Source organism: Enterocloster aldenensis (assembly GCF_003434055.1).
Lineage (GTDB): Bacteria > Bacillota > Clostridia > Lachnospirales > Lachnospiraceae > Enterocloster > Enterocloster aldenensis.
Genome location: NZ_QVEX01000004.1, coordinates 230,686 through 346,028 on the forward strand (window position 1 = coordinate 230,686; position 115,343 = coordinate 346,028).

The following is a 115,343-nucleotide window of genomic DNA, read 5'->3' on the forward strand; positions in this document are numbered from 1 at the left end:
TGCTTCTGGAGCAGATCCTGGGGGATATTGATTATAATGGTTCTGAGGTTGCTGTTATGATTAATGGCGCGGGCGCAACGCCTCTCATGGAGCTGTTCATCATCAATAACCATGTGTCGGATGTGCTGGCTGAAAAGGGAATCAAGGTTTACAAGACAATGGTGGGAGAGTACATGACATCCATTGAGATGCAGGGCTTCTCCATTTCCCTGCTGCGTCTGGATGAGGAGCTCAAGAGGCTTTTGGATGCTCCGGCAGATACGCCGGCTCTTCGATAGGGACCGGTTGAACGGATTATTTCCCCGCCTGTACCGGGCGGGGATTTTATAATGATTATGATGTGAGAAATTCTCAGAAAGGTGGTCACCATGGCAGACAGTAAAAAAGTATTGGAAATCATCAAGGCAATTGGCGCTAAAATGGAGGAAAAGAAAGAGTATCTTACGGAACTTGACCAGCCAATCGGGGACAGCGACCATGGCATTAACATGGCAAGAGGGTTCGGGGCAGTGGAAGGAAAGCTTCCTGGTCTGGAAGGCAAGGATATCGGGACCATTTTAAAGACAGTCGGCATGACTCTTGTATCCACGGTGGGCGGCGCTTCCGGGCCGTTGTACGGCTCCGCATATATGAAGGCGGGGATGGCCATGGCTGGGAAGGAAGAGATGGATATGGATGATTTCCTGTCCATGATGAAGACTGCGGTGGAGGCAGTGGAGCAGAGGGGCAAGGCAACAGTGGAGGAAGCCACTATGCTGGATGCCATGGTTCCGTCGCTGAAGGCCATGGAGGAAGCTGCGGCAGAGGGAAAGACCACAAAAGAAGTGCTGGATGCAGGGGTTCAGGCCGCATGGGCCGGGGCCGGGCATACCAAGGACCTGGTGGCTACCAAAGGGCGTGCCAGCTATGTGGGCGAGCGTGGCCTGGGCCATCAGGATCCGGGAGCAACTTCCTATTCCTATATGCTGGAGGTTGTGGCCGGACTTATGTGACAGAAACCATAAGACCCATAAGACGGCCGGGGCGTGTTTGGAATATCATAGGAAGATGGAGAGGAGCAAGGATAAGGTATGGTAGGATTTGTGATTGTTTCCCATAGCGGGAATCTGGCTAAAAGTGTGGTTGAACTGACAGCCATCATGGCGCCCAGCGCAAGGATAGCGGCTGCGGGCGGCATGGATGACGGAGGGTTTGGGACCAGTTTTGAGAAAATACAGGCAGCCATCGAATCGGTGTATTCCGATGACGGCGTACTGGTGCTGATGGATATGGGAAGTGCGGTGATGACCACGGAGATGGTCATAGAAACCTTTGAAGGAAAAAAGGTGGAGATGGTGGATTGCCCCCTGGTGGAAGGTGCAGTGGTTGCAACCATTGACTCTGTGGGCGGAATGGACTTTGAGGCAATCAAGACGGCGCTGGCAGGAGTGGGGACATCCAGGAAGTTCTGAAGCCGGAGGATTTATACCAGGCAGCCAGGAGGGCTGTATTGTCTGCTATAAGACCGCTTCCTTTGCAGATGACCCAGGGGTGACCAGGACGGCAGGGCAGAGTTCTTTTTCATTACCGTAAGCATGCTGCCGGATTCCATTAAGAATGAATTTGCACTGGATGCGTAAACAGCAAATTAACAGATACCCAGCGCAAGGAACTGAAGGAACGTGCCAAAAAAGATGGGAATATGGATTTCTGATATGTGCGTTGATGATCCCGCAGCGTTTTATTCTTTTCCTGTAATGGTCACGACCATCTTGTTGGGAAGGCATACAATGGTATCGCTGCTCAGGTGCTTTTTGCCCTGGTGCACGCAGACCTTGTCAGGGCAGCTGGCTTCACTGCACCAGATTTCCCCGTCTTTTACAATGAGATGGTTGGTGCCTCCGCCTGGGCTGGTGACAGTGAGTTCCGTATCCTTACTTAAATCCAGGATTTCAACCACCTTGCCGTCCACGCTGATCTGGGCAGTGGCGGCAGGCGTCCTGTGTGAGACATAGTTAAATCCAAATACGGCCGCCGCAATCAAAAGGATGGCAGCGGCCAGTATCATATCGCGTTTTCCTAAAATTTTCATTGTTCAGCTGCCTGTTTCAGGCATTCCTCCACTCCGTTGATAAAGGGATAGACATTGATGCTTACCGAAGAAACGGCATCTGTGGCATAACCGTCCTGGTTGGCAAGTCCGCTGACCTTCTGGTGCTCGATGACGTATCTGCCTACTGCATCTGCCTGGGCTTTCCAGGTGGGACCGTTTTCCGTCATCACATAATGCCCGTCCATGCTCAGCTTCTGTTTGCCGTTGCCTTCGGCGTCATAGGAATCCCATACGCAGGATACGATGATCCCGTTTGATACGGTGATGCGGGTGGAATCCCTGAATCCGTTGGAATCAGGCTCAGGCGCTTCATGGATGTAGGTGCCGTCAGCCAGGGGAATCTCGGGCTGGTTGGTGGTGATGGGCCCTTTTAATGCGTGGTACAAAGGGTTTGAGAATGCTATGATGCCGATGGACATCACTGCCATGACAGCAATGCCGATGGCGCTTCTTGTGGAAGAAGTCATTGTTTTTCTGCTCATTGTATCACTCCTCAGGAATTAGTAGTAATGTGCCCTCAGGAACGTATCCCGGCACATTGTTTATTTTATCACAATAAGAGTGGTTATACAATAAATTTTCACTGTAAGATTAAACCAGCATGGTTTGTCTGAAAGGCTTTGAAAACATACATGGTGAGGATTTCCATGACATGATGGGGATTTCTATGACATGGTGAGGATTTCCATGGTTTGAGCCTCATATTCGGGATTTGAGGGAGGGGACAGGGAGAACTGTCTGGAACTGCCTGATAAATCCTTTGGAATCATCCGGGAATATGTGATATACTGAGTTAAAACATACGTTTCAAAATCAGCCGGCAGTGCATTGCAATGCCGGACAGGCAGAGGTGTCATATGGTTGTGATTAATAATAAAAAGACAGCAGGCTGGCAGCGTATATCCACCAGGAAGACAGCGCTGTTCGGGCTTCTGACGGCCCTGGCTGTTGTGTTAGGATATGTGGAGTCCCTGATACCGGTTTATCTGGGGGCGCCTGGGGTAAAACTGGGGCTGGCTAACCTGGTTACCATGATTGCACTTTACTGTATGGGGGTAAGGGAGGCAATTGTCATTAACCTGGTCCGTATCTTTTTTTCTGGTTTCACATTCGGCCCTGCATCGGCCATCCTGTTCAGCCTGGCAGGAGCAGGCTTAAGCCTGACTGTCATGGGGGTATGTAAGAAGTTCCGTCTGTTCGGCATGGTGGGGGTCAGTATACTGGGTGGGGTGGCCCACAACATCGGGCAGTTTTTGATGGCAGCGTTTGTGGTCAACACCTTTGGTGTGTTCGCGTATCTTCCCGTGCTTCTGGCGGCCGGAACCGTGGCCGGAGCCTTGATTGGCCTGCTGGGCGGGATGGTGGTTCAGCGCATCAGCCGGGTTTTTCGAGAAATTTGATATAATTCCTAAAAAAATGCCATTGTCATGTCAGCAGGGGCAGGATATAATTATTAATAATGAAAAAATGGAGGGCGCTGATATGGTTTATGAAGCAATCAAAGGACTTGTTCGGTATGGCCTTAATACGGGCCTTATTACTGAGGTGGATGCTATTTATGCCAGGAACCAGATTCTGGACGTAATGGGGATGGATGAATACCAGGAGCCGGAAGGGGAAGGTTTCGAGGGGGACCTGGAGGCAATCTTAAAGGTACTTTTGGACCATGCCCATGAAACAGGGGCCCTGAAGGAAGACAGTGTCGTATACAGGGATTTATTTGATACAAAGCTGATGAACTGCCTGATGCCAAGACCAAGTGAAGTGGAGCGGGATTTTTGGGAGCTTTATAAGGTTTCCCCGGAAAAAGCCACGGACTGGTATTATAAGCTGAGCCAGGATTCGGATTATATACGCCGCTACCGGATTGTCAAGGATATGAAGTGGACCACCGATACACGGTACGGCACCCTGGACATCACCGTAAACCTGTCCAAGCCCGAGAAAGACCCCAAGGCCATTGCGGCTGCCAAGCTTGCCAAGCAGAGCGGTTATCCCAAGTGCCAGCTCTGTATGGAGAATGTGGGGTATGCGGGCCGCGCCGATCATCCGGCCAGGAATAACCACAGGATCATACCGGTTACGATTAATGACAGCCAGTGGGGGTTCCAGTATTCTCCGTATGTATATTACAATGAACACTGCATCGTGTTTAATGGCCGGCATATTCCCATGAAGATAGATAAGGCGGCCTTCAGGAAGCTGTTTGACTTCATTAAGCAGTTCCCACACTATTTCCTGGGATCCAATGCAGACCTTCCCATTGTGGGCGGTTCCATCCTGAGCCATGATCATTTCCAGGGAGGGCATTATACCTTTGCCATGGCCAGGGCTGCCATGGAGAAGCATTTTACATATAAAGGGTTTGAGGACGTGGAGGCGGGAATCGTGTTCTGGCCCATGTCCGTGCTGAGACTGAGGGCAAAGGATGCCGGCCGTCTGATTGAGCTGGGGGACGTGGTGCTGGGGGCATGGCGCGCCTATACGGATGAAGCTGCGTTTGTATTTGCAGAAACGGACGGCGAACCTCATAATACCATAACGCCCATTGCGCGTAAGGTGGGGGATATGTATGAACTGGACCTGGTGCTGCGCAATAATATCACCACGGAGGAATTCCCCCTGGGCGTGTACCATCCCCATCAGGAACTGCACCATATCAAGAAGGAAAATATCGGCCTGATTGAGGTCATGGGTCTGGCGGTACTTCCATCCAGGCTGAAGACGGAACTGGCTGAACTGGGAACCTATATAATAGAAGGAAAGGACATCCGTAGCAATGAAACCCTGGAAAAGCATGCGGACTGGGTCGATGGGTTCCTTCCAAAATATAAGGAAAAAGGCATTGCTGTAACCGCGGGTAATGTGGAGTCCATCCTTCAGGAGGAAGTGGGCCATGTGTTTGCCAGGGTGCTGGAGGACGCAGGCGTCTACAAGTGCGATGCAGAGGGACGCGAGGCCTTTGGGAGGTTCTTAAACAGCGTTGGATTTTCAGAATGCTAAGTTGTGTTAGATGGTTTATTTTGGCCAGGGCATCGGGGCCGGGCAGATAGGATACAGGAACAGAGGGCGGATTCGGTATATCGCGGATCCGCCTTCTGTTTTTACGGGTGCCGGGGGAAGGAGAGAGTCTGTCTGTACAGGCAAAAAATCCTGTGTTATAATGAACTGGATCATGGAAACGGAATCATGGAAGTGAAATCATGGAAGTGAAATCATGGAAGTGAAATCACGGAAGTGAAATCACGGAAACGGAATCACGGAAGTGAAATCACGGAAACGGAATCATGAAAGTGAAATCACGGAAACGGAGCACAAGGATATGTTAGATGAGAGATGGGTATTTCATGAAAATGCAGAAGCTGTCCAGGCAGGACAGGGAGTTGTGAGAAGGGTACTGGCGTACAGTAAGGATCTGATGTGCGTGGAGAATACATTTGAGAAAGGTGCGGTGGGCAGCCTCCACCATCATCCCCACACCCAGATTACATACGTTGTAAGCGGTGAATTTGAGTTTGATATTGAAGGTGAGAAAAAGATTGTAAAGGCCGGCGACACCATGCTTAAGCTGAATGGGGTGGAACACGGCTGCGTATGTCTTGAGGCGGGTATCCTCCTGGATATCTTTAACCCCATGCGTCAGGATTTTGTGTAAATCCGTGAATGGAATGGCTGGGAGTTCCTCTGTATGGTTCAGGGAGATGGGGATTCTGATGAGGTAAGAATGTATGTCCACAATGGATGAGGTTAAGGAGGAAAACCATGAAGGAGTTACCGATTGGCTCAATCATACCATTCGGCGGATATGATTGGCGCATTCTTGATATACAGAACCATACCGCCCTGGTCATAACAGAAGATATCATAGAACTGCGGGCATATAATGATGTTTATAAAGATACCACATGGTCTGACTGTGAATTAAGGAGATATCTTAACAGTGAGTTTTATGGATCGTTTAACCAAGCGGACCGTTCCAGGATTATCCCGGTGATGAATGAAAACCCCGATAACCAATGGTATGGCTCCAAAGGCGGGGAGGATACCAAGGACGCCATATTTTTGCTAAGCGTGGAAGAGGCTGTCTGCCGGTATTTTGGTGACAGCAGCGGAAAATTGTATCATCCTGGCAGGAATCAAAGGTATTGGTTCCAGCGGAAGGATGAAAATAACTGCAGACGGACAGCAACATTTGAAGGTTATGAATGGTGGTGGTGGCTCCGTTCACCTGGCCGCAACAATGTGAAGGCTGTTTACGTACATGGCGATGGGAACATAGGCATCCAGGGAAACAATATCTTTCTGTGCAATATTTCTTCCTGTTTCCACCCTTCGTCCGGCGATAACAGGGGAGGCGTCAGGCCTGCTTTATGGCTTATGTTATAGATAAGAGAAAATACCGGCCAGCCCCAGGTCCTCTACTTTTTTATGGATGGACTCCGTATCAATGGAATAAAGCCCCAGGTCTTTCATGCGCCGGAACAGGCAGGAGCCGGAAAATGTATATTTTTCCCTCAGGCCTTCCGGCGTTTCCATTTGTTCCTTAACCCATGCAATGGCCTCGCCCACGGCCAGTTCCCGGGGGAACTCAAGGAGGGGGCGGCCGGAGAGGAATTGTACCATGTTATGCCCGGCCAGGACGCCGGTGACAATGGCTTCGGTGTGGCCTACCAGGAGGCCTGCCTTTTCACCGGCACAGAACAGGTTGGTCCGCTGGTCCGCCTTCAGGCTGTTGCTCCGCCTGCACATGGCAAAATAGCGCATGGAGTTGCCCTTGCCCCCTGCATATGGGTCTTCATAACGGGCGCATTCAAATCCGGGAATCATATGAAGCTTTTCCAGCGGGTAATAGGGAGTCATCATTTTGGCGTGTCCGGTGTCCAAAAGGATGATGTTTTCGGCAAATTCATTTATGGCATATTGCTGGCAGGCCTTGATGGAAAGATGGTTTTCCATCAGTTCCCGGGGAAGGGGGATGATGACCACGCCATTATCATCCAGGGCTTTTACAATCCCGGGGGAGAGGGATTCCTTAAACAGCTTGCAGGAACCGCTCATGGCCCCATATGAGCCCTCATGTCCCACTGCCTTAAGTTCAGTAAGCCCGGTAAGGCCGCAAAGGCTGACGCGGCCGCCGAAGCTGGGGCAGCGCAGCACGCACATGGCGCATCCGTTGCCATATTGCCTGCAGTTGTTCATGGGCCCGGCGGTTCCCGTGGCGTCAATGAACCCATCGGCTTCATACCGGTTGCCCCTGTCGTCACAGACAGACAGGACTGTGGTGTTATCCCCGGACATGTCTGCGCCGGTCACCCTGGCTTGCCTGCATATGGAAACACCCAGCTGAAGCAGGCGCTGTTCCACTGCCATGGGTGTTTTGGATATGTCGTACAGGTCGGCGTGCTGATGACCGGGAAAGGAAATGCATTTGTGGCGCAGGCATATGTCCATGGCCCGGAACATATCGTCCCCGCCCATGGCAGCCATCTCCTCCGTGGCAGTGAAACGGCCGTTATTGCGTATGATACCGCCCACAAGGCCGGTTCCCAGCAGGGAGTCCGTGCGCTCTAACAGGGTTACACTGGCGCCGCTTTTGGCTGCCTGGGCACTGGCCGCACAGCCGGCCCATCCGCCTCCTACAATTACAATCTTCATGGTCACGCCTCCTCCTGCATAATAAGATTATATTATGTATCCGCAAGTATATATACCTGCAAAATGCACAAGGGGCTGTGAAAAAATGGAGGGTAAGGTCCGCTCCGTTTTTTCACAGCCCCTGATTCCTTCCTGCTGCCCAATCCCTATTTCTCAGTGTGGGGAAGGCGGCCTCTGAGGAACCGCTTCCTTAACTCATTCAGGCTGAAGGGGATAAGGGGATATACATAGCTTTTTCCTGCAATGGTCTTGTTAAATACAATGGCGCAGATGGCAATCGCCGTACCGATAATATACCCCCACACATTAAAGATGGCGGTCAGTATCAGTATGATGACGCGCATGAACTTCATGGCATAACCCAGTTCAAAACTGGCCTGGGAGTAATTGGCAATAGTTACGAAGGCCATGTACAGCATGGTCTCGCTGTTAAACCATCCGGATTTTACGGCATATTCCCCAAGTACAATACCTGCAATTACACTCAGCGGGGTGGTCAGCATGCTGGGAGTGTTCACTGCTGCCAGACGCAGGCCGTCAATGGCAAATTCCAGAATGAGCAGCTGCCATATGAGGGGGACGTTCAGGGGGTCGGACACGCGGATGAATGCCAGCCATTCCGGGATGTAGGAAGGGTTCTGCATGAACAGGAGCCATGTGGGTGTCAGCATCAGGGCCAGGACGGAGATGGTCATCCTGGATAGACGCAGGTAGGTTCCTGTGACAGGCGGGAAGTAGTAGTCATCCGCCTCCTCGATGATGTCAAACACGGAAGAGGGAAGGATCATGGCCGAAGGGGAGTTGTCAACCAGGATGATGATGTTTCCTTCCAGGACCGATGCGGCCGCCGTGTCCGGGCGCTCTGAAAACTTAAACTTGGGAAACGGATTGAACCATTTATACGGGAAAATGCATTCCGCCAGACTTTCCTGGTTCATGGTCAGGGCATCCACCTTCAAATCCTTGATCCGGTCCTTTATTTTCTTTAAAAGCTGTTTATCCACCCGGTTTTCCATGTAACAGATAGCAATATCGGTGTGGGAGCTTTCGCCTGCTGACATGATTTCCATGGTAAGCCTGGGGTCGCGGATACGGCGGCGGATCAGGGCCGTATTGAAAATCAGGGTTTCCACAAAGCCGTCCCTGGACCCCCGCATGACCTTGTCCTTCTCAGGTTCACTTACCCCCCTGGAAGGGTAGGTGCGGCAGTCAATGGTAATACATTTGTCAAAGCCGTCAATAAACAGACAGGATACGCCGGACAGAAGCTGGGTAATCATGTCTGTATCATTGGACAGCAGGCCGATTTCCCCATATGGGACATACTGTTTGGAGAAGGCGTGGGCGTCCTTTGGCATGTCCTCCGGTTTGATGGTGGAGAAAACCTGGAGGATTTTTAAGAGGGATTCATCCTTTGTAAAACCATCTATAAAATACAGGCAGGCCTCCCGGCCTCCGATGTGGACAATACGGTATACCACATCAAAATTCGTCTGGACATTCAGCTTTTCATGAAGGTGGGTAATATTGTCTTTTAAATTTTGGGAAAATTCCATTGTTTATTCCTTTCTGCGCGACTTCTGATGAAAAAATTGCATAAAGTTAGTATGCACTGAGTAAATGTTATTATACATAAGTACATTTGTCTTTAGAGTAAAGACAAATGGGAGAAATTTATATAAAAAGCAGCTGGCAGGGGAACGCTTTTTGCTAATGTGCACAAAAATCGTTGACAAATCATGGAAAGGGTGATATAGTGTCCATGTAAGAAGCACAAAGGAGTGCCTTACGGGTTTTTGTTTGGTATGGGGATGCCAGATAAACTAATAGTGTGACGGTTTTGATCGTGACTGAGAGCTGCCTTCTGTGGGGGAAGGGCAGCTCCCTTTTTATTTAGCAACACGCTCCAGGCTTACCGGAAGCTTTTGGTGCGGATCCGTCTTAGGCCTGGATTTCCGTTTTCCATAATCCATGAAGGTTGCAATAGGCGTACGCGGCCCTGGGTGAATCGCCTTTTTCCAATGTAAAGTGTGCCACCGGTTCACAGGACGGGCTTAAGCATACGCGCATGGTGCAGCCGGCCTTTGTGACCAGGCAGACCCAGCCGATGTTATGTTCCCCGTCCATGGGATGGAATATTTCGCCCACCTTTACCGTTACATGGAGTCCCTCTGTCTCCACCACCGGAAGATGTTTTTCGCTGGCGCCTTCCGCCATGATTGGCTCCAGTATCTCAAATGGCCTGCAGGTATCGGGAAGGGCTGCATTTGGGGCGCTGCACAGGGCTTCCAGCACCACGATACGGTTTTTATCAGTGAGAAATACAGGTTCCTGGTTCAAGTCTGTTTTCATGTCAAACCTCCATTCTGATTTTTAATCATGCAATATGTCCTGCATCAACATGCTTATGTTTCCCATAAATGCTGCCAGTCTATTCATACATGGGACAAGTTTCTATTGACATATTTCCTACAGGAATAGTATGATAATCGTATACGGATATTTTTCAGCACATCTACAAACAATAAACCAAAAGGACGTGAATATATATGTTAGTATCAACAAAAGGACGTTATGCCCTGCGCACCATGGTGGACCTGGCCGTACACGGAGACGGCGAGCCCGTCAAGATAAAGGACATAGCAAACCGACAGGGGATTTCCGGCAAATATCTGGAGCAGATCATCTCCATCCTGTCAAGGGCCGGTTATGTGCGCAGCATCCGCGGGAACCAGGGCGGTTATTATCTGTCTAAGCCTGCATCAGAATACACGGTGGGAATGATACTCAGGGTAACCGAAGGAAGCCTGGCGCCCGTGGACTGCTTAAGCGGGGGAGAGAATCCCTGCACAAGGCAGATGGACTGTGTAACCCTCAGGCTGTGGAGGGAACTGGATGAAGCCATCAGCAGCGTTGTGGACCGGTATACGCTGGAGGACCTGGTGCAGTGGCGCAGGAACATGAAGGATAATTATATGATTTGAAGGATAATCATGTGATTGGATGATTGGGATATGGCCTGATAGGTCAGGAAGAGGGGATAAAATTAAGGCAGATAATGGGAGCGGAGGACTTTATGAAATGGATTGGACGTATTTCAGCCTTCATTAATAAGTGGAAAAAGGACAGGCGCGTTAGGATTGGCATGACTCTGGCAGCCGTGATCATATCAGCGCTGATACAGACATATGCCCTGCAGGTGTTTGTGCGCCCGGCCGGCATCATATCCGGCGGATTTACCGGTATGGCCATGCTGGTGGAGCGCCTGGGAGGACTGTGGGGTCTCAATATTCCCATGCAGGTAACCATGGTAGCCCTGAACATTCCGGTGGCCCTTATGTGCTGCAGGGGAATCAGCATAAGATTCACTGTATTTTCCCTGGTACAGGTGTTTTTAAGCAGTATTTTCCTCCAGGTATTTAATTTTACGCCGATATTTACCGATGAGGTGCTGAACGTGATATTCGGCGGGGTTATTTTTGGATGTGCCATCGTGATTGCCCTCAGGGGCAATGCTTCCAGCGGAGGCACTGATTTTATTGCACTTTTTGTTTCCAACAGGACAGGGCAGTCCATCTGGAGTTATGTATTTTTTGGCAATGCAGTGATGTACTGCTTTTACGGCGCCATATTTGGCTGGAAGCATGCCGGGTATTCCATCATATTCCAATTCATTTCCACCAGGATGATATCCGCGTTCCACCACAGATATGAACTGGTCACCCTTCAGGTCACGACCATGAAAGGTCCCGAAGTGGTGGAGGCATATATCGGACATTTCCGTCACGGCATGTCCTGCGTGGAGGCAATGGGCGGCTACAGCAAGAAGAAAATGTATCTGTTAAACACGGTCCTTTCCGCCTATGAGGTAAATGACGCCATCCATGTGATGCAGGGCGCGGATGAACACGTAATCATCAATGTGCTGAGGACCCAGCAGTTTGTGGGAAGGTTTTACAGGGCGCCCATAGAGTGACAGGCAGAAGGATATGGACGCCCCTGTTGGAATGACGAAAAGCCATGAGGCCCCAATGTGATATGCCCCGTGGCTTTTCTATTCCATCGAAAATCTTTTCTTGTCCTCATCCAACCCCGCAATCATCCAACCCCACAGATTTCCCTCACGATTTCCCCGGCTATGAGAAGTCCCGCCACCGGCGGCACGAAGGAGATGCTTCCGGGGGTGGCGCGCCGGTTTCCGGTGTCCTCCTGGGTGGGGGACGGTGTCAGCGGTGGCTCGGGTGACCAGCACACCTTCAGCCTTTTTATGTCCCTGGCCTTCAGCTCCCTGCGCATGACCTTGCAGAGAGGACAGACAGAGGTTTTTGAAATGTCGGAAATCCGGAACTGTTCGGGATGCAGTTTATTGCCTGTCCCCATGGAGGAAATGAGGGGAATCCCATGCCTGGCAGCGTATTCTGCCAGGGCCAGCTTGGCTGTCACGGTATCGATTGCGTCCAGGATATAGGAAATGGGGCCGGGGGGATCCATCCGGTCCTTTATGTTTTCAAAGAGCAGGTCAATATTGTCCGGAAGTACAAACTCCTCAAAGGTGATTACCTGGGTGTCCGGACAGATATCCCGGATTTTTTCTTTCATGACCTGTGTCTTATGACATCCTATGGTGCTGTGGAAGGCGATGCTCTGACGGTTGATGTTGGTGAGGGAAACCGTGTCGTTATCAATGAGCACCAGCCTTCCCACCCCGCATCTGGCCAGCGCCTCAATGGCGTGGGAGCCGACGCCGCCTACCCCGAATACTGCCACGGCGGCATTTTTAAGGGACATAAGGCCTTCCTGTCCTATAAGCATTTCTGTTCTGGAAAATTCGTTTATCATTTTACCGCTCCTGCTTTTATCAGATTTGTTGTGAAAAATTGTACACCAGATTGGGGAAAATGTAAATGTAATCCTTTTCCAGCCTTTGAAAGTATCCGAAATATGTGTTATCATTCCATCTGTTTCCGGTAATCCATAAACTTCTTTCCATATAACTGGAAACACACTATAATATTACTAAGCCCATGCCGGAGTATTTGAAAGGTTAGGATTGTGGAACCAGGGAAAATATAGTAAAATGGGCATGATAGTTATAGGCATGATGATTGAGAGAGATACGGAGGCTTGAGAATATGAAAGACGGATTTATCAGGGTTGCGGCTGCCACCCCTAAAATAAAAGTAGCTGACCCGGAATATAATGCGCAGCAGATCATTGAACTGATTAACCAGGGGTACGGCAGAGGCGTGAAGCTTATGGTGTTCCCGGAACTCTGCCTGACTGCCTATACATGCGGCGACCTGTTCTACCAGTCATCCCTGCTGTTAAAGGCAAGGGAGGAACTGGCCCGCATCATAAGCGCAACGAAAGACAGGGATATCCTGGTGTTTGTGGGACTTCCATGGGAACGGGAGGACAAGCTTTTCAATGTGGCTGCTGTTATCCAGGGAGGAAAGCTTCTGGGAATCGTGCCCAAGAAGCATCTCCCCAACTATGCGGAATTTTACGAGGCGCGCCACTTCTGTCCCGGCAATGAACGGCCGGTGTTTGTGGCATGGGAGGACGGGCAGGTCCCCATGGGTACGAACCTGCTGTTCCGCTGCAGCAACATGAAAGGGCTCGCCGTGGGTGTGGAAATCTGCGAGGATGTATGGACCCCGGCGCCCCCCAGTATCCGGCACGCCCTGGCCGGTGCCACGGTCATTGTCAACTGTTCCGCCAGCGATGAGACCACGGGTAAGGATGTATACCGCCATGAACTTATCTGCAGCCAGTCCGCAAGGCTGGTGTGCGGTTATGTGTATGCCAATGCAGGGGACGGCGAATCCACCCAGGACCTGGTGTTCGGCGGCCAGAATATCATTGCGGAGAACGGAACCTGTCTGGTGGAATCCAGGCGTTTTACCAATGAAAGCATCTGCGCCGACCTGGACATGGAACGTCTGGACAGCGAGCGCAGGCGCATGACCACATTCCCGGCAGCCGATGACGCCAGGAAAGAAGGCGGGTATATGATTGTGGATTTTGAACTGTATCCTGCCGGCGGCAGCAATGCAAACGCCCAGACCCCGCAGGCAGCCGGCCAAAAAGAATCCGGCAGGGATATCCTCCGCTTCATAGATCCGGCTCCCTTTGTGCCGGGAGATGAGAGACAGCGCAGCCGCCGCTGTGAGGAAATCCTTTCCATCCAGGCCATGGGACTTAAAAAGCGTCTGGAACACACGGGCAGCCAGCACGCGGTGGTGGGGCTTTCAGGAGGCCTGGATTCCACCCTGGCCCTGCTTGTGACTGTCAGGGCTTTTGACGCGCTTAAGTTACCGCGGACCAATATACACTGCATCACCATGCCATGCTTTGGGACCACGGACAGGACCTACAACAATGCCTGCGCCATGGCGGCCAAGGTTGGGGCTGAGCTTAGGGAGGTCAATATCCGCCAGGCCGTAAGCCAGCATTTTACGGACATTGGACAGGACATGGACAATCACGACGTGACCTATGAGAACAGCCAGGCCAGGGAAAGGACCCAGGTCCTTATGGATATTGCCAACCAGGTGGGAGGGCTTGTAATCGGCACCGGGGACATGTCGGAACTGGCCCTGGGCTGGGCCACCTACAACGGCGACCATATGTCCATGTACGGGGTGAATGCGTCCGTGCCAAAGACCCTGGTGCGCCACCTGGTCCGCTACTATGCGGATACCTGCAGGGAAAAGGAACTGGCAGACGTGCTTCTGGATGTGCTGGACACCCCGGTAAGCCCGGAACTGCTGCCCCCTGAGGACGGACAGATTTCCCAGAAAACAGAGGACCTGGTTGGGCCTTATGAACTCCATGACTTCTATTTATATTATGCCCTGCGTTACGGTTATGCGCCGTCCAAGATTTACCGCATGGCATTGCAGGCATTCAGGGGCCAGTATGACAATGCAGTCATATTGAAATGGATGAAGGTGTTCTACCGGAGATTCTTCAGCCAGCAGTTTAAGCGTTCCTGCCTGCCGGACGGTCCCAAGGTGGGTTCCGTGGCAGTGTCCCCCAGAGGCGACCTGCGTATGCCCAGCGACGCGTGCAGCAGGCTCTGGCTGGACGAGCTGGATAAACTGGGCTAGAGCCTGTTTGAAAATTCATTCCGGCCGTCTGCCCTAAGGAATCCACCATAGGTACCCCTTAGGGCAAAGCACGCCCCACGGAACGCAATTTTCAAACACGCTCTAAGGCGCGGATGGATGATCAGGAAATAACAGATACAGGAGAAAAATTATGATAAACAGCACGGCCAATAAACAGGTAAAACGCGTGGTGAATTTGAGGAACAGGGCAAAGGCGCGCAGGGAGGAAGGCGTATATGTGGCGGAAGGCCTGCGCATGTGCCGGGAACTATCACCGATGGACACGGAAATCCTCTTTGTAACAGAAGGCTTTGCAGGCGACAGGGAGAACCGCAGGTGGATGGACGGTTTCCGGTTTGAAATGGTTACGGATGTGGTCATGAAAGTGATGGCCGACACCCAGACACCCCAGGGCGTGCTGGCCGTGGCCAGGCAGAAGACCTATACGCTTGGGGATATACTGAAAACGCCCCGGAATGGAAAACTGGCAGTCATGGTACTGGAAACCATCCAGGATCCCGGGAATCTTGGAACCATCGTAAGGGCCGCGGAAGGCGCCGGCATTACAGGAATCGTGATGAACCGTGAGACCACGGACATCTATAATCCCAAAGTCATCCGCTCCACCATGGGGTCCATATGCAGGATGCCCTTTGTCTATGTGGATGATATCCGCCAGGCGTGCCAGACCATGAAGGACAGCGGCGTGCGTCTGTTTGCGGCTCATTTAAAGGGAATGAATAATTATGACCAGGAAGATTATACTGACAATGTGGGCTTTTTAATCGGCAATGAGGCGGGCGGGCTGACGGATGGGACAGCGGCCATGGCTGACTGTTATGTGAAGATTCCGATGGCGGGCAGGGTGGAATCCCTGAATGCGGCGGTTGCTGCATCCGTCCTCATGTTCGAGGCTGCAAGGCAGCGCAGGAACCGGCAGGAGTAGACATGCCGCATCTGCCCACAGGAAGGAGGACAATGCATGGCATCATTGGGATGGCTTGTATCATTTCTGGTATTCTTGGGCGTGGAGATGGCATTTTGCTGCCTTACCTCACTGTGGTTTGCAGTGGGGGCGCTGGGGGCGTTTGCAGTGGCCCTTACAGGCGGCTCCATGGAACAGCAGCTGGCCGGTTTTGTGGCAGTATCATTCCTTACGCTGATTCTTATACGGCCAGTGGCATTTTTAATGGGCAGACACGTAAAGGACGGGCAGAAATCATGAAACTTCAGCTGGATTTAAGCAAGGAATACGGCATTGTACTGGAGGGCGGCGGAGCCAAGGGCGCCTATCAGGTAGGCGCCTGGCGCGCCCTTAGGGAGGCCGGGGTCAGGATAAGGGGGGCTGCGGGCACCTCGGTGGGCGCTTTGAACGGCGCCCTTATCTGTATGGATGATTTTAAGAAGGCAGAGCGCATATGGGAAAATATCAGCTATTCCAGGGTGATGGACGTGGATGACGAAATGATGGACCGGCTCAGGAAGTTCAGCCTGCGAAGGATTTCCAGCATCACATCCCTGAATGTGGGGGAACTTATATCTGGAATCAAAAAGATCCTGAAGGACGGCGGTTTTGACATTGCCCCCTTAAAGGGACTGATTGAGGATGTGGTGGATGAGGAGAAAATCAGGAACTCGGACAGGGAGCTTTATGTGGTCACCTACTCCCTTTCGGACCGCCAGCCCCTGATTGCCAATGTAAAGGAGGCGCCGGAGGGGACCATCGGCGACATGCTCATGGCCAGTGCATATCTGATTGGCTTCCGGCAGGAAAAGCTGGGCGGCAAATACTATATGGACGGCGGCGGGATTAACAACGTGCCCGTGGATGTGCTGATAGACAAAGGATATAAGGATATCATCGTACTGCGGATTTACGGATACGGCATTGATACGGAAAAGAAGCTGGAGGTACCCGGGGATGTGAACCTGTACCATGTGGCGCCCAGGCAGGACCTTGGGGGCATACTGGAGTTTGACAGGAAACGGGCCAGGAGGAACATGCTGCTGGGGTATTTTGACGGCAGGCGCATGCTTTACGGCCTGGCGGGCAGGATTTATTATATTGATGCGCCGGAGGGCGAACCTTATTATTTTGATAAGATGATGTCGGAAATCCCATGTCTGATGACCTATCTGGATCCTGATAAAGCAGGGGCTGTTTGCGGAGGCCTTGGGGACACGGCCCAGTCCCATGGACTGCCGGGCTACCGGGTGTATACGGAACGGATTTTTCCCATGCTGGCAAAGGAACTGAAGCTTAAGGATGGATGGGATTACAGGGAACTGTACCTTTCCCTGCTGGAGGACCTGGCAAAACAGTACCGCATCAGCCGGTTTAAAATTTATACAGTGGATGAACTTCTGAACCTGATTCACAAAAAAGCGGGAAGCGCTGCGCGGAAACTATTGATCCCCACTCTTGACAGCAGCCTCCAGGTGTAGTATATTATGCATAAAGATGCATAAATATTAATAAAATACAGCCATATGCAGTGGTGGGAGACGGAGGATATCATGAATTTAAAGGGAAGACATTTTTTAACGCTGAAAGATTATACATCGGAGGAGATTACATACCTGCTGGACCTTTCAGCGGAATTGAAGGAGAAGAAGAAAAAGGGTATCCTGACAGATACGCTTAAGGGAAAGAATGTGGCCCTGATATTTGAAAAGACCAGCACCAGGACCCGCTGCGCCTTTGAGGTTGCGGCCCATGACCTGGGCATGGGTACCACCTATCTGGACCCGTCCGGTTCCCAGATCGGCAAGAAGGAGAGCATTGCGGATACCGCAAGGGTACTGGGCCGGATGTATGAGGGGATTGAGTACCGCGGATTCGGGCAGGAGATTGTGGAAGAACTGGCTAAATATGCAGGGGTGCCTGTGTGGAACGGCCTTACCAATGAGGACCATCCCACCCAGATGCTGGCAGACCTTCTCACCATCCGCGAACACCTGGGACATTTAAAAGGCGTAAAGCTTGTGTATATGGGCGATGCGCGTTATAATATGGGTAACTCCCTGATGATTGCCTGCGCAAAGATGGGTATGCATTTTGTTGCATGCGCACCGGCCAGGTATTTCCCTGACAAGGCCCTTGTGGCGGAATGCCAGGTTTTTGCACAGGAGAGCGGCGGTTCCATTACCCTGACAGAGGATGTGATGGCTGCAACCAAGGGAGCGGATGTGATTGATACGGACGTGTGGGTTTCCATGGGAGAGCCGGACGAGGTATGGGAGGAGCGCATTAAGGAGCTGACCCCATACAAGGTGACAAAGGCTGTTATGGACAATGCCGGACCCAAGGCCATTTTCCTTCACTGCCTGCCTTCCTTCCATGACCTGAAAACCAAAATCGGCCATGAGATGGGAACCCGTTTTAACGTATCGGAACTGGAAGTAACAGACGAGGTATTTGAATCCAGCCAGTCCGTGGTGTTTGATGAGGCTGAGAACAGGATGCATACCATCAAGGCTGTAATGTTAGCGACGTTAGGAGAATAGCACATATGCATGGGCAAAGAGGAAGGGGTGAGCGCCATGCCGGGATATTCCTGGACATGGCCCACCTGATACTGGGGATTGCGATTGTAATCCTGGCCGTGCTGTCATTCATTAACCCGGAGGGAAACCATATGCTGTTCCCCCTGGTGTTTTTGCTGGCAGCATTATTAAACGCCGTAAGCGGTATATTTGAATGTAAGACATGGGGACGGGATAAGAAGAAACGCCGCCAGGGCATATTGCAGCTGGTGCTGGCCGCTTTACTGGCTGTCCTTGGCATCTTAAGCGCTGTCAGTATCTGGGCATAATACCGGGAACAGACCTTCCCGCATAAAAGAGGTGACAGATGAAGTCGGAGATTTTAAACATGCTGAGGGCCACGGGCGGTTACCTTTCCGGCCAGCAGCTATGCGATAAGATGGGGGTCTCCCGCACAGCCGTGTGGAAGGCCGTCAATGATTTAAAGGAAGAAGGTTATATAATTGAAGCTGTCCGCAACCGGGGATACCGCCTTGTGGAGGATGCGGATGTGATTACCCAGGCTGAGCTTAAATCCATACTGAAAACCAGATGGATTGGGAACAGGCTGGAATATTTTGATGAAACGGATTCCACGAATACAAGGGCCAGGAAGCTGGCAGAGGAAGGGGCACCCCACGGCACCCTGGTGATTGCTGACAGCCAGTCCTCGGGAAAAGGACGCCGGGGCAGGCTCTGGACATCGCCCAGGGGCGTGGGCATATGGATGAGCATGCTGCTCCGTCCCGACATTGCCCCTGTCCATGCATCCATGCTTACCCTGATTGCCGGAATGGCCGTGGTGCGGGGGGTAAAGGAAAGCACGGGCCTGGATGCCATGATCAAGTGGCCCAATGACGCTGTGCTGGCAGGCAGGAAGATATGCGGGATCCTTACAGAGATGAGCACGGAGGATGAGACCATCCGTTATGTGATAACAGGAATTGGAATCAATGTAAATATTGACGAATTTCCTGAGGAAATCCGTGACACGGCAACCTCCCTGAAGCTGGAACTGGGAAAAAGCATAAAGCGCAGCCCTGTCATCCGGGCAGTGGCTGAGGCCTTTGAGACATATTATGATATATTCCTTGAGACATGTGACATGTCGCGGCTGAAGGAGGATTATAACAGGGAACTGGCCAACACGGGCCGGGAGGTACTGGTGCTGGACCCCAGGGGACAATATGAAGGAACGGCCCTGGGAATTGACGATGAAGGAAGCCTTCTTGTGAGGAAAAGGGACGGTACGGTGGCGCCGGTCATATCCGGGGAGGTATCGGTAAGAGGTATTTATGGATATATTTGACACAGCACGTTTATACGACAGCCTCCAGGTCATGGAGCGGGAGCAGGACCCCCTTGGCCGGGAGGAACGGCTTAAGGCCATGGAAAAGCCGTTACTGGCCTGGTATGGCAGCAGGGCGCGTTCCCTTCCGTGGAGGGACGATCCCAAACCTTACCGTGTATGGATATCCGAGATCATGCTGCAGCAGACCAGGGTGGAGGCAGTGAAACCGTATTTTGAACGATTTATGAAAGCATTCCCCGGGGTCCGGGACCTGGCCGGGGCGGAGGATGATCATCTTATGAAAATGTGGGAAGGCCTGGGGTACTACAACCGGGCCAGAAACCTTAAGGCAGCGGCCCGGATGGTGATGGAAGAATACGGCGGCTGCCTTCCTGCATCCTTTGAGGAGCTGATAAAGCTTCCTGGAATCGGGAGTTACACGGCCGGGGCCATTGCGTCCATTGCCTTTGGCATCCCCATGCCGGCCGTGGACGGCAATGTGCTCAGGGTCATCTCGCGGGTGCTGGGGGACCGGGGGGACATCCGGAAGGCCTCGGTGAAGGCGGGGATGGAACAGGAACTGAAAGCCGTCATGCCTGCCGGAAACGCCAGCTCCTATAACCAGGGGCTGATTGAGATAGGTGCCCTGGTATGCATCCCGGGAGGGGAGCCCAGGTGCGGTGAATGCCCGTTGGCTTCCCTGTGCCTGACGCGCAGGAACGGATGGTGGAAGGAAATCCCTTATAAATCTCCAAACAAAGCGAGGAAAATCGAGGAAAAGACCGTTTTCATCATAGAATATCAAGATAAGGTGGCAATCCGCAAGCGTCCCATGAACGGGCTTCTGGCAGGGCTTTATGAGTTTCCCAATGCCTGCGGCCATCCGGATGCGGATGCGATACCTTCGGTATTGGGCATGGCGCCTTTATGGATAAAATCCATTACCCCGCTTCCCGCTGCAAAGCATGTGTTTTCCCACGTGGAGTGGCATATGACGGGATACCGGGTGGTGCTGGACGAGGCTGCTGCGGATCCGCTGTTTCCCGGAGGAAGGGAAGAGGGGGAAGGCGCGGCAGATGAAACCCCGGACGCGGGCTGGTTCTTTGTTTCCAGGGAATTGCTGGCTTCCTCCTATGCCATTCCCAACGCATTTCAGGCCTATACGGCATTGGTTGGATAAGTTTGTCAAAATTGGTTACAATGAAAAGGAGGAATGATGGATGAAAAAAATGCTTTTTGTTTTTAATCCCCGTTCCGGCAAGGAGCAGATTAAGGGTCATCTGATGGAAATCCTGGATATTTTTACCAGGGCGGGTTATGAAATCCGTGTCCATGTGACCCAGAAACAGTCTGACGCGGCAGAGGTAGTTGCCAGGTACGGCAACCGTGTGGACGTGGTGGTGTGCAGCGGTGGGGACGGTACATTAAATGAGACCGTGACCGGAATGATGAAACTTAAGAAGCTCCCCATGCTGGGATACATTCCTGCCGGTTCCACCAATGATTTTGCATCCAGTCTGGAAATCCCCAAAAGAATGCCCCAGGCAGCCGCGGATATCGTGGAAGGCATGCCTTATGCCATTGATATCGGGACCTTCTGCCATAACAGGTATTTTATGTATATTGCCGCCTTTGGGGCATTTACGGAAGTGTCCTACCTTACCTCCCAGGACAGGAAGAACCTGCTGGGACACCAGGCCTATATGCTGGAAGGGGTCAAAAGCCTGGCCGGCATCAAGCCCTACCACATGAAGGTGGAGTGGGATGACCAGGTGCTGGAGGAGGATTTTGCTTTTGGGATGGTGACCAACACAAGGAGCGTGGGGGGATTCAAGGGGCTGGTGAACCAGTCCGTGGCCCTGAATGACGGCCTGTTTGAAGTCCTGCTCATCCGCATGCCAAGGACTCCGGTGGACCTTAGCAATATTGTTTCCTACATGTTCCTGAAGGAAGAACCCAATGAATACGTGTACAAGTTTAAGACCGCGTCCATCCGCATGACCTCGGAATGGGGCGTTGACTGGGTACTGGACGGAGAGTACGGCGGTACCAGGACAGAGGTAGATATTGGAAATTTAAAGGAACGGATACGGATACTCCTTAAAAAATAAATAAAATGTCGAAATGTGTTGAAATACGTTGCCGAGTGGTATATAATGATAAGTTGTGGGAGTCTCCACATTTACCTTTAAGCGAAAGGACGTTTATCAGTGGAAAAGGACGATTTTTTAAAGAAGCTGGAAAAGCTGGTCGAACATGCGAAATCCAAGCACAACACGCTGGATGCAGGGGAGATTAATGATTTTTTTACCGGGGATAACCTGTCACCGGAACAGATGGACCAAATTTACAGTTACCTGGAGAACCGTAATATTGACGTTGTTCCCGTACTGGACGAAGCGATGCTTACCGAGGACACTGTTCTGCTTGATGACATTGATTTAGACCTGGATTTAGACGATGACAGCTTCATTAAAGATGCAGAAGAGGAAGAAATCGACCTGGATGCAGTGGATCTGTTGGAGGGTATCGGCACTGAAGACCCGGTCCGCATGTATCTCAAAGAAATTGGCACAGTGCCCCTTCTTACGGCAGACGAGGAGTTGAACCTGGCCCAGCGCAAGGCTGACGGCGATGATTATGCCAAGGAGAGGCTTATCGAGGCCAATTTACGTCTTGTGGTCAGCATTGCAAAACGTTATACCGGCAGAGGGATGAGTTTCCTGGATCTGGTCCAGGAAGGCAATCTGGGCCTGATTAAGGGCGTGGAAAAATTTGACTATACAAAAGGTTATAAGCTAAGTACATATGCAACATGGTGGATCCGCCAGTCGGTTACAAGGGCATTGGCAGATCAGGCGAGGACCATCCGCGTACCGGTGCATATGGTTGAGACGATTAATAAGATGTCCAAGATGCAGAGGAAGCTTACCCTGGAGCTTGGTTATGAGCCATCGGTGACAGAACTGGCAGAGGCTCTGGACATGACCGAGGACAAGGTTATGGAAATCATGCAGATTGCCAGGGAACCCGCGTCCCTGGAGACACCGATCGGTGAAGAGGACGATTCCAACCTGGGGGATTTTGTGGCTGACAATAATGTGGTCACTCCGGAAGGCAATGTGGAATCCGTCATGCTCCGCGAACACATCGACGCGCTTCTGGGCGACCTTAAGGAGAGGGAGCGCCAGGTCATCGTGCTCAGGTTCGGGCTGGAGGACGGGCATCCCCGTACCCTGGAAGAAGTGGGCAAGGAGTTCAATGTCACCAGGGAGCGTATCCGCCAGATTGAGGCTAAGGCATTGAGGAAGCTGCGCAATCCGGTCAGAAGCAAGAGAATCAGGGATTTCCTGTAATTGATAGTAACCGTTCAGACGGTCAGCAGGATGGGCTGCCTGAACGGTTACAATTAATATGTATGTCAGGGGGAGAGGTCGTTTTGCAGGCGGCCTCTTTTTCTGGTGTATGGCACACACATTAAGTCGTAAGGAGGCCTGGAATGGCACAGGGTGGTCAGAAACGGAATTATCAGAAAGAGATGGAAGGGCTGATAGAAGGATTTAGGCGGGAAGGGAAACGGCCCCGCCTGCTGCTGCACAGCTGCTGCGCGCCATGCAGCAGTTATGTCCTTGAATACCTGTCCCAATACTTTGACATCACGGTGTATTATTATAATCCCAACATTGCCCCGGCGCAGGAGTATGATGCAAGGGTAAGGGAACAGGAGCGCCTAATCAGGGAAATGAAGTTGCCGGGGCCGGTGCGGTTCGTGGCAGGGGAGTATGTGCCGGAAGATTTTTACGCGGCCGTCAAAGGATATGAGAAGGTTCCGGAGGGCGGGGAGCGCTGCTTTAAATGCTTTGGGCTGCGCCTGGAACATGCTGCCAGACTGGCAAAGGAAGGCGGTTATGATTATTTTACCACCACCCTTACCATCAGTCCCATGAAAAATGCGGCCAGGCTCAATGACATTGGCCTGAGGATGGCAGAACTATATGGGGTGCCATACCTGGTATCTGATTTTAAGAAGAAAAACGGTTATAAACGCTCCGTGGAGTTGTCTGGGGAATACGGCCTTTACCGCCAGGATTACTGCGGCTGCGTGTATTCCCGGGCAGAGACCGGTACACCGCTGCATGAATCCCTGTGAGATGGCACTTGCTATCTACGTAGCATCCTGGCATGCGCAGGGGAAGCGGCTGATTGGTCTGGCCGTCCCTGATTTGCCATGGATGGAAATCCGGTTACAGGTACAACCTGGATTGTGGGAAAGTTTGTGAAAAAGTTGCTTAGGAATTGCCCGATTAACTTGACATAGACAGGCAGATGTAATAGAATCTTTCATAGGAGACATTGCACAAGACGGTGTCCTGAGGGTATGTCCGTATCATGGGATATTCTTTCAAATGAGTATAAAATAGTGAATAAGGAGCGTGTATTATGATCAGTAAAACATTAACAGTTATTAATCCATCCGGTTTACACTTAAGACCAGCAGGAGTCCTGTCCCAGACAGCCATGAAGTTCAAGAGCGATATTACGATTGAATGTGGGGAGAAGAAAATCATCGCTAAGAGCGTGCTGAATGTCATGGCGGCCGGCATTAAGAGCGGGACTGAGATTAATCTGATCTGCGACGGCGAGGACGAAGAAGAGGCTATGAAGACCCTGACCGAGGCCATTGAGAGCGGACTGGGTGAGATGTAAGTTCAGGTGTAAAATCATATATTACTGCGGTATGGCATTGGATATGCCATGCCGCTTTTTCTATTTGCGGAATGACCGCCCAACGGTCAGACGCACATCAATATGCTGTTTTGCGGCAGCTTCTGCCTGACCTTGTTCCTGAATCGTAGGCGGATGCCCATTCAATGAATTCAGCGGACGCCTGGTGCCTGCTGTTTCCGGGCAGGATTGCATCGCCGTACCGCTCTGCCTCCCGCCGTCTGAGCCGTTCCATGCGTATGTCCGTGGGGACGTATACAAAGACAATTAAATCAAACACAGATACCAGTTCATCATACCAGCCGGTCACGGAACCGCTGAGTACCCAATGGGGGCTGCTGTTTAAGTCCCGGTCCATCAGGGCTGCGTAGTCCCCGCGCCCGCGCGTGACTGTAAAGGGGTCCGGGGGGCAGCCAGAAATAGCTGTCCGAGTCAAAATGGCTGTAGCCTGTGTGTCCGCATACTTTCTGGGATATGGTGGTGGTGCCGGAGCCGGAAGCGCCGAATATGTGGATGTGTTTTTTCATAGGTCCCTCCTTGATGTGCGGATGCTGAAAATGTCAGGTTCCTGTATATATGTGATGCATTAAGTATATCACGGATAACCGGAAAATACATGGAAAATATAGCGGTGGATATGTATGTATGAGATGTGCGCACAAAAGTGGTAACTTTGTTATAATAGTCGAATATAACAGAAAACAACATAACGATATTATAAAAAGTCAAATAATCTGACAATTAAGGACAAAAACCAGTTTACAAAAGGAAAAAAATGTAGTATCATCACCACTATAAAAAAACAGGCGGAAGTTCCCCCGGGATATGTCCTCCGGCGTTATCCCCAATACACGTTTCATACACGCCCCGGGCTAGTCCCTGCCGTCAAAAGAAAGGAAGTATGCTTATGGATTCCAAACAGAAACAACCAGGACTGTACGACCCGCGTTTTGAGCATGACAACTGCGGAATCGGGGCAGTTGCCAATATCAAAGGCATCAAGACCCATGAGACAGTCAATCAGGCACTCCACATCGTGGAGAATCTGGAACACAGGGCCGGCAAGGACGCCGAGGGCAAGACGGGCGACGGCGTTGGCATCATGCTCCAGATTTCCCACGGCTTTTTTGAAAAGGTGACACGGCCTCTCGGCATCCAAATCGGAGGCGAGAGGGAGTATGGCGTGGGCATGTTCTTCTTCCCCCAGGATGAGCTTGCCCGCAACCAGGCAATGAAGATGTTCGAAATCATTGTGAAGAAGGAAGGCCTTACTTTCCTGGGATGGAGGGTGGTCCCCACTGCCCCGGATATCCTGGGTGAGAGGGCTGTGGAAGTGATGCCCTATATCGCCCAGGGCTTTGTGGCAAAACCTGTCCAGGTAAAGCCTGGCCTGGATTTTGACAGGAAGCTGTATGTGGCGCGCCGGGTGTTTGAACAGAGCAACGAGGATACGTATGTGGTCTCCCTGAGCAGCCGTACCATTGTGTATAAGGGCATGTTCCTGGTGGGGGAGTTAAGGCGTTTTTTTGCGGACTTACAGGATGAGGATTATAGGTCCGCCATTGCCATTGTCCACTCCAGGTTCAGCACCAATACAAATCCCAGCTGGATGCGCGCCCACCCATACCGTTTTATCGTGCATAACGGCGAGATCAACACCATCCGGGGCAATGCGGATAAGATGGCTGCCCGTGAGGAAAACATGGAGTCGGAGTATTTTAAATATGACATGCACAAGGTTCTGCCCATCATCAGCCAGGAAGGCTCTGACTCCGCCATGCTGGACAATGCGCTGGAATTCATGGTGATGAGCGGCATGGACCTGGCCCTGGCCGTGATGGTCACCATTCCTGCCCCCTGGGAGTATGACAAGTACATGGATGGCGGGATTAAGGATTTTTACCGGTATTACGCCACCATGATGGAACCATGGGACGGCCCTGCCTCCATCCTGTTTACGGACGGGGATGTGCTGGGCGCGGTTCTTGACAGGAACGGCCTGCGGCCTTCCAGGTATTATATCACGGAGGACGGATATATGATCCTTGCCTCTGAGGTGGGGGCCATTGACATTGACCAGACAAAGGTGGTGAAGAAAGACCGCCTCCGTCCCGGGAAAATGCTTCTGGTGGATACAAAAAAGGGTGAACTGGTGGATGATGAACACCTGAAGCATTACTATGCGTCCCGCAAGCCTTACGGCGAGTGGCTGGATTCCAACCTGACTGACATCAAGGAGCTGCCAGTGCCCAATAAGGGCGTGGCTGCCATGGAGGAGGAACAGCGCCTGAGGCTGCAGAAAACCTATGGGTATACATATGAACAGTATAAGACCATGATCCTGCCCATGGCGTTAAACGGGGCAGAGGCAGTGTCGGCCATGGGCGTGGACAGTCCCCTGGCCGTCCTGTCAGCCAAGCACCAGCCCCTTTTTAATTATTTTAAACAGCTTTTTGCGCAGGTTACCAATCCGCCCATTGATGCAATCCGGGAGGAAATCGTGACCTCCACCACCGTGTATGTGGGAGAGGAGGGGAACATCCTGGAAGAACGGCCGGAAAACTGCAAAATCCTTAAGGTGGAGAACCCCATCCTTACGGAAACCGACCTGCTTAAGATCAAGTATATGAGAAAGCCCGGGTTCAAGGTGGAGGAAGTCCCTATTACCTACTACAAGAACACGTCTTTGGAAAGGGCCATTGACCGCCTGTTCCTGGAGGTGGACCGGGCCCACAAGGACGGGGCCAATATCATCATCCTGTCTGACCGGGATATTGATGAGAACCATGTGCCCATCCCGTCCCTTCTTGCGGTATCGGCCCTCCAGCAGTACCTGGTAAGGACCAAGAAGCGCACCAGCGTTGCCCTTATCCTGGAAAGCGGGGAGCCAAGGGAAGTCCATCATTTTGCCGCCCTGCTGGGCTATGGCGCCTGCGCCATCAACCCGTATCTTGCCCATGAGTCCATCCGTTCCCTGATTCAATCGGGAATGCTGGATAAGGATTATTACGCGGCTGTCAAGGATTATGACATGGCTGTGCTCCACGGCATTGTGAAGATTGCTTCCAAGATGGGGATATCCACCATCCAGTCCTATCAGGGCGCCCAGATTTTTGAGGCCATCGGTATTTCCAGGGAGGTGGTGGACAAATACTTCACCAATACGGTCAGCCGGGTGGGAGGCATTACGCTGGAGGATATTGCCAACGATGTGGATACCCTTCATTCATCTGCCTTTGACCCCCTGGGACTGGATGTGGACCTGACCCTGGACAGCGTGGGAAGCCATAAGTCGCGTTCTGGCCAGGAGGAACACCTGTATAATCCCCTTACCATCCATCTGCTGCAGGAAGCTGCCAGGACAGGAAGTTATGATACATTTAAGGAGTATACGGCTGAGGTTGACAGGGATGACAAGACCTATCATCTGCGCTCCCTGATGGACTTTAAGTTCCCTGAGGACGGAGGAATCCCCTTGGACCAGGTGGAGGGCGTGGATTCCATCGTGACCCGCTTTAAGACGGGCGCCATGTCCTATGGCTCCATTTCCCAGGAGGCCCATGAGTGCCTGGCGGTTGCCATGAACCGGATTCACGGCAAATCCAACACGGGCGAGGGCGGCGAGAGCCTGGAACGTCTGGCGTCGGGCCAGGGGAAGAACAATAAGTGTTCCGCCATCAAACAGGTTGCTTCTGGGCGGTTCGGGGTCACCAGCCGGTATCTGGTCAGCGCCAGGGAAATCCAGATCAAGATGGCACAGGGCGCCAAGCCCGGCGAGGGCGGACAGCTGCCTGGCAAGAAGGTGTATCCGTGGGTGGCAAAGACAAGGCATTCCACCACGGGGGTCAGCCTTATATCGCCGCCGCCCCATCATGACATATATTCCATCGAGGACCTGGCCCAGCTCATATATGATTTGAAAAATTCCAACAAGGAGGCCAGGATTTCCGTCAAGCTGGTGTCTGAGGCAGGTGTGGGCACGGTGGCCGCAGGCGTGGCCAAGGCAGGGGCCCAGGTCATCCTGATTTCCTCCTATGACGGCGGCACCGGCGCGGCCCCCAGGAATTCCATCTATAATGCAGGGCTTCCCTGGGAGCTGGGCGTTGCGGAGGCGCACCAGTCCCTGATCATGAACGGCCTGCGCGATAAGGTAATCCTTGAGACGGACGGTAAGCTGATGACGGGCAGGGATGTTGCCATTGCCTGCATGCTGGGCGCGGAGGAGTTCGGCTTTGCCACTGCGCCCCTTGTGACCATGGGCTGCGTGATGATGCGCGTGTGCAACCTGGACACCTGCCCCATGGGGATTGCGACCCAGAACCCGGAGCTGCGCAGGCGTTTCAAGGGAAAACCGGAGTATGTCATCCATTTCATGAAGTTTATTGCAGAGGAGCTGCGGGAATACATGGCGGCCCTGGGCGTGCGCACCGTGGATGAGCTGGTGGGACGCACGGACCTTCTGCGCCCAAAGGAGGGAGCGCAGGGCCGCGGCGGTAAAGTGGACCTGAGCCGTATCCTTGATAATCCTTACGCAGGACAGAAGGTGGCGGGGTACCATGAGAAACAGGCCTTTGATTTTAAGCTGGAGGACACCATTGATGAGCAGGTTTTTGTAAAGAAACTGAAAAGCGCCCTCGGAAGCGGGCAGAAAAAGAGCGTCCAGGTGGATGTTTCCAATGTGAACCGTGCCCTTGGGACCATCTTTGGCTCGGAAATCACCAGGAAGTACCCGGAAGGGCTGGCTGAGGATACATTTACCATCAGCTGCAGCGGAAGCGGCGGACAGAGTTTTGGCGCCTTCATACCAAAGGGGCTTACCCTGGAACTGGTGGGGGATTCCAACGATTACTTTGGCAAGGGGCTTTCCGGCGGCAAGCTGGTGGTGTACCCGCCAACAGGCGTCCGGTTCAGGGCCGAGGACAACATCATCATTGGGAATGTAGCCCTGTACGGGGCAACAAGCGGCAAGGCGTTCATTAACGGGATTGCAGGCGAACGGTTCTGCGTGCGCAATTCCGGTGCAACCGCGGTGGTGGAAGGCGTGGGCGACCATGGCTGCGAGTATATGACAGGCGGCTGCGTGGTGGTGCTTGGGACCACTGGCAAGAACTTTGCAGCCGGCATGAGCGGAGGCATCGCCTATGTACTGGATGAGGAGCGCAGCCTGTATAAGCGGTTGAACAAGGAGCTTGTATCCTTTGAGGAAGTGACGAATAAATACGATGTGCTGGAGCTTAAGGGACTGATCCAGGAGCATGTGGCCTATACCAATTCAGAAAAGGGCAAGCGTATACTGGACCATTTCAGCGAATACCTCCCCAGGTTCAAACGGATTGTCCCCCATGATTACCGCCGCATGATGAATGCAATCGTGCAGATGGAAGAAAAGGGGCTGAACAGTGAACAGGCGCAGATTGAGGCATTTTATGCCAATGTCAGAGGATAAGGAGGCGGGACGTCATGGGAAAGATGACAGGATTTTTAGATTATGGACGGGAAGTAAGTGCTGAGACAGCTGCCAGGGACAGGATAAAAAACTGGAATGAGTTCCATACCCCCTTAAGCGGGGAGGAACAGAGGAAACAGGGCGCAAGGTGCATGGAATGCGGCGTTCCCTTCTGCCAGTCAGGCGTCATGATGAAGGGGATGGTCAGCGGATGCCCGCTTAACAACCTGATTCCTGAGTGGAATGACCTGATATATACGGGCAACTGGCAGGAGGCCTTTAACCGGCTTAAAAAGACCAATAGTTTCCCGGAATTCACATCCAGGGTATGCCCGGCTCCCTGTGAGGCCGCCTGCACCTGCGGCCTGAACGGGGACCCGGTGACGGTAAAGGAAAATGAGCGGGCCATTATTGAAAAGGCGTATGACTGCGGGTATGCCCTGCCAAAGCCGCCCTCCATCCGCACCGGTAAGAAGGTTGCCGTCGTCGGCTCCGGACCGGCCGGGCTGGCTGCCGCGGACCAGCTGAATAAAAGGGGCCACTCAGTGACTGTGTTTGAACGCAGCGACCGGGTGGGAGGCCTGCTTATGTACGGGATTCCCAATATGAAGCTGGAGAAATGGGTGATTGAGCGCAAGGTGGAGGTGATGAAGGCGGAAGGCATTACCTTTATCACCGGAGCCAATGTAGGTAAGAATTATAAGGTGAACCGGATTATGAAGGAATACGACCGCGTCATCCTGGCCTGCGGGGCATCTAATCCCAGGGATATTAATGTGCCCGGAAGGGACGCCCAGGGGATTTATTACGCAGTGGACTTCCTGAAGGCCACTACCAGAAGCCTTATGGATTCACACCTGGAGGACGGGAATTATATTACTGCCAGGGATAAGCATGTGGTTGTAATCGGCGGCGGGGACACGGGCAATGACTGTGTGGGAACCGCCATCCGCCATGGCTGCGCATCCGTGACCCAGCTGGAAATGATGCCCAGACCGCCTGTGAAGCGGGCGGATGGCAACACATGGCCGGAATGGCCCAGGGTCCTTAAGACGGACTATGGCCAGGAGGAGGCAATCTGTGTATTCGGTCATGACCCCAGGGTTTACCAGACAACGGTAAAGGAGTTTGTGAAGGATGCAGAGGGCAGGGTGTGCAAGGCTGTGATCTGTGACCTGGTGCCTGGGAAGGATGAAGGGAGCGGCCGTGCCATTATGGCGCCGGTGGAAGGCAGCGGCCGGGAAATCCCGGCGGACCTGGTGCTGATTGCCGCGGGATTCCTGGGAAGCGAGGCCTATGTGGCGGACGCTTTTGGCGTGAAGCTGGACGCGCGCTCCAATGTGGCCGCGCCATGCGGTCCATACCAGACCAATGTGGAGCGGGTGTTTGCGGCAGGGGATATGCGCAGAGGCCAATCCCTGGTGGTATGGGCCATCAGGGAAGGGCGTGAGGTGGCGAAAGCCGTGGATAAGAGCCTGATGGGATATTCCAACCTGGCTTAAGTAAACAGAATGGTTCAGGAACGCAGATGGAACCTGTGGATGGCATCCTTCAGCATACTGGCCTGACTGGACAGTTCCTCCGAAGAAGCGCTGGATTCCTCGGCGGTTTCCATATTGGACTGTATTACCTGTGAAATCTGATGTATGCTTTCTGTAAGCTGGAAGATGCTTTCCTTCTGCTTTAAGGAAGCTGTTGCGATTTCCCCTACCAGATCAGTGGATTCACTGGCGCCTATCCCCACTTCCTCAAGGGTTGACGTGGTATCTGCCGCCAGGGTTACGGCCTTCTCTACCAGATTAAGGGTATTTTCAATGAGGGTAGTGGTATCCTTGGCTGCCTCGGAGCTTTTTGCTGCCAGGTTACGGACTTCGTCGGCAACCACGGCAAACCCTTTTCCTGCCTCGCCAGCCCTGGCCGCCTCAACTGCCGCGTTCAGGGCCAGTATATTGGTCTGGAAGGAGATGTCCTCAATGGTTTTTATGATGCCGCTGATCTGGTTGGAGGAACCTGATATGATGTTCATTGCTTCTGAAAGCTCCCTCATCTTATCCGTGCCTTCCATAAGCTTGCCCGCGGCTTCCGTGGAGCAGGCCCTGGCTGTGTCCGCCCTGCTGGATATGGCCTCGATATGGGCCGATATGTTCTCCAGGGAGGCGGAGAACTCCTCGGCGGCAGCGGCCTGCTGGGAAGAGCCCTGGGATACCGCCTGGGAGGTGGAGGCGACATCGGCAGAGGTGGCAGCAACCTGTTCGGCGGAAACACTGATGCGGGTAAGTGCGTGATTCAGGGAATCCAGTATCTGGGTCAGGGAATCCTTGATGGGAAGGAATTCACCCAGGTAATTGATTTCAATGGCCTGGTCCATGTTCCCCTCTGCCATATGGGAGAGCTTTGACGCAATATCTGCAATATACTTTTTCAGCTCTGCCTTTGTGGAATGGATGGAGCCCACCAGCATGCCGATTTCGCTGGTGTCCGGTTCCAGGGCGAAGTCGGATGACAGGCTGCCGGAAGCAATCTGCCCCATTTCATCGCGTATTTCTATGATTGGCCGTAACAAACGGAATTTGCAGAACCGGTAAGTAATGACCTGAAGCGCAACGACCAGGATAAGGGTGATGAAAAAACAGAATGAGATAAAATAGCTTACGCCAATCAGCCTGTTCACCTCTCCCAGGGCCCTGCCGTCCAATTGTGTGAGGAAGTTGGATTTAATCTGGTTGATTTTTGCGATGGAGGTGTTGTATTCATTCCCATAAACATAATTGACTGCATCATCCTTTTTTCCGGCCGCCACATCATCCATTGCCTTTTCCTCAAGGGGGACAAGGGTGTTGGACAGGTTTGACATCTCATCAATCATGGACTGTTCTTCCTGGGTCAGCCCCAGGGCTTTCATGTTCCCGACCCCGATGTCGCGGTTTTTCAGGTTATTCACCTCGTTCCAGTAATTATCATAATGCTCCTGTTTTCCGGTTGCCGCATATGCCCTGACCTCGTTGGTCAGATAGGAAGAGCCGTTCATGAAGCGGTTGGCATTATAGGTTAATTCGAAACGCCCGCTGTTGGCTTTGTTAATCTTTCTGTTTACCCCGCTGTAGCTGAAAAGGCAGAATGCCATGAATAACAGGGCCAGGATTGAGATGCTGTTCAGAACCAGCAAATGGGTGGATTGCTTCATTTTCTTCTTCATTTGTAATGACTCCTCCTGATTATTTTTAAGAAATAATATATAATCAATATGGCCGTGTTCCCTGTTCGCCGGGAAATGCCCCGGCGTGCAGACGGCAGATTTGGGTGTTTGGACATACCCTAAGTTATATGTCGGCAATAATCATAAATTTATTAGGGCTTTAGATAAATTAAACAGGGCACATCCCTCTGCCTGTCTCCCTTTCTCGGGGATACGGCTGCCCGTGCAGGTATTCCGGCGCGGCGCCTGGGAACTTGACTTGACATGTATTGAAACCGCATTATAATAATAGGAGAAAGTAATGTACACGCTCTGGGGCGTGTTTGAAGACTGCCTTGCGTCATTTGGAGGGAATGTTTTTTCAAACACATCCTGGCAGTGTAGGAATGAGAGGGAAGTATGGAAGGCAATAAACGGGTATCCATTATAGATGTGGCGAAAAAGGCAGGGGTTTCCATAGCAACTGTCTCAAGGGTCATTAACAGGAACGGTGGATATTCCAAGGAAACGGAAGAGCGTGTAAGGAAGACCATTGAGGAATGCGGCTTTACTCCCAACGTCAATGCCATTGGTCTCAGGACCAACCGCAGCAACAGCATAGGCGTGATTGTTCCTGACATTACCAATGAATTTTTTGCCAGGATCATACGGGAACTGGACGCATCCCTGCTGAGCAGGCGATATTCCCTTCTGGTGTGCAATTCCAATGAGGATTATATGCTGGAGAACATGCATATAAAAGGACTGGCGGAAAAGCATGTGGACGGGATCATATATATATCCGGACAGAATGAAATCAAGAAGATGAATGAGATTAAAAACCTGCCTATCGTGTACATAGACAGGGCGCCTAAGAACGCGGAGGTGCTGATCCTTTCGGATAATGAGACAGGGGGATACCTGGCGGGCCGCGAACTGATACAGAAGGGATGCAGGCGGATCCTGTTTCTCAGGGATATCCGTTTTGCTTCCACTGTGCGCAGCCGTAAGGAAGGTTTTGTAAGGGCGCTTCAGGAAAAGGGCATGGCCTTTAACGAAGAGCTGGAGATGAGCTGTTTCCCTGAATATGCAGAGGCCAGGGTTGTGATGGAACGGCTTCTCAAGGAAAAGGGATGTTTTTTTGACGGCATATTTGCCACCAATGACATGATGGCCCTGGCCTGCGTCAATGTGCTTACTGAGAATCAGATTAAGGTGCCTGGCCAGGTAAAGGTGGTGGGATTCGACAACATTTCCCTGACCCAGTTCACAAGCCCCCAGATAACCACAATTGCCCAGGATACAAAGGAACTGGCCCTTCATGCAGCGGATACTATCCTGAAGATGATAGAGGATGAGGAGATAAAGGAGAAAAAAACCATCATACCGGTCAGGCTGGTTGTGAGGGAAACAACCTGACGGCGGTGCGGTTAGGAAATAGTGGTGAGGATTGGAAACCCTTTTCATTGCGGTGAAAGGGTTTTTTATTTTACGTAAAGAGTAAACGTTTACCAAATATAATGTAAATTATGCACAAAAATAGTAGATAAAAATCGTTAAAATAGCAGAAATAAACATTTGTACTTGACTTTTTCTACGTAAAGGTTTACTATACAGTCACAAGATACGAAAACCTTTACGTAAAGCAAGGAGGCCTGCCATGGATGATAATGCGAAGCTTTCTATTGTGGACGTGGCAAAACGTGCAGGGGTTTCAACCGCAACGGTTTCACGGGTCATCAACCATAACGGAGGATACTCCAGGGAAACGGAAGAAAAGGTACGCCGGACCATTGAGGAGTGTGGTTTCACTCCCAACGCCAATGCCATCGGCCTCAGGACCAACAAGAGCAGATGCATCGGGGTGATTGTGCCGGATGTGACCAATGAGTTTTTTGCCAAGATCATCCAGGAACTGGATTTTTATCTGCTGAAGCATGGATACTCTCTTTTAATCTGCAATTCCAATGAGGATTATGAATTGGAAAACATGCATATCAAAGGGCTGATAGAAAAACACATTGACGGGATTGTATACATATCAGGGCAGAATGAAATCAAGAACATCAATGAAATCAGGCATATACCCGTGGTTTACATTGACCGCGCCCCGCTCAATGCCAAGATGCTGATCCTTTCCGATAACCAGGAGGGAGGTTACCTGGCCACCAAGGAAATGATTGACAAGGGCTGCAGACAGATACTCCTGCTCCGGGACGTCCGGTGCGCCTCAACCATCCGGTACCGCAAAGAAGGATACATAAGGGCTTTGAAAGAGAACGGCATTCCCTACAGGGAGGAACTGGAGGTCAGCTGCTTCCCGGATTACGGGGAGGCAAGGAAGGTGATGGAACGGCTGGTCCGCTCCGGTGGCTGTTACTTTGACGGCATATTCGCCACCAATGACATGATGGCCCTGGCCTGTATCAACGTACTGATGGAAGCAGGGATAAAGATACCGGATCAGGTAAAGGTGGTGGGGTATGACAATGTTTCCGTGACCAGGTTCACAAGCCCTCAGATAACCACCATTACCCAGGATACGAGACAGATGGCAATTGCAGCAGGCAGGACCATACTGAGGATGATACAGAAAAAGGAAATCAGTGAGAAGCGGACCATCATACCGGTCAGGCTGGAGGTGAGGGGGACTACCTAGTACTGCATTCACTGGTATTTACGCCATGGAGTACTAGACCCGTATCCCGCTATGACGGAAAGGGAAAAGAGGAGGATTTATGGAGACATTAGTAAAAATGGAAGGTGTCACGAAGGTGTTTCCCGGTGTCAGGGCCCTTGACAACATTTCATTTGAAATCAAGGCAGGGGAAGTGCACGTGCTCATGGGGGAAAACGGGGCGGGGAAATCCACCCTTATGAAGATACTCAGCGGCGTGTACCAGCCCACCTCAGGAAAAATCACGGTAAAGGGAAAGGAATTCACCCACCTGACCCCCAAGGATTCCTATGAATGCGGCATCAGCATCATCTACCAGGAACTGAGCGTCATCAATGAATTGTCCATCCTGGAGAACCTGTTTGTGGGAAAGCTGCCTACCAGGCGGGTGGGAGGCATCCGGGTGGTGGACTATAAGGGGATGACGGACAGGGCCCGGGAGGTCCTTGACAAGGTGGGGTTAAAACGAAGGCCAGGCCAGCTGGTGGAGGAAATCAGTATTTCCGAAAAACAGCAGTGTGAGATTGCCAAGGCCCTTATATCCAATGCAGACGTCATCATCATGGATGAACCCACCTCTTCCCTGACAACTTCAGAGACAGCCCACCTGTTCGATATCATCCGCCAGCTAAAGGCAGAGGGCAAGGGAATTGTATATATATCCCATAAGATGGATGAGATTAAGGAAATCGGCGATGTGATTACCGTGCTGAAGGACGGCACCTATGTGGGGACCAGGAACGTTAAGGAGATAACCCTGGATGATGTCATAAGGATGATGGTGGGACGGGAAATCAAGGGCACCTACCGGAACGAGGAAACAGAAGATTTTGACAAAGAGCCGGTCATTTTTGAAGCCAGGAACATAAGCCGCAGGGACGGCAGGGTACGGGATGTGTCCTTTCAGGTAAGGAAGGGCGAGATTGTGGGCTTTGCGGGACTTGTGGGCGCAGGGCGCAGCGAGCTTATGAATGCTTTGTTCGGGGCTGAGCCAAAGCTTTCGGGGCAGGTATTCATAGGGGGCAGGGAGGTAACCATACGCTCGCCCTATGAGGCCATTAAGAACGGGCTGGCCATGGTGACGGAAAACCGCAGGGAAACCGGTTTCCTGAATAATTTCAGCATCAAACAGAATATTTCCATTGTGCCCTTCCTCAAGACATCCAAGGGGAACGGGCTGATCGGCCTGCTGGACAACAAGGCGGAAGAGGAGTATGCGGCAAAACAGAAAAAGGACATGAACATCAAGTGCAGGGATGTGGAGCAGAACATCACGGAACTGTCAGGAGGCAACCAGCAAAAGGTAATACTTGGAAAATGGATGGCGGCTGAGTCCAGCGTCATTATCTTTGATGAACCCACCAAGGGAATTGACGTTGGCAGTAAAAGCGAGATATATGTGCTGATGCGCAGGCTGGCCAGCCAGGGAAAGGGAGTCATCATGGTGTCCTCGGAGATGCCGGAACTGCTGTCCGTATGCGATACCATCTGTGTGTTCAGGGACGGCGGCATACGAATGACCTATGCGGTCAGGGAAGCAACAGAAGAAAAAATATTGAAATCATCAACCGGTGAAGAGTAATCAGGAGGGGAAGAACCATGAATAATCAGACGGAAGTAAAGACAAGACCAAGTTTCGGGGTGCTGTGGCAGAAATATGGCACCATGGGTATATTCCTGCTTTTGCTGGCAGTGCTTACCATTGCAAAGCCGTCCAGCATCTTTAATCCTGACAGTATCCCCCAGATACTGAAGCAGAGCGCGGTGAATATCCTGCTGGCCCTGGGTGAATTCTTTGCCATCCTGATTGCAGGTATCGACCTGTCCGTGGGCGCGGTGGCAGGGCTGGTGGGAATGCTCACGGCCATGCTGATGGTGAATGGGATCCCGGTGATACCCGCACTCCTGCTGGGAATACTGATTGGAACCATGATTGGTTTCTGCAATGGGATGCTGGTCAATAAGACAGGGCTTCATCCGTTCATCATCACACTGGGCACCCAGTCCATATTCCAGGGCCTGATGCTGGTCATCTCGGATTCCAGGAACATTTACGGGTTCCCGGCATCCTTTACAAAGACCATGAGCGCCAGCGTCCTGTACATACCGGTGCCTGTCATCATTGCATTGATCGTGGCAGCCGCCTGCGCCTTCTTTACCACAAAGTGCAAGGCAGGACGCAATATATACGCCCTTGGCGGCAACATGGAGGCGGCCTGGTATTCAGGCGTCAATGTGAATCTTCACAGGCTTCTGGTGTTCATGATTTCCGGGACCTGTTCCGGTATTGCAGGAATCGTGCTTCTGGGCCGCGTGGGCGCTGCGGCACCCACCGCAGGAACCGGATACGAGACATATGCCATTGCGGCAACCATCATCGGCGGCACCAGCTTCATGGGCGGCAAGGGTAAGATACTGGGGGTTGTAATCGGCGGCATGATTATCGGTATCATCAACTACGGCATGACGGCCCTGATGATCCCAAGCAGCTATCAGAAAATCGTGATGGGCGCCCTGATCATCATCTCGGTTGCCATTGACCATTTTGTTGCCAAGGCAAAGAACTAGATAAGGAGGACAGGATTATGAAACCAATGTTTAACCCTTCCCTGATGTGCATGGACCTCTTGAACATCAAGGAACAGCTTCAGATACTGAATACAAGGGCTGATTTCTTCCATGTGGATATCATGGACGGCCATTATGTAAAGAACATCACATTGTCGCCGGATTTCTGCAGGGCCATCCGCCCTGTGTGCCAGATCCCGCTGGACTGCCATCTGATGGTGACAACACCGGATGATTTTATTGACCCCCTGGCAAAAGCAGGGGCGGGGTACATATGTCCTCATGCAGAGACCATCAACGCGGACGCGTTCCGGATCGTGAATAAAATCCATTCCCTTGGATGCAAGGTGGGAGTGGTCTTAAACCCAGCCACCCCGGTGTCCTATATCCGGCATTATATCCACCTGCTGGACAAGGTGACGGTCATGACCGTGGACCCGGGGTTTGCCGGACAGCCGTTCATCCGTGAGATGCTGGAGAAAATCAGCGAGCTTAAGGAACTGAAAGAGGAAAAGGGGTACGGTTACCTCATTGAAGTGGACGGTTCCTGCAATGAAAGGACCTTTGGGGACCTGGCAAAGGCAGGGACGGAAGTGTTTATCGTGGGCACATCCGGGCTTTTTAACCTGGATAAGGACCTGGAAACTGCCTGGGATAAGATGATGGATAATTTTAATAAGGCTGTGAATCAGTAAGGTGGGGACATGATGGGACAGGTAATAGGAATTGACATCGGAGGGACGAATCTCCGTCTTGGCTGTGTGTCGGCAGACGGGCAGCTGGAGCATTTTGAAAGAAAATCTAGCGCCCCAATGCTAAAGGAAGGAGCGGTGGATGTCCTGTGCGGGGAAATCATGGACTATATGGAACGGCATTCCCTAAAGGGTGCAATAGATGCTGTCTCAGTGGGGGTCCCGTCCGCGGTCAGCAAGGACAAAAGCTTTGTGTATTCCACACCTAACCTGAAGGGGCTTGAGAATATTGATCTTGGGCATCTTCTGGAGAAAAAGCTGGGAATCAGGGTGTTTGTGGACAGGGATGTGAATTATCTCCTGTGTCACGACATCAAGAAATACAATCTGGACCCGGAGCAGGATAAGACCATACTGGGCATGTATCTTGGAACCGGATTCGGCAATGCCATCTATGTGAATGGACGTTTCCATGCAGGAAAGAACGGGGTGGCGGGGGAATTGGGACATATCCCCTTCTTCCATCTAAAGGAAATCTGTCCCTGCGGGAATATGGGCTGCGTGGAGTTGCGCTGCTCCGGCGCCCATCTGCAGAGGATACGCAACCAATATTATCCGCAGACGGAAATCGGGGACATTTTCACAAAACACGGGGATGAGCCGGCCATACTTGAGTTTGTGGAGGGACTGGCATATCCAATCAGTACGGAAGTAACCATCCTGGACCCGGATTATGTGGTCATGGGAGGCGGCGTCATGATTATGAAGGATTTCCCCATGGAATATCTGATTAATCAGGTAAAAAAAAGGACGCGGCATCCATATCCGTCGGAGAACCTGGAATTCATATTCCCGGAGCATACCCAGACAAGCGGGGTGGCCGGAGGCGGATTGGCTGCATTTGACGCCATGAAGGGCCGGCATTAAAGGGTTTAAAACAGTTTATCCACGTCTATGCAGGAAGCAGGGTCCGACCTGCTGTCTTGCAAAGGCGGGAAAATAAAAAATACAAGTATAAAGGAGAGGTAAAAATGAAGAAAAGAATGTTAGCAGCAGCACTTTCAGCGGCAATGGCAGTGAGCCTGTCAGCGTGCACATCCGGCGGCAATGCCGCCACGGCTGCCCCGGAGGCAAAGACAGAAGCAGCAAAAACAGAAGAGGCAAAAACAGAGGAAGCCAAGACAGAGGAGGCAAAGACTGAAGCCGAGGCAAAGGAGGCTTCGGCAGATGTTAGCGATAAGAAATACGCGGTTATCTTAAAGACCCAGGCCACGGACTTCTGGGTAAAGATGTGGAAGGGCGTGGAGGCGGAAACCGCTGCCAAGGGCGTAAAGGTGGACCTGTATTCCGCACAGAGCGAGGATGACCTGGAAGGGCAGCTTACCATCCTGGAGAGCTGTATCCAGCAGGGATATGACGGAATCGCCATTGCCCCCCTTTCAGGCGTGAACGTACTGCCTGGTATCGGGGAAGCAACGGCCAAGGGCATTACCATCGTGGACGTGGATGAGAAGTTTGACGAGACAGAGCTGGCAAACCAGGGCGGGGCCTGCGTGGCATTCGTTGCAACGGATAATGTGGCTGTAGGCGCAAAGGGCGCGCAGTACATTGTTGATACGGCAGGCGAGGGCGCAAAGGTAGCCATCATCGAGGGTAAATCCGGCAACCAGTCTTCCGAGGACAGGACCGAGGGGGCAAAGCAGGCATTTACAGACGGCAAGATGGACATCATCAGCAGCCAGGCAGCTGACTGGGACCGCCAGAAGGCCATGGATATCGCCTCCACCCTGATCCAGCAGAATCCTGATTTAAAAGGCATCTACTGCTGTAACGACGGCATGGCCCTTGGCGCTGTACAGGCTGTCATCAATGCCAACAAGCTGGGGGAAATCATGATTGTGGGTACGGACGGTGATGCGGAGGCAGTTTCCTCCATTGCCAACAATGAGCTTAGTGCAACGGTTGCACAGGACCCGGCTCAGATTGGCGCAACCAGCCTGGACCTTCTGATTGAGGCGGTTGAAAGCGGTAAGAAGGGTGAGGTTGGGAAATTCCCGGAAAAGACACCGGTAGAGTCGGTTCTGGTTACTGCTGAAAATGCAGCTGATTTCCAATCATGATGTGAGACTGGCAGGGCTGCAGTGGTAACTGCGGCCCTGCGCGTGCGTACGGATAGGATGGACAGAGGATAGGAGACAGGATATGAGAGTTGGATTTGGCAATGACCATGTAGCGGTTGAGCTTAAAAACATTTTGATGGGACATCTGAAGGAAAAAGGATATGAATGCATTGATTTTGGAACCAAGTCCCCGGCAGAAAAGGTGAATTATCCGGAGCCAGGGCGTCTGGTGGCGGAAGCGCTCATGCGGGGGGAAATAGACAGGGGCGTATTGATCTGCGGCACGGGAATCGGGATTTCCCTGGCAGCCAACAAGGTGCCTGGAATCCGCGCGGCCGTGTGTTCGGAGCCTTATTCCGCAAAGCTTACAGTGGAACACAACAACGCCAATATCATAGCCATGGGCGCAAGGGTGGTTGGGCCGGAACTGGCGAAGATGATTGTGGATGAATTCTTCGGTGCTGAATTTGAAGGCGGAAGACATGCCATGCGCGTAGACATGATATCTGAAATTGAGGCTGAATATGGGGCGAAGTGGCATGATTAGGCTGGTTGGCGTTGAAATCGGCGGCACAAAACAGCAGGTTGCGGTAGGCACGGCCCAGGGGGAAATCCTGGACAGGAGGACCGTCAGGCTGGGGGATAAGACCAGCGCCCGGGATATCCTTATGTGGCTGGAGGATAATATCCGGGAAATCATGGACCGGTGGGAAATCGGCGGGATCGGCGTGGGGTTCGGCGGCCCGTTGGAGCTTGGAAGGGGCCGTGTGCTGTGTTCCCTCCAGGTGCCGGGATGGATGGATTTCAGGCTGAAGGAGTGGTTTGAGGAACGGTTTGGGGTGCCTTCTGTCATTGTCAACGACACGGTCCTGGGCGGGATTGGGGAACTGGTTCTTGGCAGCGGCGCGGGGAGCAGCCGTTTTTTCTATACCAACATCGGCACCGGGATTGGCGGAGGCCTGTACCTGGACGGCAGATACTACGACGGGTCCGGGTTCGGGGCAGGCTACCTGGGCAATACATGGGTTCCTGACTGGAGGGACAGCAGGCCCGGGGCAATGACAAGGCTGGAACTTATCTGTTCTGGGAAAAGCATTGAGAAGCGGCTGAATACGCCTGGATATGCGGCTGGAGGATCCTGCCTGGAACCAGGGAAGGGGTGGGTTTCCTGCGCGGACCTGGCGCAAGGGGCAAGGGCAGGGGATTTGTTCTGCTGCCAGGAACTGGACCGGGTTGCCCGGACGTTTTCCTTGGGGCTGGCCAATGTGCTGGCAATTGCCGCCCCTGACCGGATTGCTGTGGGCGGAGGCGTGGCCAAGATGGGGGATGAGCTGTTTTCGCGCATCCGCAGGTATACGGAGGAATACGCCTTTGTGGCGGATGCCGGACATTATGGGATTGTGGAAAGCAGGCTTATGGATGACGCCGTTCTGGCCGGTGGACTCCTGACAGCCGCAAATCCCGGTCTGGCGGAGTGGGGCTGATATCTGGCGCGCCGTATGGGCCGCGCATTGCGCCGCGGCCCATACGGCTGTCTATAGTCTATATCAAGACTCTGTTCATTGCCTGTCATCTATGTTACTATATGTTCACTAAAGGATTTTCTTGTTTCAATTTAATCTGAGTTTCTGTTTCCATCGCGTTTAGGATTTCTTTGCATCATTCCATTTTCCTGTTTCCCGGACTCTTAAGCTGCCTTCTGGATATTCCGGCTGAACAGATTACGGGCATTGGGTTTCCCGACACTTTCCTTCACGGGGACCATGAGGATGACCAAGGCTTTGATTTGGTTTGGGAGGACAGGCTTTTCAGCGTAATCCGGCTGACGGACGAAAGGAACTGCCGTGTTTACAGTAGTAAACTGAGCTTTCGTGTGTTATACTTAAGACAGATAGAAAATGCCGCTGAGGAAGAAAAACAGACGGATGTCCACCGGTGGGCCAGGCTGATATCGGGCCGCGGCGCTGGGAGGAGTGAAAGCGGGTGGCAGGGAGTGATGGATATATGAACGAGGCAGGGAAAAGTATTTAAAAAATCCGGCATATGACAATAACAGATCCAAGGACAGCTTTTCATGAAAAGGCTCATGAGGAGCTGTTTTTTTGATAACCGCCATAGCAGTTTCCATTTGACGGAAATAGGCAAAAACTGTATAATTGAGTAAGAATTTGGAAAACTGCGGTTGGCTGCGGTGCGGGAGAGGGCTATGGTTGCATTAAAAGTAGAAGATGTCAGGTCATTTACATCCAAACTGTTTGTAAAAGAGGACTTTGACCGGTTTCTTGTAAAGGAAATCAATATTATTACCTATAACAGTTTTACGATTGACGGTCATGTCAGACAGGGATATTATACCCAGGAGGAGCTGGAGGAGAACCGGATTGAGGATTTTTCTTCCTGGAAAATGTTAAGGCCTCTTTGCTTTTCCCTGATAAAAGGAAAAAAACTTCCCGGAAGCTTCCATATTGTGCTGTCCCTTGCCCCAGGGGATGTGGAAAAGTTTGCAGCTTCCCTGGGCACGGGAATAGATGGCAGCCAGATTCAGGGATTGTATCTGAATATCCGTTACGAAGACGGAGCATTATATTGTATAACGGGAACTTCGCTGAACTTTTTTACCCTGGACAAGACACTGGAAAACGAGTGGGATAACGCGGTAAAGGTCTTTATGCGTTCCCATGAGATTGTGTGCACTTGAGGTAAAGCAGGTCCCATATGAAGGGGAGGGCAACGTATGGATAAAATGGAATTGTCTCGTAAGCTGGAACAGCTGGCTGCACTGGCAGCGTCCAGGGAAAACCGCCTGGAGATGACGGAAGTACTGGATGCATTTAAGGAACTTCAGGTGACGCCGGAGGAGATGGAGGATGTTTACCGGAAGCTGGAACGGAAAGGCGTCCAGATCCAGGTGCCGGAGGAGGGGGAGGAAGCCCTGCCTGACAGTGACCTGATCTTGGAGGATGACCTGGCCCTGGATGACGGGGGGATGGTCAAGGAGGAGTTCCGGTGGAAGTTCAGGGACAGTGATTCGGATGATTTGGATGAGGGCGGCTTAGGGGGCCTTGGGAGCAGTGAGGAAGGCGAAGAGGAGGAATTGGATGAATACCGGTCAGAGCGGATCCTGGACGGGGTTTCCACCGCAGACCCAATCAGGGAATATCTAAAGGAGATCGGCTCCATTTCCCTTCTGACCCCGGAAGAAGAGACGGATTTGGCAAGGCGCAAGTCCGAGGGGGATGCAGAGGCCGGCCGGAAGCTGGTAGAGGCCAACCTGCGTCTTGTGGTAAGCATTGCAAAGCGGTATACGGGACGCGGGATGGGATTCCTGGACCTGGTCCAGGAGGGCAACCTGGGACTTATGAAGGCAGTGGAAAAGTTTGATTATTCCAAGGGATACCGTCTCAGCACCTACGCAACCTGGTGGGTGAAACAGTCCATTACCAGGTCCCTGGCAGACCAGTCCAGGACCATACGGCTTCCGGTCCATATGGTGGAGGCGGTGAATAAAATCAGGAGGGCCCAGCGCAGCCTGTCCGTCAGGCTGGGGCGGGAACCTTCCACGGAAGAGATTGCAGAAGAAGTAGGGATGCCGGAAAAGCGGGTTACGGAGCTGATTCAGGCATCCGGGGACACGGTATCCCTGGAAACCCCGGTGGGAGACGAAGAGGGCTCCAACCTGGGGGATTTTGTGGCGGATGACGCCAATGCCTCAACAGAAGACAAGGCAGAGAGTTTTCTGCTCAGGGAAGAGATTGACGCCATGCTGCAGGGATTAAGCCCAAGGGAGCGGGAGGTCATCATACTCCGGTTTGGGCTGGAGACAGGCCATCCCCTTACGCTGGAGGAAGTGGGAAGGCGTTTTAACGTGACCAGGGAGAGAATCCGCCAGATAGAAACAGCGGCCCTGAGAAAGCTGCGCAACCCGTCCAAAAGCAGGAAAATCAGGGATTTCCTGCCGGGATGACTGAATCTGTTAAATCATTGCTCAGAATCTTCAAACACTCCCTTGCACCAGGACCAGGGAATCCCGCTTACAAACCGTTCTTCATCGTGGGGATAAAAGACAACCACGCCTTTGTCAATGGTCTTAAGGCGGGTCCCGTCATAAAAGGACAGGGTCCCCGTGTAAGGGTAGGACTTCCCGCAGTCCGTAAGCATGATAAGCCCGCCTGCATAGGATTCACACAAGGCCACATTCCGTTTGAATGTTTCTGAGGAACCGTCAGTGGTTATTTTTATGAGCCGGGGTAAGGATTCATTGCCTGAATCGATTAACTTAGGCAGCCACCTCCACTTGAAAGGCAGCATCCATGGAGACAGCTGCATTTTCTCCTGGAATGCAAAGTAGCCGCCATGATCCGTGCTCAGGACAGAATCCGTATACGCATTCTTCAGCAGGAGCTTTCCATTGCAGTACAGGTCCGCGGACTGCGTGTAATCCGTATAGAATATGCCGCCATCCATGGGCTGTATGCTGTCCAGGTATGTTCCGCGGGCCACGCATTCCGGGGAAGGGTCCAGCTTTCCGTCATTTAGCCCATATTTATAAATCCTGCTTTCAACTGCCTGGTATGTGTGGTCCATCTTAACGGCCGCCAGATAGATGTGGGAGCTGTCTTCTGTTATGGTAGATTGATAGATACCTGCCCGGTCCATCTGGATTCCGGGAGTGGCAAACCGGGAAACAACCCCGTCAATTGCGGCAAACAGGCCATATGTCCCATCCTCTTTGGCTGCATAGGTTATCATGGACGTTCCATCCAGACATTCCAGGTCCTGTCTGTATTCACAGACCCTATCCACGGTATCGGAAAGAAGATGCTTTTCACCATCTGACCAGTAATACAGCGAGCCGTAGCCATCCTCCCCATATCTAAGGTAATAGACACCGCCGGAATGGGGGTCCAGATAATAATCCGTGGAGCCGTCCTCTTTTGTAAGGATGTCTTCGGCCTGGCCGTCCCGTCCTATCCTGGTCAGTGTGCAGTACGCCTCGCCATATGTATAACGTACCCCGTAAATGTTGTCAAAGCCCTCGTCCGCCCCTGCCAGCCCCATTTCATCCGCCAGCCTGGTCTCTTCACCGTTCCTTAATATGTACAATGATTCACCGCCTTCCGGGTCCAGCCTCGTAAAAGCTATGACGGAACCGTCCTTGGAAGCATTGAAATCAAAAATATCGGCCAGAAGCAGCTGCCTGCCTTCTCCTGGCGCATAGGAATACAGGTTAAATACCGTATCCCCTGTGTCCTCGGAATATTCCTGGGCGTGAATCAGAGCCTTGCCGCCGCACATGAGGGTATATACCTGACCCCCTGCCTCATGGACCAGTTCGGCTTTGCCATTCTCCGGGTCCACGGCCACGATTCTCCAATCAGTGGAAGAATCCCGGGCCGCCTCAAAATCAAAAATAAGAAAACTCCCATCCTTGGCCGGATGCATGGCATCATAATAGGATCTTGGGCCGGCGCCTTCCCCAATCCCTTCCATTATTACAGAAGGATTGACCCCGGGTACCATGTCCGAGTTCACATCCGCGCGCATAAGGTCTGCCTCCTTGACGTAGTAGACGTAAGCCGGAGGTTTTTGGACCTGGATATCAGTCTTTGTATCATCCGCTCTTTGTGTTGGTTCCAAAAGGCTGCCTTGGTTTCCTGACGGAGCAGCACAGCCGCTTACAGCCAGGGCCGCGCATATTGCCAGGGCTGTCATCTTTTTCATCTTATAAGTAGTTTCCCCCATGATTTTCCTCCTGTGCCGGTTACCGGTTCCATGGTTTTATATAACCCGTTACATCCAGACAGAAAAATGGTGTAAAATTGAGCCTTGATATGATGGTTAAAAACTAAATATTTGGACATCGAAATAAGTCCATGAGTATGTAGCAGCGTTGCATATTCGCAGGCTTATTTTAGAGCACCAAAAACCGATTTTAGCCAAGAACGGAATACACAGCCCTTGCGGAATATTATCTGACAGAATCATAATAACGGTTTTTCACCAGGCTATTCATGAAACCATCAATGTCCATCTCAACTCCGGTATCCCAAATTCTGACAGTGGTTAAAACAAAATCATTTGACTGGAAAAAGTAATGTACATTTGCCCAATGCTTCTGATAGTCCCCAACATAATCAGTTAATTGGACATGGCTCCATATGCCGGAACGGTATTCTTTCGTATCTCTTAAAACAACAGTTGCATTTAACGTGGTTCCCACTGCATCAGCTTTACTGTCCTGTAAACTGGTATCCGTTGTTCCCTCCGCTTTCCTGAAATACTCAGCCTGATTCCTATAATCGTCAATGCTGAATCCGATCAGACGTGTTCCTCCTGCATCCTCAAAACGGGCGGATGTCCTTTTATAGTAATCCAGGATATGGTTATGTACCCGTTCCATTCCTGCGGGGATTTTTGCATTATAACCAACCTCCAGAGAAATGTACTCCCCTTCGCTGGCGGTTTCAGGCTTTGTCTGGACCACGCCATCAACAACCCATGCGCCATCCTGATTTACGGAATAACCATCTTCCAATGTTCTCCTTCCTGCTGCCATTGACCAGCATAAGCACTAAAGGAGATTGATAAGAATGCTGCTGTGGTTGAGAGTAAGAGATAAAGTTTTTTCACGATTGCCCCTCCTGCTTTGATACATCATCTGTTTTGAGGATATTATAACATATTGGTAAAGTAAAGCAATTCAAATCTATATGGAGAACATATTGAATATGGGTACTATGTGCACTTTAAAGTGTTTGTGAGTGATAGGAGCGAATACAATGCGAAATCAGTAAAAGTTATCGAGGCTCCGGAAAGGAAGGTAAGGAATGGCAAGAAGCATAAGTAACATGAATCAACTGGCCTTTGCCCTGGCTCCAATATTACAGGGCATGGTCAATCAGATGACAGACAGGGTATATAAGACACTGAACTTTTATTTACAGGACTACTATACAGGCTGGACACCATCGAGCTATCGGAGAACCTACGACTTTCTGTATTCGGCAGTGAAAACAGAAGCGAGGATGGTAGGAAACAATCCAATGTCTGAAGGCCAAAGGATTTAGTGTAAAAGGATAATATCGGGAGGAAATTACATATGGAATTAAAAGACAGGGTAGTGGTTATTGATGAAAAGAATATGGCAGGATTATCATGGTTGTACGGAGAAATGAATATTGATGAGCTGGGGCAGGTTGTTAACAGGCATTTAGATGTATGCCTATAAGTCCGGACTGACGAAGAAAGCAACCTATAAGCTTATGGAAGCATTTAAGGATGTATTGACGGAGACATTATTGGATGGAGAGCGGTTTCACATCCATGGGTTATTAACATTGAAGACAGAGTATAAGGAAGAGTGTATAAGGTATAATCCAAAGACACGGGAGAAAGTAGTGGTCCCGCTGTTAATTATAGCATTGCTTACCTTTATTTTCAATAATCGTAAGTAGCGTTTTTCTTTAAGTCCTGGAAACAGGCATAGAAAAACCACCCTTGTATACTTGGCTGGTATCGGGTGGATTTTTTATCTCATACTGGGTCAACCCCTTGTGGGCGGTTGTTCCTTTTATGTCTATAATATAACATGTATTGGGTGGGATTTCAAGAGGGGATGGACAGCCTATGCGTGATTCCTATTCAAAAACAAGTTTTTCAGGATCATAGAAAGCCACTCTGTCATATGCAATTCATCTTCCGATGATTCTTTATATGCTAAATACTGCGTGTGGAATTGGGGAAGTAGCTGGATTGTCCTGGAGCAAGAACATTAATTTGGATGAGCGGACAATTACCATTGACCATCAGCTTATTTATAAAAATCTGGACGGAAGTACACGGTTTCAGCAACGAGGCATGGTACGCCGCTATCCCCTGCTCATGTGAACTCTATATTGGTTAATATTGTCAATGCATATAATAAGGCAGAAAGCAAAAAAGCAGAAGAAGGAAAAAGAGAAGCGTGCTTGCTTCCTCACATTTCTTCGCATATACTGAGACATACCGCTTGTACACGCATGGCTGAAGCCGAGGTTGATGTTAAGATACTGCAAAATGTAATGGGATATTCCGATATTAATACTACCATGAACATTTACAATCATATAGATTTTGTAAGGGTCAGGGGGGGATGGATAAATTAAATGACACAAATATAGAAATGGTGTAAAAATGGTGTAAAATACCATTTTAGTGAAATTTACTAACATGAGAAATGTAGTAAATACAAGGAATTTCCCACTGAAAACCAATGTTATTAGCACTCAATAAAAATGAGTGCTAATTTTTTATTGACATTTTGTCCTGCAGGTACTAAAATGTAGGTTGTGAGTTAACATGTAAATTAAAAAGAAATACAATGATAGAAAGAAAGAGGCGGATACGAGATGGCAAAGAAAGGCAGTTTATCAATTACAAGCGAGAACATTTTCCCGGTAATCAAGAAATGGCTGTATTCTGACCATGATATTTTTTACAGGGAGCTTATCAGCAATGGTTCGGATGCCATTACCAAGCTTAAGAAGCTGGAGCTGATGGGGGAATATGAGAGACCTGAGGATGTGGAGTATAAGATCCAGGTAAGCGTTAATCCAACGGACAAGACCATTAAGATTACGGATAACGGTCTGGGCATGACCGAGGATGAGATTGACAAGTACATTAACCAGATTGCATTTTCCGGTGTCCAGGATTTCATGGAAAAGTATAAGGACAAGGCCAATGAGGACCAGATTATCGGCCACTTCGGACTGGGCTTCTATTCCGCGTTCATGGTATCTGACAAGGTGTCCATTGACTCCCTTTCCTATGCAAAGGATGCAAAGCCCGTACACTGGGAGTCAGAGGGCGGCATTGAGTTTGAGATGGGTGAAGGGGACAAGGCAGAGGTGGGCACCACCATTACCCTTTACCTCAATGAGGACAGCACCGAGTTCTGTAATGAATACAGGGCAAGGGAGGTTATTGAAAAGTACTGCGCGTTCATGCCGGTGAACATTTTCCTGGATAATGAGACAGCAGAGCCTCAGTATGAGACCATTGAGAAGGACCAGCTTAAGGACAAGGATACGGTTGTGGAAACCGTGATTGAGCCTGCAAAGACCGAGGAGAAGGAAAATGAGGACGGCACCAAGGAAACCGTGGAGATTGAGCCTTCCAGGGAAAAGTATAAGATCTTAAAGCGTCCGGTGGCGTTAAATGATACAAACCCTCTGTGGAACAAGCATCCCAATGAGTGCAGCGAAGATGATTATAAGGATTTCTACCGCAAGGTATTCAGGGATTACAAGGAGCCGCTGTTCTGGATCCACCTGAACATGGATTATCCGTTCAACCTGAAGGGAATCCTGTACTTCCCCAAGATCAACATGGAATACGACAGCCTGGAAGGAACCATCAAGCTTTACAACAGCCAGGTATTTATTGCGGATAATATCAAGGAAGTGATTCCTGAGTTCCTGATGCTGTTAAAGGGTGTCATCGACTGCCCGGACCTGCCTCTTAATGTTTCCAGAAGCGCGCTGCAGAACGATGGTTTTGTAAAGAAGATTTCTGACTATATCACCAAGAAGGTGGCTGACAAGCTTTCCGGCATGTGCAAGACGGACCGTGAAAACTATGAGAAGTACTGGGACGATATTGCGCCATTCATCAAATTCGGTTATATCAAGGATGAAAAGTTCTCTGAGAAAATGGGGGATTATATCCTTTATAAGAATCTGGAAGGCAAATACCTCACCCTGCAGGATTGCCTGGATGAGAACAAGGAAAAGCATGAGAATACGGTGTTCTATGTGACCAATGAAAAGGAGCAGAGCCAGTATATCAACATGTTCAGGGAGGAGGGCATTGACGCTGTCATCATGCCCGCTGCCATTGACAATCCATTCATCAGCCATGTGGAGCAGAAAAAGGAAGGGCTTAAGTTCCTGCGCATTGACACGGACCTGAACGCTGCGTTCAAGGAAGAGGTCAAAGAGGATGACGAGGAGTTCAAGAAGACTTCCGAGGAACTGACTGAGCTGTTTAAAAAGGCCCTTGACAATGACAAGCTGGATATCAAGGTGGAGAAGATGAAGAACGCCGGCGTGGCTTCCATGATTACCGTATCCGAGGAAACCCGCCGTATGCAGGATATGATGAAGATGTACAGCATGGGCGGCATGGACATGGGTATGTTCGGCGGCACGGGAGAGACGCTGGTGCTTAACGCCAACCATCCCCTGGTACAGTATGTGCTGAATAACAAGGAGGGCGAAAACACAGGGAAAATCTGTGAGCAGCTCTACGACCTGGCAAGCCTGGGCCACGGCCCGCTGGCTCCTGAGCGCATGACCAGGTTTGTAAACCGCAGCAATGAAATCATGCTTATCATGGCCGGGGAGAAAAAGGAATCATGATTATGGGATTTCGGGTGAACCGGTAATCGAAACAAACATAATATAGTCAACATAACAGGAATGCCTGCAGGTACGGACCGCTGTCCGGACCTCAGGCATTCCTGTTTTATGGTGAGGAGAATCTGGTCCGGCGTCATATATCCTTTAGCCTGTGGTTCAGGGCTGCCCGGTCCATGCCCAGGATCTGCGCGGCCTCATCCACATCCCGCGTATGCCGCAGGACTTCCGTGATATATGTTTTTTGGAACTCGGCAACCGCCTGTTTTAAGGGCTTGAATTCCGGAGCCTGGGATGTCTGGGGGGCAGGGCTGCGGGAAAAACGGTAATTCTCTTTCAGAAGCGTGTCTGTTATGACGGACGCATCCTCCAGGACATAAAGCTTCTCCATGAAATTCTGTATCTCCCGGATATTGCCCAGCCACTCCTGGTCCAGCAGGAAGCCCATGGCTTCCGGGGTAAATGTCTTCTGGCAGCCGTAGACCTGTCCGAACCGCAGGGAAAGGTATTCTATCAGGGCGCGTATGTCCTGCCTGCGCCTGGACAGGGGAGGGATATCAAAGGACACTACGTTGAGCCTGTAATATAAATCCAGACGGAACTGCCCTGCCTTTATCATCCCGGGAAGACTGCGGTTGGTTGCGGCAATGATGCGGATGTTGACGGACGTGTACTCGGTGGAACCGATGCTCCTCATGCTGTGCTCCTGGACCACCTGGAGAAGTTTGGTCTGCAGATCCAGATCCAGCTCGCCGATTTCATCCAGGAACAAGGTTCCTCCGGCAGCCTGTGCAATCAGTCCCTGGCGGCCGGAAGCGCTGCTTCCGGTAAATGCGCCGGACTCGTAGCCAAAGAACTCGGATTCAAACAGTTCAGCCGGAATGGCGCTGCAGTTAATGTGGATGAACGGCGCCCCTGCCCTGGGACTGTGGCGGTGGATGAACTTTGCAAGACAGTCCTTTCCGGTGCCGGAAGCGCCCACAATCAGTATATTGGCGTCAGTGGGCGCAATGCTCAGCGCATCGGAATACAGCTTAACCATGCTGCTGTCCCGGGCAACGATCCCCTCATTTAAAAGAATGTCACTAAAGTGTTCCATATCCGTACCTTACCTCTGTTATTGCCCCTTGGCGTCATTGTGCCGCCTCAGGGCGTTTTTGTGGTTTGTGTTTTATATGCCGTATTTCTTGCGTTTTTTGGAGAGCGTGGAAATATCCACCCCCATGGCTTCGGCTGCTGCCGTGGTGGTCTTGTGGCGTTTCAGGGCCTCACAGATCAGCCGCTTTTCCAACAGTACGGTGGCATCCTTCAGGTTCAGGTCCGGGGAATCCATGTCTGAAATCATTCCAAGGACACTTTCACCTCCCGGCACCGTAAGTGAGGATGGAAGTTCTGCGGGGGTAATCACATCATTGGTGCCGATTACCACCAGGCTTTCTATTGTATGCATCAGTTCCCGGATATTGCCGGGCCAGTCGTGCTGCATAAGGACGTCCATGGCAGAAGCGCCCATGGTCTTGCGGGTGGAGTATTTTTGGTTAAAGCGGTTCAGGAACGCATTCACCAAAAGGGGGATTTCCACGGTCCGTTCACGGAGCGGGGGAATCTCCACCGTCACAACATTCAGCCTGTAATATAAATCCAGCCGGAACTGCCCGTCCTTAACCATCTGTTCCAGATTGCGGTTGGTGGCTGCGATGATGCGGATGTCTAAAGGCACGGTTTTGGCAGATCCGATGCGCCGTACGCTCCGTTCCTGGACCACCTGCAAAAGCTTTGCCTGTATGTCAAGGCCCAGCTCGCCGATTTCATCCAAGAACAGGGTGCCGCCGTCAGCCAGTTCGATAAGGCCTGTCTTGCCGGTCTTGGAGGCGCCTGTAAATGCGCCGGCCTCGTATCCGAAGAGTTCGCTCTCAAAAAGGCTTTTTGGGATGGCCCCAAGGTTTACATGGATGAAATTCCTGTTTTTACGGTTGCTGATGGAATGGATGAATTTTGCATATACATCCTTGCCCACCCCGGATTCCCCCAGGATCATCACCGAGGTGGTGACAGAAGCAAGCCTGGTTGCTATTTTATAAATCTGCTTCATACGGTTATCTGAGATAATGATATCCTTGGATAAAAGGGAAGTGGTCAGTAATTCGTTCAATTGGGACTCCAGGGCCAGGTTCCTGGCATTTAACTGGTTTAATTCCGACTGCATGCGGATGGATTCGCTGCAGTTGGTGACAGAGTAAATCAGGTACCTGATCTCGCCGCGGCTGTCCCGCACAGGGGTCAGGGTCGTGGCGATAAAGTCCTCATTGGGATAGGTTACGATGTCGGTGAGCTCCTCGCCTGTTTCCAGCACCTGGTCGGCCATCACGGGACCGGACAGTGTGACCAGGTTCCTGCGGGATATGATCCGTATATCCTGACCGATGAAATCTTTTATATTAAAGCCCGCCATGGCGCTGTAGTAATCATTGCCCCATAAAATCATACCCTTTGCGTCTGCAATGATGATTCCCAGCCTGCAATGGTCTAAAAGGCAGTATAATGTCTGAATATCAAGTTCTTTTGTTTCACTGTTCTCCACGGTCAATCTCCATTCTCTTATCATCACTCATGATGACCCAATCATGCAATGTCCTGTCCGGGTCCTGTAAATAAGAATAGAACATCATTAATTTTTTGTCAAACACTGTTTGGATGATTATTCCTGACATCGGTAAAAATAAGAAGCGTATTTGTGCAATATGCCGGTGCCTGTGTTTGAAAAAAATCATAATCCATGTTAAAAACATAGCAGGAATTTGGAAAAAAATCAACATCTTAGTTGAGATATTTTTTCCGACAATAGTTTTAATTCCGGCAAAAAAATAAATAATATTTTTTTTTGTTTTTTATTATCACTGTATTTACAAGGCTTTTTCTACATTTCCTATGTCCCTTCCCTCTTTTTATCAGGACAAAAAAGCCAATATTTGAAAAAGCAGGAAAGAAAATTGCTATATATAAGGGCAGAGGGTAAAAAATTACATCAGTATGGTTTCGGCCATGGATTGTTAAATTTTTTACAAATCAAATCAATGATTCAATTTAAGGAGGGCTTATGAACAAATACTTTTTAACCGAGGATCAGCTGATGATCCAGGAACTGGCAAAAAAGTTTGCTGACGAGGTAGTGGCGGCAACGGTAACGGAACTGGACGAAAAACATGAGTTTCCCATGGCAGAGGTAAAACAGTGCGCGGAAATGGGATTTTTAGGGGTCTGCGTGCCGGAAGAGTACGGCGGCGCAGGACTGGACCATTTAAGCGACGTCCTGGTCATGGAACAGCTTGCGCGCCATTCCTCCTCCCTGGCCTCCATCATTGACGCCCATGCATCCCTTGGAAGCATGCCTATCCTTATGGCGGGGTCCGAAGAGCAGAAACAGAAATATCTGGCTCCGGCAGCCACCGGGGAGACACTGTGCGCCTTTGCGCTGACTGAACCCCAGTCAGGCTCTGATGCGGCCCAGATCCGCACAACCGCTGTCCTGGACGGGGATGAGTGGGTAATCAACGGATCCAAGGCATTTATCACCAACAGTACATATGCGTCCACGTTCCTGGTGGCGGCAAAAACAGATCTGGAGGCAAAGGGCAGCCGCGGCATCTCCATTTTCATTGTTCCGGCAGGCCTTCCGGGATTTGAGGTGGGCAAGCCTGAGGAGAAGATGAGTAACCGCAGCTCCTACTCCTGTCCGCTGTCCTTTACCGATGTGCGCATCCCGAAGGAGAACCTGGTGGGGGAATTAAACCGCGGGTTCCCGATTTTCATGAAGTGTGTGGATGACGGCCGTGTGGCAATCTCCGCGGTGGCGGTAGGCATGGCGCAGGGGGTCCTGGAGCGCGCGGCCAGATATTCCAAGGAGCGTGTGACCTTTGGCCATCCGATCTGTGAGAACCAGGCCATTGCATTTAAGCTGGCCGAGATGGCCACTGAGATTGAGGTGGCAAGGGCCATGCTGTATAACACGGCGCGCATGAGCGACAACGGGGTTCCGTTCAGCAAGGAAGCAACCATGTGTAAGATGTTCTGTTCCGAGATGTGCGTAAGGGTATGTGACATGGGTCTTCAGATCATGGGCGGCTATGGCCTGTGCAATGAGTATGAGGTGGAGCGCTTCTACCGGGATGCAAAGCTTCTGACCATTGGAGAGGGGACTTCTGAAATCTGCCGCATGGTGGTTGGAAGACATGTGCTGAAGGAATATTAAAAATCAATAACCGGACATGATCCGGGATACAGGAGGGGTTTTAGATGAAACGTTCGTTTTTGTACCTAAGTGAGTTCCATGTGGGTGATAAGTTCATCACACTGTCAAGAACCGTCACGGAGACGGATGTGGTGCTGTTTGCCGGGATAACAGGGGACAACAACCCAATCCACACGGACAGGACTTATGCGGAAAGCCTGCCGTTTAAGAGCAGGATTGCCCATGGACTTCTTGGCGCGGGCATTGCCACCGGCCTGTGGGGCCGCATGGGCCTGGTGGACGGTTCCGCCATTGCGGCGCTGAGCACGGAGTGGAAGTTTGTCGGCGCCATTAAGATCGGGGATACCATCCACTGTGAGGTAGAGGTGCTGGAAGCCAAGCAATCAAAATCCAAACCGGACAGGGGCGTGCTGAATATCCAGTATACCATCCTGAACCAGGACAATCAGGTCTGCCAGGTGGGAAGCATGGCAACCATGCTGTACTGGGCGCCGCCGGAAGAAAAGGAATGAGGAGGTCTGAATATGGAAATCAGAAGATATGATGAAAAAATCGCGGTTGTAACAGGCGCTGCCAATGGAATCGGTCTTAGCATGGTAAAGCGGCTGGTGGAAGAGGGGGCCAAGGTAGCTGCCCTGGATATTGATACTGAGACAATGGAAAAGGAATATGCGGGACAGGAAGAAGACATTTACCAGGTTTACTGTGATGTCGCAGAAAAAGAGAGCGTGGACCAGGCAATCGCAAAGGTGCTGGAGCACTTTGGCAGGATTGACGTCCTGTTCAGCAATGCGGGGATCATCGGACGCCAGAGCCTTCTGGATACAACCGAGGAAACATGGCGCAGGGTAATCGATATCAACTTAAACGGCATGTTCTTTGTGAACCAGGCAGTGCTGCGCTCCATGGTGGAAAGAGGGATAAAGGGTGCGGTGGTCAATACCAGCTCCATTGCCTCCGCCACAGTGTCAAGCAACACGGGCGCCTACAGCGCCAGCAAGGGAGGGGTTACCCAGTTTACCAAATGGGCTGCCCTTGAGATGGCGCCTCACGGAATCCGTGTCAATGCAATCGGACCAGGAACCAGCGTTACAAGGATTACCGAGGGAACGCGTTTTAATCCGGAGCGGAATGAGAAATTCCTGCGCAACATACCCATGGGCCGGTATGGGGAGCCAGAGGAGGCAGCGGCGGCAGCCCTGTACCTGGGCAGCGAGGATGCCAGCTACATTACCGGCGTCACATTGCTGGAAGACGGCGGATTCTCACTGTTCTAAATCCAGAGGGCCGGGGCGTGCCTGGATACCCATTCCCGCCCCGGCCATAACACAGGAAAGGTTGAGATATGAATATGGATTGGAAAGAAAAATATGCAGATAAGATTTATACGGCGGCACAAGCGGTTGCCAAAGTTGAATCAGGGGAAAAGATCATCTTTGGGGACTGGGTCAGCGAGCCGCCCGCATTGGTGGAAGCGCTGGTAAACCGGGCGGATGAACTTAAGGGAGTGGAAATCATACACGGTATGAGCCCGGGGCCCAATGCCTATGTGGCGCCGGAATACCAGGGCATTTTCCATCACACATCCCTGTTCATCGGACCAAAGACCCGGAAAGCCTATGCGGAAAAGAGGATTGATTACATCGGCGGCACCACCTTCAGCCGCTGGCCGGACCTGTTCGCAAAGAACCCGGATTTAAATCCGCACTGGGCATTCATCCAGGTTTCGGAACCGGATGAGGAGGGGATGTGCAGCTTTGGCAATGCATGCTGCTTCTCGGAGCCTGCTGCCAGGACAGCGGACCGTATCATTGCACAGATCAATCCCAAGATGCCCACCCTTGGAGGCAAGAAGATTTCCCTGGATAAGATTGATTATATCGTACCGGCCGAGTCCGGCCTTTACACCATAGGAAGGGCGGAAATTGACGCCAGGACACAGACCATTGCAGATTATGTGGCGGAACTGGTGGAGGACGGGGCCACCATCCAGCTGGGCATCGGGGCATTGCCTGACGCCATTGCAAGGAACCTGATGGACAAGAAGGACCTGGGCGTACACTCCGAGACACTGACCGAAGCCATGATGGAACTGGTGCAGGCAGGTGTCATCAACAACAGTAAAAAGACCCTGAACCCGGGCATATGCATTGGCGCCCAGGCTGCCGGCTCTGAGAAGTTCTATGAGTTCATTGACCATCATCCGCTGTTTGCCGTGTATCCTGTGGATTACGTCAACAACCCGTATGTGGTGGGGCAGAACTACAAGCAGACCTCCATCAACTCCTGCATGGAAGTGGACCTGAAGGGACAGGTGAATTCCGAGACCGTGGGCGGACGCCAGTACAGCGGCATCGGAGGACAGCTGGACCATGTGCGGGGAGCCCAGCTTTCAGAGGGCGGCAAGTCCATCCTGGCCTTGAACTCCACGGCCAAACAGGACACCATATCGAAAATCGTGCCCTATTTTGCGCCGGGGAACGTAACCACCATATCCAGGTATGATGTACATTATATCGTGACCGAGTATGGCGTTGCGGACCTTAAGTACAAAACAGAGCGCCAGAGGGCCCTTGCCCTTATATCCATCGCCCACCCCAAGTTCCGTGATGAGCTTAAGTTTAAGGCAGCGGAAATGGGAATTCTGTGATTAGGAGATGTGCAATGACCATGACAAAACAAAAGAACAGGCGTATGATCCTGGGCGCGCTGTTTGTCAATGCGTTCTGCTGCGGAGGCGTGTACGCATGGAGCGTGTTCTCAGGTTCCCTGGCAGAGTACCGCAACTGGGACTACGGCCAGGTGACGCTGGCATATTCCCTGATGTCCCTCATGCTTTCATTTTTCGGGATTGCAGGCGGCAAGATATTGGACCGGTTCGGGCCTAAGAAGCTGATGCTTGCGGCCAGCGTCATGTGGGGCGGAGGATGGTTCCTGACAGGATGTGTGGGACAGCTTTGGCAGCTCTATCTGGTGTTTGGGATCATGGCGGCAGTAGGATCCGGCCTGGCGTACAATCCCAGCATCACCACGGCGGTCCGGTGGTATCCGGACAAAAAAGGATTTGCATCAGGGCTTATAACAGGAGCCACGGGCCTGTCCTCGCTGGTGGTTGCCCCGGTGGCTAATATGCTGTTGGAGCGGTATAATGTATCCGTGGCGTTCAGGATTGTGGGGGCCGCGTTCCTGCTCCTCATGTTCTGTGCAAGCCTTTTGACGGATACGCCTGAGCCTGGATGGGTGCCGGGCGGCTGTGAAGCCGGGGGGAAGGCATCAAATGCAGGCGCTGCAAATGATCTTACATGGAAGGAAATGTTTGGCGACAGGCGGTTTTACCTGATATGGCTGGCATTTTTAGGGGGCTGTGTGTCCGGCCTCATGCTGATTGGACACGCATCCACCATCGGAAAAGAGGTTGCGGGCATCAGCAGCGGCGAAGCAGCGCTCCTGGTGGGAATCATGGCAGTGGCCAATTTCCTTGGGCGTATGCTGATGGGGGGCCTGTCGGATAAGATTGGCCGCTACCAGACAATCCTCATATCCCTGGCAGCCAGCACCGTGGGCATGGTTGTACTGTCCCGGGCAAAGGGATTTTTCATATTCGTCACAGCGCTTATCCTGCTGTGCGTCTGCTTTGGCGGCGTACTGTCCGTATTCCCCAATATTGTGTCTGAGAACTTCGGGCTTAAGAATATGGGGATTAACTACGGTATCGTGTTCACTGCTTACGGGATTGCCGCACTGATCGGCCCCATGACAGCATCTGCGGTTAAGGATGCCAGCGGTTCCTACAACATGGCATTCATCATTGCAGGGGTATTTGCGGCAGCTGCATTTATACTGGTATATGTAATCTATTGTATGTCAAAGAAAAATAAGGAAATCCCTGGAATGGATTAATTGCGGGAAAGTACTGTAAAATAGCAGAGGGAGAAATAATATGGGTGTATTGTTAGCGTTTGCTCTTCTTGTAATATTGATGTATAAAAAGGTTCCGATCCTTGTTGCTGCGCCGGTGTGCGCGGCGTTGATGGCGCTTCTGTCCGGGCTTAACGTGTTAGGCACGCTGACCGGGGATTATATGGATGCCATGGTCGGATTTATCAAATCTTACTTTATACTGTTCTTAATATGTGCGATATTCGGACGTATCATGGACGTGTCCGGCGCCGCATATTCCATTGGAAACTGGCTGGGTTCCCGGCTGGGGGCAAGATATGCAATCTGGGGCGTAAGCGTTGCGGCGTTCGTCCTGACCTATGGCGGCGTATCCTGTTTCGTGCTTGTATTCGCAATCTACCCAATTGCACTGGTGCTGTTTAAGGAAGCCAATATCAGCCGTAAGCTGATTCCGGGCGCCATTGCGGCAGGCGCATTTACCGCCCCCAATATTTTATGGGGGTCCCCCGGACTTTGTAATGTCATCCCTACTACATACCTGGGCACCACGGTTAAGGCGGCTCCCCTTGTAAGCGTAATCTGCTCCATTTTCTTCTATCTCAGCGCCAATATTTACCTGATTTATGAGAACAGGCGCATGCAGAGAAAGGGAGAGTGCTTCATACCCACAGAGAAGATTTCCAAGCTTTTAAAGGAAAGTGCTGAGAAGAAGGCCATCAGCCCGGTTGTGGGCCTGGTTCCCATTGCGGTCATCATCATTGTCCTCAACGGATTCAACATGGATGTGAATATCGCCATGCTGTGCGGTGTGATTGCTGGCTATATCCTGTTTTGGAAAAATATCAATGATAAGATGGACACCCTGGTTGTGGGTGCCCAGAATGCGATTGGCTCCATCATGAACACGTCAACGGCTGTCGGTATCGGCGGCGTGGCAAAGATAACATCCACATTTACCAGCCTGGTGAACTGGGTATCCAACTTCAGCGGATCCCCGTTAATCTCGTGGGCAGTGGCAGTAACCGTCATATCCGGGGCCTGCGGTTCCGGCTCGGGCGGCGTGGCGCTGGCATGCTCTACCCTGGCAGATAAGTACCTGGCCATGGGCGTTAACCCTGAAATCCTGCACCGTATTGCCAGCTGCGCATGTATCGTCCTGGACTCCCTGCCGTGGAACGGCGTCATGATAACAACCATGGCGGCCTGTGACCTGACCCACAAGGAAGCGTATAAGCACCTGTTCATGATTACCGTGGTGCTGGCCTTTGTTAACCTCTGTCTGTGCGTTGGCCTTGGCCTTATGTTATATTAATCATAAAAATACCTTTTAAAAAGGAAGATAAGATGAAAGCTTTAGAGGAACGCCGGAAAGATCTGATGGCCAGTTATCCTGTATGGAAGAAAATGACGCTTTACCAGGGTCTGGCATCAAAGGCGGCCGAGTGTCCAAACCATGTGTTTTTGCTGGTAGAGGGAAGAAGATATACCTACGGGGAAGTCCTTAGGGAGGCGGACCGCATCAGCGCGGCCTTTTGCGCCATGGGACTTGCCCGGGGCGGCTGTGTGGCCGTTGCCCTGAGTAACCGGATTGAATTTGTCACAATCACATTTGCCCTGGCACAAGCCGGGGCAGTGAAGGTGCCTGTGAACCGCAATGCAAGCCTTAGGGAGCTGGAGTATATCCTTGAGCAGACCGGGGCCAGGTTCCTGATTACAGAAAGGCCTGTGGAAGCTGAAGATAAGCCTGCCTGCCCCGGACCGTGCCATATCATCTGCCTGGATGGCGCTTTCAGGGCGGACGGACGGTATCTTTCATGGGAAGATTTTCTGGAAAAGGGGAAGGCCCCGGACATGGAGATGCCCTGGCCGGATGGGGACAGCATTTCCGACATCATATATACATCGGGCAGCACAGGGCGGCCGAAAGGAGTGATGCTTTCACATGACATGCTGTGGCGCAGCGCATTTGCCAGCTGCGTGAACAGGGGGTATGAGACGGGGCGCAGGATATATGTACCCCTTCCCCTGTTCCATGTATACGGTTATGTGGAAGGGCTGCTGGCAGCGGTCCTGGTAGGGGGAAGCATCCTGATTACCAGAGGCAAATTTGATGTAAAGAAGGCGCTGGATACCATGGAACAGTATGAGGCCAATGATATCTTAAGCGTGCCGTCCATCATGATGAAGATCCTCCAGTATCCCGGATTGGAACAGTACGGGCTGAAGGAACTTCACGCAGTCTACTGTTCTGCCTCCATCTGTCCAAAATGGGTGTGGAAGGCAATACGGGAAAAGCTAAGGGTACAGGAAGTAATCACAGGATATGGAATGACCGAGGTCTGTGGGGCATCCATGCAGACAGACCCTGAGGATGATGATACGGTCCTGGCCGGGCGTGTTGGAAAGATCCTTTATGGAGGCCCGGCAGGGGAGGAGCGCCTGAATGGGAATATAATCCAGTACAAGGTAGTGGGTGAAAACGGTGAGGAACTGCCCGCAGGGGGCTGCGGTCAGCTGCTGTGCAGGGGGCCTATCGTGACCAGGGGATACTACCGGGACGAGGAGGCAACGGCCCTGGCCGTGGATTCAGAGGGATGGCTGAAAACAGGGGATGTGGGGTATTTTGATGAAAACGGGTACCTCAAATTCCTGGGCCGCTGTAATGATATGTATAAGATCAACGGGGAAAATGTCTCGCCCCAGTACCTGGACAAAATCATATCCAGGTGCGGGCATGTGGTAACGGTGGAGACCGTTGGCGTGCCGGATGAGAAGCTGGGGTATATCGGCGCCGCGTTTGTGGATGCGGGCAATCCGGACCAGGAGACAAAACAATCCATTGTGGATTACTGTAAGGCAAACCTGGCGCCCTACCAGGTGCCAAGATATTTTTTCTTTACGGACAGCAGTACCTGGCCCCACACAACCACTGGCAAGGTACAGAAATTTAAGCTTCGGGAGATCGCAAGGAAACGGATGGAGGAAGAGGATGGCCAGGTTTGAACATGTGTCGGGCAATACGGGCTGCCTGTATCTGCGGGGAAACTGTATCCCTGTGTACTGTATGTCTGAAAAGGAGTGGATCATCATGGATTCCGGCTCACGGTATGACCGGGAGGAACTAATCCGTTTCCTGGGGGAAAATGCAATCCGTGTAAAAGCAGTGCTCACCAGCCATGCCCATTATGACCATGTGGGGAACCATGCCCTGCTTCAGGAAATGTATGGATGTGAATGTGTCATGTCAGCCTTTGACGCAGGGGCGCTTCGGGATACGGTGGCCTTAAAGTCCTGTTTTTACTCCTGTACGGAGACTGAAATCAGGAATCATTTTTCTGATATGGTGTGCAGGGCTGACCGGCTGATTGAGGATGGGGCAGGGGAAATCCTGGTGTCAGGCATACCGTTTCAGGTGATTGGCCTGCCGGGACACGCGGCCAGCCAGGTGGGGTTCATGACGCCGGATAAGGTGGTTTATCTGGGGGACTGCCTGCTGGGGCCTTCTGAGGCGCGGCAGGAAAAGGTAATCTATATGCTCAACTGGAGGACCGCCCTGGATACCATGAAAACAGCGGCCGGGCGTTTTGACGGCTATCCCTGCATCCTGTCCCATTATGGGGTACACAGGGACATGAAGGCCGTACTAAAAGCCAATCTCCAGGCCTTTGAGGAGATGGAAGGGCGCATCCGGGAAATCATGCCGGGGGAGTTTTACCTGGAAGACATGGTGAAAGGGCTTGTGGGGCATATGGGCATCCTGGTAAAGAGCCTGCCAAAGGCCCGTCTCATGGAGCGGGTGGTGCGCTCCCTCCTGGAATATATGGCGGAGACAGGCGGACTGGAAATAGGGATAAAGGACGGCATGATTGTATATACGTATGGAGGCAGTTCCCATATGTCCGGCGGTTCCTGCACGTCCGGCAGCTCCAGGACACACTGACAACAATGAAAATAAGAGGTGGATGATATATGAATATATTAGTTTGTATCAAACAGGTACCGGATACAACCGAAATCAAGATTGATCCGGTAACCAATACATTAATCCGCGCAGGCGTTCCAAGCATCGTCAATCCCTTTGACGCATATGCGCTGGAAATTGCTGCCCGGATCAAGGATGTGACGCCGGGAACAAAGATAACACTGCTGTCCATGGGACCGGACCAGGCCAAGGCAGCCTTAAAGGAGTGCCTGGCCGTGGGAGGCGACAAGGCGTATCTGGTCAGCGACAGGGCCTTTGGCGGCGCGGATACCCTGGCCACCAGCTATACCCTTAAGACGGCCATAGAAAAGCTGGAGGAGACAGAAGGCAGATTCGACATCATTTTCTGCGGCAAGCAGGCCATTGACGGCGATACGGCCCAGGTCGGACCTGAGATAGCGGAGCATCTGGACTACCCGCAGGTCACGTACGCGGTGGAAGCCAGGGTGGAAGGCGGGGAAGTCCTGGTAAAACGCGAGACAGGGGATGGCTTTGAGGTACTGGCTGCCAGCATGCCATGTGTTGTCACGGTTACAAAGCCCTACTTTGACCCAAGGTTCCCCACCATCAAGTCCAAACTGGCGGCGGGGCGCGCGCAGATACCTACACTGACAGCGGACGACCTGCCTGTGGACCGGGAAAGCATCGGTTTAAAAGGTTCCCCTACCAAGGTCAAGAAAAGCTTTACTCCTCCCCAGAAACAGGGTGGGATCAAGATTTCTGAGGACAGCAGCGAGGCATCGGCCAGGAAGTTATTCGCCATGTTAAGCGATGCAAATATCATTGGATAGAGGGAGGAATTGACATGGAGGCTAAGAACAAGGACTTATGGGTATTTATAGAAACGGACCAGGAGGGAAGGGCCAGGAACGTGGGCCTGGAACTTCTCAACCCGGGAAGGCGCCTGGCTGATAAGCAGGGCGGGGAACTGATAGGCGTCGTAATCGGATGCGGCATAGAAGAGGCTGTCAAGGCAGCCGTTGCATATGGGGCTGACAAGGTAATTGCCGTGGATGGGGAAGAATATAAACACTATACCACCGATGCATACACGGACGCGGTCTGCGCCCTGGTTGAAAAATACGGGCCCACCACCATGCTCATCGGCGCCACCAATGAGGGCCGCGACATGGGGCCGCGCATCTCCTGCCGTTTAAGGACAGGACTGACGGCAGACTGTACGGGCCTTGATATTGATGAGGAAAGCGGCAACATGGCATGGACGCGTCCTGCCTTTGGAGGAAACCTGATGGCCACCATCCTCTGTCCCAACCACCGTCCCCAGATCGGCACGGTCCGCCCGGGCGTGTTCAAAAAGGGGGAAAGGGATGATGCAAGGCAGGCAGAAATAATCCATGAGGATATCCATATCACGGCTGACAGGATACGCACCCGCCTGGTGGAAGTCATCCATGAGATGGGGGCGGAAAACGTGGACCTGGAGGGCGCCGAGATTATTGTGTCCGGCGGCCGCGGGGTTGGCGGGCCTGAGGGATTTGCGCCCTTAAAGGAACTGGCCGACCTGGTTGGAGGCGTCCTGGGAGCGTCCCGCGCAGCAGTGGACTCCGGCTGGATTGCCCACGCCCATCAGGTGGGACAGACCGGCAAGACCGTGGGTCCCAAGGTGTATATTGCCTGCGGCATATCCGGGGCCATCCAGCATGTGGCAGGAATGAGCGGTTCCGGCACCATCATAGCAATCAACAAGGACCCGGAAGCGCCAATCTTTAATATTGCTGATTACAGCGTGGTAGGGGACTTAAAGCTGGTAATTCCCGTGCTGATCCAGGAAATCAAGAAGAGCCGGGCTTAGACGAAAGGAAGTTATTTCCCTATGTATGAATGTTTATTTGAAGAAAACCAGATTGGCACCATGAAGTTAAAGAACCGTCTGATCGTGCCGGCCATGTCCACCCGTTTTGTGGGGGAGGACGGCAGGGCCACGGAGCAGTTCACCGCCTACCATGAAACCAGGGCAAAGGGCGGCTGGGCCCTGATCATTACAGAGGATTTCCTGATTGATGAGGGAGTGGGCATTAAAAAGGAACTGCCGGGCCTGTGGGATGACGGGCAGATTGAAGGTTATAAGAAATGTACGGACCGGATCCACGCCGCAGGCGGGAAAATCTGCGCCCAGATCTATCATGCGGGGAGGAATACGCACAGCGGCATCACCGGCATCCATAATGTGGGGCCGTCCCCTATCTGCGACCCTTCCAACCGTGAGGTGCCCCATGAACTGACGGCCGGGGAAATAAAGGCCATTGAGGAAAAGTTTGCGGATGCTGCGCTGAGGGCCAGAAAGGCTGGATTTGACGCGGTGGAGCTTCATGGCGCCCACGGATACCTGATTGCCCAGTTCCTGTCCCCATTCTCCAACCGGAGGACGGACGGGTACGGCGGCACGCTGGAGAACAGGGCCAGGTTTGCGGTGGAGACAGTGAAGGCGGTGAAGGAAAAGGCGGGATGGGATTATCCTGTGCTGTTCCGGATTTCAGCCACGGAGTTCATAGACCAGGGCATGAATGTGGAACAGGCAAAAGCCATCTGCAGGCTGGTGGAACAGGCGGGGGCGGATGCCATCAACTGTTCCCAGTCAGGCCCGGCCACATTTTACAATACGGTCCCCAGCTTCTACGTGCCAAACGGCGCATTTGTGGAACTGGCCAATGAGATAAGGAAGGTTGTGGGCATCCCGGTTGCAACGGTGGGAAGGATTAACAGCCCGCAGCTGGCCGAGGAGGTCATCCTGTCCGGCAAGGCCGACCTGGTGGCCATGGGGCGGGCATCCGTGGCAGACCCGGACCTGCCCCTTAAGCTGCAGTCAGGGGATACGCAGTCCATACTCACCTGCATCGGATGCTGCCAGGGATGTCTTGGAAGCACGTTAAAGAAAAAGACGCTTACCTGCCTTGTGAATCCCTTCGCAGGCAAGGAGACCACACATTCGCCAAAGGACAAGGCAGGACATGTCAGGAAGATAGTGGTTGCCGGCGGAGGCATCAGCGGCTGCGAGGCCGCCATTGTGGCTGCCATGCGGGGCCATCAAGTAATCCTGGCGGAGCGGGAAGGGAAGCTTGGGGGACAGTGGATTGCGGCCGGCATGCCATGCAGCAAGGCGGATTTTTCTTCCTTTGTAAGCTGGCAGAAGCATATGCTTGAACGTCTGGGGGTGACCGTGCTTCTAAACCAGGAGGCGGACCGGGAATTCCTTCTTTTGACGGCCCCGGACCTGGTGTTTGACGCAACGGGAAGCACCCCTGTGAAGGTGCCTGTTCCCGGGATTGAAACAGCAGGAACCGCATTTGCCCAGGAAATCCTCACAGGGAAAAAGCCATGGGGCGCCCATCCCCTGATTATAGGAGGAGGGCTTGCGGGCGCGGAGACTGCTGAGTTCATTGCCGGTTACCAGGTTCCGGTGGAACTGGTGGAGATGCGGGATGCCATTGCCATTGACTGTGAGCCGGGCCCCAAGTATTTCCTTTTGAAAGCATTGAAGGAACTGGGCGTGTCCATGTACACCAGCACAATGGTGAAGCGTGTGGAAGGGACAGCGGTGGTGCTGGAAAGGGATGGCAGGGAAATGCGGGTGGAAGGCATTGACCAGATCATCCTGGCCGTGGGGATGCGTCCGTCACAAGGCCTGAAGGAAGCGCTGGCTGGTACGGGACTGGAGGTAAGGTCCATCGGGGATGCCGCTTCGGTGAAAAACGGGTTTTCCAATGTGCAGGAGGCATTTGCAGCTGCCTGGGACATCTGAGCCTGCCTGGGATATCTGAGCCTGCCTGGGACATCTGAGCCTGTCTGTGATATCTGAGCCTGCCTGTGGCATCGGAACCTGCCGGCCAGGCAGCGCCCCATAAAGCCCGGCGCGCGGCATAAGCTCCAATCTGGATGTGGTTCCGTTGATAAGAGGAGGGGGTTGCGTGGAAAATGGTCTGGTCATGAGCCAGGAACTGAAACAAAAGCAGACACTGTCCGCATACCAGTACCAGTCCCTTCATATCCTGCACCTGGGCAATGCCCAGGTAGGCGAACTGCTGAAAAAAGAATACCTGGAGAATCCCTTCATCGAACAGAGGGAGGGATTCTCAGGGGAGGAATACCAGTGGCTGGAATATTATAAGTCCAATATGAAGGAGGACAGGGCAGTTGCGGGGCCTGGAGGCGGGCCGGAAGCCAGGGACACGGATGAGGATGCTGTAAAGGAGTTACCCACATCCTGGTGCGACTGGAGGATGGATATCAAGGAACAGCTTTATGACGGCAGGACACCGGCTGCACAGCGGCGCCTGCTGGAGCAGATGATCCTTCTTCTGGATGACCATGGCTTCCTGGCCTTTTCTGAAGCAGAAGGGAGCGGGCTGCTGAAGATACCGGTCAAACAGTACCGCGCGCTCAGGAAACAGCTGATGGAACTGGAGCCTGAGGGAATCGGATGTGTTTCCATGGGGGAGTATTTCCTGTTCCAGCTTATGAAAAAAGGAATCCATGTGCCGGATGCTTTCCGGGACCTCTGCATGAACCATCTGGAAGATATCACGGAGATGACTTTTATCCAGATTGCACATAAGATCCACGCCTCCTTTCAGGAGGTCAAACGCTGGGTACGGGTCCTGGGCACGCTGGAGCCGTATCCAATCCGGGATTCAGGGATGGGGTCTGCTGCGGAAACAGTGATTCCCGACATACTGATCGTGCCCAGGGGCGGCGAGCTGGAGGTCAGGGTAAATGACTATTATACGCGCCAGTACTGTGTCAGTGATTTTTACCGCAGGACAATAAAGGATGAGGACAATGCAGAACTGCAGGAGTATATGGACAGGAAGCTTCTGAGGGCCAGGCAGATATATCTGGCAGTGAGCAGGCGCAACCGGACCATCTGCCGTGTGGGGGAATACCTGTTGAAGGTCCAGGCCGGCTTTTTCAGGGGCGGATTCCTTGCCGGGATGACGTATAAGATGTTTGCAGAGGAACTGGATATCCATGAATCCACGGTATGCCGCATTGTCTCCAACAAATATGTGTCCTGTCCCCAGGGGATACTGCCCCTTAAGTATTTCTTCAGCAAGGGCGTGGACGTGGTGGATGGTCAGGGCCGCGTCACAGGCACCATGGGGAAATCCAGTGTCAAGGAGCTGATTGCATTCCTTATTGAAAAGGAACCTGGAGACAGGCCCTACAGTGACGGGAGGCTGGCAGATATGCTGAAAAAGGAATATGGCCTGCGGATTTCGCGGAGGACTGTCTCCAATTACCGGGAGGAGGCCGGGATCCGCAGCGTGTATGAGCGGAAGGCGCAGGAGGCGTATGGGCGGGAAACCTGATGTTTGGTTTTCACGCTTTTTAAATGGGCTGTCCGCAGCTATATGGCGGTATAAGCCGTATACGGTATCCTTGACAAGATACCGGCAGCATGAGAAAATGGAGGAATGTGAAAAAACAGATCCTAGGACAGACTTCCATGTATGACAGGCATCCATGGGAAGAGGGCAGGGGAAAGGATATCAGTATGAAGGTAAATGTTTATGTTGCAAGCGCGTTCAGTAAGGATGATATGGGCGGAAACCGTGCAGGCGTGGTGCTTGGGGAAACAAAATTAAATAAGGCGGAAAAAACCGCAATCGCATATCAGTTGGGGTATTCGGAAACAGCCTTTGTATTGAAGTCAGGGAAGGCTGATTTTAAGCTGGAATATTTTACGCCCACAGGGGAAGTCCCTTTATGCGGCCATGCAACCGTGGGCACGTTTGCTGTGCTGAGGCATTTACATAGGTTGGATAAGCCGTGCCATACAATCGAGACAAAATCCGGCATCCTGCGGGTCACTGACAGCGGGGACGGCCTGATTCTCATGGAGCAGAATGCCCCGCGTTTTTATGAAACCCTTAATAAGGATGATTTGCAAAGATGCTTTCCTACAGACATCCTTGCCCATGACATGCCCATTCAGATTGTCTCTACCGGATTAAAGGATATACTGGTCCCTGTAAGCAGCCCGGAGGCCCTGGAACGGATGATTCCTGATTTTGCAGCGGTTTCCAGGCTGAGCCGGGAAAAGGACTGCGTGGGTGTCCATGCGTTTTCGCTTGTGAGGGAGGCGGGGGAAGGGGGATTAACCGCGGTATGCAGGAATTTTGCCCCCCTTTATGGAATAAAGGAGGAATCGGCAACCGGTACATCCAACTGCGCCCTGGCCTGTTACCTGTACCGGTACGGTTTGAAGCAGCCGGGCTATGTGTTTGAGCAAGGGCGCAATTTAAACAGCATATCCAGGATATATGTCCGTGTGGAAGGTGGGGATGATGCTGTTTCAGGAGTCAGTGTGGGCGGATACGGATATGTGGAAGGCAGCAAGACGGCTGCTGTTTAGGGACAGACAGGGAATCCCCGGGAAAGCATGGTTAATGCTTGCATGGATTCATTGGATAGGATATAATGAAACCACAAAAAGCAGGGAAAAAGGAATTATCATAGAGTGAAAGGGGAAGGCCCATGATTACGGTTTTTAATAGGAAAGAACTTCTTGTCACATATTCCATGGAACTTCAGTCCAAGGCCAGGAATGTCCTTAATACGTACGGGATTGACTATATTGTGGATACAGGCGGCACTGCGGCGCGCAGCATTGGATCGGGGCCGATCGGGGTGGACCGGTTTGGAACCAATCCCGCCTGTTCCTGTGAATATAAGATATATGTGAACAGGAAGGATTATGAGAAGGCCCAGGCTGCATTGGCCGGTAAATTGAAATAGGGCCTTTCAGATTCCTTCCAGGAAGCGGCGCTTATATTTCATCTCCGCATAATCCGTTATTTTCTTCATGTACACCGCATCATACATCCCTCCAATCACGCCCGCAATGGGGATTCCCTGGAGAAACTTCATATATAAGAGTTCATGGGAGAGTGCTTCTGCTGTCAGACGTATCTCTTCCTTTTTATTGAGTCCGGCAAAGGCCTGGTCAGGGGAAAGGGATACGGATTCTGTAATCATCCGGTTCAGCCCTTCATCAGCCATGACCCGTTCTTGCCCTGATAAAAAGGGGATACGGATCAATCTTAGGATAAAACACTGCTCACCGGCTGTATCATAGGTGAAACCATAGCTCAGGGCAAGCTCGTAGATTGCTTTCAGGATCATTCCCGTAAACAGGGGGATATCGGGCAGCCCGATGCCAAGGACACCCAGTCCCATACCGCTGGCGCCGGATACCAGGAGGTTGAAGGCTTTGCTGTTTCCTGCATGTTTGGAAAATGCCTTCAGGTTCTTCCTGTTTTCCTTCAGACCCACGGCGTAGGCATTGACCTTGTAAGCCAGCTCACGGTTCTCTTTATGGCATGTTTTTTCGATGGTACCGGTTCCCTTTTCAAACACCAGTTCAAATGCCTTAAAGAATGCCAGGTCAAGGGCAGAGGACAGTTTGTCGGGGACGAACCGTTCCAGCTGCCGGTTTATGAAAGGCTGCCTATTTTTTCCGGTGTTTTGGAGGAAGCAGTCCTCCTGCTTCTTTAGCGCAGCCCACTCTGCTTCCCTGGCTGATTTCCTTCGGAATACCATGATTTCACCTCCGTCTTTCTGATTAAGCCAAAACATTCCTGCTGATAGATATGATACCACAAAACCTTAATAATGGGAAACCGTTGGAATGATCCGTACACAGAAAATCCCTCATGCGGTTAATCTCCTATCGTCCTGATGGTACATAATGCTTGACAGACATATAAAAAGCTACTATAATTGTTGATTGTTGCAACTGTTGTATAATGCAATGAATGTGACCACGGACAGGGAGGACGTATGAACCAGTATATAGGAATATACCGCCGCTGCGAGCTGCTGTATATACGGAGTGAGTTTGAAAAATATGCACTTCAGCCTCTGGAAGGGAAAATCCTTTATTTTCTGCGCAAGGGATGTTGTACCCAGGAGGATGTATGTATTTATTTTAACATGGACAAGGGCAGGATTGCCAGGAACCTGTCGGAACTGGAGGAGAAGGGGCTGGTTTGCCGGGTTGTGAATGAAAGCAACAAACGGCAGAAGCTGGTAAGCCTGACCTCCCAAGGCAGGCAGGTCCTGTCCGGCATTGACAGGATTTTTGAAGAATGGGATGCTGTCTGCTTTTCCGGCTTTACGGAGCAGGAGCGTTGCCTGTACCAGGATTTTGTAAAGCGCATTGCTGAGAACGCCATGGAATACAGGCATAGCCAAATCAATCAGAAGGAAGGATGTACATATGATAAATAACCTGACAGAGGGGAAACCTTTAAAGCTTCTGTTTTTCTTTGCAGTTCCCATGGTGGTGGGAAATCTGTTCCAACAGCTTTACAACATGGTGGATTCCATGGTGGTGGGCCGGTTTGTGGGCGAGGATGCCCTGGCCGCGGTGGGCTCGTCCTTTCCCGTGGTTTTTCTTTCCGTGGCAGTGGCGGCCGGACTCTCCATGGGATGTACCGTTGTCATCTCCCAGTTCTTCGGGGCCGGGAAAATCAGGGAAATGAAGGTAACGGTGTCAACCGCCCTGATATCCCTGGGCGTGATTGGACTTATCATCATGGGGATTGGGGAACTGACTTCCTTTCCCCTGCTTAAGCTTTTGGGGACGGACCCGGATATCATGACAGATTCACTGGCATATCTGAGGATTTATTTTGGCGGGGCAGTGTTCCTTTTCCTGTATAATTCCCTGAACGGTATCTATAACGCCCTGGGAGACAGCCAGACCCCGTTAAAATTCCTGATGGTGTCGGCCCTGACCAACATTGTCCTGGACCTGCTGTTTGTCATTAAGTTCCATATGGGAGTGGCCGGAGTGGCCTGGGCAACCCTGATTGCCCAGGGACTGTGTGCATTTATCTCATTTTTCGTGCTGGTCCGCCGGCTTAGGAGGATGGAAGATGGACCAGGCGTCCGGGAAAAGGAATTTTCCTATTTTGACTTGGACGCGGCAAGAAGGATTGCAAAGGTAGGGGTGCCGTCCATGCTTCAGCAGTCCATTGTGTCTGTCAGCATGATGATGATGCAGGGCCTGGTGAATTCATACGGAAAAGTATTTGTGGCAGGATACACGGCAGCCACCAAGATTGATACACTGGCCATGCTTCCCAATATGAACTTCTCCAATGCAATGTCCAGCTATACGGCCCAGAACATTGGGGCAGGTAAGGTGGACCGGGTAAAACAGGGATACCGGTCCTGCATGTTCATGGTGTTCATTTTTTCTGTCATCATTACCCTGCTCATCTACTTGTTCGGTCCCCAGCTTCTGGGATTGTTCCTGGAACAGGGGTCTGAAGGCAGCGCCATGAGTTACGGCCTTAAATATATGAAGACCGTGTCAGTGTTCTATCTGCTGATGGGCGCCCTGTTTGTGGGCAACGGCCTGCTGCGCGGCGCCGGGGACATGGGTGCGTTCATGCTCAGTTCCATCGTCAACCTGTTTTCACGCGTGGCAATCGCCTATCTGCTTGCACACTACATAGGCGCCAGCGCCATCTGGTGGTCCATTCCTACGGGATGGGCAATTGGATTCATATTCTCCCATATGAGGGTGAAAAGCGGGAAATGGATGTCCAAACGCCTGGTGGATTAACCGGCGGATTGGCGGGCTGCCTGAAACGGGCAGCGGATACAGGCTGATATTTCCGTATTAGGACTGGCTTCTGCCGCATATAATTCAATAAATACAGGCTCAGGAGCATGCTTTGGATATATATGTGGTAAAACAGGGAGACAGTGTGGATTCCATTGCAAAATCATACAATATTTCAGCAGAAACAATATTATGGGACAATCAGATAGAATACCCATACCGCCTGGCCGTTGGCCAGGCTCTTTATATTTCTGACGGCAATACGGTGGAGGGAAGGAAACTGCTCTATACCAGCGGATATGCATACCCGTTCATCAATGAGGAGGTGCTGGAGGAAACCCTGCCCTACCTGGATGGACTGAAGGTGTTTTCCTATGGTTTTACCCTGGAAGGGGAATTGATTCCGCCCATGAGCGATGATGCGTGGATGATAGAGCGGGCGCAGCAATGGGGGACGCGTCCCATCCTGACACTGACCCCCCTGGGGGAAGACGGGCATTTTAATAATAATCTGGTATCGGCCCTGGTGCGCAGCCATGAACTGCAGCAGCGGATCATATGGGAGCTGGGCAGCACCATGCAGGAAAAGGGGTTTGGCGGTCTGGACATTGATTTTGAATACGTGCTGGCAGATGACAGGGAGGGCTTTGCCGCATTTGTGGGCCTGGCCACCAGGGTCATGAACCTGTTCGGGTATCCGGTTACCGTGGCCCTGGCTCCCAAGACCTCGGCTGAACAGAGGGGACTTTTGTATGAGGGAATTGATTACGCCCTTTTGGGTGCGGCGGCCAACCGTGCCATGCTGATGACCTATGAGTGGGGATACAGCCAGGGCCCGCCCATGGCCGTGGCTCCCATCAACATGGTGAGGCGGGTGGTGGATTATGCGGTCACCGCCATTCCAAGGGAGAAACTGAGTCTGGGCATACCTAATTACGGATATGACTGGGCCCTTCCCTATGAGCGGGGCGTGACCAGGGCCAAAACCATTAACAACCACCAGGCGGTGCAGCTTGCCATTGATTTTGGCGTGGATATACGATTTGATGAGACTGCCATGTCCCCCTACTTCCGGTATTGGCAGTACGGAATCCAGCATGAGGTGTGGTTTGAGGATGTGAGGAGCATTAAGGCCAAGTTTGACCTTATCAAGGAATATGAATTGTCAGGGGTCGGGTACTGGCAGTTGATGAGCCTTTTCAGGGCCAACTGGCTGATGCTGAACGAGATGTTTTACATTGAGAGGGAGTGGCCGGTGATGGAACGGCTGGATGGGACAAATGGGACATAAGGATATGCTGGCTGGACTATGAGCAGGCATCCAGGATTGAGGTCAAAGGTCTGGCTGATTTTGTGACCCAGGTGGTGGCGTGCAATAGCCTGGTTGGGGAGGAACTGCCTGCAATCCTGGGGAATGAATTTTCTAACACACCCCAGGCCTATTTCCAGGGCATGTCTTTCTGATATTCAAAATAAACCTTCAGGAGCTGGCTGCGCTTGGTCACATTTACCTTCTGGAAAATGTTATGCACATGGGTCTTGACCGTTCCGATGGAGATGAACAGTGCATCGCTGATTTCCTGGTTGTTTTTATCCGTGAGAAGAATCCTCAGGATATCCTGTTCCCGTGAGGTGAGCTGGTAGTGGCTGGCAAAATGAAGGAATACGGTGTTGCTGTCCGGCCCATACGGCTGTTTTTTCTCCGTACTGTCTGTCGGGGCCTGCGTTTTGCCGGCCGAAAGCGCGGACGCCCCTGCATCCGCCATTGCCGTCATCCCTGCATCCGTCATCGCCGTCATCCCGTCATCCGGTGCGGGAAAAGCGTTTCCCGTCATGTCAGGGGCCTGGATTTCTATCAGCGGGCCCTGCAGCTGCCGGGTCAGGTATACCAGGGCATACGCTGAATACAGGATGCTCATCATGTCCTCGGAGAAGCTGCGGTTATTGATTTTGACCATGATATCCGAGTAGACGTCAAAGGAAAAGATGACGATGGTGTCTTCTGCCAATATCAAAAGGGAAAAAACAGCGGTAATCCACAGCAGGCTTTTATAGGAATGCATTTCCCTGTCCAGTTCCCCAGGATGTTTTTTCAGGTACAGCAGTCCGGAAACGCTCAGATACAAGGTAAAGAGCTGGGCTGGAAGATAATAGAGCCAGACCTTGAACGCGCCGTATCCCGCGGTGGGGATGAACAGGAGGCTGAGGCCTAAGAGCACCAGGGCGGCCGTATCCCGGTTTTTCCGGCGCCGGGGAAGCACCTGATGCTGGATGGAAACCAGGCAGAAGGAGGTTACCAGGAATATAAGCGTCTTAAAGGCAGGCGCGCTCATGAACTGCAGGTCGTAGCGGACAGAGAACCCGTCTAAGAATTCGGTCATGTAGATAATGATATTGTCTAATATATAAAAAAGGAAGAGAACGGCGGTTGCGGCAGTCAACTGCCTTTTTTTGTGCCTGTAATTAATGATGCAGAAGGTAAGAACCATTGTATAAAGAACGATAAGGAAAATGTTGTAAATGAAAATCAGTATATCCATGAAATCCTCCTCTGACATGCTGCTGTATGCGGCACCTAAAATATATCAAAAAACAGAAGATTTAGCAAATTGTTTCTTTGGATAAATCTGAAAAAAATTATGCAATATGCACAAGGAGTTTAGGAAAGTTTAGTTGGTTTATGATGAAAGTATGAATAAAATCATCCTTTTTCATGAGACGGCGGGAGGGGGTCATATATCTGCGAATCCATCCCGGGGATGATTTTAAACCCTGCCCCGGGGCGCTATGATGATGTCACAAGGCGCCGGACACACAAGAAGCCTCAGGAGATACCGTATCCATGATGCATGGCAGGCTCCGCATCCGGACGTACGAAAAAACAAAAACATATTACAGGAGGAAATGAACATGTCAGTAAAGGATTTCATCGACACAAACGAATTTACCAAGGAGGAACTGATGGACATCATTCATCTTTCATTAAAGATTAAGCGATGCATCAAGGCCGGTTACTACCCGCAATTATTAAAGAATAAATCCCTGGGTATGATTTTCCAGCAGTCCTCCACCAGGACAAGGGTTTCCTTTGAGACTGCCATGGAGCAGTTAGGGGGACATGCACAGTACCTGGCTCCGGGACAGATCCAGTTAGGAGGACATGAGACAATCGAAGATACAAGCGCGGTCCTGTCCCGTCTGGTAGACATCCTTATGGCACGTGTGGACCGCCACAAGAGTGTGGCCGACCTGGCTAAGAACGCAACAATCCCAGTTATCAACGGCATGTCTGACTATAACCATCCAACCCAGGAAATGGGCGACCTGTGCACCATGATTGAGCATTTGCCGGCAGGTAAGAAATTAGAAGACTGCAAGGTTGTATTCGTAGGGGACGCCACCCAGGTATGTGCTTCCTTAATGTTCATCACCACCAAGATGGGAATGAATTTTGTACACTTTGGGCCGCAAGGCTACCAGTTAAATGAAAACCACAGGGCAATCGCAGAGGCAAACTGCAGGATAAGCGGAGGCACCTTCCTGGTTACGGATGATGAAGATGAAGCCCTTAAGGACGCGGATTTCGTTTACACAGACGTATGGTACGGACTGTATGACGCAGAGCTTTCCGAGGAGGAGAGGATGGCTATCTTCTATCCGAAATACCAGGTAACCCCTGCCATGATGGCCAAGGCCGCGCCCCATGTGAAATTCATGCACTGTCTGCCTGCCTCCAGAGGGGAAGAGGTTGTGGATGAAGTGATTGACGCAGGTTATTCCATTGTGTTTGACGAGGCAGAGAACCGCCTGACCGCCATGCGGGGACTGCTTGTATATTTCCTGGGACAGGCTGAGAAAAAAGCGGACGAAGAGGAAAAAGCAAATGCAAAGGCGGACCTGGAAGTATTCTTAAAAAGAACGCTGTAATTCAGCATAAAAGGGGGCAAAACACATGGCTGAAACACATGGAAAGAAAAAATTCAAATTAACAGATGCAATCCTGTCCGTTATCTGCGTTGTATTTGTGGCAGAAGCAGCGGCGCCGGTGGCTGCAATCGGAAACTCCCAATATTTCTGGTGGATTTTCCTCATGCTTACCTTTCTGCTGCCCTATGGGCTGATTGCCTCGGAACTGGGCACCACCTACGACGGGGAAGGCGGGCTGTATGACTGGGTGAGAAAGGCCTTTGGCTCCAAATGGGGAACCCGGGTTTCCTGGTATTACTGGATTAATTTCCCACTGTGGATGGCATCCCTGGCAGTGATGTGCCCTGAAATGCTCAGCATTGTCATCGGGCGTCCCATTGGGGTCATTCCCTCATTAATCATTGAACTGGCATTTATCTGGGTGATTGTGGCTATCAGTTTTTTCCCTGTGTGCGACAGTGTGTGGATTCTCAACGGCGCTGCCCTGATTAAGGTGCTGCTGGCTGTAATTGTAGGCGGACTTGGCATATACGGCGCAGTGACCCATGGGGTGGCTAACGAGTACACGGCTGCTTCACTGATGCCCAGCTTTGATACAAAGAGCCTGTCCTTCATATCTGTCATCCTGTTTAATTTCCTGGGGTTTGAGGTGGTGTGCACCTTTGCGGACGATATGGAGGATCCCAAAAAACAGATTCCCCAGGCCATTGTTTCAGGCGGTCTTGTGATTGCGGCAATCTACATATTCTCTGCCTTTGGAATCGGCGTGGCAATCCCCACCGCTGAGGTCAGCACCAGCAGCGGGCTCATTGACAGCCTTCAGCTGCTGACCGGTCAGACAGGCGGCCTGTTCATTTCCATCATGGCAATCATGTTTGTGCTCACGCTGTTCGGCAATATGATTTCCTGGTCCCTGGGCGTGAACAATGTGGCCGGTTATGCGGCCGAACAGGGGGATATGCCAAAGGTATTTGCCAGAAAGAGCGTGAAGAACGGCATGCCGGTGGGCGCTGCCATGATGAACGGTATCGTGGCCAGCGTGGTTGTGGTCATTGCTCCCATCCTTCCGAACCAGGACCTGTTCTGGAGCTTCTTTGCACTGAACCTTGTGATGTTCCTGCTGGCATACCTGCCCGTATTCCCGGCGTTCCTGAAGCTGCGCTCCATTGACCCGGAAACAGAACGTCCCTTTAAGGTGGGAGGAGGCAGGGCGTTCTTAAAGGTCCTGGCAGCCCTCCCCATGATCATGATAGTCATTTCCCTGGTATTCATTGCAGTGCCCATGAGCTTTGATGCCCAGACATTAAATGAAGTGCTGCCCATTACCATTGGCTCTGTTGTATTCATCGGCGTGGGGGAATTGCTGGCAGCTAAAAAAGGAAAGGCGCCTTTAGTCAGGACAGAGGCGGCCATGGAGAAAGAAAAAATAATAGTATGACGAGAGGAAGGTATTTTATATGAAAACACATACAACTACACCAAAACAGGACGGTTTCAGGATGCCGGGAGAATTTGAGCCCCATGACGGGTGCTGGATTATCTGGCCCGAACGTCCGGATAACTGGAGACTGGGCGCCAAACCGGCCCAGAAGGTTTTTGTGGAAGTGGCAAAGGCCATCAGCCAGTTTGAACCAGTGACCGTGTGCGTAAGCAATGCCCAGTATGACAACGCCAGGTCCCAGCTTCCTGAGGAGGTGCGTGTGGTGGAAATGTCCACCGATGACTCCTGGATCCGTGACTGCGGCCCTACTTTTGTGACCAATGGATCTGAAGTCAGGGGCGTGGACTGGTCCTTTAACGCATGGGGCGGACTGGTGGACGGACTGTATTTCCCATGGGATAAGGATGACCATGTGGCCAGGAAGGTCTGCGACATTGAGCGCAAGGACAGATACCGTCTGGATGACTTTGTCCTGGAAGGCGGCTCCATCCATGTGGACGGGGAGGGCACGCTGATTGTCACGCAGGAGTGTCTTTTAAGCGAAGGAAGGAACTCCCATCTCACAAAGGAAGAGATTGAGGGGGTGCTGAAGGAGTACCTGAACCTGGAGAAAATCATCTGGATCCCGCTTGGCATTTACAATGATGAGACCAACGGGCATGTGGATAATATCATCCATTATATTGCCCCGGGAGAGGTAATCCTTGCATGGACCGACGACAAGGATGACCCACAGTATGATATCTGCCAGAAGGCATACGCCGTGCTGAGCACCGAGACAGACGCCAAGGGGCGCAGGCTTAAAATCCACAAGCTGATGCTTCCCAGGAACATCCTTATCACAAAAGAGGAAAGCGAGGGCGTGGACGCTGTGGACGGGACGCTTCCGCGCATGGAGGGCGACAGGCTGGCTGCTTCCTATGCAAACTTCTATATTGCAAACGGCGGAGTGGTATTCCCCATGTTCCATGATGAGAATGATGAGCAGGCCAGGAAGACATTGGAAGCATGTTTCCCGGACCGCAGGGTGGTAGGGCTTTACGCCAGGGAAATCCTGTTGGGCGGCGGCAACATCCACTGTATTACACAGCAGCAGCCAAAGGCATGAGCGGTTACGCACAGAGGATAGGGATACCGGGCCGGACGTAAGGACAGGCAAGGATAACTGACAGAAAAGAATAGCTGACAGAAAAGGGAGAGGGTATATTATGTCAAGAATCGTAATAGCCCTGGGCGGCAATGCCCTGGGCAATACGCCGAAGGAGCAGCAGGAGCGCATTGACAATGCGGCTCCGGCCCTTATCGGACTTATAAAACAAGGGCATGAGATCATCATCAGCCATGGAAACGGCCCCCAGGTGGGGATTATACGCCAGGCGTTTGACACTGCAAGCGCGGTGGATGGAAAGGTTCCGGCCTTTGAACTGCCGGAGTGCACGGCCATGAGCCAGGGATACATCGGGTTCCATCTGCAGAAGGGGATTAAGAAGGAGCTGCGCCGGGAGGGCATGCCCTGGCATGTGGCAACCGTGGTGACGCAGATTGTGGTTGATAAGGAGGACCCTGCCTTCTTAAATCCAACCAAACCCATTGGCAGTTTTTACCCGGAGGACGAGGCACTTAAGATGATGGCGGAAAATCCGGGCCTGTGTATGAAGGAAGACGCGGGCAGGGGCTACCGGCAGATGGTGGCTTCACCAAAACCCATGGATATCGCGGAAAAGGATTCCATTTTGAATCTTCTGGACCATGAGTTCATTGTCATTGCCTGCGGCGGAGGCGGGATTCCGGTGGTGCTGGATGAGAACGGGGATTATGAAAGCGTGCCGGCTGTCATAGACAAGGATTTTGCCTCGGCCAGGCTGGCGGAGCTGGTGGATGCGGACTATCTCTTTATCCTTACGGCCGTGGACCGCGTGGCTGTCAATTACGGAAAACCTGACCAGAGGGAGCTTAGGGAGATTACGGTGCAGGAAGCGGAACGCTTATGCAGCCAGGGCCACTTTGCGCCGGGCAGCATGCTTCCCAAGGTAGAGGCGGCCATGGAATTTGCCCGCGGCAAAAAGGGCAGGAAATCGGTAATCGCATCCCTGGAAAAGGCTCCGTTAGCCATGATTGGGGAGAGCGGGACCAGGATTGTCCTTGGATGATCAGGCGGATATTGATACGCACAGGTCGATGAACAGCTGCATCAGGGGGCTGAGCCATTTGTTTTTATGATGGACGCAAACCGCTGTGATGGTCTTATCCCCAATATCAGTATGTATTGCTTCTAATTCCCCGGTTCCCAGTTCCTCCTCTACCGTGAATGTTGGCAGATACGAAATACCCACATTGTTTTTTACAAGATTTTTAATGGTTGGAATACTCCACAGCTCAATGGTATGGTCAAGGATAATGTTTTTTTCCCGGAGATACTGCTCGAAAATCTGCCGGAAGATGGGATGGCGGATTCTGCTTTCCGGCTGATTGAAGGAATCTGCAGGCAGAATATGGTTTCCATCATCCGCGCGGACACGGATTTCCCCAACACACGCATGCAGCACATATTGATAAAAAACGGATATGTTAACTGCGGGACAGTTACTTTTAAAGGCGGCCCGAAGCTTGCATATGATAAGATCCTGAAGGTCGGGGAGGGGCCATGTAAGGAAATCTGCTTGCCATGAACCACTAACTTATAGTATAATTTACAAAAATTAAATCCAATACAAAGGAGTGTTCTTACATGACAATCAGAGTTGGAATTTTAGGATACGGTAATCTGGGCAGGGGTGTGGAGTGTGCGGTTAAACACAATCCGGACATGGAACTGGCAGCTGTTTTTACAAGAAGGGATCCTGGCAGCCTGACCATCCTGACAGAGGGGGCAAAGGTTTTATCTGCCGGGGACGCGCCTTCCATGAAGGATGATATCGATGTGATGATCCTCTGCGGAGGCAGCGCCACGGATCTTCCAAAACAGACGCCGGACATGGCAAGGTATTTTAACGTCATTGACAGCTTTGACACCCATGCCAACATCCCGCAGCACTTTGACGCGGTTGACAAGGCCGCAAAGGAGGGCGGACATGTAGGAATCATTTCCGTGGGCTGGGATCCGGGCATGTTCTCCCTGAACCGCCTGTATGGGGCAGCCATCCTGCCTGGGGGGAAGGATTATACCTTCTGGGGCAAGGGCGTGAGCCAGGGGCATTCGGATGCCATCCGCCGGATTCAAGGGGTAAAGGACGCCAGGCAGTACACCATACCGGTGGAGGACGCCCTGAAAGCCGTGAGAAGCGGCACAGGGCCGGACCTTACCACCAGGCAGAAACATACCAGGGAATGCTTTGTGGTGGCGGAAGACGGCGCCGATAAAAAGGCCATTGAAGAGGCAATCGTGACCATGCCTAATTATTTTGCGGACTATGACACGACCGTCCATTTCATATCAGAGGATGAACTGATGCGCGACCATGCCGGAATCCCTCATGGAGGATTTGTCATCCGCACAGGAAGGACGGGCTGGGAGGATGAAAACAGCCATGTGGTTGAGTACAGCTTAAAGCTGGACTCCAATCCGGAGTTCACAGCATCCGTCATAACCGCATATGCCAGGGCGGCGTACAGGCTGAGCCGTGAAGGGCAGACGGGCTGCAGGACCGTATTAGACATTGCGCCGGCATATCTTAGCGCCCAGGATGGGGCTGAGCTTAGGAAACACCTTCTGTAAGTGCGGGCAGGCCTGCATCATGCACCAATCCTTCCCGATCCTCATACCATAATACAAACGGATATGGGGATTGGTCAAAATCCATTCCTGACATCCGTATCTATTGCACTGCATATATTGCTACAGTACAATCTGATCAGGCCTTAAAGTGGATGGAACATCCATGGAGGAGCCGGGCCGCACCCAGGGTGTGTTTGAAAACCGTTTTCCGTCAGCTGGCGGGAATGAATCTTCCAACAGACCCTGGCGGCAGCAGGTAGGAAACACCTGCGGGACAGTCGTTTACTCGTATTGTCCTGCAGGTGTTTTTTTATTATCCGGGCCGTGTACTGGTTTATGGGAGGGAAAGATATGACAGGAACTGACTTCACAGGGGAGCACCTTATAGGGGAAAGCCGTACAGGGGAAAGCCATATGGGGGAAAGCCGTACAGGGGAAAGCCATATGGGGGAAAGCCATATGGGGGAAAGCCGTACAAGGAAATTCCATACAGGAAAGCGCCGCAGAATAAAGCATCATACAGTAAAATATGATTCAAAAAAGTATCATGAATCAGAACGCCATCCAGCAAACAACCATCCGGCAGACAGCCGTACGGCCGGACATAAAGATACCGCCATGCACGTCTCAAAGGTCAGCATTGCGGTGAACGTGGTCCTGACGTGCGGGAAACTGGCTGCCGGTATCCTGGGCCGCTCCCATGCCATGATATCTGATGCGGTCCATTCCGCATCGGATGTATTCAGCACCCTGATCGTGATGGCGGGCGTATCCATGTCTGCAAAACAGTCAGACAAGGAACATCCGTACGGGCATGAACGGTTGGAGTGTGTGGCGGCGCTGTTCCTTGCCGTCATCCTGTGTGCCACAGGGCTGGGAATCGGCTTTGGCGCGGTAAGGGAAGTGGTATCAGGGGAAGTAAAGGACGCGGCCATACCAGGGCTTATGGCCCTGGCGGCAGCCATTGTCTCCATTGTGGTGAAGGAGTGGATGTACCGTTATACCATAAAAGCCGCTGATTCCATACATTCCAGTGCCTTAAAGGCTGATGCCTGGCATCACCGCTCCGATGCCCTTTCCTCGGTGGGGGCGTTTGTGGGCATATGCGGGGCGCGGATGGGATTTGCCTTCATGGACCCTGCGGCCAGCATTGTAATCTGTATATTCATCTGCAAGGCTTCCCTGGATGTGCTGCGGGACGCCCTGGACAAAATGGTGGATAAGGCCTGTGATGAGGAGACTGCGCAGGCTATAAGAAGGACCGCGCTCGCACCCCCGGGGGTGGTGCGGATTGACGGCTTAAAGACACGGCTGTTCGGTCCAAGGATGTATGTGGATATTGAAATCGCGGTGGATGGGCGCCTGAACCTGCAGCAGGCCCATACCATTTCAAGGGAAGTACACGATATGGTGGAGGAACAGTTCCCCCAGGTAAAACACTGCGCTGTCCAGATTAATCCCCTTAACAGGGAGGGATAAGGATATCCTGGGAAAAGGGACGGATTGTGTTTGACGAACAGGCTGGGATTATCTATACTGAAAGCATGTCCGAAGGACGCTATAAACGGATAAAAAAGTATGACACGGGAGAATATAAGATACGATGACAGAATGGAAAAAAACAATATGCCCTTATGACTGCCCCACCTCCTGCGGCCTGCTGGTGAAAACAGACGGAACCCGGATATTGGAGGTTAAAGGGGACCCGGACCATCCTGCAGCCCATGGACTGATCTGCAGGAAAATGCACGGTTATGCGGATTCCATCCATTCACCCAACCGGATCCTCACCCCCATGAGGCGGGCTGGAAAAAAGGGGGAGGGCAGGTTTGTGCCTGTTTCCTGGGACGAAGCCATATCAGAGATAACCGGAAGATGGAAGGAAATCCTCAGCCGGGACGGAGGGGACGCCATCCTTCCGTTTTACTACTCAGGGGTCATGAGCGTGATCCAGCGCAAGTGCGGGGATGCTTTTTTTAACAAAATGGGGGCTTGTTCACTGGTCAGGACATTGTGTTCCTCGGCCAAAGGCGCCGGATATGAGGCTGTCATGGGACGCACCGGATGCCTGGATCCCCGGGAGCTGGAACACAGCAGTTTCCTTTTGGTCTGGGGCAGCAATATGAAAGCTACCAGGATCCAGTCCATGCCGGTTCTGGCCGGTATGAGGAAGGCTGGAAAACGTGTGGTGTTAATAGAATCATGCGCAGAGGATATGGCGCCGTACTGCGATGGGACCGTGCTCATACGGCCTGGTACGGACGGCGCCCTTGCGCTGGCCATGATGCATGTGCTTGTAAGGGAAGGGCTGGCTGCCGAAGACTACCTTTGTGAACGGGCATGGGGCTATGCTGCGTTCAGGGAGACACTGCCCCTGTATACGCCTGAGTGGGCAGAGGGGATAACCGGGGTCCCGGCAGACGTGACAGAGGCCCTGGCCATGGAATATGGCCGCGCATCCCGGCCAGCCATCATGCTAGGAAGCGGTCCCTCCCGTTATGGGAACGGCGGTATGACCGTGCGGCTGATTACCATACTCTCTGCCTTAACCGGGGCATGGGGCAGGCCCGGAGGCGGACTGTGCGGGTGCAATCCCGGTATTGGTCCCTGCGTGGACGATACCATTGTGACACGGCCTGATTTCAGGACCGGGCAGGGCAGGAAGGTAAACATCAACCAGCTGGCCAAAGCCCTGAACGGGGCCCATGGACAGGCTCCCATTAGAAGCCTTTATGTATATGGAAGTAATCCGGTGGGTTCGGTGAGCAGCCAGGCAGAAACAGTGAAGGGGCTTATGGGACAGGATCTGTTCACGGTTGTCCATGAGCGGTTCATGACCGACACGGCCAGGTATGCGGATATCCTGCTGCCGGCCACATTTTCCGTGGAACAGTCAGACTGTTATCTGGCTTATGGCTACTGCACCTTCGGTACTGCTTACAAGGTCCTGGAGCCGGCAGGACTCTGTAAGAGCAACTGGGATACGTTCCGCCTCCTGGCCGGGGCAATGGGATATGAGGAGGCGTATTTTAAGAACACTGAGGAGGACATGGTGAAGGAACTTCTGGCCCATCCAGGACCAGGGCTTGCGGCAGCATCCGCCGCGGACTGGAACCTTCTGGAAAGCGGCGGCGTCATTTCCACGCCCTTTGCGGACCACATGGACTTTAAGACAGAAACCGGGAAAATCATGATTGTGAACCCGGGCCAGCCAGAGCCCATGCCGCGGTTTACATCTGCCCATGGCGGGGAATATCCCCTGCGTCTCATTGCCGTACCCAGTGGATACACCCTGAACTCCATTTTCCTGGAACGGGAGGACCTGACCGGGAAACGGGGGCCCATGGAACTTATGCTTCACCCCATGGATGCGGCTTTACGCGATATCAGGGATGGGGATAAGGTGACGGCCTGCAACGACCTGGCCCAGGTGGAATTTACGGCCAGGCTTTCAGGGCGGATGGCGCGGGGGGCAGTGGCAGTTACCGGTGTGTACGGCATGTCCGCGTCTGGATCAGGCCTGCTGGTCAATGCCCTTCACCACCAGCGCCTGTCTGATATAGGGGAGGCGACCACGCTCAATGACAATACCGTTGAGGTGCGGCCTGCATTTTATCCGTAAATGTATAAAATACCATTTTCAGGTACATACTGTTATTGGGTATAAGCCAAATGTCCACAATAAGGAGGTTAACATCTATGGGAAATAAGGCTTTAGATTGTACAGCCCTGACAGTAAGCCTGATTGGGGCGATTAACTGGGGACTGGTTGGATTTTTTAACTTTAACCTGGTATCATGGATTTTCGGAAATGCTTCCTGGATTACCAGGGTCATTTATGCGCTGGTCGGGCTGTGCGGCCTGTATCTGATTACATTCTATTCACGTACAGGACAGGAAGCATAACAGGATACAGTAAAGGCAGGAACCTGCGGACACCGGATTGTGAAGACAAGCCGGCGCATCCAGGTTCCTGTTTTCGGTATGGGGTGATGGACAGGATCCGGGCGCAGGTGTTATAATGGAAGAAAATGCACCGGCATCAGCGCCGGACAGGCGATTGGATCCATCAATGGAGGCGGGATATGAGGAAAGCGGCAAAAACAAGGCGGATATTGGCACTTACACTGCTCTGCTCCCTGTTCCTGTGCATCACTGCATATGGGAACTGGAAGAATGAAGGCGGACAGTGGCACTATTATGACAGCAGCGGACAGATGGTGCGCAATGATTTTAAGAAGTCCGGCAATTCCATGTTTTATCTGGATGAAACCGGCAACATTGCCAGGAACTGCGAAAAGGTAATCGGCAATTACCTGTATCAGTTTGATGCAGACGGGAAATTCACGCGTTCCAAGCTGGGGGCGGACGGCCAGCCGGAATACCTGGAAGGGGATTATGCCCTGAACCACCGCCAGCAGTATCTGAACAAAAAGGCCAACCCCTATAATGACAACCAGGTCATACAGTGGTTTAATGCAACCTATGCCATCCTTACAAAGCACAACAGCTATAATATACGGGCCTATGGCGGCGAACTGCTGCTGTCAGGCGTGGAGGGTGAGGATGATGGCTTCACCGATGATTACATAAAGGAAAAAAACAGGAAGATGCTGTCAGAAAGCTGGGGGGTCACAGACCGGTCCGGCGCGGACGCGGTCCTTTTGCGGCTGCTGGAGTCAGCCAGGGCCACAGGCTCTGCGTGGGATTACAGCCGTGCCATGTCAAATCTGGGCTTTTACTATCTGGCAGGGTATTATACGGTCACCGAGTCCCTGGACCGTTCCCTGGAGGTAGCCAAAGCCATACAGCAGACCTATGGCTCCTGGGATGAATTCATTGCCAGTTATCTGGAAGGATATGATGCGTGGGCCGGGGAAGAGGCGGAAAACAGGAATTCCATCTATGAGGGACTGAAGGGCAGCGCCTTTAATCCCTATGCCGTGGACTGGAACCTGGAACTGAAAAAGACCTGGTAAATATCATTTGGAATATGGAGGGAGCAGGGTATGAAATGGGGCATTATGGCAACCGGAACAATCGCTGCAAAATTTGCAGATACGGTAATGAAGATGGGAGGGGAAGAGCAGCTGACAGCCTGCGGCTCAAGATCCTTGGAAAAGGCGGAAGGATTTGCAGGAAGGTATGGCATCCGGCATGGGTATGGTTCCTATGAAGCCCTTGCGGCGGACCCGGAGGTGGACGCTGTTTATATTGCCACGCCCAACAACCTGCACTTTGACAATTGCAGGCTGTGCCTGGACGCGGGAAAACATGTGCTCTGCGAAAAACCATTTACCACCAGTGCGGACGAGGCCAGATTGCTGTTTGGCATGGCAAGGGAAAAGGGACGGTTCATCATGGAAGGGTTCTGGATCCGCCACCTTCCCCTCTTAAAGAAGATGCAGGAATTGATAAAAGAGGGCGTGATTGGGGACGTGGTTTATGCCAGAAGTGATTTTGGGTTTACCGCGCAGGGTGCCAGGAAGGACAGGAAGTTTGATTCTGCACTTGGAGGAGGCGCGCTTCTTGACATCGGGATTTATAACCTGGGATTCATGCACATGGTGATGGGGGATGAGAAGCCTTCGGGTTTTATGTCCAGCCATCATATCAATGAGCATGGTACGGATGATTTCAGTTCCATCCTGCTGAATTATCCGGGAAACCGCACCGCATCCGTGACCACGTCCATAGGCATGGCAATGCCAAGGGAAGGGGTTGTGTACGGTACATCCGGATTCATCTGCCTGCCGGATTATCAGATGGCTGAGAAGCTGGTGGTATGCCCGTATGGCGGACAGCCCCAGGAAATCTGCATGCCCTTTGAAATCAATGGGTTTGAATACCAGATCCGGGAAGTGAGCCGGTGTGTGAAGGAAGGCATGTATACCAGCGATGTGCTGAAGGAAAAGGATACGCTGGCCGTACTGGAACTGATGGATGCAATACGGGCATCCTGGGGACTTAAGTTCACCTGCGAACAAGAAAGACTCAATGAGAAATAAGAAAATATTTCCGGCTTCCGCCCTTGATTATGAAACATGGATTAATATAATTAAGGATATAAGCCATATTTTTGCCAAAAAATGCGATAAAACTTTAGAAAATTCATGTAATTTTTACCATTTTCCGAAAAAACATGGAAATTATTTTCCTTCAGTGTTATAATAGGGCAATATTATATACAAAGGAGTGATAGTTACATGAAAGATGAAAATGGTTTTAAACCATTTATACCAGCAGATAAGGTGGTTCCGGAGATGACTGGGGTATCCATTATCCTGGGTATACTTCTGGCAGTGCTGTTTGGCGCGGCCAATGCATATCTTGGCCTGAGGGTGGGCATGACCGTGTCCGCGTCCATTCCGGCTGCCGTTATATCCATGGGAGTCATCCGTGTCATATTAAAGAGGGATTCCATATTGGAAAACAATATGGTGCAGACCATTGGTTCTGCAGGTGAATCAGTGGCAGCCGGCGCAATCTTTACCCTGCCGGCCCTGTTCATGTGGATGAGCGAATGGGGGGAGGGCGCCCCGTCCCTGGTTGAGATTTCCCTGATTGCGCTGTGCGGCGGCGTTCTGGGCATACTGTTCATGATACCCCTGCGCCAGGCCCTGATCGTGAAAGAACATGGAACACTCCCGTACCCGGAAGGCACGGCCTGCGCCGAGGTCCTGATTGCGGGGGAACAGGGCGGATCCAAAGCCGGTGTTGTTTTTGCCGGAATGGGGATTGCTGCTTTTTATAAGTTCATTGCGGACGGGCTTAAGCTGTTCCCAAGCGACGTGGACTATGATCTGCGCAAATACGGCGGCGGCGTGGGCATGTCCGTGCTCCCGGCCCTGGCGGGAGTGGGATATATATGCGGTTCCAAGATTTCCTCCTACATGTTTTCGGGCGGGATCATTTCCTGGCTGATACTGATGCCGGTCATCAAGCTGTTCGGCAGCGGCCTTACGGAGCCTTTCGCACCGGCCACCGCATTAATCAGCGATATGAACAGCCAGGCCCTCTGGGGTTCTTATATCCGCTACATCGGCGCGGGCGCCGTGGCGGCCGCTGGTATGATAAGCCTGATTAAGTCCCTTCCCATGATTGCCTCCACCTTTATGGATGCAATGCGGGATTTAAAGGGCGGACGCCAGGCATCCACCCTGCGCACGGACCAGGATATTCCCATGAACATTGTTCTCATGGGCGTACTGGCCGCGGTTGTGGTCATCTGGCTGGTGCCGGCTGTTCCCGTAACCTTTGTGGGGGCGCTGCTGATTGCAGTATTCGGTTTCCTGTTTGCAGCTGTTTCCTCACGGCTTGTGGGCCTTGTGGGTTCCTCCAATAACCCGGTGTCCGGTATGGCCATTGCAACCCTGTTGGTATCCTCGCTGGTACTCAAGGCTGTATCCGGTTCAGGCCACGACAGCATGATGGGCGTCATTGCCATAGGAGGCGTTATCTGTGTCATCGCAGCCATTGCAGGGGATACCTCACAGGACTTAAAGACAGGTTTCCTGGTTGGCTCCACGCCTAAGAAACAGCAGGCCGGCGAGCTTATCGGCGTTGTGTCGTCCGCCATTGCCATTGGCGGCGTGCTGTATCTGCTGAACCAGGCATGGGGCTACGGCTCCACCGAGCTTCCGGCCCCTCAGGCCATGATCATGAAGACCGTGGTGGAGGGCGTGATGGACGGCAACCTTCCATGGAACATGATTCTGGCAGGCGCTGCCATTGCTGTTGTGATTGAAATCCTGGGCATTCCGGTAATGCCTGTTGCGGTGGGCCTTTACCTTCCATTGAGGACCACGTCGGCCATCATGGTTGGCGGCCTGATCCGCCACTGGTATGAAAAGCGCAGGTTTGCAAAGGAAGAGGACAGGAAGGAAGCAATTGACAAGGGCATCCTCTATACTTCCGGTATGATTGCAGGCGAAGGCCTGGTGGGCATCTTATTGGCCGTGTTTGCCATTGTGCCCCTGGCAAGCGCAAGGGGCGGTTTCCTGGCTGACTTCCTGAACCTGTCCGCCATGGACAACGGACTGGGTGCATTTCTATCAGGCCCTGCATCCAAGATCCTTTCCCTTGCGGCATTTGCAGTCCTGATGCTGACCATGTTTAAGTTTACAATCTGGCATAAAGATAAAAAATAAGACGGCGCTGCCATATCCAGATGGAGCGCGGATCCAGAAGGTGCCGGTTCCCGGCACCTTCTGCCCATATCATATAGTAAGTGAAAGGAGGCGCTGGTTTGGGCCGTATTAAGTTGAAGGACAAAAACTACCTGGAGCAGATTCCGGTGAGGAATCCTGATTTCACGTGGAAGGAAAATGAACAGGGAACCGTGACCGTTGACATGGTCCACCGGGGATTTTTCCCAATGCTTGCACAGAAGCTGTGGATCACACCCAAGGTCAGCCATATCAAGCTGGATTGCTTTGGCAGCTTTGTATGGAAACAGATTGACGGTAACAGGAACCTGATTGAGATAGGCGTCATGGTAAAAGAGGAATTCGGTGAAAAATGCGAACCGCTGTATGAACGTCTGGCTAAGTATTTTGAAATGCTTAAGAATAATAAGTTTGTTGAATTTAGGAGGAATTGTCAGTTAAAGTAAAAAATGTCTTTGCTAAATGCCCTTCTATCAGTTATGATAGTAAAAGAGCTGTAATTGGGAGGATATTTTATGAAGAATATGGAACATTTCCATGAAATGAAATCGCTGACAAGGAAACAGAAGTTTTGTCTTCTTTCATTGATTCCGGCTTATTTTATTGTCATAGGTCTGGTGGTCCAGCCCTTGCAGGAAATTGTCCCAGGAATTGTGAATATCATCAGGGAACCGGATTTCCTGATAACGGATTATTTTGTAGTGGGCGGCGTGGGGGCTGCTTTGATTAACGCAGGCGTGCTGACCCTGATGAGCATCGGGATCATTTATTTTATGGGCATGGATATGGATGGCCATACAATCACTTCCAGCTGCCTGATGTTTGGTTTTTCCCTGTTCGGAAAAAACCTTCTGAATATCTGGGCAATTCTTGCAGGCGTATACCTGTATGCCAAATACCATAAAACATCCATGAAACGTTATATCTATATCGGCCTGTACGGGACCAGCCTTTCGCCCATCATCACGCAGATGATGCAGGTGGGCAGCCAGCCGGTTGTCATACGTCTGTTCATAGCGGTCAGCGTGGGCATTGTCATCGGCTTCGTGCTCCCGCCTTTAAGTACCCATGTCCACTATGCCCATAAGGGATATTCCCTCTACAATGTGGGGTTTGCGGCGGGAATCATTGCAACTGTCATTATATCGCTGGTCAAGTCCTTTGGGATTGAGGTGGAATCCAGGCTCATCTGGTCCACGGGCCATAACATGATGTTCGGGATTCTTTTGACGGTCCTCTTTGGCGGCATGGTTGTATTCGGGGTTGCTGTCAGGGGGAGAGGGCTGTGGGAATCCTATAAAAGGATACTCAAATCCTATGGGATTGGAGGAACCGATTATCTCAGGGATGAGGGCGGGGCCACCACTGTGTTTAATATGGGGATTAATGGCCTGTTCGCAACCTATTTTTCCCTGGCAGTGGGCGGTGATTTAAACGGGCCCACCATCTGCGGCATCTTTACCATTGTGGGCTTCAGTTCCACTGGAAAGCACCTGAGGAACATTGCCCCCATCATGCTGGGCGTGTACCTTGCCAGCTTTACGAAGACATGGGAGATTTATCAGCCATCCCCCATGCTGGCCCTGCTGTTTTCCACCACCCTGGCTCCTGTGGCAGGAGAGTTCGGGGCTGTGGCAGGTATCATAGCCGGTTTCCTTCACTCGTCCGTGGCGCTGAACGTGGGAATCGTATACGGAGGTATGAACCTGTACAACAACGGGTATGCGGGCGGCATCGTGGCGATCTTCATGGTGCCGGTGGTCCAGTCCATCCGGGACAGGAGGGCGCGGGCCAGGGGAGGGTTATCCCTGTAATAGGAAACGTGTCCCGGGACTGCCGGATCTGCGGCAGCCCCAGGACACGTTTTTTATTATGTCAGACCATCAGGAGTTCCAATACCAGCACTGCGCCGCACCCTGCCAGCGATACCTGGAACAGGCTTTTCCCCCTGTAGGCCAGGGCGGCCGCAACGGCCAGGGCAGCGGCGCCCGACCACAGGGAGGCCGTGGCGTGCAGGATGGCCGGGAAGGTCATGACGGACAGGGTTACGTAAGGCACATAGTAAAGAAAGGATTTTATATAAACATTCTTAATCTCCTTTTTTATCAATGTCAGCGGCAGGAGACGTATCAGGTAGGTCACGCCTGCCATGACCAGGATATAAAGATACACGTTACGGTTCATTGGCCTGTTCCTCCTTTAATGGAAATAGGATTGCGGCTGCACCTGCAACCAGTATGGTGAGTATAATGATCTTAAAGCCAGATGATATGTGGTTCAGCGCCGGTATCCAGGTAAACATCCAGCTGAGCGCCATGGATACAAGGATGACCCAGGTAAGGACCTTGCTGCCCTTTGCAGGTGGTATGACCACGGCCAGGAACATGCCGTAAAGGGCCACGTTAAGGGCGCTTAAGAGACGGGCAGGCAGCAGGTCGCCGGAGATGGCGCCTAACAGGGTGCCCAGGGTCCACCCCGGAACAGCCAGGCACATCAGCCCATAGCTGTAAAACGGGCTCAGCATGCCGGGGCGGCACACGGAAACCCCGAATATTTCATCGGTAACGCCATAAGATATTAAGAAACGGTGGAAAAAGGGAAGTCCTGCCTTAAGCTTCTGGGACAGGGAACAGGACATCAGGCAGTACCGCAGGTTGATGATCAGCTGGGCGGCGGCCATTTCCACAAAGGGGGCCCCGGCCTGGATGATGCCCAGGGCCGCGAACTGCCCCGCGCTTGTGAGGTTGGTAAATGACATGACCACTGCCTGCCAGGTGTTAAGGCCCGCGCCGCTGGCCATGATCCCGAAGGTAAAGGAAACAGCCAGGTATCCCAGGCCAATGGGAATGCCGTCCTTTAATCCAGATTTAAATTGTGTTCCATTGCTTTCCATAATGCCCCCTCATATGTAAAATAATGTGGCCGGGCTGCGTGGCTGGCTGTATGTAAAGCCCCGGCGTCCTTTCCAATTATATCAGGAAAATCCAGGTTGTAAATCGGGTTTTTCCTGAAAAACAGGAAATATTGTGGGTGCAGGACTGTTAAAAATGTGTGAAATCAGTTGACATCCCGATGATTTGGCCGTAATATTGTTAGGTAACTAACAGATATACGATTCATGAAAGGAGCATCAGCCAATGGCTGTGAATCCAACGGTGCGTCTCATTGCAACACTTTCCAACCTGATCCGGCGCAAAATCCACAGTCTGGATAGGATTCCAGGGCTGACCCCGGTACAGGACGCTGTCCTTCATTTCATACTGGGCAGGTGCAGGGAGCAGGACCTGTTCCAGAAACATGTGGAGGAGGAATTCAACCTGCGCCGCTCAACAGCTACTGAACTTCTCAAGCTCATGGAGAAGAAAGGGCTGATTTACCGTGAAGGGGTTTCCTATGATGCCAGGCTGAAGAAAATCATGCCCACTGATAAGGGGGTCATGCTGGAGGGGCAGGTCTTAAAGGATATCCTGGAAATGGAACGCCTGGTGACCAAAGGCATACCAGAGGAGGAGCTGGAGGCCTTCATTGCAACGGGCACAAAGATGATGAATAATCTGAAATGAAAAAGGGCCTATAGCAGGCTCTTTAAATTACCTTAAAATTGGTAAAAATTTACAATAAAAGGAGGTTTTATCTGTGAAAGGACAACATCAAAAAACAATCCGGACCTTGTTATCCTCTGTCCGGGAATATAAAAAGGCATCCCTGTGGTGCCCTGTATTTGTGGTCCTGGAAGTACTGATGGAGGTGCTGGTGCCGGGGGTCATGGCCCTCATCATAGACAAGGGAATCAATGGAGGCAGCATAAACTATATCCTGAAAGTGGGGGCTGTCCTCATCCTCATGTCCATGCTGGCCCTGTTTTTCGGAATCATGGCAGGAACCAATGCGGCCAAAGCATCCGCGGGCATGGCGGGGAACCTGAGAATGGATATGTTTCACCACATACAGGATTTTTCCTTTGCCAACATTGACCGTTTTTCGTCTTCCAGCCTGGTGACCAGGCTGACCACGGATGTGACCAATGTACAGAACGCATATCAGATGGTCATCCGGATTGCAATCCGTGGACCTATCATGCTGGTGTTCGCTCTGGTCATGGCGCTGGGAATCAGCAGGGATCTGTCCACGATTTTTTTTATCATACTTCCCATCCTCGGGTCAGGGCTTTTTTTCATTGTGATTAAGGCCCATCCCTACTTTGAGGCTGTGTTTAAACGGTACGACGTACTTAACCGTGTGGTCCAGGAAAACCTGAACGGGATCCGTGTGGTCAAGGCTTATGTAAGGGAGCCCTTTGAAATCCAAAAATTCCACCAGATATCGGAGGATGTATTTTACCAGTTCAAATACGCGGAAAAAATAGTGGCCTGGAACAGTCCGCTGATGCAGTTCTGCATGTACAACTGCATCCTGCTGGTGTCAGGCCTGGGGGCCCGTCTGATTGTGGGAGGAAGCATGTCCACAGGTGAGCTGACCAGCATGATTATCTATGCGGTCCAGATATTATCCAGCCTTATGATGCTTTCCATGGTATTTGTCATGGTCATCATGGCGCGTTCCTCCGCGGAGCGTATCGTGGAGGTGCTGGAGGAAAAGAGCAGCCTGGCTGACCCTGAACATCCGATCCGTGAGGTAAAGGACGGAAGCATTGACTTTTATCATGTGGACTTCAGCTACATAGGGGACGGGGAAAAGCTGGCCTTAAAGGATGTGGATATCCACATAAAGCCAGGGGAAACCATAGGAATCCTGGGCGGCACCGGAAGTTCAAAAACCACCTTTGTGCAGCTGATCCCAAGGCTTTATGATGTGACGGCGGGATGCCTTAAGGTGGGCGGACGGGATGTGCGCCAATATGACCTGAAAAGCCTGAGGGACCAGGTGGCAATGGTGCTTCAGAAAAATGTCCTGTTTACCGGGACCATCCGCGACAACCTGAAATGGGGCAGCCCCAATGCATCGGAGGAGGAAATCATCCACGCGTGCAGGCTGTCCCAGGCAGATGAGTTCATAAGGCAGTTCCCTGACCAGTATGACACTTTCCTGGACCAGGGCGGCACCAATGTGTCGGGGGGACAGAAGCAGAGGCTGTGCATTGCAAGGGCGCTGCTTAAAAAACCCAGGATACTGATACTGGATGATTCCACCAGCGCGGTTGATACCAAGACCGACGCCCTGATCCGCAAGGCCCTGAGGGAGGAGATACCGGACACCACCAAGCTGATCATTGCCCAGCGCATTTCCTCGGTGGAGGATGCGGATAAGGTGATTGTGCTGGATCATGGCACGGTCAATGACTTTGGGACGCCGGATGAGCTTCTGGCAAGGAATAAAATATACAGGGAAGTATATGAATCCCAGAAGAAGGGAGATAAGGAAGAATGATGAATGACAGGAAGATGGGAGACAAGGTGAACCGCCATTACGCAAGGACGGCCAGGCGGCTGATGGGATATGTGGCCAGTACGTACAAGTTACAGTTTGCCTGTGTCCTTGTGGCCATAATCATAAGCGCCCTGGCTAATGTGGCAGGCCCGCTGTTCCTTATGGTGCTGATTGATGATTTCATCACCCCTCTTATGGGGCAGCAGGGCCCTGACTTCACGGCCCTTAACCAGGCCATGGCCGGGCTGGCCGCTTTTTACGTGGCAGGTGTCATCTGTACCTATATCTACAACCGCCTGATGGTCAACATTGGCCAGGGCGTCCAGAAGCGGGTGCGCGACGAGATGTTTGAGCACATGCAGACGCTTCCCATCCGTTACTTTGACCAGCATCCCCACGGGGAGCTTATGAGCCGCTATACCAATGACATCGATACCCTGAGGCAGATGATCAATCAGGCCCTGCCCATGGCATTTTCATCCCTCATAACCATCCTGGCAATATCTGCGGTGATGATAAGCATCAGTATCCCGCTGTCCGTCCTGGCAGCGGCCATGGTCCTGCTTATGCTGTTCATCAGCAGGACGCTGGCAGGACGGTGCGGCAAATACTTTGTGGCCCAGCAGCTGGCAATCGGCCGTGTGACCGGGTATATTGAGGAGCGCCTGGGGGGACAGAAGGTAATCAAGGTATTTAACCACGAGGCCGAGACCATGGAAGAATTCGACGCGCTGAACAACAAGCTGCGTCAGAGCGCGTTCAATGCCAACAAATACGCCAATGTGATCATGCCTGTCATTACCAACATAGGGAACCTGCAGTTCGTGCTGACCGCCATTACGGGAGGCATGCTCTCCCTGTGCGGCCTGGCCAGCCTGACCCTGGGCCAGATCGCGTCCTACCTGCAGTTCACCAAAAGCTTTAACCAACCCTTTGCCCAGATATCCCAGCAGTCCAATTCCATCATCATGGCGCTGGCCGGGGCGGAACGGATTTTCAATATGATGGATGAGGAGCCGGAGCCGGATGAAGGGTCCGTGACCCTGGTCAATGCGCGGGTGGATGGAAAGGGAACCATAACTGAGGCGGCGGAGAGGACCAATACCTGGGCATGGAAATATCCCAACAGCGACGGCACGTACACCTATACAAAACTGTGCGGGGACGTCCGGTTCGCGGACATGGATTTTGGATATGACCCCAGGCACATGGTGCTTCACAATATAAGCCTTTATGCCAAGCCGGGGCAGAAGCTGGCCTTTGTGGGGGCCACGGGCGCGGGCAAGACCACCATCACCAACCTGATTAACCGGTTTTATGACATACAGAAGGGCTCCATTACCTATGACGGGATTGACATAGGTGAAATCCGCAAGGAAGACCTGCGCCGCTCCCTGGGGATTGTCCTTCAGGACACCCATCTGTTCACAGGGACCATCATGGAGAATATCCGGTATGGCAGGCTGGACGCCACGGACGAGGAGGTGTACGGGGCCGCGAGACTGGCCAATGCGGACCAGTTCATACGTATGCTGCCCCAGGGCTACGGCACCATGCTTACAGGGGATGGGGAAGAGCTGTCACAGGGCCAGCGCCAGCTTCTGGCCATTGCGCGGGCAGCCATTGCGGACCCGCCGGTGCTGATCCTGGATGAAGCCACATCCAGCATAGATACCAGGACCGAGGCCCTGGTGCAGGGCGGGATGGATGAACTGATGAAGGGAAGGACCGTGTTTGTCATTGCCCACCGGCTTTCCACCATCCGCAACTCCGATGCCATCATGGTACTGGACCACGGCAATATCGTGGAGCGCGGGGATCATGAAAGCCTGATAAAGGAAAAGGGGATTTACTATCAGCTGTACACAGGAGGGCTGGAGCTGGATTAGGGTGCGTCTGAAAATTGCTTTCCGTCAGCTGCGCTGTTCAGAAAGCAGGAGCATGTCAATGGCAGGAATCATGGGCCGGGGACAATGCTCCTGCTTTTTTTGTGCAGTAGGATAGGTCCGGCTTTGGGAATCGGATTGTGGGATAAACCAAGAATATAAACCAGGAATATAAACCAAGGATGTAAACAAAAGATGTAAACCAATGCGGTGATTTGAGATATAACCTTAAATGGTTTACTAAAAACCTACGATTTGATAAGAAGGAGATAAAAGGTAAAAAAACCTAATTATTGGAGAAATAGATGTAATATATGCACAAAAAATAATAAATAAATTATGCAATATATCAGAAAAATATAGGGCATATAAAATTAATATTGACAACCATGGTAAATAATACTATACTTCAATCATGAGTAAACCGGTTTACCAAAAGACGAGAAAATACGGACAAAATGGAAGAAAACAAGTAAAAATGAAGTAAACTGATTAAGAAGGGAGTAAACAGATGACAGGAATCATTGTAACGGGCCATGGACACTTCCCCACAGGGATATTAAGCGCCATCGCCTTGGTGGCGGGAAAGCCGGAGAACACGGCCGGGGTGGACTTTAAGGAGGGATGCAGTTCATCTGATTTAAAAGAGGCCATGAAACTGGCAATGGAATCCCTTGAGGGGGAGGAGGTCCTGATTCTGGCCGACCTGGTGGGCGGGACGCCTTTCAACGTTGCGGCGGCCCTGAAGCAGGAGTGTACGGACAGGCGGATAAAGGTCATGGCAGGCGTGAACATGGCATCCCTGGTGGAAGCCGTATTTTCCAGACCCATGTACGGGCTTGATGGGCTGGCGGCGGCAGTGCTCACAGCAGGCAGGGAAGGGATTAAGGACCTGGACGGCCTGGGCAGTGAGGAGGAAGGGCCGGAGTTTGAAGACGGACTGTAGACGGATGTGGTATGATAATAAAAGGACGAGGTAAGGGAGACATGATAAAAAAAATACATGTGGAACCAATCAGGAAAAAGGACATCTACCTTGGGGGCAGCCTGCTCACCAAGAGGGAAGTGGAGTCTGCCATTGAGGATGTGGTAAGGCAGGTGCGCTGCAATATGAAGTACTTTGGGACAAAGTTCCCGTCCTCAGCGGCCAAGGACCAGACATACGGCATCATTGAAAACATCGAGTGGACCGACGGCTTCTGGACCGGGCTTTTGTGGCTGTGTTACGAGTACACAGGGGACCAGGAATTCAGGCAGCTGGCGCAACAGAATGTTTCCTCGTTCCTGAACCGGGTAGAAAAACGCATTGAACTGGACCACCACGACCTGGGATTCCTTTACTGCCTTTCCTGTGTGGCAGGGTATAAACTGACCGGCTCCAAGGACGCCAGGAAGGCAGGCCTCCTGGCAGCGGATAAACTGATGGAGCGTTTCCAGGAAAAAGGGGGATTCATCCAGGCATGGGGAGAACTGGGGGCCAGGGACAATTACCGGCTGATCATTGACTGCCTGTTAAATATCCCGCTGCTGTACTGGGCCGCAAAGGTGACAGGGGACCATACATATAAAGATGCGGCTGTACGCCATTATGAAACCGCATGCAATCATGTAATCCGCCAGGACGCCTCTGCCTACCATACGTTTTATTTTGACCCGGAAACAGGAAAACCCATAAAGGGCGTTACCAGGCAGGGATACAGCGATGATTCGGCCTGGGCCAGGGGCCAGGCCTGGGGGGTATACGGAATCCCCCTGAATTACAGGTATACAAGGGATGACAGCGCCTTTAACCTGTTTGAGGGCATGACCAACTACTTCTTAAACCGTCTGCCTGAGGACGATGTGTGCTACTGGGACCTGATATTCACGGATGGTGACTGCCAGCCCAGGGATTCATCCGCAGCAGCCGTGGCCGTGTGCGGCATCCACGAGATGCTTAAGTACCTTCCTGAGGTGCACCCGGACAAGGAGACCTATCAATACGCCATGCACCGCATCCTCCGCTCCCTGATGGAGGGGTACGCCAACCCGGATATAAAGGAAGGCGCGCCGGTGCTTCTCCACGGCGTGTACTCCTGGCATTCAGGCAAAGGCGTGGACGAGGGGAATATATGGGGAGACTATTATTATATGGAAGCGCTGATGCGTTTTTATAAAGACTGGAACTTATATTGGTAAGCATACAAGGAGGAAAACATAATGCCAGTACCGAATATCGTAGCATTCAGAATTGACGAAAGGCTGATCCACGGACAGGGACAGCTCTGGATTAAGGCCCTGGGGGTCAACACGGTGATTGTGGCCAATGACTCGGCCAGTGAGGACGCCATGCAGCAGACCCTGATGAAGGCCGTGGTTCCAAAGACCATTGCCATGCGCTTCTTTTCCATCCAGCACACCTGTGATGTAATCATGAAGGCATCCCCCAGGCAGACCATCTTCATTGTGTGCAAGACAACAGAAGATGCCCTTAAGCTGGTGGCGGGAGGCGTTCCCGTGAAGGAAATCAACGTGGGCAATATCCACCATGCCCCGGGCAAGGAAGACATAAGCAAATACATTGCCCTGGGAGAGGAGGACAAGGCGGCCCTCAGGGAAATGCGGGATAAATATGGAATCACGTTTAATACGAAAACCACTGCGTCCGGCGATGAGGTTGCCGCAAAAGTGGATTTAAATAAATACTTATAATAAAAAGGGAGTATAAAGGAGGGAATCATCGTGACAATCAGTATGTTTCAATGTTTGCTTATCGGTTTATGGACAGCGTTCTGTCTTGCAGGTATGCTGTTTGGCATCTACACCAACAGGTGCCTTGTGATGGCGGCGGGCGTGGGCCTGATACTGGGGGACCTGCCCACCGGGCTTGCCATGGGAGCTGTGGGGGAACTGGCATTCATGGGCTTTGGCGTGTCCCAGGGCGGTTCCGTGCCGCCTAACCCAATGGGGCCCGGCATTGTGGGAACCATCATCGCCATTACCATGAAGGACTCAGGCATCGATGTGGGCTCTGCCCTGGCCCTTTCATTTCCGTTTGCAGTGGCGTTCCAGTTTGTGATTACGGCCACCTATACATTTGCCACCACACTGACCGGCTTTGCCTACAAGGCGCTGGACAAAAAGGATTTCAGGGGCTTCCGCATTGCGGCCAATGCAACGGTGTGCATATTCGCGGCCGTTGGTTTCATCATTGGGTTCGGAGGCGCATTCAGCTCCGAAGGCCTTTCAAAAATCATTTCCCTGATTCCGGCCTGGCTCAGCGACGGTTTGGGCGTGGCGGGGAAAATGCTTCCTGCCATCGGTTTTGCCATGATCCTCAATGTAATGGCTAAAAAGGAACTGATACCATTCGTGCTGCTGGGTTATATTGCTATCGCCTACCTGAACCTTCCGGTCATGGGCGTTGCAGTGATTGGCACCGCAATCGCATTACTTGTATTCTTTCACGCAGGCAAAGGCGCAGGCGAAACTGTAGAAGAAGTGGAGGTTGAATTTGAAGATGGCATCTAATCAGTTGGAGAAAAAAGATTATTTAAAAACATCCCTGCGGGCGTATTTCCTGCAGAACGGTTTTAACTACGGCAATTACCAGGGCCTTGGATATGCCAATGTGCTGTATCCCTCCCTTCGCAAGATGTATAAGGACGATGATGACAAGCTCCAGGAGGCATTAAAGGAAAACATTGAGTTCTTCAACACCAACATCCATTTCCTTCCGTTCATAACAAGCCTGCACCTGGTGATGCTGGAGAACAGGACCCCATCCAGTGAAATCCGCAACATCAAGATGGCCCTTATGGGGCCCCTGGCCGGAATCGGCGATTCCCTGGCCCAGTTCTGCCTGGCGCCCCTGTTTGCAACCATCGGCGCATCCCTGGCCATGGACGGCCTGATCATGGGACCCATCCTGTTCTTTGTGGCCATGAACGTAATCCTTCTGGCGGCCAAGGTGCTTACAGGCATGTGGGGATACAAGCTGGGAACCAACATCATCGCAACCCTCAGCAGCAAGATGGAACAGATATCCAATGTGGCCAGCATGATTGGCGTAACCGTCATATCCGGCCTGGCTGTGAATTTTGTGAAGATCGCAACCCCCATACAATATGTGGCCAGCATGCCCGGCGACCAGCAGAAAGTAGTGGCAATCCAGGAAATGATTGACGCAATTGCCCCAAGGCTGCTGCCTGTGCTGTTCACAGGACTGATATTCTACCTGATTAAGGTAAAGAAGTGGACTACCTACAAGCTGGTTATCTTAACCATTGTGATTGGCGTGGTGCTTTCACTGCTGCACATCATTGCATGATGCGGCAATGCCAAAAGGCAGATGGCGGGAATGGATTTTCAGACACGCCCCATGAGCAAAACCCCCGGCAGTTTGATCTGACCGGGGGTTTGTTCCTATCTGACAGCCGGACGGCGGCATCCGGCAGTTGTCCGGCCTAAGACGTCCGGTCTAAGCTGTCCGGCCTAAGCCGTCCGGTCACAGTTCATGCCAAACCATAAAAAATAGGAGGACGACAATGAAACAGGACCGATTTACCGCCCTTAAGGAGCGGACCCGCGGATATATGCAACAATATGACCCTGCCTTTGTGACGGAATACATGCGCCGGCAGTGTCCTTTGGAGGCAGGACAGGTAATCGCCCAGGCGGACCGCCTGATGGGACAGACCTTTACCTTTGAGGACAGGTGGGATATGGAACCATGCGCCGTTCCATATACACTGAAGGAAATGATTTGGGATTACAGCCCCAACCAGGACCCGGAATGGATATTCATGCTGAACCGCCATGAATACCTTCACAAACTTCTGCTGGCATACCGCCTCACAGGAAAACAGGCATATATAGAAAAGCTGGAGTGGTATATGGAACACTGGATCACATCCAATCCAATCCTTCCCGAGGGCACCGTGACCACCCGTTCCATTGACACGGGAATCCGGTGCATGAGCTGGCAGTTCCTTCTGATCCATCTCATAGGGGAAGGGCTTATGGGGCAGCAGGAGGCGGAGAGGATACTGGACAGCATGAGGAGCCAGTTTTCCTATATGAGGAATGGATATATAGGGAAATACACCCTCAGCAACTGGGGACTGCTCCAGACCGCAGCCATCTGCCACGGCTTTTTGTGGTTCGGGGAATACCTGCCAGGGGACGGGCTGATGGAGTGGGCGTGGAACGAGCTTGAAAACCAGCTGGCGCTTCAGGTCCTGCCGGATGGTTCCCATTGGGAGCAGTCCATGATGTACCATATGGAAGTGCTTCTGTCCTGCATGAAACTTCTGGCTTATTGGAACGGGGATGTGCCAAAAGACAGGACGTGGCTGCTGGAAAAAACAGCGGATATGAGCCGGTATGCGATGTATGCGGCCGGACCGGACCATTGCCAGATTGCCCAGTGCGACAGCGATATAACGGATGTGAGGGATGTGCTGACAAAAGCAGCTGTATTGACAGGGGACGGGCGGTTCCGGTTTGCAGGATTTGAGTCCATGGACCTGGACAGCGCCTGGCTTTTGGGGCGGAATGGAATCTGCAGATATGGGCGGCAGAAGCCCCGGAGGCCGGAGTTTAAGAACCTGCACGCCGAGGATACGGGAAATGTCTATGTGAGGAACAGCTGGTCTGAGGACAGCCATTTTACCTATCTTACATGCGGTCCCCTGGGCAGCGGTCATGGACATGCGGACCTGACCCACATTTCCCTGTACTATAAGGGCAGGCCGTTCCTGGTGGACAGCGGAAGATACTCTTATATGGAAGAAGAACCTCTGCGCCCTGCCTTAAAAAGCGCCCAGGCCCATAATGTATGTGTGGTTGACGGCGAGTCCCAAGGAATCCCCAATGGCTCCTGGGGGTATGATTCATATGGGGAATGCCTGAAAACATATTACAGGGAACAGGGGCCGGTGCAGTACTGCGAGATGGCATATCATGGCACGCTGTCATCAGGGCAGGATTGCCTTGTCATCCGCCGCGTCCTCATGGCCGACCCTGGAATCTGGCTGATTGTAAACGACATCGGGTGCAGGGGCAGACATGTGGTGCAGGAGTATTACCATATGGACCCCCGTGTAAAGGCCGTGCAGGGGACGCAGGGCATGGAAGGAGGATGGACCCTTTGTTCCGGGAACATCAGCCTGAACCTTCTGGGACAAACCGGTTTCATGGAGGAGCCGTGCATGATATCCGAAACATATAACCAGCTCCTGCCCAGTTCCTGCCTGGTAAAGGAAAACCGGTTCACGGACCGGCATACGGACTGGACCTGCCTGGCCGGAGGGGATGTGGCGATGGGCAGCGCGCCCGTGTATCAGTATGGCAGGCCGCAGCCGGTAACTGAAACAGAGGTGGTATCAAGGACGTTTGCCATATCACCCTCTGAATCCTGGGTGTTCCTCATATGGAACCAGGAGACCTTTAAAGGCGGTAAAATGTATCTCTGTAATGGGATTCCTATATATGCAAAGGCAGCGGCCCTTCACTGCAGGAATGGGAATACCACACTTTACCGATTGAGAAATTAATGGTATAGTTATAAAAGTTATAAATCCTTTGATCTGGGTGGTGGAGGTTTGTATGAAGAAACTGACAATTAATGAGATTGCTGAACGGGCGGGCGTATCCAAGACAACGGTATCCTTCTATCTGAATGGCAAGACCAACAAGATGTCCGAAGAGACAAAACAGAGGATACAGCATATCATTAATGAGACAGGATATGAACCCAACGCAGCGGCCAGGGCCATGAAGGCCAAGAGCAGCGGGCTCATAGGCGTGATTCTTGGGGACAGTTCGGACGCCTACTGCGCCAGGGCCTTAAAGGGAATCGAGGACGCGGCCAGCGCCCAGGGATATCAGATCATGATGGGGAACAGCGGCCTTGCCTTCCAACAGGAAAAGGATTATGTGGAGCGTATGTTAAAGCTGGGCGCGGAAGGCTTCATCATCCAGTCCACTTACCGGTTCGGCATGCTGGCAGGCGATTTGGAGAAAAAGAAAAAACCCATTGTCTACCTGGATGCAAAACCCTATGATTTTAAGGGAAGATATGTAAAAAGCAATAATTATGACTGCGTCTACCAGGTCATTACCGAGTGCATAAAAAAAGGATATGAGGATTTCCTGATGATATCCGATGGGGAGGCGGCAATCAGCGTGGGCTTTGAGAACACCCAGGGATATAAAGACGCCCTTCAGGATGCGTGCAGGGACGGCGGCACCCAGTATCTGCAGGATGGGGTCAAGTCGGCCCAGGTATATGGGATGCTGAAGGAAAAGGTGGATTTAAGCAGAAAGACCCTGATTTACGTGGCCAGTCCGGGCCAGCTTCAGGTGGTATACCAGGCAATCCGCAATTATCCGGACTATATGGGCCTGTTCCCGGACACCTTGGGCCTGGTGGGCTTTGACGTGGAGGGCTGGACCAGGATGACCACGCCCGCCATATCGGCAATCATCACCCCTGCTTATCAGGAAGGGGTCAGGGCCATGGAAGAGCTGGTGGATGTGCTGGACGGTAAGAAGCGTGAAGGCGATGTGGTTTTTAAGAATATTGTTAAATGGAGGGAGACAACCCTCTGAATATGCGGCTGTGTGCGGCGGGACGGATGGTATGGCATGAATCCGTCCCGCCGCCGTCCGCTGGTAAGATGCAGGAATTGCAGCCGATGCAGGGATTGCTGCCTGCCTGCTCCTTAGGCAGCCATGGCTGTTTCAAGGGGCCGGCGAAGCACCGGATAAAGAGCGCATGCGATGATCAGCCCGCCAGCGCCCTGGACCAGGTTGGAAGGAACGCTGGCCAGGGCTGCTCCTAATCCGTAGAGGAATATTTCGCAGAAGAAATATCCTCCTGCCACCAGCGCCATGTCAATCACGCCGCAGGCAGCGGCGGCAAGGTAACCGTGCTTTCCCTGGGCCGTAACGCTGCGGTAAAGATGGCTGCAGGAAAATGCCACCAGTCCTTTTATGATGAATGTAATGGGTACATAAATAAAATACCCTCCCAATAGGTCCGCCATGCAGGAACCGATCCCGGCTGCCAGAAATGCCTCGGCAGGCCCCATGAAGATCCCGCAGAGGATGACAACTGCGTCGCCGGGATGGATATAACCGCCCGTGGCAGGGGTGGGGATGCGGATTGACATGGTGGCCACACAGGCCAGGGCGGCAAAGAGGGCACACATGACAAGTTTTTTTGTTGATAAGCGTTCCATAATACAGATACCTCCTTTTTGTTTACTGGTACCTACTATAATGGAAAAGTGGACTGAGCAAAATATCCAGTTGATGATATTTTGACCAGTCCACTTTTGCTGAACAGATCCTAGTCAGGGCATCCGTCCCGGAACCATTTTTCCATGTCCCCCGGCGACACGAAACGGAAGGTGGAAGGGATGCCGTCCGGATTATGGCAGCCCCACAGGGCCAGGGCGCTGTCCGTGCCGGCGGATTGGGCGCATTCCATGTCATAGACACTATCCCCCACATAGAGCACCTGGGATGGAAGGAGGTCATTCATCCATAAATATGCATTCATGGGTTCGGGGCCGGGTTTGTGATGGACCGTATCATCTGCCGTGATCACACATTGGAAATATCCCCCAATTCCGAAGGGAATGAAGGTGGTCTCATATTGGCGGGCGGTCTTGGAGGTTATGATGCCCAGGCCATGGCCCTGGGTCTTTAGATACTCCAGCAAAGGCAGGATGCCTTCATAAACATAGGCCGTGTGCTGATAGGCGTTCATATATTTTTCCCACAAAGGATAAATCTTAAATATTAATTCCGGGGATTGGATGCCAAGGACCTCAAAGGCCTTCATGCCAGGAATGCCAAGCACCGGCGTCAGCTGCCCCACCTCCCGGTGCTCCCCGGTCACTTCCCTGAGGGCTTTCTGCAGGCTGTGGAGTACGGCGGCCGTGGTATCAATCAGCGTGTTGTCAATATCAAATACAATATGTGGATATCTCATAGGAACCTCCTTAAGTGAAACAATGGTTGACGGTATGGATCTGGCCCGGTTCAGGAATGCCTTCGGGCCACGGCAAACAGTCCGTTTTCATAATCCTCCTGGTAACTGCGGGACAGTTCAATGGCCGGCAGGGCCTTGGCCGGCATAAGGGCGGCGCAGCTGCGCCGTATCTGGTCCAGCTTTCCTTCCAGGAGAGGGTGCCAGTACAGGACAATCATGGCCGGATTGACGGTAAACGTATAAATCTGGATCAGCCTGGTATAAAGCTCTGTTACATCCATGGTTTTGGGATGGCGTCCCAGCTCTTCCCAATACGGTTCCATGAAGGGAAGGAAGGCGGGTTCGCAGAAACCGGAAGTACCGGCCCAAAGCCTGTTGTCAATCACCATGCCTCCTCCCATGCCGCAGCTGCCCATGTACAGGGTGATGAGGGAATCGGCCCTGAAGCGGTAGCTGTTCCAGCAGCCCATGGTCAGATAGTTCATATCATTGTCCAATACCACGGGAACGGGGGTGAGGGATTTAAAATGTTCCGTCAGGTTAATGCCGTGCAGGCATGGGAAGGATCCGGATTCCTCCACCATGCCCCGGCTGACCAGGGCGGCAATCCCCACTGCGGCAGCCTTAAGCTGTCCGTACCTTCCTGCAATGTCAAGGATAAGGCGGTCCAGCTTTTCAAGGGAAAAGCCCTGGAATGAAACCTCTGCCTGCTCCACGGTTTCTTTATCCAGGTTTTTAAGGCTCCAGCGCATGTGCCCGTCCTCCACCTGAATCAGAAGAAAGAGGCGGTAATCCGGGTTCAGCCGGTAGTGACATGGGCACCTCCCGCCGGTGGAAGTGCCCATGCCCTGGGTAAGGACTTCGCCGCTGGCGCCAAGCTCCTCTAACAGGCGGGTGACCGTGGGGAAACTGAGCCCCAGCTGCCGGGCCACCTGGCTTTTTGAGACCGGACCCTCCTGCTCCATGAATGCCCGGATCCGTTCTGTGTTAATCTGTTTGATTGATACGGAATCTTCTGTTTTCATCTAAAACCCCCTTTGGGTGGAGATATTAATATGCTTTTTAATATAATATTAATAAGTTGATTCCATTAAAACACAAAATGTCAGGAAAGTCAACTGCCAGGTGAAATATTTCCGCCCCAGGCCAGGGGGCGTTTGAAAGTCTTGACAAATAAAACAGGAACGTATATTGTTACAGGGATAGTGGACAAAAGAGTGGAGGCATACAGATGTGGAAAACCTGATATTCAGCTTAAATGCAACAATTCCGATTTTTATACTGATGGTGCTGGGGGTATTATTCAGGAAGGCGGGACTGATGGACGGCCCTTTTGTGGACCGGATGAACCAGTTCGTGTTTAAGGCCGCGCTTCCGGTCCTGCTGTTTGAAGATCTGGCCAATTCTGATTTTTCCCATGTCTGGGATACAAGATTCGTGCTGTTCTGTTTTGGGGTTACCCTGATTGGGATTGTCCTGGCGGCATGTATCTCCATGATGCTTAAGGATAAGGGGCTTCGGGGGGAATTCATCCAGGCGTCCTACCGCAGCAGCGCAGCCCTTTTGGGGATTGCGTTCATTAAGAATATTTACGGAAACGCAGGCATGGCCCCGCTTATGATTATAGGGAGCGTTCCCCTTTACAATACGATGGCGGTCCTGATATTGTCCTTCACAAGACCTGGTCAGGGGAAAATGGACGGACAGGTCCTTTTACGCACGGTCCGCGGCGTCTGCACCAACCCGATCATCCTGGGAATCCTGGCCGGCATGCTGTGGTCCGTCACAGGCATCCCGCAGCCTGCGGTCATGGAAAAAACCGTGTCAAGCCTGGCGGCCGTGGCCACTCCCCTGGGCCTTATGGCCATGGGCGCGTCCTTTGACTGGGAAAAGGCCCTCAGAGCCATGGGACCGGCCCTCTGGGCGTCAGCCATCAAACTCCTGGGACTGACCGCTGTTTTCCTGCCCGTGGCTGTGATGGCCGGGTTCCGCAATGAACAGCTGGTTGCAATCCTGGTGATGCTGGGATCCGCAACCACGGTGAGCTGCTTTGTCATGGCCAGGAACATGGGACATGAAGGTGTCCTTACATCCAGCATCGTGGCGCTTACCACCTGCGGCAGCGCTTTTACACTGACCTTATGGCTTTATGTCATCCGGTCCATGGGGCTGATATGATGAAAGGGGAATCTGTATGAAGGCAAGATTTGAGATTGTATTTTCCATGGCGGCATTTGGCACCATTGCGGTGTTTGTAAGGAACATAGGCCTGCCTTCCGGGGAAGTGGCGCTGTACCGGGCGGTCATTGCTGCCCTGGCCCTGTTCCTGTGGCAGCTGTGTACCCGTCAGACCGTCAGATGGCAGGATGTGAAAAAAGAGCTGCCCCTGCTGTTTGTATCAGGGGCAGCCATGAGCGTGAACTGGATCCTGTTGTTTGAAGCTTATAAGTATACCACGGTAGCCATGGCAACCCTGAGCTATTATTTCGCACCGGTCATCGTGACAGTGGCAAGCACGGTTTTATTCAGGGAAGGGCTGACAGCAAAGCAGATATCCTGCTTTGTCATGTCCACCCTGGGTCTGGTCATGGTCATCGGGGTCAGCGGCGGGGGCGGCAGCCATGACCTGCTTGGGATCCTGCTGGGGCTGGGGGCCGCGGTATTCTACGCGGCCGTGGTCCTGATAAACAAGGGCATCCGGCGCGTATCCGGCCTGAACCGGACCTTTATGCAGTTCCTGGCAGCCATATTGGTAATGACGCCGTACATATCCATGACAGGCGGTTCCCATCTGGCTGGACTTGACATGACAGGCGCCGTGAACCTGATGGTGGTAGGGGTATTCCATACCGGAATCTGTTATTGCATGTATTTCTCCTCCCTGCGGTATCTGAAGGGGCAGGAGGCGTCCATATTAAGCTACATTGACCCGGTGGTGGCGGTCATCCTATCCGTGGCAGTGCTCCATGAGCCGGTATCGCCCCTTCAGGCCGCCGGGGGATTCATGATCCTCGGGTTTACTGTCCTGAACGAGTGGGACGGCGCAGCGCTGCGCAGATGACAGGGATCCGGCCGGCCATTCAGTGCTGGCCGTTGTTCCAGAGCACGTCCCGGTTGATCGTCCCATAGAACAGCCTTCGTATTTCATCCGGATCCCTGGTCTGTCCAAGAATCCACATGGTTTTGGTGACCACTGCCTCCAGGGTCATGTCGTAAGCCTCCAGAAGGCCGAATTCCTGTTTGATATTCCGCCCCACCTCGTATACGGACATATTGCTGCCCTCGTTGGTGACCTGGGTGGTCATAATCACGGTTTTGCCGCGGCCTGTCCAGTGTCCGATGGCACGGTAGTAATCGCCCTTCTCATAGGAGGGAAGGCCGCCCACGCCAAAGGATTCTATGATAAGGGCGTCAAAGTGCCCGGCCATATAGTCCAGAAGGGACGTATCCGTGGAAGGAATCAGCTTCATGAGGCCTACATTGGAATCCAGTCCGTGGAAGAACCTGACCGGTTCCGTGTTCCTGTCCTTGTCATCCAGATAGAATATGACATGGTCGTCCTGGATGACGGCCACATTGGGGAAGTTGATGCTGGAAAATGCATGATAGCTTTTGGTGCGCTCCTTTTTCCCCCTGGTGCCGGCAATGACTTTTCCGTCAAACACGATATTCACATCATGGGCCCTGGGGTCGGAGGCAAAGCGCAGGCTGTCGGCCAGATTGGTCCGGGCGTCCGTGTTCTCCATATCAATGGGTCTTTGGGAGCCGGTAATCACAATGGGCTTCCTGGAATGCTGGATCAGGTAGGACAGGGCGGCTGCGGTATAGGCCATGGTGTCCGTGCCGTGGGTGATTACGAAACCGTCATACCGGTCGTAATGGGCTTCAATGGCAGATGCGATGGTCAGCCAGTGGGACGGCTGGATGTTGGTGCTGTCAATGTTCAGGATCTGGATGGTATCAATCTGGCAGTAGGTCCTGCTGTCAGGCACATAAGACAGGATTTCCTCCGATGTGATGACCGGCTTTAAGCCGTTTTCCGTGCGCTTGCAGGCAATGGTCCCTCCGGTGCCCAGCATGAGGATGCGTTTCATGGTCATGTCCCTCTTTTCTTTTGTTTTCCATAGTATATCCCTAAATTAAAAACATATAATAATTAACTGTAACAGGTTTCCTGTTCTGTTTACAATTATATTAAGAATAATATAAATTTACAATCCCTTGATTGCTTTTAGGCGTATCTATGATAGAATATCAGTATAACCAATTTTCTCCAGAGTCACTGTACCTGTTGGCAAACAAACTCTAAGAAGGGGGATTCATATGTCTGTTGCGTGGCTTATAGCATTTGTTGTATTTCTGGTAGTGGAGGGCATGACTGCATCCCTTACCAGCATCTGGTTTGCAGGAGGGGCGCTGGCCGCCCTGGTGGTGCAGGTCTGCGGAGCGCCTTTAAGGCCCCAGCTTGCGGTGTTTGTAATTGTTTCATTCGTACTGTTCATGATGGTGCGTCCGTTTACAACCAGGTATCTTCACAGGAAAAAGACAGATACCAATGTGGACAGTTTTGCCGGCCGCAAGGCAGTTGTGAAGGAACGGATTAATAACGAGGCCGGTACCGGATCAGCCATATTGGCTGGCGAGACCTGGCTTGCAAGGGCGGCCGGGGAAGGAGAGGTATTTGAACCCAATACGGTTGTGGTCATAACAGCTGTCAGCGGTGCAAAACTGATTGTAAAGGCTGCTGAGCCGGAACATAAAGTGGAAAATAAAACAAACTAAAGGACAACAACTTAAGGAGGAGTAATATGTTTGGTGCAATCGGAGGTTTTCTCGTTTTTATCATCATCGCTGTCATTATCCTGTTCATCCTGTCCTCGTGCATCCGGATCGTACCCCAGGCACAGGCGCTGGTGGTGGAACGTCTTGGCGCGTATCAGGGCACATATGGCGTGGGAATCCATTTCCTGATCCCGTTTTTTGACCGGGTTGCCAAGAAGGTGAACCTGAAGGAACAGGTGGAGGACTTCCCGCCCCAGCCTGTCATTACCAAGGATAACGTAACCATGCAGATTGACACCGTGGTATTCTTCTATATAACGGATCCCAAGATGTATGCTTATGGCGTGGAACGCCCGCTGCTGGCCATTGAGAACCTGACAGCCACCACCCTGCGTAATATCATTGGTGATCTGGAGCTGGATCAGACACTGACATCCAGGGAAACCATTAACGCCAAAATGCAGGAGTCCCTGGATATTGCCACGGATCCCTGGGGCATCAAGGTGACCAGGGTGGAGCTTAAGAATATCATCCCGCCCGCGGCCATCCAGGAAGCCATGGAAAAGCAGATGAAGGCAGAGCGTGAACGCCGTGAATCCATCCTCAGGGCCGAGGGCGAGAAGAAGTCCATGGTCCTGGTGGCAGAGGGACACAAGGAATCCGCGGTACTGAACGCGGAAGGCGAAAAGAGGGCTGCCATCCTCGCGGCAGAGGCAGAGAAGGAAAAGAAAATCAGGGAGGCGGAAGGCCAGGCAGAAGCCATCCGTTCCGTGCAGCAGGCAACAGCTGACGGTATCCGCTATATCAAGGAAGCGGGCGCGGACAATGCCGTGCTCCAGTTAAAGAGTCTGGAAGCCTTCCAGGCAGCTGCCAACGGTAAGGCCAACAAGATCATCATCCCTTCGGATATCCAGGGGATTGCGGGGCTGGTGAAGTCCATTGCCGAGGTTGCGGCAAAGGATGAGGCCGCGGAATAAATTCCGGTAGACAAAAATGGAAATATGATATAAGATGAGAATTGACAGTAGTGCCCATCAGCGTATTTTGACTGATGGGTGCTATTTTATCTGAAATAAAGAATATGATTGGGTGAGGTTGGGTTATGGAGGGAGAAGTTGTAAAAAAGAACCGGATTACGGAAGGGAGCATATTCGGACAGCTGCTGCTGTTCTTTTTCCCCATATTGTTCGGGACGTTTTTCCAGCAGCTTTATAATACGGCGGATGCCATGGTGGTGGGGCGGTTCGTGGGAAAACAGGCCCTGGCCGCGGTGGGCGGCAGCACCAGTACCCTGATCAATCTCCTAGTGGGCTTTTTTGTGGGGCTGTCCAGCGGCGCCACGGTTGTCATATCGCAGTTTTACGGCGCCAGGAAAGCGGATAAGGTCCATTGGGCCGTCCATACTTCCATTGCATTTTCCATAATCGGCGGCATTGCCTTCATGATCATAGGGCTGGCGGGATCCCCGTGGGCCCTGGAAGCCATGAAGACGCCGGAGGACGTGATGGGGCATTCGGTTGTCTACATAAGGATTTATTTCCTGGGCATCATTGTGAACCTGATTTATAACATGGGAGCCGGGATCCTGCGTGCGGTGGGGGATTCCAGGCGGCCCCTGTACTTCCTGATAGCCAGCTGCTTTACCAATATAGCCCTGGACATACTGCTGGTAGCGGTCCTGGGCATGGGGGTGGCGGGCGCTGCCATTGCAACCATCTCATCCCAGCTGTTAAGCGCCATCCTGGTGGTGCGCGCCCTGATGAAGACCGATGACATGTATAAGCTTGAATGGAACAAGGTCCGTATTGACCGCAGGATGCTTCAGCGCATTGTGCGCATCGGCATACCGGCCGGCATGCAGTCCGTCATGTACAATATTTCCAATGTCATCATCCAGGCCGGGGTGAACACCCTTGGCACGGACAATGTAACGGCCTGGGCCACTTACGGCAAAGTGGACGGCCTGTATTGGATGATGATCAATGCCCTGGGCATATCGGTCACCACCTTTGTGGGCCAGAACTATGGCGCCGGGCGCATGGACCGGGTGCGCAAGGGGGCCGGCGCATGCATGATGATCGGCGTGGTGCTTACCGCGTCCGTGGGAGTCCTTTTATATAACGGAGGCTATCTTCTGGTGGAATTGTTTACCACGGACCAGCAGGTGCAGGCCATCAGTATGGACCTGCTGCATTTCATGGTCCCCACCTTCATCACGTATATTGCCATTGAAATCCTCTCCGGGACCCTCAGGGGCGTGGGGGATGCCTGGGTCCCGCTGGTCCTTACCGGTATCGGCGTGTGCGCGGTAAGGGTGCTCTGGATCATGTTCGTGCTTCCGAAGTACCACACGATTATCGGGGCAGCCTTCTGTTATCCCCTGACCTGGAGCCTGACCACCATTGCTTTTGTGGTTTATTACTATTTCTTCAGCAGTCTCAGGCGGTGGGAGATAAAACCGTTGTTTAAAAAGAACCGGTGTGTATAGGCGTTCCTGATTTGGGAAAACTTTCTGTATAATTAACAGGAGGTGCCCGTATGACGACAAGAGAAGTTACATTTGATTCAATAGAGGAAGTGAAAAAATTCGTGAACCAGGTGGAGCAGTATCCCCAGGACGTGGATGTGTGCTGCGGAAGCTGTATGGTGGATGGCAAGTCCATCCTTGGAATCCTGAGCCTGGGAATACGCAAGAAGCTGAATGTGGTGATACATGACTGAAGGGAGAACCAAAAGACGGGGACGGTGCTGGCTGCAGGACGGCTTTTAAGGGCTTTTTTGCAGGGCGCCTATATTCCTGCCCCATGGCGTGTCGGAAAGCAATCTTCAGACACGCCCTGACGCAGGAGTACCCATGTTTTTTTGTAACAGTTCAGACGGCGGGAACCAAGATATAAATCCAAATTTACATCAATGCTTTCATGTGGTACAATAGATTCCATATCTTCAGGAAAGATGAAAGGACGATGACATAAGATGATTCAGGATATTGCGCCGCATACATACGATCCTGTTTTTAGGAATAAGGAACCTGAGGACCGGGATTACGTGCTGCATTATGAGTATAATAAGGTGATGCTTATGAGACAGGGGGACGGGATGGCCCTTCCTACCTTTGAAGACCTGAAAGAGGATGTCAGGGGGATTAAGTCTGGGGCACAGTATCTGTTTTCCATTGATGACAGGGCCTATTACTGTGTAACGGATATGGATGTGCCGGAGTTTGGCGGGTTTAATCTGGAACCCCTCACGGTTTTCCGCAGTCTGGAGCCTTTGCATCAGGCTTTTGCGGGTATTACCGGAAGCCAGCTGTACCGGTGGAGACAGAGCCGGCAGTTCTGCGGCCATTGCGGGGTGAGGATGGAACCCAGCACCAGGGAACGGGCCATGGTGTGTCCGGAATGCGGGCAGACAGAGTATCCTAAAATCAGCCCGGCCGTGATTGTTGCAATTACCAATGGGGATAAGCTGCTTATGTCCAGATATGCAAGGGGAACCTACAGGAATTATGCCCTGATTGCAGGATTTGTGGAGATAGGCGAGACCTTTGAGGATTGTGTGCGCAGGGAAGTCATGGAGGAAGTGGGGCTTAAAGTTAAGAACATACGCTATTACAAAAGCCAGCCCTGGGCGTTTTCAGATACGGAGATGATTGGATTTACAGCGGAACTGGACGGTGATGATACCATACGCCTGGAGGAGGAGGAACTTTGTGAAGCCGGGTGGTTCACAAGGGACGAGATAGTGGAATACGGTCCTTATATCAGCGTGGGACATGAGATGATGAAGGCCTTTAAGGATGGCAGGATATGAAAGGAATGTGTTGATTTTATGAATCAGAAGGATTATATA

110 protein-coding genes, 1 pseudogene and 1 riboswitch (2 of these 112 only partly in view) are annotated in these 115,343 nt (G+C 52.0%); of the genes and pseudogenes, 89 read left to right on the plus strand and 22 right to left on the minus strand.

Annotated features, from left to right (window positions below; translation table 11 throughout):
- The 3 genes from dhaK to dhaM form a co-directional block, all read left to right on the plus strand.
- Window positions 1-278: the end of a dihydroxyacetone kinase subunit DhaK gene (dhaK, locus tag DWX59_RS11135; protein WP_117559028.1), read on the plus strand. Its footprint begins 709 nt before the window's first position; 278 of the gene's 987 nt are visible here — the last part of the coding sequence; the start codon falls outside the window, past its left edge; the stop codon is at window positions 276-278.
- Between the two features lie 90 nt (window positions 279-368).
- Entirely contained in the window at window positions 369-992 is a 624-nt protein-coding gene (dhaL, locus tag DWX59_RS11140; protein ID WP_117559030.1) for a dihydroxyacetone kinase subunit DhaL, read from the plus strand.
- 78 nt (window positions 993-1,070) lie between these two features.
- On the plus strand, window positions 1,071-1,451 hold the full coding sequence (gene dhaM, locus DWX59_RS11145) for a dihydroxyacetone kinase phosphoryl donor subunit DhaM (protein ID WP_117559032.1): 381 nt from the start codon (window positions 1,071-1,073) through the stop codon (window positions 1,449-1,451).
- Window positions 1,452-1,720: 269 nt separating this feature from the next.
- Here dhaM and DWX59_RS11150 read toward each other — a convergent pair whose 3' ends face one another.
- Together DWX59_RS11150 and DWX59_RS11155 are read right to left on the minus strand one after the other, a co-directional pair.
- Entirely contained in the window at window positions 1,721-2,071 is a 351-nt protein-coding gene (locus DWX59_RS11150) for a NusG domain II-containing protein (RefSeq protein WP_117559034.1), read from the minus strand.
- A complete protein-coding gene (locus DWX59_RS11155) occupies window positions 2,068-2,574 on the minus strand; it encodes a hypothetical protein (protein WP_117559036.1) in 507 nt (168 codons plus the stop codon). Before DWX59_RS11155 ends, DWX59_RS11150 begins: the two co-directional genes overlap by 4 nt.
- Before the next feature lie 375 nt (window positions 2,575-2,949).
- Here DWX59_RS11155 and DWX59_RS11160 point away from each other — a divergent pair, with 375 nt between their 5' ends.
- The 4 genes from DWX59_RS11160 (at window position 2,950) to DWX59_RS11180 (ending at window position 6,478) form a co-directional block, all read left to right on the plus strand.
- A complete protein-coding gene (locus DWX59_RS11160; protein ID WP_117559038.1) occupies window positions 2,950-3,492 on the plus strand; it encodes a Gx transporter family protein in 543 nt (180 codons plus the stop codon).
- Between the two features lie 82 nt (window positions 3,493-3,574).
- Window positions 3,575-5,095: a UDP-glucose--hexose-1-phosphate uridylyltransferase gene (gene galT, locus DWX59_RS11165; RefSeq protein WP_117559040.1), complete on the plus strand. Its 1,521-nt coding sequence runs from the start codon at window positions 3,575-3,577 to the stop codon at window positions 5,093-5,095.
- Between the two features lie 319 nt (window positions 5,096-5,414).
- The gene (locus DWX59_RS11175) at window positions 5,415-5,747 is read left to right on the plus strand and encodes a cupin domain-containing protein (RefSeq protein ID WP_117559044.1); all 333 of its coding nucleotides are present in this window, start codon (window positions 5,415-5,417) and stop codon (window positions 5,745-5,747) included.
- Between the two features lie 107 nt (window positions 5,748-5,854).
- Entirely contained in the window at window positions 5,855-6,478 is a 624-nt protein-coding gene (locus DWX59_RS11180) for a DUF6273 domain-containing protein (RefSeq protein WP_117559046.1), read from the plus strand.
- On the opposite strand, the gene DWX59_RS11185 is transcribed toward DWX59_RS11180, so the two are convergent.
- From DWX59_RS11185 to DWX59_RS11195, 3 genes are all read right to left on the minus strand, one after another.
- Complete coding sequence (locus tag DWX59_RS11185; protein ID WP_117559048.1) at window positions 6,473-7,747, minus strand: FAD-dependent oxidoreductase; 1,275 nt, start codon at window positions 7,745-7,747, stop codon at window positions 6,473-6,475. The genes DWX59_RS11180 and DWX59_RS11185 overlap by 6 nt on opposite strands.
- Before the next feature lie 146 nt (window positions 7,748-7,893).
- Window positions 7,894-9,303 carry a spore germination protein gene (locus DWX59_RS11190; RefSeq protein WP_117559050.1) on the minus strand — a complete coding sequence of 470 codons (1,410 nt, stop codon included), beginning with the start codon at window positions 9,301-9,303 and terminating at the stop codon, window positions 7,894-7,896.
- A 385-nt stretch (window positions 9,304-9,688) separates the two neighbouring features.
- Complete coding sequence (locus DWX59_RS11195; RefSeq protein WP_117559304.1) at window positions 9,689-10,087, minus strand: desulfoferrodoxin family protein; 399 nt, start codon at window positions 10,085-10,087, stop codon at window positions 9,689-9,691.
- Between the two features lie 209 nt (window positions 10,088-10,296).
- On the opposite strand from DWX59_RS11195, the gene DWX59_RS11200 reads away from it, so the two are divergent.
- Complete coding sequence (locus DWX59_RS11200; RefSeq protein WP_117559052.1) at window positions 10,297-10,731, plus strand: RrF2 family transcriptional regulator; 435 nt, start codon at window positions 10,297-10,299, stop codon at window positions 10,729-10,731.
- Between the two features lie 92 nt (window positions 10,732-10,823).
- Window positions 10,824-11,723: a YitT family protein gene (locus DWX59_RS11205; RefSeq protein ID WP_117559306.1), complete on the plus strand. Its 900-nt coding sequence runs from the start codon at window positions 10,824-10,826 to the stop codon at window positions 11,721-11,723.
- A gap of 122 nt (window positions 11,724-11,845) precedes the next feature.
- On the opposite strand, the gene DWX59_RS11210 is transcribed toward DWX59_RS11205, so the two are convergent.
- Window positions 11,846-12,586: a tRNA threonylcarbamoyladenosine dehydratase gene (locus DWX59_RS11210; protein WP_117559308.1), complete on the minus strand. Its 741-nt coding sequence runs from the start codon at window positions 12,584-12,586 to the stop codon at window positions 11,846-11,848.
- Window positions 12,587-12,879: 293 nt separating this feature from the next.
- Here DWX59_RS11210 and DWX59_RS11215 point away from each other — a divergent pair, with 293 nt between their 5' ends.
- The 12 genes from DWX59_RS11215 (at window position 12,880) to DWX59_RS11270 (ending at window position 24,382) form a co-directional block, all read left to right on the plus strand.
- Complete coding sequence (locus DWX59_RS11215) at window positions 12,880-14,859, plus strand: NAD(+) synthase (RefSeq protein ID WP_117559054.1); 1,980 nt, start codon at window positions 12,880-12,882, stop codon at window positions 14,857-14,859.
- A 151-nt stretch (window positions 14,860-15,010) separates the two neighbouring features.
- A complete protein-coding gene (locus tag DWX59_RS11220; protein ID WP_117559056.1) occupies window positions 15,011-15,805 on the plus strand; it encodes a TrmH family RNA methyltransferase in 795 nt (264 codons plus the stop codon).
- Window positions 15,806-15,841: 36 nt separating this feature from the next.
- Window positions 15,842-16,084, plus strand: coding sequence for an NfeD family protein (locus DWX59_RS11225; protein WP_117559058.1), 243 nt, complete (start codon window positions 15,842-15,844; stop codon window positions 16,082-16,084).
- On the plus strand, window positions 16,081-17,304 hold the full coding sequence (locus DWX59_RS11230; RefSeq protein WP_117559060.1) for a patatin-like phospholipase family protein: 1,224 nt from the start codon (window positions 16,081-16,083) through the stop codon (window positions 17,302-17,304). Before DWX59_RS11225 ends, DWX59_RS11230 begins: the two co-directional genes overlap by 4 nt.
- Before the next feature lie 72 nt (window positions 17,305-17,376).
- Window positions 17,377-18,366, plus strand: a complete 990-nt coding sequence (gene argF / locus DWX59_RS11235; RefSeq protein WP_117559062.1) for an ornithine carbamoyltransferase — start codon at window positions 17,377-17,379, stop codon at window positions 18,364-18,366.
- Window positions 18,367-18,371: 5 nt separating this feature from the next.
- Window positions 18,372-18,674, plus strand: a complete 303-nt coding sequence (locus tag DWX59_RS11240) for a DUF6637 family protein (protein ID WP_117559064.1) — start codon at window positions 18,372-18,374, stop codon at window positions 18,672-18,674.
- A 38-nt stretch (window positions 18,675-18,712) separates the two neighbouring features.
- Window positions 18,713-19,693 carry a biotin--[acetyl-CoA-carboxylase] ligase gene (locus DWX59_RS11245; RefSeq protein WP_117559066.1) on the plus strand — a complete coding sequence of 327 codons (981 nt, stop codon included), beginning with the start codon at window positions 18,713-18,715 and terminating at the stop codon, window positions 19,691-19,693.
- The gene (mutY, locus tag DWX59_RS11250) at window positions 19,680-20,855 is read left to right on the plus strand and encodes an A/G-specific adenine glycosylase (protein WP_117559068.1); all 1,176 of its coding nucleotides are present in this window, start codon (window positions 19,680-19,682) and stop codon (window positions 20,853-20,855) included. The genes DWX59_RS11245 and mutY overlap by 14 nt, the downstream gene beginning before the upstream one ends.
- Window positions 20,856-20,895: 40 nt before the next feature.
- Window positions 20,896-21,786 carry a diacylglycerol/lipid kinase family protein gene (locus DWX59_RS11255; protein WP_117559069.1) on the plus strand — a complete coding sequence of 297 codons (891 nt, stop codon included), beginning with the start codon at window positions 20,896-20,898 and terminating at the stop codon, window positions 21,784-21,786.
- A 99-nt stretch (window positions 21,787-21,885) separates the two neighbouring features.
- Window positions 21,886-23,031 (plus strand): RNA polymerase sigma factor RpoD, encoded by a 1,146-nt coding sequence (gene rpoD / locus DWX59_RS11260; protein ID WP_007870074.1) that lies wholly within the window; start codon window positions 21,886-21,888, stop codon window positions 23,029-23,031.
- A gap of 143 nt (window positions 23,032-23,174) precedes the next feature.
- The gene (locus DWX59_RS11265) at window positions 23,175-23,825 is read left to right on the plus strand and encodes an epoxyqueuosine reductase QueH (protein WP_117559070.1); all 651 of its coding nucleotides are present in this window, start codon (window positions 23,175-23,177) and stop codon (window positions 23,823-23,825) included.
- Window positions 23,826-24,115: 290 nt separating this feature from the next.
- Window positions 24,116-24,382 (plus strand): HPr family phosphocarrier protein, encoded by a 267-nt coding sequence (locus tag DWX59_RS11270; RefSeq protein ID WP_008722810.1) that lies wholly within the window; start codon window positions 24,116-24,118, stop codon window positions 24,380-24,382.
- A 97-nt stretch (window positions 24,383-24,479) separates the two neighbouring features.
- On the opposite strand, the gene DWX59_RS11275 is transcribed toward DWX59_RS11270, so the two are convergent.
- Both DWX59_RS11275 and DWX59_RS28700 read right to left on the minus strand, forming a co-directional pair.
- A complete protein-coding gene (locus tag DWX59_RS11275; protein WP_207660423.1) occupies window positions 24,480-24,680 on the minus strand; it encodes a P-loop NTPase family protein in 201 nt (66 codons plus the stop codon).
- Between the two features lie 13 nt (window positions 24,681-24,693).
- Entirely contained in the window at window positions 24,694-24,927 is a 234-nt protein-coding gene (locus DWX59_RS28700) for a P-loop NTPase family protein (RefSeq protein WP_166460200.1), read from the minus strand.
- Window positions 24,928-25,307: 380 nt separating this feature from the next.
- Between DWX59_RS28700 and gltB the strand changes: the two genes are divergently transcribed.
- Both gltB and DWX59_RS11285 read left to right on the plus strand, forming a co-directional pair.
- The gene (gene gltB, locus DWX59_RS11280; protein WP_117559072.1) at window positions 25,308-29,846 is read left to right on the plus strand and encodes a glutamate synthase large subunit; all 4,539 of its coding nucleotides are present in this window, start codon (window positions 25,308-25,310) and stop codon (window positions 29,844-29,846) included.
- 14 nt (window positions 29,847-29,860) lie between these two features.
- Window positions 29,861-31,348 carry a glutamate synthase subunit beta gene (locus DWX59_RS11285; protein ID WP_117559073.1) on the plus strand — a complete coding sequence of 496 codons (1,488 nt, stop codon included), beginning with the start codon at window positions 29,861-29,863 and terminating at the stop codon, window positions 31,346-31,348.
- 14 nt (window positions 31,349-31,362) lie between these two features.
- Here DWX59_RS11285 and DWX59_RS11290 read toward each other — a convergent pair whose 3' ends face one another.
- Window positions 31,363-33,042, minus strand: a complete 1,680-nt coding sequence (locus DWX59_RS11290; RefSeq protein ID WP_117559074.1) for a methyl-accepting chemotaxis protein — start codon at window positions 33,040-33,042, stop codon at window positions 31,363-31,365.
- Window positions 33,043-33,441: 399 nt separating this feature from the next.
- Between DWX59_RS11290 and DWX59_RS11295 the strand changes: the two genes are divergently transcribed.
- From DWX59_RS11295 to DWX59_RS11350, 12 genes are all read left to right on the plus strand, one after another.
- Window positions 33,442-34,440, plus strand: coding sequence for a LacI family DNA-binding transcriptional regulator (locus DWX59_RS11295; RefSeq protein WP_117559075.1), 999 nt, complete (start codon window positions 33,442-33,444; stop codon window positions 34,438-34,440).
- Between the two features lie 241 nt (window positions 34,441-34,681).
- Window positions 34,682-35,680, plus strand: a complete 999-nt coding sequence (locus tag DWX59_RS11300; RefSeq protein WP_117559077.1) for a LacI family DNA-binding transcriptional regulator — start codon at window positions 34,682-34,684, stop codon at window positions 35,678-35,680.
- A gap of 79 nt (window positions 35,681-35,759) precedes the next feature.
- Complete coding sequence (locus DWX59_RS11305; protein ID WP_117559079.1) at window positions 35,760-37,280, plus strand: sugar ABC transporter ATP-binding protein; 1,521 nt, start codon at window positions 35,760-35,762, stop codon at window positions 37,278-37,280.
- Between the two features lie 17 nt (window positions 37,281-37,297).
- A complete protein-coding gene (gene alsC / locus DWX59_RS11310; RefSeq protein ID WP_117559081.1) occupies window positions 37,298-38,266 on the plus strand; it encodes a D-allose ABC transporter permease in 969 nt (322 codons plus the stop codon).
- A 17-nt stretch (window positions 38,267-38,283) separates the two neighbouring features.
- On the plus strand, window positions 38,284-38,961 hold the full coding sequence (alsE, locus tag DWX59_RS11315; protein ID WP_117559083.1) for a D-allulose 6-phosphate 3-epimerase: 678 nt from the start codon (window positions 38,284-38,286) through the stop codon (window positions 38,959-38,961).
- 9 nt (window positions 38,962-38,970) lie between these two features.
- Complete coding sequence (alsK, locus tag DWX59_RS11320) at window positions 38,971-39,885, plus strand: allose kinase (protein ID WP_227116042.1); 915 nt, start codon at window positions 38,971-38,973, stop codon at window positions 39,883-39,885.
- Between the two features lie 104 nt (window positions 39,886-39,989).
- Window positions 39,990-41,078 carry a D-allose transporter substrate-binding protein gene (alsB, locus tag DWX59_RS11325; RefSeq protein ID WP_117559087.1) on the plus strand — a complete coding sequence of 363 codons (1,089 nt, stop codon included), beginning with the start codon at window positions 39,990-39,992 and terminating at the stop codon, window positions 41,076-41,078.
- 82 nt (window positions 41,079-41,160) lie between these two features.
- Window positions 41,161-41,625 (plus strand): ribose 5-phosphate isomerase B, encoded by a 465-nt coding sequence (gene rpiB, locus DWX59_RS11330; protein WP_117559089.1) that lies wholly within the window; start codon window positions 41,161-41,163, stop codon window positions 41,623-41,625.
- Window positions 41,618-42,562 (plus strand): ROK family protein, encoded by a 945-nt coding sequence (locus DWX59_RS11335; RefSeq protein ID WP_235845012.1) that lies wholly within the window; start codon window positions 41,618-41,620, stop codon window positions 42,560-42,562. The genes rpiB and DWX59_RS11335 overlap by 8 nt, the downstream gene beginning before the upstream one ends.
- 170 nt (window positions 42,563-42,732) lie before the next feature.
- Window positions 42,733-43,086, plus strand: a complete 354-nt coding sequence (locus DWX59_RS11340; protein ID WP_117559093.1) for a hypothetical protein — start codon at window positions 42,733-42,735, stop codon at window positions 43,084-43,086.
- Window positions 43,087-43,284: 198 nt separating this feature from the next.
- Window positions 43,285-43,776, plus strand: a complete 492-nt coding sequence (locus DWX59_RS11345; RefSeq protein WP_117559096.1) for a DUF5721 family protein — start codon at window positions 43,285-43,287, stop codon at window positions 43,774-43,776.
- A 36-nt stretch (window positions 43,777-43,812) separates the two neighbouring features.
- Window positions 43,813-45,042, plus strand: a complete 1,230-nt coding sequence (locus DWX59_RS11350; RefSeq protein WP_117559098.1) for a sigma-70 family RNA polymerase sigma factor — start codon at window positions 43,813-43,815, stop codon at window positions 45,040-45,042.
- Between the two features lie 14 nt (window positions 45,043-45,056).
- Here the strand turns inward: DWX59_RS11350 and DWX59_RS11355 are convergent, their stop codons facing one another.
- Together DWX59_RS11355 and DWX59_RS11360 are read right to left on the minus strand one after the other, a co-directional pair.
- On the minus strand, window positions 45,057-46,820 hold the full coding sequence (locus tag DWX59_RS11355; RefSeq protein WP_117559100.1) for a hypothetical protein: 1,764 nt from the start codon (window positions 46,818-46,820) through the stop codon (window positions 45,057-45,059).
- Window positions 46,821-47,046: 226 nt separating this feature from the next.
- Complete coding sequence (locus DWX59_RS11360) at window positions 47,047-47,613, minus strand: hypothetical protein (protein WP_227116039.1); 567 nt, start codon at window positions 47,611-47,613, stop codon at window positions 47,047-47,049.
- Window positions 47,614-48,177: 564 nt separating this feature from the next.
- Here DWX59_RS11360 and DWX59_RS29610 point away from each other — a divergent pair.
- The 4 genes and pseudogenes from DWX59_RS29610 (at window position 48,178) to htpG (ending at window position 51,478) form a co-directional block, all read left to right on the plus strand.
- Window positions 48,178-48,306, plus strand: a complete 129-nt coding sequence (locus tag DWX59_RS29610; RefSeq protein ID WP_264469785.1) for a hypothetical protein — start codon at window positions 48,178-48,180, stop codon at window positions 48,304-48,306.
- On the plus strand, window positions 48,293-48,532 hold the full coding sequence (locus tag DWX59_RS11370; protein WP_117559102.1) for an HU family DNA-binding protein: 240 nt from the start codon (window positions 48,293-48,295) through the stop codon (window positions 48,530-48,532). Before DWX59_RS29610 ends, DWX59_RS11370 begins: the two co-directional genes overlap by 14 nt.
- Window positions 48,533-48,937: 405 nt before the next feature.
- Window positions 48,938-49,222: pseudogene (locus DWX59_RS11375) on the plus strand (tyrosine-type recombinase/integrase); the annotation flags it as partial.
- Between the two features lie 243 nt (window positions 49,223-49,465).
- Window positions 49,466-51,478 carry a molecular chaperone HtpG gene (htpG, locus tag DWX59_RS11380; RefSeq protein ID WP_117559106.1) on the plus strand — a complete coding sequence of 671 codons (2,013 nt, stop codon included), beginning with the start codon at window positions 49,466-49,468 and terminating at the stop codon, window positions 51,476-51,478.
- A gap of 133 nt (window positions 51,479-51,611) precedes the next feature.
- Here the strand turns inward: htpG and DWX59_RS11385 are convergent, their stop codons facing one another.
- Window positions 51,612-52,574 (minus strand): sigma-54 interaction domain-containing protein, encoded by a 963-nt coding sequence (locus DWX59_RS11385; RefSeq protein WP_117559108.1) that lies wholly within the window; start codon window positions 52,572-52,574, stop codon window positions 51,612-51,614.
- 72 nt (window positions 52,575-52,646) lie between these two features.
- A complete protein-coding gene (locus tag DWX59_RS11390; RefSeq protein ID WP_117559310.1) occupies window positions 52,647-54,080 on the minus strand; it encodes a sigma-54 interaction domain-containing protein in 1,434 nt (477 codons plus the stop codon).
- A 492-nt stretch (window positions 54,081-54,572) separates the two neighbouring features.
- On the opposite strand from DWX59_RS11390, the gene DWX59_RS11395 reads away from it, so the two are divergent.
- The 14 genes from DWX59_RS11395 (at window position 54,573) to DWX59_RS11460 (ending at window position 70,362) form a co-directional block, all read left to right on the plus strand.
- On the plus strand, window positions 54,573-55,724 hold the full coding sequence (locus tag DWX59_RS11395) for an acyl-CoA dehydrogenase family protein (protein ID WP_117559110.1): 1,152 nt from the start codon (window positions 54,573-54,575) through the stop codon (window positions 55,722-55,724).
- Between the two features lie 44 nt (window positions 55,725-55,768).
- Complete coding sequence (locus tag DWX59_RS11400) at window positions 55,769-56,236, plus strand: MaoC/PaaZ C-terminal domain-containing protein (RefSeq protein WP_117559112.1); 468 nt, start codon at window positions 55,769-55,771, stop codon at window positions 56,234-56,236.
- A gap of 12 nt (window positions 56,237-56,248) precedes the next feature.
- Entirely contained in the window at window positions 56,249-57,001 is a 753-nt protein-coding gene (locus DWX59_RS11405; protein ID WP_117559114.1) for an SDR family NAD(P)-dependent oxidoreductase, read from the plus strand.
- 68 nt (window positions 57,002-57,069) lie between these two features.
- Window positions 57,070-58,374 carry an acetyl-CoA hydrolase/transferase family protein gene (locus DWX59_RS11410; protein WP_117559116.1) on the plus strand — a complete coding sequence of 435 codons (1,305 nt, stop codon included), beginning with the start codon at window positions 57,070-57,072 and terminating at the stop codon, window positions 58,372-58,374.
- A gap of 14 nt (window positions 58,375-58,388) precedes the next feature.
- Entirely contained in the window at window positions 58,389-59,624 is a 1,236-nt protein-coding gene (locus tag DWX59_RS11415) for an L-lactate MFS transporter (RefSeq protein ID WP_117559119.1), read from the plus strand.
- A gap of 40 nt (window positions 59,625-59,664) precedes the next feature.
- The gene (locus DWX59_RS11420; protein WP_117559121.1) at window positions 59,665-60,936 is read left to right on the plus strand and encodes a GntP family permease; all 1,272 of its coding nucleotides are present in this window, start codon (window positions 59,665-59,667) and stop codon (window positions 60,934-60,936) included.
- A 32-nt stretch (window positions 60,937-60,968) separates the two neighbouring features.
- Window positions 60,969-62,627, plus strand: coding sequence for a class I adenylate-forming enzyme family protein (locus DWX59_RS11425; RefSeq protein ID WP_117559123.1), 1,659 nt, complete (start codon window positions 60,969-60,971; stop codon window positions 62,625-62,627).
- Entirely contained in the window at window positions 62,614-63,564 is a 951-nt protein-coding gene (locus tag DWX59_RS11430; protein ID WP_117559125.1) for an MBL fold metallo-hydrolase, read from the plus strand. Before DWX59_RS11425 ends, DWX59_RS11430 begins: the two co-directional genes overlap by 14 nt.
- A 29-nt stretch (window positions 63,565-63,593) precedes the next feature.
- On the plus strand, window positions 63,594-64,397 hold the full coding sequence (locus DWX59_RS11435; RefSeq protein WP_117559127.1) for an electron transfer flavoprotein subunit beta/FixA family protein: 804 nt from the start codon (window positions 63,594-63,596) through the stop codon (window positions 64,395-64,397).
- Window positions 64,398-64,411: 14 nt separating this feature from the next.
- Window positions 64,412-65,419, plus strand: a complete 1,008-nt coding sequence (locus DWX59_RS11440) for an electron transfer flavoprotein subunit alpha/FixB family protein (RefSeq protein WP_117559130.1) — start codon at window positions 64,412-64,414, stop codon at window positions 65,417-65,419.
- 21 nt (window positions 65,420-65,440) lie between these two features.
- On the plus strand, window positions 65,441-67,366 hold the full coding sequence (locus DWX59_RS11445; RefSeq protein WP_117559132.1) for an oxidoreductase: 1,926 nt from the start codon (window positions 65,441-65,443) through the stop codon (window positions 67,364-67,366).
- A 166-nt stretch (window positions 67,367-67,532) separates the two neighbouring features.
- A complete protein-coding gene (locus tag DWX59_RS11450; protein ID WP_117559134.1) occupies window positions 67,533-68,933 on the plus strand; it encodes an RNA polymerase factor sigma-54 in 1,401 nt (466 codons plus the stop codon).
- 107 nt (window positions 68,934-69,040) lie between these two features.
- Window positions 69,041-69,979, plus strand: coding sequence for a PhzF family phenazine biosynthesis protein (locus DWX59_RS11455; protein ID WP_227116035.1), 939 nt, complete (start codon window positions 69,041-69,043; stop codon window positions 69,977-69,979).
- A gap of 122 nt (window positions 69,980-70,101) precedes the next feature.
- On the plus strand, window positions 70,102-70,362 hold the full coding sequence (locus tag DWX59_RS11460; RefSeq protein ID WP_117559136.1) for a putative signal transducing protein: 261 nt from the start codon (window positions 70,102-70,104) through the stop codon (window positions 70,360-70,362).
- 6 nt (window positions 70,363-70,368) lie between these two features.
- On the opposite strand, the gene DWX59_RS11465 is transcribed toward DWX59_RS11460, so the two are convergent.
- Complete coding sequence (locus DWX59_RS11465; protein WP_117559139.1) at window positions 70,369-71,166, minus strand: EcsC family protein; 798 nt, start codon at window positions 71,164-71,166, stop codon at window positions 70,369-70,371.
- 240 nt (window positions 71,167-71,406) lie between these two features.
- Here DWX59_RS11465 and DWX59_RS11470 point away from each other — a divergent pair, with 240 nt between their 5' ends.
- The 4 genes from DWX59_RS11470 to DWX59_RS11485 all read left to right on the plus strand — a co-directional run bounded on the left by DWX59_RS11470 (window position 71,407) and on the right by DWX59_RS11485 (window position 74,665).
- The gene (locus DWX59_RS11470; protein ID WP_117559141.1) at window positions 71,407-71,856 is read left to right on the plus strand and encodes a MarR family winged helix-turn-helix transcriptional regulator; all 450 of its coding nucleotides are present in this window, start codon (window positions 71,407-71,409) and stop codon (window positions 71,854-71,856) included.
- Window positions 71,846-73,201: an MATE family efflux transporter gene (locus DWX59_RS11475; protein WP_117559143.1), complete on the plus strand. Its 1,356-nt coding sequence runs from the start codon at window positions 71,846-71,848 to the stop codon at window positions 73,199-73,201. Before DWX59_RS11470 ends, DWX59_RS11475 begins: the two co-directional genes overlap by 11 nt.
- 112 nt (window positions 73,202-73,313) lie before the next feature.
- Window positions 73,314-74,492, plus strand: a complete 1,179-nt coding sequence (locus tag DWX59_RS11480; RefSeq protein WP_117559145.1) for a glycosyl hydrolase family 18 protein — start codon at window positions 73,314-73,316, stop codon at window positions 74,490-74,492.
- Window positions 74,450-74,665, plus strand: a complete 216-nt coding sequence (locus DWX59_RS11485) for a hypothetical protein (protein WP_117559147.1) — start codon at window positions 74,450-74,452, stop codon at window positions 74,663-74,665. Before DWX59_RS11480 ends, DWX59_RS11485 begins: the two co-directional genes overlap by 43 nt.
- Here the strand turns inward: DWX59_RS11485 and DWX59_RS11490 are convergent.
- Complete coding sequence (locus tag DWX59_RS11490) at window positions 74,641-75,741, minus strand: LuxR C-terminal-related transcriptional regulator (protein ID WP_227117290.1); 1,101 nt, start codon at window positions 75,739-75,741, stop codon at window positions 74,641-74,643. The genes DWX59_RS11485 and DWX59_RS11490 overlap by 25 nt on opposite strands.
- A gap of 370 nt (window positions 75,742-76,111) precedes the next feature.
- Here DWX59_RS11490 and ptcA point away from each other — a divergent pair, with 370 nt between their 5' ends.
- From ptcA to arcC, 4 genes are all read left to right on the plus strand, one after another.
- Window positions 76,112-77,128 (plus strand): putrescine carbamoyltransferase, encoded by a 1,017-nt coding sequence (gene ptcA, locus DWX59_RS11495; protein ID WP_117559149.1) that lies wholly within the window; start codon window positions 76,112-76,114, stop codon window positions 77,126-77,128.
- 25 nt (window positions 77,129-77,153) lie between these two features.
- A complete protein-coding gene (locus DWX59_RS11500; protein WP_117559151.1) occupies window positions 77,154-78,566 on the plus strand; it encodes an APC family permease in 1,413 nt (470 codons plus the stop codon).
- Window positions 78,567-78,585: 19 nt separating this feature from the next.
- Window positions 78,586-79,677, plus strand: a complete 1,092-nt coding sequence (aguA, locus tag DWX59_RS11505) for an agmatine deiminase (protein WP_117559153.1) — start codon at window positions 78,586-78,588, stop codon at window positions 79,675-79,677.
- Window positions 79,678-79,777: 100 nt separating this feature from the next.
- Complete coding sequence (gene arcC, locus DWX59_RS11510; protein ID WP_117559155.1) at window positions 79,778-80,719, plus strand: carbamate kinase; 942 nt, start codon at window positions 79,778-79,780, stop codon at window positions 80,717-80,719.
- Here arcC and DWX59_RS11515 read toward each other — a convergent pair whose 3' ends face one another.
- The gene (locus DWX59_RS11515; RefSeq protein WP_235845026.1) at window positions 80,720-81,061 is read right to left on the minus strand and encodes a LysR substrate-binding domain-containing protein; all 342 of its coding nucleotides are present in this window, start codon (window positions 81,059-81,061) and stop codon (window positions 80,720-80,722) included.
- Here DWX59_RS11515 and DWX59_RS28705 point away from each other — a divergent pair.
- From DWX59_RS28705 to DWX59_RS11565, 10 genes are all read left to right on the plus strand, one after another.
- Entirely contained in the window at window positions 80,954-81,238 is a 285-nt protein-coding gene (locus DWX59_RS28705; protein ID WP_165642992.1) for a hypothetical protein, read from the plus strand. The two genes, DWX59_RS11515 and DWX59_RS28705, sit on opposite strands and share 108 nt — an antisense overlap.
- Window positions 81,239-81,297: 59 nt before the next feature.
- Window positions 81,298-82,284, plus strand: a complete 987-nt coding sequence (locus DWX59_RS11520; protein WP_117559157.1) for a diaminopimelate dehydrogenase — start codon at window positions 81,298-81,300, stop codon at window positions 82,282-82,284.
- A gap of 122 nt (window positions 82,285-82,406) precedes the next feature.
- A riboswitch (NiCo riboswitch) is annotated at window positions 82,407-82,564 on the plus strand.
- A 338-nt stretch (window positions 82,565-82,902) separates the two neighbouring features.
- The gene (locus tag DWX59_RS11530) at window positions 82,903-83,763 is read left to right on the plus strand and encodes a cation diffusion facilitator family transporter (RefSeq protein WP_117559316.1); all 861 of its coding nucleotides are present in this window, start codon (window positions 82,903-82,905) and stop codon (window positions 83,761-83,763) included.
- 124 nt (window positions 83,764-83,887) lie between these two features.
- Entirely contained in the window at window positions 83,888-85,906 is a 2,019-nt protein-coding gene (locus tag DWX59_RS11535; protein WP_117559160.1) for a molybdopterin-containing oxidoreductase family protein, read from the plus strand.
- A 77-nt stretch (window positions 85,907-85,983) separates the two neighbouring features.
- Window positions 85,984-86,190: a DUF378 domain-containing protein gene (locus tag DWX59_RS11540; protein WP_008722930.1), complete on the plus strand. Its 207-nt coding sequence runs from the start codon at window positions 85,984-85,986 to the stop codon at window positions 86,188-86,190.
- Between the two features lie 179 nt (window positions 86,191-86,369).
- Window positions 86,370-87,263: a DUF1266 domain-containing protein gene (locus tag DWX59_RS11545; protein ID WP_227117288.1), complete on the plus strand. Its 894-nt coding sequence runs from the start codon at window positions 86,370-86,372 to the stop codon at window positions 87,261-87,263.
- A gap of 30 nt (window positions 87,264-87,293) precedes the next feature.
- Window positions 87,294-88,292 carry a Gfo/Idh/MocA family protein gene (locus tag DWX59_RS11550; protein WP_117559164.1) on the plus strand — a complete coding sequence of 333 codons (999 nt, stop codon included), beginning with the start codon at window positions 87,294-87,296 and terminating at the stop codon, window positions 88,290-88,292.
- A gap of 198 nt (window positions 88,293-88,490) precedes the next feature.
- Window positions 88,491-90,434, plus strand: coding sequence for an OPT family oligopeptide transporter (locus tag DWX59_RS11555; RefSeq protein WP_117559166.1), 1,944 nt, complete (start codon window positions 88,491-88,493; stop codon window positions 90,432-90,434).
- A 98-nt stretch (window positions 90,435-90,532) separates the two neighbouring features.
- Window positions 90,533-90,898 (plus strand): PqqD family protein, encoded by a 366-nt coding sequence (locus DWX59_RS11560; protein WP_117559168.1) that lies wholly within the window; start codon window positions 90,533-90,535, stop codon window positions 90,896-90,898.
- Between the two features lie 69 nt (window positions 90,899-90,967).
- Window positions 90,968-92,266 carry a DUF1576 domain-containing protein gene (locus tag DWX59_RS11565; RefSeq protein ID WP_117559170.1) on the plus strand — a complete coding sequence of 433 codons (1,299 nt, stop codon included), beginning with the start codon at window positions 90,968-90,970 and terminating at the stop codon, window positions 92,264-92,266.
- Between the two features lie 61 nt (window positions 92,267-92,327).
- On the opposite strand, the gene DWX59_RS11570 is transcribed toward DWX59_RS11565, so the two are convergent.
- Entirely contained in the window at window positions 92,328-92,636 is a 309-nt protein-coding gene (locus DWX59_RS11570; protein WP_117559172.1) for an AzlD domain-containing protein, read from the minus strand.
- Entirely contained in the window at window positions 92,626-93,345 is a 720-nt protein-coding gene (locus DWX59_RS11575; RefSeq protein WP_117559174.1) for an AzlC family ABC transporter permease, read from the minus strand. Before DWX59_RS11575 ends, DWX59_RS11570 begins: the two co-directional genes overlap by 11 nt.
- Before the next feature lie 244 nt (window positions 93,346-93,589).
- On the opposite strand from DWX59_RS11575, the gene DWX59_RS11580 reads away from it, so the two are divergent.
- The 10 genes from DWX59_RS11580 (at window position 93,590) to DWX59_RS11625 (ending at window position 105,319) form a co-directional block, all read left to right on the plus strand.
- Window positions 93,590-94,015: a MarR family winged helix-turn-helix transcriptional regulator gene (locus DWX59_RS11580; protein WP_117559176.1), complete on the plus strand. Its 426-nt coding sequence runs from the start codon at window positions 93,590-93,592 to the stop codon at window positions 94,013-94,015.
- A gap of 73 nt (window positions 94,016-94,088) precedes the next feature.
- Window positions 94,089-95,840 carry an ABC transporter ATP-binding protein gene (locus tag DWX59_RS11585; protein ID WP_117559178.1) on the plus strand — a complete coding sequence of 584 codons (1,752 nt, stop codon included), beginning with the start codon at window positions 94,089-94,091 and terminating at the stop codon, window positions 95,838-95,840.
- Window positions 95,840-97,729 (plus strand): ABC transporter ATP-binding protein, encoded by a 1,890-nt coding sequence (locus DWX59_RS11590; RefSeq protein WP_117559318.1) that lies wholly within the window; start codon window positions 95,840-95,842, stop codon window positions 97,727-97,729. The genes DWX59_RS11585 and DWX59_RS11590 overlap by 1 nt, the downstream gene beginning before the upstream one ends.
- A 508-nt stretch (window positions 97,730-98,237) precedes the next feature.
- Window positions 98,238-98,672 carry a PTS sugar transporter subunit IIA domain-containing protein gene (locus DWX59_RS11595; RefSeq protein ID WP_117559180.1) on the plus strand — a complete coding sequence of 145 codons (435 nt, stop codon included), beginning with the start codon at window positions 98,238-98,240 and terminating at the stop codon, window positions 98,670-98,672.
- A gap of 41 nt (window positions 98,673-98,713) precedes the next feature.
- The gene (locus DWX59_RS11600) at window positions 98,714-99,904 is read left to right on the plus strand and encodes a glycoside hydrolase family 88 protein (protein WP_117559182.1); all 1,191 of its coding nucleotides are present in this window, start codon (window positions 98,714-98,716) and stop codon (window positions 99,902-99,904) included.
- A gap of 21 nt (window positions 99,905-99,925) precedes the next feature.
- The gene (locus DWX59_RS11605) at window positions 99,926-100,417 is read left to right on the plus strand and encodes a PTS sugar transporter subunit IIB (RefSeq protein ID WP_117559184.1); all 492 of its coding nucleotides are present in this window, start codon (window positions 99,926-99,928) and stop codon (window positions 100,415-100,417) included.
- A 30-nt stretch (window positions 100,418-100,447) separates the two neighbouring features.
- On the plus strand, window positions 100,448-101,236 hold the full coding sequence (locus DWX59_RS11610) for a PTS mannose/fructose/sorbose/N-acetylgalactosamine transporter subunit IIC (protein WP_117559186.1): 789 nt from the start codon (window positions 100,448-100,450) through the stop codon (window positions 101,234-101,236).
- Window positions 101,226-102,035 (plus strand): PTS system mannose/fructose/sorbose family transporter subunit IID, encoded by an 810-nt coding sequence (locus DWX59_RS11615; protein ID WP_117559188.1) that lies wholly within the window; start codon window positions 101,226-101,228, stop codon window positions 102,033-102,035. Before DWX59_RS11610 ends, DWX59_RS11615 begins: the two co-directional genes overlap by 11 nt.
- 217 nt (window positions 102,036-102,252) lie before the next feature.
- Window positions 102,253-104,262 carry a heparinase II/III family protein gene (locus DWX59_RS11620; RefSeq protein ID WP_117559190.1) on the plus strand — a complete coding sequence of 670 codons (2,010 nt, stop codon included), beginning with the start codon at window positions 102,253-102,255 and terminating at the stop codon, window positions 104,260-104,262.
- A gap of 52 nt (window positions 104,263-104,314) precedes the next feature.
- Entirely contained in the window at window positions 104,315-105,319 is a 1,005-nt protein-coding gene (locus DWX59_RS11625) for a LacI family DNA-binding transcriptional regulator (RefSeq protein WP_117559192.1), read from the plus strand.
- 113 nt (window positions 105,320-105,432) lie between these two features.
- Here DWX59_RS11625 and DWX59_RS11630 read toward each other — a convergent pair whose 3' ends face one another.
- The 3 genes from DWX59_RS11630 to DWX59_RS11640 all read right to left on the minus strand — a co-directional run bounded on the left by DWX59_RS11630 (window position 105,433) and on the right by DWX59_RS11640 (window position 107,734).
- On the minus strand, window positions 105,433-105,951 hold the full coding sequence (locus DWX59_RS11630) for an ECF transporter S component (protein ID WP_117559194.1): 519 nt from the start codon (window positions 105,949-105,951) through the stop codon (window positions 105,433-105,435).
- Between the two features lie 110 nt (window positions 105,952-106,061).
- Complete coding sequence (locus DWX59_RS11635; protein ID WP_117559196.1) at window positions 106,062-106,709, minus strand: HAD family hydrolase; 648 nt, start codon at window positions 106,707-106,709, stop codon at window positions 106,062-106,064.
- 50 nt (window positions 106,710-106,759) lie between these two features.
- Window positions 106,760-107,734, minus strand: coding sequence for an ROK family protein (locus tag DWX59_RS11640; RefSeq protein WP_117559198.1), 975 nt, complete (start codon window positions 107,732-107,734; stop codon window positions 106,760-106,762).
- Window positions 107,735-107,942: 208 nt separating this feature from the next.
- Here DWX59_RS11640 and DWX59_RS11645 point away from each other — a divergent pair, with 208 nt between their 5' ends.
- On the plus strand, window positions 107,943-108,887 hold the full coding sequence (locus DWX59_RS11645; protein ID WP_117559200.1) for an AEC family transporter: 945 nt from the start codon (window positions 107,943-107,945) through the stop codon (window positions 108,885-108,887).
- Window positions 108,888-108,903: 16 nt separating this feature from the next.
- Complete coding sequence (locus tag DWX59_RS11650) at window positions 108,904-109,770, plus strand: DMT family transporter (RefSeq protein ID WP_117559202.1); 867 nt, start codon at window positions 108,904-108,906, stop codon at window positions 109,768-109,770.
- Between the two features lie 19 nt (window positions 109,771-109,789).
- Here DWX59_RS11650 and DWX59_RS11655 read toward each other — a convergent pair whose 3' ends face one another.
- Window positions 109,790-110,803: an asparaginase gene (locus tag DWX59_RS11655; protein ID WP_117559204.1), complete on the minus strand. Its 1,014-nt coding sequence runs from the start codon at window positions 110,801-110,803 to the stop codon at window positions 109,790-109,792.
- 229 nt (window positions 110,804-111,032) lie between these two features.
- Here DWX59_RS11655 and DWX59_RS11660 point away from each other — a divergent pair, with 229 nt between their 5' ends.
- The 6 genes from DWX59_RS11660 to DWX59_RS11685 all read left to right on the plus strand — a co-directional run.
- Window positions 111,033-111,491 (plus strand): NfeD family protein, encoded by a 459-nt coding sequence (locus DWX59_RS11660; RefSeq protein ID WP_117559206.1) that lies wholly within the window; start codon window positions 111,033-111,035, stop codon window positions 111,489-111,491.
- Window positions 111,492-111,517: 26 nt separating this feature from the next.
- Complete coding sequence (locus tag DWX59_RS11665) at window positions 111,518-112,468, plus strand: SPFH domain-containing protein (protein WP_117559208.1); 951 nt, start codon at window positions 111,518-111,520, stop codon at window positions 112,466-112,468.
- A gap of 125 nt (window positions 112,469-112,593) precedes the next feature.
- Window positions 112,594-113,979 carry an MATE family efflux transporter gene (locus DWX59_RS11670; RefSeq protein WP_117559210.1) on the plus strand — a complete coding sequence of 462 codons (1,386 nt, stop codon included), beginning with the start codon at window positions 112,594-112,596 and terminating at the stop codon, window positions 113,977-113,979.
- A gap of 50 nt (window positions 113,980-114,029) precedes the next feature.
- The gene (locus tag DWX59_RS11675) at window positions 114,030-114,212 is read left to right on the plus strand and encodes an HPr family phosphocarrier protein (protein WP_117559212.1); all 183 of its coding nucleotides are present in this window, start codon (window positions 114,030-114,032) and stop codon (window positions 114,210-114,212) included.
- A 255-nt stretch (window positions 114,213-114,467) separates the two neighbouring features.
- A complete protein-coding gene (nudC, locus tag DWX59_RS11680; protein ID WP_117559214.1) occupies window positions 114,468-115,304 on the plus strand; it encodes an NAD(+) diphosphatase in 837 nt (278 codons plus the stop codon).
- An 18-nt stretch (window positions 115,305-115,322) separates the two neighbouring features.
- A protein-coding gene (locus DWX59_RS11685) for an HAD family hydrolase (RefSeq protein ID WP_117559216.1) crosses the window boundary here: on the plus strand, window positions 115,323-115,343 show its 5' end (the start). 648 nt of this gene lie beyond the right edge of the window; the window shows 21 of its 669 coding nt (coding positions 1-21); its start codon is at window positions 115,323-115,325; its stop codon lies beyond the right edge, outside the window.

Excerpts from the sequence above, each read along its gene's own strand:
- DWX59_RS11575 (WP_117559174.1), bottom strand. The coding sequence starts at position 93,345 with ATGGAAAGCAATGGAACACAATTTAAATCTGGATTAAAGGACGGCATT.
- alsC (WP_117559081.1), top strand. The coding sequence starts at position 37,298 with ATGAATAATCAGACGGAAGTAAAGACAAGACCAAGTTTCGGGGTGCTG.
- DWX59_RS11295 (WP_117559075.1), top strand. The coding sequence starts at position 33,442 with ATGGAAGGCAATAAACGGGTATCCATTATAGATGTGGCGAAAAAGGCA.
- DWX59_RS11390 (WP_117559310.1), bottom strand. The coding sequence starts at position 54,080 with ATGATAAGAGAATGGAGATTGACCGTGGAGAACAGTGAAACAAAAGAA.
- alsK (WP_227116042.1), top strand. The coding sequence starts at position 38,971 with ATGATGGGACAGGTAATAGGAATTGACATCGGAGGGACGAATCTCCGT.
- DWX59_RS11665 (WP_117559208.1), top strand. The coding sequence starts at position 111,518 with ATGTTTGGTGCAATCGGAGGTTTTCTCGTTTTTATCATCATCGCTGTC.
- DWX59_RS11590 (WP_117559318.1), top strand. The coding sequence starts at position 95,840 with ATGAATGACAGGAAGATGGGAGACAAGGTGAACCGCCATTACGCAAGG.
- DWX59_RS11300 (WP_117559077.1), top strand. The coding sequence starts at position 34,682 with ATGGATGATAATGCGAAGCTTTCTATTGTGGACGTGGCAAAACGTGCA.
- DWX59_RS11620 (WP_117559190.1), top strand. The coding sequence starts at position 102,253 with ATGAAACAGGACCGATTTACCGCCCTTAAGGAGCGGACCCGCGGATAT.
- DWX59_RS11160 (WP_117559038.1), top strand. The coding sequence starts at position 2,950 with ATGGTTGTGATTAATAATAAAAAGACAGCAGGCTGGCAGCGTATATCC.
- DWX59_RS28705 (WP_165642992.1), top strand. The coding sequence starts at position 80,954 with ATGGTCAAGGATAATGTTTTTTTCCCGGAGATACTGCTCGAAAATCTG.
- DWX59_RS11175 (WP_117559044.1), top strand. The coding sequence starts at position 5,415 with ATGTTAGATGAGAGATGGGTATTTCATGAAAATGCAGAAGCTGTCCAG.
- DWX59_RS11255 (WP_117559069.1), top strand. The coding sequence starts at position 20,896 with ATGAAAAAAATGCTTTTTGTTTTTAATCCCCGTTCCGGCAAGGAGCAG.
- DWX59_RS11200 (WP_117559052.1), top strand. The coding sequence starts at position 10,297 with ATGTTAGTATCAACAAAAGGACGTTATGCCCTGCGCACCATGGTGGAC.
- DWX59_RS11205 (WP_117559306.1), top strand. The coding sequence starts at position 10,824 with ATGAAATGGATTGGACGTATTTCAGCCTTCATTAATAAGTGGAAAAAG.
- DWX59_RS11625 (WP_117559192.1), top strand. The coding sequence starts at position 104,315 with ATGAAGAAACTGACAATTAATGAGATTGCTGAACGGGCGGGCGTATCC.
- alsB (WP_117559087.1), top strand. The coding sequence starts at position 39,990 with ATGAAGAAAAGAATGTTAGCAGCAGCACTTTCAGCGGCAATGGCAGTG.
- DWX59_RS29610 (WP_264469785.1), top strand. The coding sequence starts at position 48,178 with ATGGAATTAAAAGACAGGGTAGTGGTTATTGATGAAAAGAATATGGCA.
- DWX59_RS11460 (WP_117559136.1), top strand. The coding sequence starts at position 70,102 with ATGATTACGGTTTTTAATAGGAAAGAACTTCTTGTCACATATTCCATG.
- DWX59_RS11150 (WP_117559034.1), bottom strand. The coding sequence starts at position 2,071 with ATGAAAATTTTAGGAAAACGCGATATGATACTGGCCGCTGCCATCCTT.
- DWX59_RS11345 (WP_117559096.1), top strand. The coding sequence starts at position 43,285 with ATGGTTGCATTAAAAGTAGAAGATGTCAGGTCATTTACATCCAAACTG.
- rpiB (WP_117559089.1), top strand. The coding sequence starts at position 41,161 with ATGAGAGTTGGATTTGGCAATGACCATGTAGCGGTTGAGCTTAAAAAC.
- DWX59_RS11540 (WP_008722930.1), top strand. The coding sequence starts at position 85,984 with ATGGGAAATAAGGCTTTAGATTGTACAGCCCTGACAGTAAGCCTGATT.
- arcC (WP_117559155.1), top strand. The coding sequence starts at position 79,778 with ATGTCAAGAATCGTAATAGCCCTGGGCGGCAATGCCCTGGGCAATACG.
- DWX59_RS11425 (WP_117559123.1), top strand. The coding sequence starts at position 60,969 with ATGAAAGCTTTAGAGGAACGCCGGAAAGATCTGATGGCCAGTTATCCT.
- DWX59_RS11410 (WP_117559116.1), top strand. The coding sequence starts at position 57,070 with ATGAATATGGATTGGAAAGAAAAATATGCAGATAAGATTTATACGGCG.
- DWX59_RS11650 (WP_117559202.1), top strand. The coding sequence starts at position 108,904 with ATGAAGGCAAGATTTGAGATTGTATTTTCCATGGCGGCATTTGGCACC.
- DWX59_RS11630 (WP_117559194.1), bottom strand. The coding sequence starts at position 105,951 with ATGGAACGCTTATCAACAAAAAAACTTGTCATGTGTGCCCTCTTTGCC.
- DWX59_RS11265 (WP_117559070.1), top strand. The coding sequence starts at position 23,175 with ATGGCACAGGGTGGTCAGAAACGGAATTATCAGAAAGAGATGGAAGGG.
- mutY (WP_117559068.1), top strand. The coding sequence starts at position 19,680 with ATGGATATATTTGACACAGCACGTTTATACGACAGCCTCCAGGTCATG.
- DWX59_RS11470 (WP_117559141.1), top strand. The coding sequence starts at position 71,407 with ATGAACCAGTATATAGGAATATACCGCCGCTGCGAGCTGCTGTATATA.
- DWX59_RS11240 (WP_117559064.1), top strand. The coding sequence starts at position 18,372 with ATGCATGGGCAAAGAGGAAGGGGTGAGCGCCATGCCGGGATATTCCTG.
- DWX59_RS11290 (WP_117559074.1), bottom strand. The coding sequence starts at position 33,042 with ATGAAGAAGAAAATGAAGCAATCCACCCATTTGCTGGTTCTGAACAGC.
- DWX59_RS11305 (WP_117559079.1), top strand. The coding sequence starts at position 35,760 with ATGGAGACATTAGTAAAAATGGAAGGTGTCACGAAGGTGTTTCCCGGT.
- DWX59_RS11595 (WP_117559180.1), top strand. The coding sequence starts at position 98,238 with ATGACAGGAATCATTGTAACGGGCCATGGACACTTCCCCACAGGGATA.
- DWX59_RS11500 (WP_117559151.1), top strand. The coding sequence starts at position 77,154 with ATGGCTGAAACACATGGAAAGAAAAAATTCAAATTAACAGATGCAATC.
- DWX59_RS11570 (WP_117559172.1), bottom strand. The coding sequence starts at position 92,636 with ATGAACCGTAACGTGTATCTTTATATCCTGGTCATGGCAGGCGTGACC.
- DWX59_RS11185 (WP_117559048.1), bottom strand. The coding sequence starts at position 7,747 with ATGAAGATTGTAATTGTAGGAGGCGGATGGGCCGGCTGTGCGGCCAGT.
- DWX59_RS11230 (WP_117559060.1), top strand. The coding sequence starts at position 16,081 with ATGAAACTTCAGCTGGATTTAAGCAAGGAATACGGCATTGTACTGGAG.
- DWX59_RS11440 (WP_117559130.1), top strand. The coding sequence starts at position 64,412 with ATGGAGGCTAAGAACAAGGACTTATGGGTATTTATAGAAACGGACCAG.
- gltB (WP_117559072.1), top strand. The coding sequence starts at position 25,308 with ATGGATTCCAAACAGAAACAACCAGGACTGTACGACCCGCGTTTTGAG.
- DWX59_RS11520 (WP_117559157.1), top strand. The coding sequence starts at position 81,298 with ATGACAATCAGAGTTGGAATTTTAGGATACGGTAATCTGGGCAGGGGT.
- DWX59_RS11405 (WP_117559114.1), top strand. The coding sequence starts at position 56,249 with ATGGAAATCAGAAGATATGATGAAAAAATCGCGGTTGTAACAGGCGCT.
- DWX59_RS11490 (WP_227117290.1), bottom strand. The coding sequence starts at position 75,741 with ATGGATATACTGATTTTCATTTACAACATTTTCCTTATCGTTCTTTAT.
- DWX59_RS11655 (WP_117559204.1), bottom strand. The coding sequence starts at position 110,803 with ATGAAACGCATCCTCATGCTGGGCACCGGAGGGACCATTGCCTGCAAG.
- DWX59_RS11420 (WP_117559121.1), top strand. The coding sequence starts at position 59,665 with ATGGGTGTATTGTTAGCGTTTGCTCTTCTTGTAATATTGATGTATAAA.
- DWX59_RS11615 (WP_117559188.1), top strand. The coding sequence starts at position 101,226 with ATGGCATCTAATCAGTTGGAGAAAAAAGATTATTTAAAAACATCCCTG.
- DWX59_RS28700 (WP_166460200.1), bottom strand. The coding sequence starts at position 24,927 with ATGAAAAAACACATCCACATATTCGGCGCTTCCGGCTCCGGCACCACC.
- DWX59_RS11465 (WP_117559139.1), bottom strand. The coding sequence starts at position 71,166 with ATGGTATTCCGAAGGAAATCAGCCAGGGAAGCAGAGTGGGCTGCGCTA.
- DWX59_RS11600 (WP_117559182.1), top strand. The coding sequence starts at position 98,714 with ATGATAAAAAAAATACATGTGGAACCAATCAGGAAAAAGGACATCTAC.
- DWX59_RS11640 (WP_117559198.1), bottom strand. The coding sequence starts at position 107,734 with ATGAAAACAGAAGATTCCGTATCAATCAAACAGATTAACACAGAACGG.
- ptcA (WP_117559149.1), top strand. The coding sequence starts at position 76,112 with ATGTCAGTAAAGGATTTCATCGACACAAACGAATTTACCAAGGAGGAA.
- DWX59_RS11270 (WP_008722810.1), top strand. The coding sequence starts at position 24,116 with ATGATCAGTAAAACATTAACAGTTATTAATCCATCCGGTTTACACTTA.
- DWX59_RS11225 (WP_117559058.1), top strand. The coding sequence starts at position 15,842 with ATGGCATCATTGGGATGGCTTGTATCATTTCTGGTATTCTTGGGCGTG.
- DWX59_RS11395 (WP_117559110.1), top strand. The coding sequence starts at position 54,573 with ATGAACAAATACTTTTTAACCGAGGATCAGCTGATGATCCAGGAACTG.
- DWX59_RS11190 (WP_117559050.1), bottom strand. The coding sequence starts at position 9,303 with ATGGAATTTTCCCAAAATTTAAAAGACAATATTACCCACCTTCATGAA.
- DWX59_RS11385 (WP_117559108.1), bottom strand. The coding sequence starts at position 52,574 with ATGGAACACTTTAGTGACATTCTTTTAAATGAGGGGATCGTTGCCCGG.
- DWX59_RS11400 (WP_117559112.1), top strand. The coding sequence starts at position 55,769 with ATGAAACGTTCGTTTTTGTACCTAAGTGAGTTCCATGTGGGTGATAAG.
- DWX59_RS11475 (WP_117559143.1), top strand. The coding sequence starts at position 71,846 with ATGATAAATAACCTGACAGAGGGGAAACCTTTAAAGCTTCTGTTTTTC.
- dhaM (WP_117559032.1), top strand. The coding sequence starts at position 1,071 with ATGGTAGGATTTGTGATTGTTTCCCATAGCGGGAATCTGGCTAAAAGT.
- nudC (WP_117559214.1), top strand. The coding sequence starts at position 114,468 with ATGATTCAGGATATTGCGCCGCATACATACGATCCTGTTTTTAGGAAT.
- DWX59_RS11350 (WP_117559098.1), top strand. The coding sequence starts at position 43,813 with ATGGATAAAATGGAATTGTCTCGTAAGCTGGAACAGCTGGCTGCACTG.
- DWX59_RS11535 (WP_117559160.1), top strand. The coding sequence starts at position 83,888 with ATGACAGAATGGAAAAAAACAATATGCCCTTATGACTGCCCCACCTCC.
- DWX59_RS11605 (WP_117559184.1), top strand. The coding sequence starts at position 99,926 with ATGCCAGTACCGAATATCGTAGCATTCAGAATTGACGAAAGGCTGATC.
- DWX59_RS11285 (WP_117559073.1), top strand. The coding sequence starts at position 29,861 with ATGGGAAAGATGACAGGATTTTTAGATTATGGACGGGAAGTAAGTGCT.
- DWX59_RS11210 (WP_117559308.1), bottom strand. The coding sequence starts at position 12,586 with ATGATAAACGAATTTTCCAGAACAGAAATGCTTATAGGACAGGAAGGC.
- DWX59_RS11435 (WP_117559127.1), top strand. The coding sequence starts at position 63,594 with ATGAATATATTAGTTTGTATCAAACAGGTACCGGATACAACCGAAATC.
- DWX59_RS11355 (WP_117559100.1), bottom strand. The coding sequence starts at position 46,820 with ATGGGGGAAACTACTTATAAGATGAAAAAGATGACAGCCCTGGCAATA.
- DWX59_RS11180 (WP_117559046.1), top strand. The coding sequence starts at position 5,855 with ATGAAGGAGTTACCGATTGGCTCAATCATACCATTCGGCGGATATGAT.
- DWX59_RS11220 (WP_117559056.1), top strand. The coding sequence starts at position 15,011 with ATGATAAACAGCACGGCCAATAAACAGGTAAAACGCGTGGTGAATTTG.
- alsE (WP_117559083.1), top strand. The coding sequence starts at position 38,284 with ATGAAACCAATGTTTAACCCTTCCCTGATGTGCATGGACCTCTTGAAC.
- DWX59_RS11215 (WP_117559054.1), top strand. The coding sequence starts at position 12,880 with ATGAAAGACGGATTTATCAGGGTTGCGGCTGCCACCCCTAAAATAAAA.
- dhaL (WP_117559030.1), top strand. The coding sequence starts at position 369 with ATGGCAGACAGTAAAAAAGTATTGGAAATCATCAAGGCAATTGGCGCT.
- DWX59_RS11545 (WP_227117288.1), top strand. The coding sequence starts at position 86,370 with ATGAGGAAAGCGGCAAAAACAAGGCGGATATTGGCACTTACACTGCTC.
- DWX59_RS11550 (WP_117559164.1), top strand. The coding sequence starts at position 87,294 with ATGAAATGGGGCATTATGGCAACCGGAACAATCGCTGCAAAATTTGCA.
- htpG (WP_117559106.1), top strand. The coding sequence starts at position 49,466 with ATGGCAAAGAAAGGCAGTTTATCAATTACAAGCGAGAACATTTTCCCG.
- DWX59_RS11155 (WP_117559036.1), bottom strand. The coding sequence starts at position 2,574 with ATGAGCAGAAAAACAATGACTTCTTCCACAAGAAGCGCCATCGGCATT.
- DWX59_RS11335 (WP_235845012.1), top strand. The coding sequence starts at position 41,618 with ATGATTAGGCTGGTTGGCGTTGAAATCGGCGGCACAAAACAGCAGGTT.
- DWX59_RS11555 (WP_117559166.1), top strand. The coding sequence starts at position 88,491 with ATGAAAGATGAAAATGGTTTTAAACCATTTATACCAGCAGATAAGGTG.
- galT (WP_117559040.1), top strand. The coding sequence starts at position 3,575 with ATGGTTTATGAAGCAATCAAAGGACTTGTTCGGTATGGCCTTAATACG.
- DWX59_RS11445 (WP_117559132.1), top strand. The coding sequence starts at position 65,441 with ATGTATGAATGTTTATTTGAAGAAAACCAGATTGGCACCATGAAGTTA.
- DWX59_RS11675 (WP_117559212.1), top strand. The coding sequence starts at position 114,030 with ATGACGACAAGAGAAGTTACATTTGATTCAATAGAGGAAGTGAAAAAA.
- DWX59_RS11245 (WP_117559066.1), top strand. The coding sequence starts at position 18,713 with ATGAAGTCGGAGATTTTAAACATGCTGAGGGCCACGGGCGGTTACCTT.
- DWX59_RS11660 (WP_117559206.1), top strand. The coding sequence starts at position 111,033 with ATGTCTGTTGCGTGGCTTATAGCATTTGTTGTATTTCTGGTAGTGGAG.
- DWX59_RS11580 (WP_117559176.1), top strand. The coding sequence starts at position 93,590 with ATGGCTGTGAATCCAACGGTGCGTCTCATTGCAACACTTTCCAACCTG.
- DWX59_RS11415 (WP_117559119.1), top strand. The coding sequence starts at position 58,389 with ATGACCATGACAAAACAAAAGAACAGGCGTATGATCCTGGGCGCGCTG.
- DWX59_RS11530 (WP_117559316.1), top strand. The coding sequence starts at position 82,903 with ATGCACGTCTCAAAGGTCAGCATTGCGGTGAACGTGGTCCTGACGTGC.
- DWX59_RS11430 (WP_117559125.1), top strand. The coding sequence starts at position 62,614 with ATGGCCAGGTTTGAACATGTGTCGGGCAATACGGGCTGCCTGTATCTG.
- DWX59_RS11635 (WP_117559196.1), bottom strand. The coding sequence starts at position 106,709 with ATGAGATATCCACATATTGTATTTGATATTGACAACACGCTGATTGAT.
- aguA (WP_117559153.1), top strand. The coding sequence starts at position 78,586 with ATGAAAACACATACAACTACACCAAAACAGGACGGTTTCAGGATGCCG.
- argF (WP_117559062.1), top strand. The coding sequence starts at position 17,377 with ATGAATTTAAAGGGAAGACATTTTTTAACGCTGAAAGATTATACATCG.
- DWX59_RS11670 (WP_117559210.1), top strand. The coding sequence starts at position 112,594 with ATGGAGGGAGAAGTTGTAAAAAAGAACCGGATTACGGAAGGGAGCATA.
- DWX59_RS11370 (WP_117559102.1), top strand. The coding sequence starts at position 48,293 with ATGTATGCCTATAAGTCCGGACTGACGAAGAAAGCAACCTATAAGCTT.
- DWX59_RS11565 (WP_117559170.1), top strand. The coding sequence starts at position 90,968 with ATGAAGAATATGGAACATTTCCATGAAATGAAATCGCTGACAAGGAAA.